Origin of the sequence: Serratia sp. S4 (assembly GCF_000347995.1) — a bacterium.
Taxonomy (GTDB): Bacteria; Pseudomonadota; Gammaproteobacteria; order Enterobacterales; family Enterobacteriaceae; genus Serratia; species Serratia quinivorans.
The window spans coordinates 3622348-3736406 of the sequence record NZ_KB661120.1 but is presented as its reverse complement, the minus strand read 5'-3'; the positions used below and the strand labels follow the sequence as shown (position 1 = coordinate 3736406).

At 55.8% G+C, this 114059-nt stretch carries 109 protein-coding genes and 1 tRNA gene (2 of these 110 only partly in view); 84 read left to right on the top strand and 26 right to left on the bottom strand.

What is annotated here, in order from left to right; all coding sequences use genetic code 11:
* Nucleotides 1-59 carry the 3' end of a lytic murein transglycosylase B gene (mltB, locus tag SERS4_RS0118135; protein ID WP_026142471.1) on the top strand. It extends 1027 nt beyond the left edge of the window, so 59 of the gene's 1086 nt are visible here — the last part of the coding sequence; its start codon lies off the left edge, out of view; the stop codon is at nt 57-59.
* A gap of 56 nt (nt 60-115) precedes the next feature.
* Here the strand turns inward: mltB and SERS4_RS0118130 are convergent, their stop codons facing one another.
* Nucleotides 116-1267 carry a porin gene (locus tag SERS4_RS0118130; protein WP_017893547.1) on the bottom strand — a complete coding sequence of 384 codons (1152 nt, stop codon included), beginning with the start codon at nt 1265-1267 and terminating at the stop codon, nt 116-118.
* A gap of 422 nt (nt 1268-1689) precedes the next feature.
* Between SERS4_RS0118130 and SERS4_RS0118125 the strand changes: the two genes are divergently transcribed.
* Together SERS4_RS0118125 and SERS4_RS0118120 are read left to right on the top strand one after the other, a co-directional pair.
* Nucleotides 1690-1980 (top strand): hypothetical protein, encoded by a 291-nt coding sequence (locus SERS4_RS0118125; RefSeq protein WP_017893546.1) that lies wholly within the window; start codon nt 1690-1692, stop codon nt 1978-1980.
* Nucleotides 1981-2070: 90 nt separating this feature from the next.
* Nucleotides 2071-2994, top strand: a complete 924-nt coding sequence (locus SERS4_RS0118120; RefSeq protein ID WP_026142470.1) for a DMT family transporter — start codon at nt 2071-2073, stop codon at nt 2992-2994.
* Nucleotides 2995-3331: 337 nt separating this feature from the next.
* Here SERS4_RS0118120 and dsdC read toward each other — a convergent pair whose 3' ends face one another.
* The 4 genes from dsdC to SERS4_RS0118095 all read right to left on the bottom strand — a co-directional run bounded on the left by dsdC (nt 3332) and on the right by SERS4_RS0118095 (nt 6306).
* Nucleotides 3332-4261, bottom strand: coding sequence for a DNA-binding transcriptional regulator DsdC (gene dsdC / locus SERS4_RS0118110; protein WP_017893544.1), 930 nt, complete (start codon nt 4259-4261; stop codon nt 3332-3334).
* A gap of 185 nt (nt 4262-4446) precedes the next feature.
* Nucleotides 4447-4986, bottom strand: a complete 540-nt coding sequence (locus SERS4_RS0118105) for a DUF2058 domain-containing protein (protein ID WP_026142469.1) — start codon at nt 4984-4986, stop codon at nt 4447-4449.
* A gap of 185 nt (nt 4987-5171) precedes the next feature.
* A tRNA-Arg gene (locus SERS4_RS0118100) sits at nt 5172-5246 on the bottom strand.
* Nucleotides 5247-5376: 130 nt separating this feature from the next.
* Nucleotides 5377-6306 carry a formate/nitrite transporter family protein gene (locus tag SERS4_RS0118095; protein WP_017893542.1) on the bottom strand — a complete coding sequence of 310 codons (930 nt, stop codon included), beginning with the start codon at nt 6304-6306 and terminating at the stop codon, nt 5377-5379.
* 251 nt (nt 6307-6557) lie between these two features.
* Here SERS4_RS0118095 and ccmA point away from each other — a divergent pair, with 251 nt between their 5' ends.
* The 10 genes from ccmA to mlaA all read left to right on the top strand — a co-directional run bounded on the left by ccmA (nt 6558) and on the right by mlaA (nt 14419).
* Nucleotides 6558-7190, top strand: a complete 633-nt coding sequence (ccmA, locus tag SERS4_RS0118090) for a cytochrome c biogenesis heme-transporting ATPase CcmA (RefSeq protein ID WP_026142468.1) — start codon at nt 6558-6560, stop codon at nt 7188-7190.
* Nucleotides 7190-7849, top strand: coding sequence for a heme exporter protein CcmB (ccmB, locus tag SERS4_RS0118085; protein ID WP_012146103.1), 660 nt, complete (start codon nt 7190-7192; stop codon nt 7847-7849). The genes ccmA and ccmB overlap by 1 nt, the downstream gene beginning before the upstream one ends.
* A 118-nt stretch (nt 7850-7967) precedes the next feature.
* On the top strand, nt 7968-8705 hold the full coding sequence (locus SERS4_RS0118080; protein WP_017893540.1) for a heme ABC transporter permease: 738 nt from the start codon (nt 7968-7970) through the stop codon (nt 8703-8705).
* The gene (gene ccmD, locus SERS4_RS0118075; protein WP_012146101.1) at nt 8702-8938 is read left to right on the top strand and encodes a heme exporter protein CcmD; all 237 of its coding nucleotides are present in this window, start codon (nt 8702-8704) and stop codon (nt 8936-8938) included. Before SERS4_RS0118080 ends, ccmD begins: the two co-directional genes overlap by 4 nt.
* On the top strand, nt 8935-9429 hold the full coding sequence (gene ccmE, locus SERS4_RS0118070) for a cytochrome c maturation protein CcmE (RefSeq protein ID WP_012146100.1): 495 nt from the start codon (nt 8935-8937) through the stop codon (nt 9427-9429). The genes ccmD and ccmE overlap by 4 nt, the downstream gene beginning before the upstream one ends.
* Nucleotides 9426-11396 (top strand): heme lyase CcmF/NrfE family subunit, encoded by a 1971-nt coding sequence (locus tag SERS4_RS0118065; RefSeq protein WP_017893539.1) that lies wholly within the window; start codon nt 9426-9428, stop codon nt 11394-11396. Before ccmE ends, SERS4_RS0118065 begins: the two co-directional genes overlap by 4 nt.
* Nucleotides 11393-11944 carry a DsbE family thiol:disulfide interchange protein gene (locus SERS4_RS0118060; protein ID WP_012146098.1) on the top strand — a complete coding sequence of 184 codons (552 nt, stop codon included), beginning with the start codon at nt 11393-11395 and terminating at the stop codon, nt 11942-11944. The genes SERS4_RS0118065 and SERS4_RS0118060 overlap by 4 nt, the downstream gene beginning before the upstream one ends.
* Nucleotides 11941-12414, top strand: a complete 474-nt coding sequence (locus SERS4_RS0118055; RefSeq protein WP_012146097.1) for a cytochrome c-type biogenesis protein — start codon at nt 11941-11943, stop codon at nt 12412-12414. The genes SERS4_RS0118060 and SERS4_RS0118055 overlap by 4 nt, the downstream gene beginning before the upstream one ends.
* Nucleotides 12414-13625 carry a c-type cytochrome biogenesis protein CcmI gene (gene ccmI / locus SERS4_RS0118050; RefSeq protein WP_017893538.1) on the top strand — a complete coding sequence of 404 codons (1212 nt, stop codon included), beginning with the start codon at nt 12414-12416 and terminating at the stop codon, nt 13623-13625. Before SERS4_RS0118055 ends, ccmI begins: the two co-directional genes overlap by 1 nt.
* A 35-nt stretch (nt 13626-13660) precedes the next feature.
* Nucleotides 13661-14419: a phospholipid-binding lipoprotein MlaA gene (gene mlaA / locus SERS4_RS0118045; protein ID WP_012146095.1), complete on the top strand. Its 759-nt coding sequence runs from the start codon at nt 13661-13663 to the stop codon at nt 14417-14419.
* A gap of 113 nt (nt 14420-14532) precedes the next feature.
* Here mlaA and fadL read toward each other — a convergent pair whose 3' ends face one another.
* Nucleotides 14533-15810: a long-chain fatty acid transporter FadL gene (gene fadL / locus SERS4_RS0118040; protein ID WP_026142467.1), complete on the bottom strand. Its 1278-nt coding sequence runs from the start codon at nt 15808-15810 to the stop codon at nt 14533-14535.
* A gap of 405 nt (nt 15811-16215) precedes the next feature.
* Between fadL and SERS4_RS0118035 the strand changes: the two genes are divergently transcribed.
* The 4 genes from SERS4_RS0118035 (at nt 16216) to sixA (ending at nt 21067) form a co-directional block, all read left to right on the top strand.
* On the top strand, nt 16216-16512 hold the full coding sequence (locus tag SERS4_RS0118035) for a YfcZ/YiiS family protein (protein ID WP_026142466.1): 297 nt from the start codon (nt 16216-16218) through the stop codon (nt 16510-16512).
* Nucleotides 16513-16703: 191 nt separating this feature from the next.
* Complete coding sequence (gene fadI, locus SERS4_RS0118030; RefSeq protein ID WP_012146092.1) at nt 16704-18014, top strand: acetyl-CoA C-acyltransferase FadI; 1311 nt, start codon at nt 16704-16706, stop codon at nt 18012-18014.
* Entirely contained in the window at nt 18014-20179 is a 2166-nt protein-coding gene (gene fadJ, locus SERS4_RS0118025; RefSeq protein WP_017893535.1) for a fatty acid oxidation complex subunit alpha FadJ, read from the top strand. Before fadI ends, fadJ begins: the two co-directional genes overlap by 1 nt.
* Before the next feature lie 405 nt (nt 20180-20584).
* Nucleotides 20585-21067: a phosphohistidine phosphatase SixA gene (gene sixA / locus SERS4_RS0118020; RefSeq protein WP_017893534.1), complete on the top strand. Its 483-nt coding sequence runs from the start codon at nt 20585-20587 to the stop codon at nt 21065-21067.
* Between the two features lie 64 nt (nt 21068-21131).
* Here sixA and smrB read toward each other — a convergent pair whose 3' ends face one another.
* On the bottom strand, nt 21132-21662 hold the full coding sequence (smrB, locus tag SERS4_RS0118015) for an endonuclease SmrB (RefSeq protein ID WP_012146089.1): 531 nt from the start codon (nt 21660-21662) through the stop codon (nt 21132-21134).
* A 170-nt stretch (nt 21663-21832) separates the two neighbouring features.
* On the opposite strand from smrB, the gene prmB reads away from it, so the two are divergent.
* From prmB to SERS4_RS0117985, 6 genes are all read left to right on the top strand, one after another.
* Nucleotides 21833-22765 (top strand): 50S ribosomal protein L3 N(5)-glutamine methyltransferase, encoded by a 933-nt coding sequence (prmB, locus tag SERS4_RS0118010; RefSeq protein ID WP_037410747.1) that lies wholly within the window; start codon nt 21833-21835, stop codon nt 22763-22765.
* Nucleotides 22766-22827: 62 nt separating this feature from the next.
* Nucleotides 22828-23913 (top strand): chorismate synthase, encoded by a 1086-nt coding sequence (aroC, locus tag SERS4_RS0118005; protein WP_012146087.1) that lies wholly within the window; start codon nt 22828-22830, stop codon nt 23911-23913.
* Nucleotides 23914-23918: 5 nt separating this feature from the next.
* Entirely contained in the window at nt 23919-24746 is an 828-nt protein-coding gene (gene mepA / locus SERS4_RS0118000) for a penicillin-insensitive murein endopeptidase (RefSeq protein ID WP_012146086.1), read from the top strand.
* 3 nt (nt 24747-24749) lie between these two features.
* A complete protein-coding gene (locus SERS4_RS0117995; RefSeq protein WP_017893533.1) occupies nt 24750-25550 on the top strand; it encodes a sulfite exporter TauE/SafE family protein in 801 nt (266 codons plus the stop codon).
* A gap of 64 nt (nt 25551-25614) precedes the next feature.
* Nucleotides 25615-26172 (top strand): elongation factor P hydroxylase, encoded by a 558-nt coding sequence (locus SERS4_RS0117990; protein ID WP_012146084.1) that lies wholly within the window; start codon nt 25615-25617, stop codon nt 26170-26172.
* A gap of 31 nt (nt 26173-26203) precedes the next feature.
* A complete protein-coding gene (locus tag SERS4_RS0117985; RefSeq protein WP_012146083.1) occupies nt 26204-26485 on the top strand; it encodes a YfcL family protein in 282 nt (93 codons plus the stop codon).
* Nucleotides 26486-26529: 44 nt separating this feature from the next.
* On the opposite strand, the gene mnmC is transcribed toward SERS4_RS0117985, so the two are convergent.
* Nucleotides 26530-28551: a bifunctional tRNA (5-methylaminomethyl-2-thiouridine)(34)-methyltransferase MnmD/FAD-dependent 5-carboxymethylaminomethyl-2-thiouridine(34) oxidoreductase MnmC gene (gene mnmC, locus SERS4_RS0117980; RefSeq protein ID WP_017893532.1), complete on the bottom strand. Its 2022-nt coding sequence runs from the start codon at nt 28549-28551 to the stop codon at nt 26530-26532.
* A gap of 170 nt (nt 28552-28721) precedes the next feature.
* Here mnmC and fabB point away from each other — a divergent pair, with 170 nt between their 5' ends.
* The 7 genes from fabB (at nt 28722) to SERS4_RS0117945 (ending at nt 37221) form a co-directional block, all read left to right on the top strand.
* The gene (gene fabB / locus SERS4_RS0117975) at nt 28722-29936 is read left to right on the top strand and encodes a beta-ketoacyl-ACP synthase I (RefSeq protein WP_012146081.1); all 1215 of its coding nucleotides are present in this window, start codon (nt 28722-28724) and stop codon (nt 29934-29936) included.
* A gap of 210 nt (nt 29937-30146) precedes the next feature.
* On the top strand, nt 30147-30368 hold the full coding sequence (locus tag SERS4_RS0117970; RefSeq protein ID WP_004947462.1) for a hypothetical protein: 222 nt from the start codon (nt 30147-30149) through the stop codon (nt 30366-30368).
* Nucleotides 30369-30572: 204 nt separating this feature from the next.
* The gene (locus SERS4_RS0117965) at nt 30573-30995 is read left to right on the top strand and encodes a hypothetical protein (RefSeq protein WP_017893531.1); all 423 of its coding nucleotides are present in this window, start codon (nt 30573-30575) and stop codon (nt 30993-30995) included.
* A gap of 68 nt (nt 30996-31063) precedes the next feature.
* Entirely contained in the window at nt 31064-31387 is a 324-nt protein-coding gene (locus SERS4_RS0117960; protein WP_017893530.1) for a copper-binding protein, read from the top strand.
* A 10-nt stretch (nt 31388-31397) separates the two neighbouring features.
* The gene (locus tag SERS4_RS0117955) at nt 31398-32657 is read left to right on the top strand and encodes a TolC family protein (protein WP_017893529.1); all 1260 of its coding nucleotides are present in this window, start codon (nt 31398-31400) and stop codon (nt 32655-32657) included.
* Nucleotides 32654-34105 (top strand): efflux RND transporter periplasmic adaptor subunit, encoded by a 1452-nt coding sequence (locus SERS4_RS0117950; RefSeq protein ID WP_017893528.1) that lies wholly within the window; start codon nt 32654-32656, stop codon nt 34103-34105. Before SERS4_RS0117955 ends, SERS4_RS0117950 begins: the two co-directional genes overlap by 4 nt.
* A complete protein-coding gene (locus tag SERS4_RS0117945) occupies nt 34102-37221 on the top strand; it encodes an efflux RND transporter permease subunit (protein WP_017893527.1) in 3120 nt (1039 codons plus the stop codon). The genes SERS4_RS0117950 and SERS4_RS0117945 overlap by 4 nt, the downstream gene beginning before the upstream one ends.
* 47 nt (nt 37222-37268) lie before the next feature.
* Here SERS4_RS0117945 and apbE read toward each other — a convergent pair whose 3' ends face one another.
* Entirely contained in the window at nt 37269-38300 is a 1032-nt protein-coding gene (gene apbE, locus SERS4_RS0117940) for an FAD:protein FMN transferase ApbE (RefSeq protein ID WP_017893526.1), read from the bottom strand.
* Between the two features lie 157 nt (nt 38301-38457).
* Between apbE and SERS4_RS0117935 the strand changes: the two genes are divergently transcribed.
* Nucleotides 38458-39570: an SLC13 family permease gene (locus tag SERS4_RS0117935; RefSeq protein ID WP_017893525.1), complete on the top strand. Its 1113-nt coding sequence runs from the start codon at nt 38458-38460 to the stop codon at nt 39568-39570.
* A 45-nt stretch (nt 39571-39615) separates the two neighbouring features.
* On the opposite strand, the gene pepT is transcribed toward SERS4_RS0117935, so the two are convergent.
* Nucleotides 39616-40848: a peptidase T gene (pepT, locus tag SERS4_RS0117930; RefSeq protein ID WP_017893524.1), complete on the bottom strand. Its 1233-nt coding sequence runs from the start codon at nt 40846-40848 to the stop codon at nt 39616-39618.
* A gap of 214 nt (nt 40849-41062) precedes the next feature.
* On the opposite strand from pepT, the gene SERS4_RS0117925 reads away from it, so the two are divergent.
* The gene (locus SERS4_RS0117925; RefSeq protein WP_017893523.1) at nt 41063-41959 is read left to right on the top strand and encodes an endonuclease/exonuclease/phosphatase family protein; all 897 of its coding nucleotides are present in this window, start codon (nt 41063-41065) and stop codon (nt 41957-41959) included.
* 25 nt (nt 41960-41984) lie between these two features.
* Here the strand turns inward: SERS4_RS0117925 and SERS4_RS0117920 are convergent, their stop codons facing one another.
* Nucleotides 41985-43418 carry an aminotransferase class I/II-fold pyridoxal phosphate-dependent enzyme gene (locus tag SERS4_RS0117920; protein ID WP_017893522.1) on the bottom strand — a complete coding sequence of 478 codons (1434 nt, stop codon included), beginning with the start codon at nt 43416-43418 and terminating at the stop codon, nt 41985-41987.
* A gap of 93 nt (nt 43419-43511) precedes the next feature.
* On the opposite strand from SERS4_RS0117920, the gene SERS4_RS0117915 reads away from it, so the two are divergent.
* The 4 genes from SERS4_RS0117915 to SERS4_RS0117905 all read left to right on the top strand — a co-directional run bounded on the left by SERS4_RS0117915 (nt 43512) and on the right by SERS4_RS0117905 (nt 45639).
* Nucleotides 43512-43967, top strand: a complete 456-nt coding sequence (locus tag SERS4_RS0117915) for a rhodanese-like domain-containing protein (RefSeq protein ID WP_017893521.1) — start codon at nt 43512-43514, stop codon at nt 43965-43967.
* Nucleotides 43968-44095: 128 nt separating this feature from the next.
* Nucleotides 44096-44617, top strand: a complete 522-nt coding sequence (locus SERS4_RS27455; protein WP_083906178.1) for a carbamoyltransferase C-terminal domain-containing protein — start codon at nt 44096-44098, stop codon at nt 44615-44617.
* On the top strand, nt 44614-45177 hold the full coding sequence (locus SERS4_RS0117910; protein ID WP_026142464.1) for a GNAT family N-acetyltransferase: 564 nt from the start codon (nt 44614-44616) through the stop codon (nt 45175-45177). Before SERS4_RS27455 ends, SERS4_RS0117910 begins: the two co-directional genes overlap by 4 nt.
* A gap of 267 nt (nt 45178-45444) precedes the next feature.
* A complete protein-coding gene (locus tag SERS4_RS0117905) occupies nt 45445-45639 on the top strand; it encodes a hypothetical protein (RefSeq protein WP_017893519.1) in 195 nt (64 codons plus the stop codon).
* A gap of 45 nt (nt 45640-45684) precedes the next feature.
* Here the strand turns inward: SERS4_RS0117905 and flk are convergent, their stop codons facing one another.
* The gene (gene flk / locus SERS4_RS0117900) at nt 45685-46713 is read right to left on the bottom strand and encodes a flagella biosynthesis regulator Flk (RefSeq protein ID WP_012146066.1); all 1029 of its coding nucleotides are present in this window, start codon (nt 46711-46713) and stop codon (nt 45685-45687) included.
* A 178-nt stretch (nt 46714-46891) separates the two neighbouring features.
* Here flk and SERS4_RS0117895 point away from each other — a divergent pair, with 178 nt between their 5' ends.
* From SERS4_RS0117895 to SERS4_RS0117880, 4 genes are read left to right on the top strand one after another with little or no spacing between them, the layout of a single operon-like run.
* On the top strand, nt 46892-47257 hold the full coding sequence (locus SERS4_RS0117895; protein WP_017893518.1) for a hypothetical protein: 366 nt from the start codon (nt 46892-46894) through the stop codon (nt 47255-47257).
* 49 nt (nt 47258-47306) lie between these two features.
* Nucleotides 47307-49343 carry a protein-disulfide reductase DsbD gene (locus tag SERS4_RS0117890; protein WP_017893517.1) on the top strand — a complete coding sequence of 679 codons (2037 nt, stop codon included), beginning with the start codon at nt 47307-47309 and terminating at the stop codon, nt 49341-49343.
* The gene (locus SERS4_RS0117885; protein ID WP_017893516.1) at nt 49340-50056 is read left to right on the top strand and encodes a DsbA family protein; all 717 of its coding nucleotides are present in this window, start codon (nt 49340-49342) and stop codon (nt 50054-50056) included. The genes SERS4_RS0117890 and SERS4_RS0117885 overlap by 4 nt, the downstream gene beginning before the upstream one ends.
* The gene (locus SERS4_RS0117880; protein ID WP_017893515.1) at nt 50049-50549 is read left to right on the top strand and encodes a protein disulfide oxidoreductase; all 501 of its coding nucleotides are present in this window, start codon (nt 50049-50051) and stop codon (nt 50547-50549) included. Before SERS4_RS0117885 ends, SERS4_RS0117880 begins: the two co-directional genes overlap by 8 nt.
* On the opposite strand, the gene SERS4_RS25820 is transcribed toward SERS4_RS0117880, so the two are convergent.
* Nucleotides 50507-52015 (bottom strand): PLP-dependent aminotransferase family protein, encoded by a 1509-nt coding sequence (locus SERS4_RS25820; protein ID WP_017893514.1) that lies wholly within the window; start codon nt 52013-52015, stop codon nt 50507-50509. The genes SERS4_RS0117880 and SERS4_RS25820 overlap by 43 nt on opposite strands.
* A gap of 170 nt (nt 52016-52185) precedes the next feature.
* Between SERS4_RS25820 and SERS4_RS0117865 the strand changes: the two genes are divergently transcribed.
* Nucleotides 52186-53181 (top strand): DMT family transporter, encoded by a 996-nt coding sequence (locus SERS4_RS0117865; RefSeq protein WP_012146060.1) that lies wholly within the window; start codon nt 52186-52188, stop codon nt 53179-53181.
* Nucleotides 53182-53336: 155 nt separating this feature from the next.
* On the top strand, nt 53337-53966 hold the full coding sequence (locus tag SERS4_RS0117860) for a CatB-related O-acetyltransferase (protein WP_017893512.1): 630 nt from the start codon (nt 53337-53339) through the stop codon (nt 53964-53966).
* Between the two features lie 33 nt (nt 53967-53999).
* Here the strand turns inward: SERS4_RS0117860 and SERS4_RS0117855 are convergent, their stop codons facing one another.
* Genes SERS4_RS0117855 through SERS4_RS0117845 form a run of 3 tightly spaced genes read right to left on the bottom strand, consistent with a single transcriptional unit; the run spans nt 54000 to nt 56953 of the window.
* A complete protein-coding gene (locus SERS4_RS0117855; RefSeq protein ID WP_012146058.1) occupies nt 54000-55517 on the bottom strand; it encodes a tripartite tricarboxylate transporter permease in 1518 nt (505 codons plus the stop codon).
* An 11-nt stretch (nt 55518-55528) separates the two neighbouring features.
* Complete coding sequence (locus tag SERS4_RS0117850) at nt 55529-55960, bottom strand: tripartite tricarboxylate transporter TctB family protein (protein ID WP_012146057.1); 432 nt, start codon at nt 55958-55960, stop codon at nt 55529-55531.
* Nucleotides 55961-55972: 12 nt separating this feature from the next.
* The gene (locus SERS4_RS0117845) at nt 55973-56953 is read right to left on the bottom strand and encodes a tripartite tricarboxylate transporter substrate binding protein (protein WP_012146056.1); all 981 of its coding nucleotides are present in this window, start codon (nt 56951-56953) and stop codon (nt 55973-55975) included.
* Nucleotides 56954-57252: 299 nt separating this feature from the next.
* Here SERS4_RS0117845 and SERS4_RS0117840 point away from each other — a divergent pair, with 299 nt between their 5' ends.
* The 3 genes from SERS4_RS0117840 to SERS4_RS0117830 all read left to right on the top strand — a co-directional run bounded on the left by SERS4_RS0117840 (nt 57253) and on the right by SERS4_RS0117830 (nt 59869).
* Complete coding sequence (locus SERS4_RS0117840; protein ID WP_017893511.1) at nt 57253-57573, top strand: hypothetical protein; 321 nt, start codon at nt 57253-57255, stop codon at nt 57571-57573.
* A 216-nt stretch (nt 57574-57789) separates the two neighbouring features.
* Nucleotides 57790-58464, top strand: a complete 675-nt coding sequence (gene tctD / locus SERS4_RS0117835; RefSeq protein ID WP_017893510.1) for a transcriptional regulator TctD — start codon at nt 57790-57792, stop codon at nt 58462-58464.
* On the top strand, nt 58451-59869 hold the full coding sequence (locus SERS4_RS0117830; protein ID WP_017893509.1) for a sensor histidine kinase: 1419 nt from the start codon (nt 58451-58453) through the stop codon (nt 59867-59869). Before tctD ends, SERS4_RS0117830 begins: the two co-directional genes overlap by 14 nt.
* Here the strand turns inward: SERS4_RS0117830 and SERS4_RS0117825 are convergent.
* On the bottom strand, nt 59866-60768 hold the full coding sequence (locus tag SERS4_RS0117825) for a DMT family transporter (RefSeq protein WP_017893508.1): 903 nt from the start codon (nt 60766-60768) through the stop codon (nt 59866-59868). The two genes, SERS4_RS0117830 and SERS4_RS0117825, sit on opposite strands and share 4 nt — an antisense overlap.
* 117 nt (nt 60769-60885) lie before the next feature.
* Here SERS4_RS0117825 and SERS4_RS0117820 point away from each other — a divergent pair, with 117 nt between their 5' ends.
* The 10 genes from SERS4_RS0117820 (at nt 60886) to purF (ending at nt 71071) form a co-directional block, all read left to right on the top strand.
* Nucleotides 60886-61659: a helix-turn-helix domain-containing protein gene (locus SERS4_RS0117820; RefSeq protein WP_017893507.1), complete on the top strand. Its 774-nt coding sequence runs from the start codon at nt 60886-60888 to the stop codon at nt 61657-61659.
* Between the two features lie 53 nt (nt 61660-61712).
* Nucleotides 61713-62834, top strand: a complete 1122-nt coding sequence (gene pdxB, locus SERS4_RS0117815) for a 4-phosphoerythronate dehydrogenase PdxB (protein WP_017893506.1) — start codon at nt 61713-61715, stop codon at nt 62832-62834.
* A gap of 90 nt (nt 62835-62924) precedes the next feature.
* Nucleotides 62925-63935: an aspartate-semialdehyde dehydrogenase gene (locus SERS4_RS0117810; protein WP_017893505.1), complete on the top strand. Its 1011-nt coding sequence runs from the start codon at nt 62925-62927 to the stop codon at nt 63933-63935.
* Complete coding sequence (gene truA, locus SERS4_RS0117805) at nt 63935-64756, top strand: tRNA pseudouridine(38-40) synthase TruA (protein ID WP_017893504.1); 822 nt, start codon at nt 63935-63937, stop codon at nt 64754-64756. Before SERS4_RS0117810 ends, truA begins: the two co-directional genes overlap by 1 nt.
* 75 nt (nt 64757-64831) lie before the next feature.
* Entirely contained in the window at nt 64832-65494 is a 663-nt protein-coding gene (locus SERS4_RS0117800) for a DedA family protein (protein ID WP_012146047.1), read from the top strand.
* Nucleotides 65495-65725: 231 nt separating this feature from the next.
* Nucleotides 65726-66634, top strand: a complete 909-nt coding sequence (gene accD / locus SERS4_RS0117795; RefSeq protein ID WP_012146046.1) for an acetyl-CoA carboxylase, carboxyltransferase subunit beta — start codon at nt 65726-65728, stop codon at nt 66632-66634.
* A gap of 152 nt (nt 66635-66786) precedes the next feature.
* Complete coding sequence (folC, locus tag SERS4_RS0117790) at nt 66787-68049, top strand: bifunctional tetrahydrofolate synthase/dihydrofolate synthase (RefSeq protein ID WP_017893503.1); 1263 nt, start codon at nt 66787-66789, stop codon at nt 68047-68049.
* The gene (gene dedD / locus SERS4_RS0117785; protein ID WP_017893502.1) at nt 68050-68799 is read left to right on the top strand and encodes a cell division protein DedD; all 750 of its coding nucleotides are present in this window, start codon (nt 68050-68052) and stop codon (nt 68797-68799) included. It abuts the gene before it with no gap.
* Between the two features lie 232 nt (nt 68800-69031).
* On the top strand, nt 69032-69532 hold the full coding sequence (gene cvpA, locus SERS4_RS0117780; protein ID WP_012146043.1) for a colicin V production protein: 501 nt from the start codon (nt 69032-69034) through the stop codon (nt 69530-69532).
* 21 nt (nt 69533-69553) lie between these two features.
* Nucleotides 69554-71071: an amidophosphoribosyltransferase gene (gene purF / locus SERS4_RS0117775; protein WP_012146042.1), complete on the top strand. Its 1518-nt coding sequence runs from the start codon at nt 69554-69556 to the stop codon at nt 71069-71071.
* A gap of 66 nt (nt 71072-71137) precedes the next feature.
* On the opposite strand, the gene SERS4_RS0117770 is transcribed toward purF, so the two are convergent.
* On the bottom strand, nt 71138-74173 hold the full coding sequence (locus tag SERS4_RS0117770) for a glycoside hydrolase N-terminal domain-containing protein (RefSeq protein ID WP_017893501.1): 3036 nt from the start codon (nt 74171-74173) through the stop codon (nt 71138-71140).
* A 202-nt stretch (nt 74174-74375) separates the two neighbouring features.
* Between SERS4_RS0117770 and SERS4_RS0117765 the strand changes: the two genes are divergently transcribed.
* The 5 genes from SERS4_RS0117765 (at nt 74376) to hisP (ending at nt 78297) form a co-directional block, all read left to right on the top strand.
* Nucleotides 74376-74948, top strand: a complete 573-nt coding sequence (locus SERS4_RS0117765; protein ID WP_017893500.1) for a UbiX family flavin prenyltransferase — start codon at nt 74376-74378, stop codon at nt 74946-74948.
* Nucleotides 74949-75249: 301 nt separating this feature from the next.
* Entirely contained in the window at nt 75250-76032 is a 783-nt protein-coding gene (gene hisJ / locus SERS4_RS0117760) for a histidine ABC transporter substrate-binding protein HisJ (protein WP_012146040.1), read from the top strand.
* A gap of 85 nt (nt 76033-76117) precedes the next feature.
* Nucleotides 76118-76804, top strand: coding sequence for a histidine ABC transporter permease HisQ (hisQ, locus tag SERS4_RS0117755; RefSeq protein ID WP_017893499.1), 687 nt, complete (start codon nt 76118-76120; stop codon nt 76802-76804).
* Nucleotides 76801-77505 (top strand): ABC transporter permease, encoded by a 705-nt coding sequence (locus tag SERS4_RS0117750; protein WP_012146038.1) that lies wholly within the window; start codon nt 76801-76803, stop codon nt 77503-77505. Before hisQ ends, SERS4_RS0117750 begins: the two co-directional genes overlap by 4 nt.
* 18 nt (nt 77506-77523) lie before the next feature.
* Complete coding sequence (gene hisP / locus SERS4_RS0117745; RefSeq protein WP_012146037.1) at nt 77524-78297, top strand: histidine ABC transporter ATP-binding protein HisP; 774 nt, start codon at nt 77524-77526, stop codon at nt 78295-78297.
* A gap of 41 nt (nt 78298-78338) precedes the next feature.
* On the opposite strand, the gene SERS4_RS0117740 is transcribed toward hisP, so the two are convergent.
* The 3 genes from SERS4_RS0117740 to yfcG form a co-directional block, all read right to left on the bottom strand.
* Nucleotides 78339-79253 (bottom strand): TIGR01777 family oxidoreductase, encoded by a 915-nt coding sequence (locus SERS4_RS0117740; RefSeq protein WP_017893498.1) that lies wholly within the window; start codon nt 79251-79253, stop codon nt 78339-78341.
* Between the two features lie 27 nt (nt 79254-79280).
* Nucleotides 79281-79652, bottom strand: a complete 372-nt coding sequence (gene folX, locus SERS4_RS0117735; RefSeq protein WP_012146035.1) for a dihydroneopterin triphosphate 2'-epimerase — start codon at nt 79650-79652, stop codon at nt 79281-79283.
* 104 nt (nt 79653-79756) lie between these two features.
* Complete coding sequence (yfcG, locus tag SERS4_RS0117730; protein ID WP_017893497.1) at nt 79757-80386, bottom strand: GSH-dependent disulfide bond oxidoreductase; 630 nt, start codon at nt 80384-80386, stop codon at nt 79757-79759.
* 248 nt (nt 80387-80634) lie between these two features.
* Between yfcG and yfcE the strand changes: the two genes are divergently transcribed.
* Both yfcE and yfcD read left to right on the top strand, forming a co-directional pair.
* Nucleotides 80635-81186, top strand: coding sequence for a phosphodiesterase (yfcE, locus tag SERS4_RS0117725; protein ID WP_012146033.1), 552 nt, complete (start codon nt 80635-80637; stop codon nt 81184-81186).
* A 90-nt stretch (nt 81187-81276) separates the two neighbouring features.
* Entirely contained in the window at nt 81277-81834 is a 558-nt protein-coding gene (yfcD, locus tag SERS4_RS0117720) for an NUDIX hydrolase YfcD (RefSeq protein WP_012146032.1), read from the top strand.
* Nucleotides 81835-81900: 66 nt separating this feature from the next.
* Here the strand turns inward: yfcD and pta are convergent, their stop codons facing one another.
* Nucleotides 81901-84063 (bottom strand): phosphate acetyltransferase, encoded by a 2163-nt coding sequence (pta, locus tag SERS4_RS0117715; protein WP_026142463.1) that lies wholly within the window; start codon nt 84061-84063, stop codon nt 81901-81903.
* A 74-nt stretch (nt 84064-84137) separates the two neighbouring features.
* Complete coding sequence (gene ackA / locus SERS4_RS0117710; RefSeq protein ID WP_012146030.1) at nt 84138-85340, bottom strand: acetate kinase; 1203 nt, start codon at nt 85338-85340, stop codon at nt 84138-84140.
* 354 nt (nt 85341-85694) lie between these two features.
* Here ackA and yfbV point away from each other — a divergent pair, with 354 nt between their 5' ends.
* From yfbV to SERS4_RS0117690, 4 genes are all read left to right on the top strand, one after another.
* Complete coding sequence (gene yfbV, locus SERS4_RS0117705) at nt 85695-86150, top strand: terminus macrodomain insulation protein YfbV (protein ID WP_017893496.1); 456 nt, start codon at nt 85695-85697, stop codon at nt 86148-86150.
* Nucleotides 86151-86409: 259 nt separating this feature from the next.
* Nucleotides 86410-86904: a YfbU family protein gene (locus SERS4_RS0117700; protein ID WP_017893495.1), complete on the top strand. Its 495-nt coding sequence runs from the start codon at nt 86410-86412 to the stop codon at nt 86902-86904.
* Between the two features lie 16 nt (nt 86905-86920).
* Nucleotides 86921-87577 (top strand): sugar phosphatase, encoded by a 657-nt coding sequence (locus SERS4_RS0117695; protein WP_012146027.1) that lies wholly within the window; start codon nt 86921-86923, stop codon nt 87575-87577.
* 52 nt (nt 87578-87629) lie between these two features.
* Nucleotides 87630-89507, top strand: a complete 1878-nt coding sequence (locus SERS4_RS0117690; protein WP_017893494.1) for an SLC13 family permease — start codon at nt 87630-87632, stop codon at nt 89505-89507.
* Nucleotides 89508-89537: 30 nt separating this feature from the next.
* On the opposite strand, the gene yfbR is transcribed toward SERS4_RS0117690, so the two are convergent.
* Entirely contained in the window at nt 89538-90137 is a 600-nt protein-coding gene (gene yfbR / locus SERS4_RS0117685) for a 5'-deoxynucleotidase (RefSeq protein WP_017893493.1), read from the bottom strand.
* 126 nt (nt 90138-90263) lie between these two features.
* Nucleotides 90264-91478, bottom strand: coding sequence for a pyridoxal phosphate-dependent aminotransferase (locus tag SERS4_RS0117680; protein WP_017893492.1), 1215 nt, complete (start codon nt 91476-91478; stop codon nt 90264-90266).
* 863 nt (nt 91479-92341) lie between these two features.
* Here SERS4_RS0117680 and lrhA point away from each other — a divergent pair.
* From lrhA to nuoN, 14 genes are all read left to right on the top strand, one after another.
* Complete coding sequence (gene lrhA, locus SERS4_RS0117675) at nt 92342-93277, top strand: transcriptional regulator LrhA (RefSeq protein WP_026142461.1); 936 nt, start codon at nt 92342-92344, stop codon at nt 93275-93277.
* 712 nt (nt 93278-93989) lie between these two features.
* On the top strand, nt 93990-94430 hold the full coding sequence (locus SERS4_RS0117670) for an NADH-quinone oxidoreductase subunit A (RefSeq protein WP_012146022.1): 441 nt from the start codon (nt 93990-93992) through the stop codon (nt 94428-94430).
* Between the two features lie 23 nt (nt 94431-94453).
* The gene (locus SERS4_RS0117665; RefSeq protein WP_012146021.1) at nt 94454-95128 is read left to right on the top strand and encodes an NADH-quinone oxidoreductase subunit B family protein; all 675 of its coding nucleotides are present in this window, start codon (nt 94454-94456) and stop codon (nt 95126-95128) included.
* Between the two features lie 95 nt (nt 95129-95223).
* On the top strand, nt 95224-97020 hold the full coding sequence (gene nuoC / locus SERS4_RS0117660) for an NADH-quinone oxidoreductase subunit C/D (RefSeq protein WP_012146020.1): 1797 nt from the start codon (nt 95224-95226) through the stop codon (nt 97018-97020).
* 2 nt (nt 97021-97022) lie between these two features.
* Entirely contained in the window at nt 97023-97574 is a 552-nt protein-coding gene (nuoE, locus tag SERS4_RS0117655) for an NADH-quinone oxidoreductase subunit NuoE (protein WP_012146019.1), read from the top strand.
* The gene (gene nuoF, locus SERS4_RS0117650; RefSeq protein ID WP_012146018.1) at nt 97571-98923 is read left to right on the top strand and encodes an NADH-quinone oxidoreductase subunit NuoF; all 1353 of its coding nucleotides are present in this window, start codon (nt 97571-97573) and stop codon (nt 98921-98923) included. Before nuoE ends, nuoF begins: the two co-directional genes overlap by 4 nt.
* A gap of 79 nt (nt 98924-99002) precedes the next feature.
* Nucleotides 99003-101741 carry an NADH-quinone oxidoreductase subunit NuoG gene (gene nuoG, locus SERS4_RS0117645; protein WP_037410742.1) on the top strand — a complete coding sequence of 913 codons (2739 nt, stop codon included), beginning with the start codon at nt 99003-99005 and terminating at the stop codon, nt 101739-101741.
* The gene (gene nuoH, locus SERS4_RS0117640) at nt 101738-102715 is read left to right on the top strand and encodes an NADH-quinone oxidoreductase subunit NuoH (protein ID WP_012146016.1); all 978 of its coding nucleotides are present in this window, start codon (nt 101738-101740) and stop codon (nt 102713-102715) included. Before nuoG ends, nuoH begins: the two co-directional genes overlap by 4 nt.
* Nucleotides 102716-102729: 14 nt before the next feature.
* Complete coding sequence (nuoI, locus tag SERS4_RS0117635; RefSeq protein WP_004947256.1) at nt 102730-103272, top strand: NADH-quinone oxidoreductase subunit NuoI; 543 nt, start codon at nt 102730-102732, stop codon at nt 103270-103272.
* A 13-nt stretch (nt 103273-103285) separates the two neighbouring features.
* The gene (gene nuoJ, locus SERS4_RS0117630) at nt 103286-103846 is read left to right on the top strand and encodes an NADH-quinone oxidoreductase subunit J (RefSeq protein ID WP_017893489.1); all 561 of its coding nucleotides are present in this window, start codon (nt 103286-103288) and stop codon (nt 103844-103846) included.
* On the top strand, nt 103843-104145 hold the full coding sequence (gene nuoK, locus SERS4_RS0117625; protein WP_012146014.1) for an NADH-quinone oxidoreductase subunit NuoK: 303 nt from the start codon (nt 103843-103845) through the stop codon (nt 104143-104145). Before nuoJ ends, nuoK begins: the two co-directional genes overlap by 4 nt.
* A complete protein-coding gene (nuoL, locus tag SERS4_RS0117620; protein ID WP_012146013.1) occupies nt 104142-105989 on the top strand; it encodes an NADH-quinone oxidoreductase subunit L in 1848 nt (615 codons plus the stop codon). Before nuoK ends, nuoL begins: the two co-directional genes overlap by 4 nt.
* Nucleotides 105990-106089: 100 nt before the next feature.
* Complete coding sequence (gene nuoM, locus SERS4_RS0117615) at nt 106090-107619, top strand: NADH-quinone oxidoreductase subunit M (RefSeq protein ID WP_012146012.1); 1530 nt, start codon at nt 106090-106092, stop codon at nt 107617-107619.
* A 6-nt stretch (nt 107620-107625) separates the two neighbouring features.
* Complete coding sequence (nuoN, locus tag SERS4_RS0117610) at nt 107626-109083, top strand: NADH-quinone oxidoreductase subunit NuoN (RefSeq protein WP_012146011.1); 1458 nt, start codon at nt 107626-107628, stop codon at nt 109081-109083.
* A 208-nt stretch (nt 109084-109291) separates the two neighbouring features.
* Here the strand turns inward: nuoN and SERS4_RS0117605 are convergent, their stop codons facing one another.
* Nucleotides 109292-110167, bottom strand: coding sequence for a LysR family transcriptional regulator (locus SERS4_RS0117605; RefSeq protein ID WP_017893488.1), 876 nt, complete (start codon nt 110165-110167; stop codon nt 109292-109294).
* A 336-nt stretch (nt 110168-110503) separates the two neighbouring features.
* Here SERS4_RS0117605 and SERS4_RS0117600 point away from each other — a divergent pair, with 336 nt between their 5' ends.
* The 4 genes from SERS4_RS0117600 to SERS4_RS0117585 all read left to right on the top strand — a co-directional run.
* Nucleotides 110504-112333: a thiamine pyrophosphate-binding protein gene (locus tag SERS4_RS0117600; protein WP_017893487.1), complete on the top strand. Its 1830-nt coding sequence runs from the start codon at nt 110504-110506 to the stop codon at nt 112331-112333.
* Between the two features lie 90 nt (nt 112334-112423).
* Nucleotides 112424-112849: a cupin domain-containing protein gene (locus tag SERS4_RS0117595; protein WP_017893486.1), complete on the top strand. Its 426-nt coding sequence runs from the start codon at nt 112424-112426 to the stop codon at nt 112847-112849.
* A gap of 100 nt (nt 112850-112949) precedes the next feature.
* On the top strand, nt 112950-113813 hold the full coding sequence (locus SERS4_RS0117590; protein ID WP_012146007.1) for a DMT family transporter: 864 nt from the start codon (nt 112950-112952) through the stop codon (nt 113811-113813).
* Nucleotides 113814-113961: 148 nt separating this feature from the next.
* Nucleotides 113962-114059, top strand: the beginning of a protein-coding gene (locus SERS4_RS0117585) for an MFS transporter (RefSeq protein WP_017893485.1). 1147 nt of this gene lie beyond the right edge of the window; only the first 98 of its 1245 coding nucleotides appear in the window; its start codon is at nt 113962-113964; its stop codon lies beyond the right edge, outside the window.

Here is a 114059-nt window from a genome sequence, read left to right as displayed (position 1 = left end):
CGATGGCGGTGTGGCAGTTGGGCGAAGCGGTGGGCCGTTCGGCGCGCGGCGGATTCTGATGTCGTGTCATTAATGGAAAAGGCCGCGGAAGCGGCCTTTTTTACATAGGTAGCGATTAGAAATCGTAACGCAGACGCACCAGCGTCATATCGCCCAGGTTGTCAGTGCTTGACGTCAGCACGTGTTCCACATCTACCCGGAAACCGTAATCAAACTGCACGGTCACGCCCAGGCCGTTATCAATACGCTGATAATCGCGGCCGCTGACGTACTGCAAACGGTCACCCATAAAGTACGGCATCACGGATTTCACCGCATATTGTCCTACCGGCACGGTGTAACCGGCCAGATATTCAATACCCCAGGCGTCACCGGCAAAGTAGTCGTTAACGTCGGCTTTTTTGGTGGTCAGGAAGTTGTTGTACCAGCCGCCGCCAAAGGTCAGCGTCCAGTTATCCGGTTTCCAGCTCAGCGCGGTACCCAGGATGTTCTGGTCATAATCTTTCGTGGCGTGGGTGGCAGGGTCACGCATCTCGGCGCGGGTATAGTTCCACGCGGTACCCCAGGTCAGGTCCGGCGTCAGGTGGTAATCCACACCCAATGAACCGCCGCCCTCGCGCTTGTAGCGCAGGCCATTACCCGGCAGGTACTCGTTATCGCTGAACAGGTAAGAGGCATACACATCCGCATCGCCGAAGGTATTTTTGTACTTCAGCATTTTACGTGAACGGTAAGATCCATCGTAATCCCCGTTGATGCCGTTCCCCGGAGCCTGGGCCAGCATGTCGTAATCCCAGATATCGGTTTTGGCGCCAACCACGTCGTAGTACACGCTGTTTTGTTGACCAAAGGTCAATTGTCCCCAGGTTTTGCTTTTCAAACCGGTGTACAACATGCGGCGGCTGGTGTTGTTGGCGCCCTCTGCATAGTGGTTATCCCAGTTGAACAGCGCAGGGATATTCACCCCCAGCTCGTAGTAGCTGATCCAGCTAATGTCGTCGAACAGGTAGTAATCGGCGGCGAAGCGGAAGCGGGTTCCGCCGTCAAAACCGTTACGTTTGTAAGAGCCTTTATCACCATCGCCGGTCATATTGTTGAACTGCGGACGGATGCTGCCGCCGACGGTAAAATTAAGACGGCTCAGCGGATCGCCCGCCTGTGGATCCTGCTTTAGCAGGGTAATTTCAGCCTGGGCGGCGAAAGAAGCACTGCCAACGACCAGTCCCAGAGCAATTGCCTGGGTTAATGCGCGCAATTTGTATGTCATTTTTTATCCCTGTGTGTACTTGCCGACCTCACTGAACCTTCTGGCATCAGTGATTTGCTCAGGAAATTTTCTGAGCGTTTTCATTGCTTTTAGCGTGGGTGAAGAGAAATGCATATGTAACACAATGTGCGTCACAAAAAGTTACTTTTCCTGCTAATTATTGGTTTTTTCTGTAACTATCCGAAGTGAAGTGCCGCGATGCCGTCAGGCGGTGTAAAAACCTAACTTAATGGCGCAGCAATGACGATGATGTTCGGATGAATTCAGCTAACACGAAGGTTTATATTTTTCACTTGTCAGTGAATGGTATATATCGTGTAATTTCATCGCGCAGAAAGATATTTAAATAAGCGGATATAACGTAATTGACCAAGCTGATATCTGCAAAATGGATAAGGTTAATAAGAGGCATGGAGAGGGCTATGAAAAAGTGTTTAATGTTGATTATCGGTCTGTTGCCATTACCCTTGATGGCGGCTGAGTCGCACGTTTGCCAGTCACAAGCTTATGATTATGCAAGTATTGGTAATCTTAGGCTGAGTGATGACACGGTCTTTACCTGTCGTGATATTGGGCGCGTCACCATCCCTGAGTTGGCCAAGCGGGGCTGGAAGGTGACCCACGTGGCGCAACAAACGGAATATACCGGTGAAGTCGACAGTGATAATGAAGTCATTAAGATGTACCAGGAAATAGTGGTTTATAAAGACTAACCTTTTATATTTTTCTCGGATTTATCCATCACCTTTTTATTAGCGGTGAGGGAAGGGTGTGTTTTTATTTAAGCGGCTTGAGGTGGTGTGATGAGTGCCAGAAAAAACATAGATAGCAGAGCTGCCGCCGCCATGATGATGATATGCGCCATATGGGGGCTGCAGCAGGTGGCGATCAAGGCCGCCGAGCCGGACATTTCTGCCGTACTGCAAATCGCCATTCGGTCGGGCATTGCCGCTTTGGCGGTTTATCTCCTGGCGCGTTACCGTCGCGAAAAGTTCGTGTTTGATCGCCCCACGCTGTTAGCAGGTCTGTGCGTCGGTTTTTTGTTCGCGTTGGAATTCTTCTTCGTTTCCGAAGGGTTGCGCTATACCAGCGCATCGCATATGGCGGTCTTTTTGTATACTGCCCCCTTGTTTTCCGCCATCGGGCTGCATTTTGTTATCCGCCATGAGCGGCTGTCGTTGATACAATGGGTCGGTATTGCCATCGCTTTTGGCGGCGTGGTGCTCGCCATCTCCGGGATGAGTGACAGTTCGGGCGCAGAGAACTCATTGCGTGGCGATATTTACGGGCTGTTGGCGGGAATGTCATGGGGCGGCTCAACCATTGTCATTCGCACTACCGGGTTGGCAAACTGCTCATCAAAACAAACATTATTGTTTCAGCTCTCGGGAGCCTGCATTTTGTTATCTCTGCTGGCGATAACCACGCAGAGCGTTCATTTCAACCTGACGGCATTGGCCTGGACCAGCCTGATATTCCAAACGCTGGTGGTTTCTTTTATCAGCTATTTGATCTGGTTTTCTCTGCTGCGTGATTATCAGGCGTCCTCGTTGGGCATTCTGACCTTTATGACGCCCATTTTTGGTATTTTAGCCGGGGTAGTGATATTGGGGGAGCCGCTGCAGATTGAGTTTGTATTGGGTTCTATCCTGATCGTTTTAGGTTTGATTGTCGTGAGCTGTTCTTATTTATTTTATCTCAACAGAGGGATTGTACCTAAAATATAAACTATGGATGTTGATGTTAATACCTATCAAATAAGTTGTGAAAGCCAATTCACCATCACTATGCAAATATCGAAATATGCCTGGGGTTATCCTTTGATCACGCTCAGTGATAATGGCGATTTTTTTGTGGTGAAAAGTACTAAGCGCGGTCGGTTATCTAACCAGACGCCGGTCGAGATAATAAAGTTCTCCAATAACTATACTGTGGTATGGGATAACAGCCGCAAACATATTTATTACTCAAAGGCCGGGCAGTTATACAGCTGCGCACTCGATTTTTCTTATACTCCCAAGACTTGGTAATCCTTTTTAAACCACCGGCCAATGCCTCTGGCAATCAGACCAGAGGCTCTATTTTCATCATCCACTGTTTGAACGCGATAATTTTCGGCCACTGACGTTCGGATATGGTCGACACAAAATAGCAGTGTTCGCAGGGCAGGGTCATGTTGGTAAAGGGGATAATCAGCTCACCGCTTTTGATCCAGTCTTGCACCAGATTGAGTCGGCCCATGGCGACGCCAAGATGCTGTGTCGCCGCCAGCACCGCCAAATCTGAGCGATCGAACTCCATGCTTTTACTGTCGGTATCCAGCCCTAAATCAAAATGTTGTGCCCAGGTCAGCCACTCGTCTTCACCCGAATTATATCGGTCATGCAACAGGGTGCAGTGCGCCAGGTTTTCAGGAGCATTGTAGAGGTCATGCGTTTTGGCGTATTGCGCAGTGCAGATCGGCACCATGGACTCCGACATAAAGGTTTCGTCCAGCTGTTTACCTGACGGCAGAAGCCCAAAGTACAGTGCTAAATCAACGCCGCGGTTGGCCAGGTTGATATTCTCCTGCCCGGTGAGAATGTTCAAATGAATGGTGGGGTACTGGGCAATAAATTCGCCGATCCGCGGAATCAGCAAGCATTGGACGATGGAAGGGTGGGAATAAATGGTCAGGGTGCCCGTCAGCTCACGGTTTTTAATATCGAGAATTTCCTGAGTCAGGGCATCGAAAGAATTGCTTAACGACCATTGCATCCGCTCTCCTTCCGGTGTGAGCGTAATTCTGCGGTGAAAACGTTGAAATAAAAGAAAGCCCAGCTCTTTTTCCAGCAGGTTGATTCTGTGACTTACAGCGCTGGGGGTAATTGACAGTTCTTCCGCCGCCAATGAAAAGGAGAGGTGACGAGCGACGCATTCAAAAGTATGCAACCGTGAAAATTGATAGCTGGTCAACGGATTGGCCCGTTGTGAATATTTCTTGTTGGGGAACATGCTATTACTCCATTCGCGACACAGAGCAATATTAACATTTTAATCGGTGGAACTAAAATACGATTTATTCTTGGATGACTGTGAAAATAGGGTCTTTTGAGGTAAGGCAATGGTCACAGCCCATTGCCCTAAACTAACATGCCGAAATATATGACAGCTATGTGATAGCAATACGTGCTTTTTTCCTACCACATCAAATCATCAGGAACCACAAAGTCGGCATAAGGATCTTCTTCGTCTTGTGCCTCCTGACTAAGCGCTGCATTTAACACAATACTGCTCGCATCACGTTGCGCAATTTTATCGGCCACGATCGCGGGTATAATTGCGTATTCGCTATCAACGCCATTCTCCGCAACCAGACGTGCAATGGCGAGACGACCATTAATTAGCTGAGTTTGAGTCGTTTTATCCACATTGATATTTTTAATTAAATTATTGTCTGTGAAGTTATAGCTTATATTTCCCTTTGAAATAACGATCCTGTTCATTTCAATTAACTGTTTTACCTGAGCCTTATACTCTTTAGACAGGGCAGCTTGCTTTTGTTGCTCACTCAGCTGTTTATCACGTTCGATTTGTGCTTTTTTATTGACTTCCACCGCCTCTCTGGCTTCACGAGCCTGAACGCGCGATTTTTTAGCGGTTTTTTGCACTTTCGCCAGTTTCTTACTGTTGACCAATCCGGCTTTAAGCATCTGCTCTTGTAATGTTAGTTTTGTCATGTTCGTTTCTAAAATCGAGTAAATAGTATCTGCGATTATACCTTTAATCCTGGAATCTGTGCCAGATTGTGGGATGTGCTCACGCATCATGCTGATAACAGCGAAGTATTTAGGCGACGAAAATGGCTTAAGGTCTTGTGTGGCGCGGTTTTTGCGGATTTAGATAGTGGGGGGCAATCGGCTTATGGTGTCCCCGACTGGAATCGAACCAGTAACTAGCCCTTAGGAGGGGCTTGTTATATCCGTTTAACTACGGGGACGCTGCGGGCTGGCAACTTGAGGCTGCCGGGGCAGTATACCTTTTTTTACCCGCAGAATAAGCGCTTAGCGGTGCGTTTGCTCATTCCATCGCCAATATGCACTGATTTTCGCGTGCTGCACTGACCGCGATCACGGTTTTCTCGCCCTGGCGGTCTGTTTTTCTGCCTCCAGCCGCGCCGCTTTGTTTTTATCGCTCATATCATTGCGGATCTGCGCATGGCTGATTAACGCAAAGATAAAGGTGCCGCCGATAATGTTGCCGGCCAGCGTCGGAATGGCGAATGGGTAGATAAAATCTTGCCAGGGGATGACACCGCTAAACACCAGATAAAGGATCTCTACCGATCCGACCACGATATGGGTCAGATCGCAGATCGCCACCAGATAGGTCATCAGGACGATTACCCAAATCTTGGCGGCCCCGGCGGAAGGGAACATCCACACCATGGTGGCGATGATCCAGCCGGCCAAAATACCGTTGGCGAACATTTCTGACGGTGAGTTTTGCATCACTTCTTCCGACAGGCTAACGAAGGCGCTGCGAGTGTTTTCATCAAAAATCGGCATGTGAATAAATGCCAGTGACACCAGCCCGGTGCCAATCAGGTTGCCCAGCAGCACCACGCCCCACAGGCGAAGCAGGATGATGAAATTTCTCGGCGTTGGTTTGTGCATGATCGGCAGTACGGCGGTCACGGTGTTTTCGGTAAACAGCTGCTGGCGGGCCATAATCACGATGATAAAGCCAAAGGTGTAGCCAATATTCTCGATAAAGAAGCGGCTGGGGTCGTCCGGCAAACGGGCGTGAAAAATACCCTTGGCCATCAGGGAGGCCCCCATCGACAGCCCGGCGGCCACCGCTGACCACAGCAAGGCCAGCCAGTCACGCTCCAGTTCTTTCTCACCCTCCATGCGGATCTGTTCATGCACCGCCGCCGCGCGTGAGGGCAGGTTCTGTTCCTTTACCTCGATTTCGCTCTTGCCCTGTTCATGCTCTTTGCTCTCCACCTGCAGAGGATCGTCGCTGTCCGTCTTCGGGCGCTGTTGTGAGTCGCTCATTATCTGCTCTCTCCTTAAACTGCTGCCGGGGTCACGGATTAAGCATAGCTGGCCCACCGGTAGGCCGAAAGCCAGGTCGCAAATTGCAGAAAAAAGTAACAAGAGTTTAACGCCGCCGGTTTTTTCTTCGCATTATTGATCTGGGGCGCAATATTACCCCTATTGGAGTAGCTGAGTGCCCTGCCGCGGGCTACGTGCCGCAGATGGCTTATGCTATGATCGCTATCCCAAAGAAAAATATGAGTTCTCCGATGCTGGAAGCTAAAAATCTGAGTTGCGTCCGCGATGAACGCACCCTGTTTAGCGCGTTAAGCTTTACGGTGAAACCGGGCGATATTATTCAGGTGGAAGGGCCGAACGGTGCGGGCAAAACCAGCCTGCTGCGTATTTTGGCCGGCCTGGCGCGCCCGGAGGGCGGTGAAGTCCACTGGCACGGGCAAAATACATTGCGCCATCGTGAACGTTACCATCAGGATTTGTTGTTCCTTGGCCATCAGCCGGGGATTAAAACCATGTTAACGCCCTTTGAGAACCTGCAGTTTTACCAGGCGGTGAGTTGCGTTCCCGATCGTCAGGCCATTTGGCAGGCGCTGGAGCAGGTAGGGTTAGTGGGTTATGAGGATTTACCGGTGGCGCAGCTTTCCGCCGGGCAGCAACGCCGGGTTGCCCTGGCGCGTTTGTGGCTCAGCGACAGCCCGTTGTGGATCCTGGATGAGCCGCTGACGGCCATCGACAAGCAGGGCGTGGCTGAATTAATTAGCCTTTTTGAGCAACATGCGCAGCAGGGCGGCATGGTATTGTTGACCACCCATCAGGATTTGGCCGGCGTAACGCAGGCGGTAGGTAAAATCAGCCTGACGGAAAACCGCATGGAGACTGTTTGATGTTTTTGACCGTATTGCGCCGCGAGCTGAAGATTGCCTTTCGCAAAGGGTCGGAAATCGTTAATCCGCTGTGGTTCTTTCTGATTGTTATCACGCTGTTTCCGTTAGGGATTGGGCCGGAGCCGCAGTTACTGGCGCGTATATCGCCGGGAATTATTTGGGTCGCTGCGCTGCTGGCGGCGCTGTTGTCGCTGGAGCGCTTGTTTCGCGATGACTTTCTTGATGGCTCGCTGGAGCAACTGCTGTTGCTTCCGACGCCGCTGCCAATGACGGTGTTAGGCAAAGTATGTGCTCACTGGGTGGTAACAGGTCTACCCCTGTTAATCCTGTCGCCGCTGGTGGCGTTGCTGCTGTCGTTGGATATCAATACCTGGCTGGCGGTGGCATTTACGCTGCTGCTGGGTACGCCGACGCTGAGTCTGATTGGTGCTATCGGCGTGGCGCTGACCGTCGGGTTGCGCAAGGGCGGCGTGCTGCTTAGCCTGCTGGTGCTGCCGCTGTATATCCCGGTATTGATATTTTCCACCGCGGCCATCGATGCCGCCTCTATGGGGATGCCAATAGACGGTTACCTGGCGATTCTGGGTGCCATGCTGGCGGGCAGCATCACGCTGGCACCGTTCGCTACCGCAGCAGCGCTGCGAGTGAGCGTGCACTAGCTAACATATTGAAATGCGGGTTAACGCCATCAAGAGCGTGTTGCACCGCACCAGTAATTTTCGTCGCCTTGGTCAACAGGGCGGCCACCGTATAAATTTACCGTGAGCAATGACGACAATGTGGAAATGGTTACATCAGTTTGCCCAGCCTGAACGGCTGTATCGTGTCTGTGGCCGTTTTATCCCCTGGCTGGGGCTGGCCGGAGCGGCCTGCCTGCTGCTGGGTTGGGTATGGGGCTTTGGTTTTGCACCCAAGGATTATCAGCAGGGCGACAGCTTCCGCATCATGTATATCCATGTGCCGGCCGCCATGTGGTCGATGGGGATCTATGGCTCCATGGCAGTAGCGGCATTTATCGGCCTGGTGTGGCAGATGAAAATGTCCGATACGGTGGTGGCGGCGATGGCGCCGGTCGGAGCGGTATTTACCTTTATTGCCCTGGTCACCGGTTCTGCCTGGGGCAAGCCGATGTGGGGCACCTGGTGGGTGTGGGACGCGCGCCTGACCTCCGAGTTGGTGTTGCTGTTCTTGTATATCGGCATTATCGCGTTGTACAACGCCTTTGAGGATCGCCGCCTGGCGGGCCGCGCCGCCGGTATTCTGGTGCTGGTGGGGGTGGTGAACATCCCGATTATTCATTTCTCGGTCGAATGGTGGAACACGTTGCATCAGGGGTCGACCAATATGCAACAGAGCATCGCCCCAAGCATGCGCACCCCGTTGCGCTGGGCGATCCTCGGCTACCTGCTGTTCTTCATTACTCTTACTTTGATGCGCCTGCGCAATTTGATTTTGTCTCAGGAAAGTAAGCGTCCGTGGGTCGCCGGGCTGGTCAATAAGGAGCGCCAACCATGAATGCCGCATTTACTTCCTGGCAGGCGTTTTTCGCCATGGGGGGCTACGCCTTCTACGTCTGGTTGGCGGTGGCCGTTACGCTGCTCTCGCTGCTGGGCCTGGTGGCGCATACTTTCTGGCAGCGCCGGCAATTGCTCGATGAAATCGGCCGCCGTCAGGCGCGCGAACGGCGCATTCGTCAGTCGCAACAGTCGAAACAAAAATCCGCCAACCCGCGGGAGAAATCATTGTGAATCCACGTCGTAAAAGTCGCCTGTATCTGGCGATCGTAGTGCTGATCGGCGTTGCGCTTACCGCGACCCTGATGCTGTATGCGCTGCGCTCCAACATCGATCTGTTTTATACCCCGAGCGAAATTCTGCAGGGCAAGGGCGAAAATCATGAAAAGCCGGAAGTGGGCCAACGTCTGCGTATCGGCGGCATGGTGATGCCTGGCTCGGTAAAACGCGATCAGAAAACGCTGCAGGTCAGCTTCAAGGTCTACGATGCGCGCGGTGCCATCGATGTCACCTACACCGGTATTTTGCCGGACTTGTTCCGTGAGGGGCAGGGCGTGGTGGCGCAGGGCGTATTGGGCGAAGGCAACGTGGTCAATGCGCGTGAAGTGCTGGCGAAACACGATGAAAAATACACTCCGCCGGAGGTGGCCGACGCAATGAAAGAAAACCATAAGGGGCCGGCTTCGGCTTACGCCACCCCGCAGAACGAGGGCGCTAAATCATGATGCCGGAAACGGGAAGTTTTCTGCTGTGTCTGGCGCTGGCGATTTCGCTGCTGCTGAGCATTTACCCGCAGTGGGGCGCAGCGCGTCAGGATCGCCGCATGATGGCGGTGGCGCGTCCGCTGACCTACGGCATGTTTGCCGCTATCGCGCTGGCGTTCATCTGCCTGGTGTATGCCTTTGTGGTCAATGATTTTACCGTGGCTTATGTGGCCGCCAATTCCAACACGCAACTGCCGGTGTATTACCGCATCGCCGCTACCTGGGGCGCCCATGAAGGGTCACTGCTGCTGTGGGTGTTGCTGCTCAGCTGTTGGTCACTGGCGGTGGCGTTGTGCAGCCGTGCGATGCCGCAAGACGCGGTGGCGCGCGTGCTGTCGGTGATGGGCATGATTACCGCGGGTTTCCTGCTGTTCATTATCATGACCTCCAACCCGTTCACCCGCACCTTGCCGAATTTCCCGATCGACGGCAGCGACCTCAATCCACTGCTGCAGGATATCGGCCTGATTTTCCACCCGCCACTGCTGTACATGGGCTATGTCGGCTTCTCGGTGGCCTTTGCTTTTGCTATTGCCTCACTGATGGCCGGCCGGCTGGATACCGCCTGGGCACGTTGGTCGCGTCCCTGGACTACCGCGGCCTGGGTGTTTCTCACCATGGGTATCGTGCTGGGCTCTGCCTGGGCTTATTACGAACTGGGCTGGGGCGGCTGGTGGTTCTGGGATCCGGTAGAGAACGCTTCATTTATGCCGTGGCTGGCCGGTACGGCGCTGATGCACTCGCTGGCGGTGACCGAAAAACGCGGGACTTTCAAGGCCTGGACGGTGCTGCTGGCGATTACCGCCTTCTCGCTGTGCTTGCTGGGCACCTTCCTGGTGCGTTCCGGCGTGCTGGTATCGGTACACTCCTTTGCCTCCGATCCGGCGCGCGGCATGTTCATTCTCGCCTATCTGGTGATTGTGATCGGCGGTTCTTTGCTGCTGTACGCGGTCAAAGGCGGCCAGGTGCGCAGCCGGGTTCAGCATGAAACCTTCTCGCGTGAAACCTTCCTGTTGGGCAACAACGTACTGTTGATTGCCGCGACGCTGGTGGTGTTGCTGGGCACGCTGTTGCCGCTGGTGCATAAACAGCTTGGCCTGGGCAGTATTTCTATCGGCGAGCCGTTCTTCAATACCATGTTTACCTGGCTGATGGCCCCGATGGCCTTGCTGATGGGCATCGGCCCGTTGGTGCGCTGGCGCCGTGATGAACCGACCAAGCTGTGGCGTCGCCTGAGCGTGGCGCTGGTGATTACGCTGGTGCTGTCAGTCCTGTTGCCGTGGCTGCTGCAAGACAGCATCGCCGGTATGACGGTGGTGGGGCTGATTATGGCGGTCTGGGTCATTATCCTTACGCTGATGGAACTGCACGAACGTGCTACTCATCGCCACGGTTTTTGGCGTGGCCTGAGCCATCTTTCCCGCAGTCACTGGGGCATGGTGCTGGGTCACCTTGGCGTCGCGGTGACGGTAATCGGTATTGCCTTTAGCCAGAACTACAGCGTGGAACGCGACGTCCGCATGAAGGCTGGCGACAGCGTGGATATCCATAACTATCACTTTGTGTTCCGTGATGTGCACGATATCCGTGGACCGAACTATACCGGCGGCGTCGGTATCATCGACGTCACGCGTAACGGCAAGCCGGAAGCGACGCTGCACGCGGAGAAACGCTACTACAGCGTGGCGCGCAGCATGATGACCGAAGCGGCCATCGACGGCGGCTTCAGCCGTGACCTGTATGCGGCACTGGGCGAAGAGCTGGACGACGGCTCCTGGGCCGTGCGGTTGTACTATAAACCCTTCGTACGCTGGATCTGGTTCGGTGGGGTATTTATGGCGGTCGGCGGTATCCTTTGTATTCTCGATCCGCGCTATCGGATGAGCAAAAAACTCAAGCGTGAAGGCAAACTGGAGGAGCAGGCATGAACCGTAAGCTGCTGTTTATCCCGTTAATCCTGTTCCTGCTGCTGGTGGCAGCGTTTATGGTGCAACTGACGCGCAATGCCGGTGGCGAGGATCCGACCATGCTGGAGTCGGCGTTGATCGGCAAACCGGTACCGGCCTTCAAACTGGAATCGCTCGAAAGCCCCGGCAAGACTTACGATCAGGCGGTGCTGCGCAATGGTAAACCCATGCTGCTGAACGTCTGGGCCACCTGGTGCCCGACCTGCCGTGCCGAACATCAATATCTCAATACGCTGGCCGCGCGCGGTATCCGCGTAGTGGGGCTGAACTATAAAGACGATCGCAGCAAGGCGGTGACCTGGCTAAACTCGCTGGGTAACCCTTATGCGCTCAGCCTGTATGACGGCGACGGCATGCTGGGGCTGGATCTGGGCGTGTATGGCGCGCCGGAAACCTTCCTGATCGATGGACAAGGCATTATTCGCTATCGCCACGCCGGGGATATGAATGAGCGCGTCTGGCAGCAGGAAGTGTTGCCGCTGTACAAAAAATACGGGGGTGAGGCATGAGGCTGATGACCCTGGTCTTCGCTCTGCTGCTGAGCTGGAGCGCGGCTGCGGCTATTGATACCTATCAGTTCAAATCGGTGGAGCAGGAACAGCAATACCGTGAGCTGACCGAGCAGCTGCGCTGCCCGAAATGCCAGAACAACAGCATTGCCGACTCTAATGCCATCATTGCGGCGGACATGCGCACCAAGGTGTATGAGCTGATGATGCAGGGGCAGAGTAAGCCGCAGATCATCGATTACATGGTGGCGCGCTACGGCAATTTCGTCACCTACGAACCGCCGGTGACGCCGGCGACGCTGATCCTGTGGCTTGGCCCGTTGCTGTTTGTGCTGATCGGCGGGGCGGTAGTGATACTGCGCACTCGCCGTCGCCGCGCCGGTGCTGCTAACGCTAACGATGAATTCTCCGAGCAGGAGCAACAGCGTTTGGCAGCGCTGCTGAAAGAGACTGACAGGAAGAAACCCTAATGGCTTTTTGGCTGATTATTATTGTATTGCTGGTCGGCGCTGCGGCGTTACTGGTGGTGCCGGCGATGCGTCAAAGTGACAAAAGCACTGCCGCTAGCCGCGATACGCTGAATAAAGCATTTTATCAGGATCGTCTGCACGAACTGGAGCAGGACGAGGATCAGGGCGTGGTTACCGAGCGTCCGGAGATGGTGAAGGAACTGCAGCAAAATCTGCTCAATGATATCCCCGGTCAGCAGGACACGCAGGCGAAGCCGATCAACCGTTGGGCACTGGTGCCCGGCGTAGCGTTACTGGTGGTGGTCACCCTGGGCTTCTATCTGAAAACCGGTGGGTTGGCGCAGGTGCTGGACTGGCAGCAGGTGGAAGCTCAAATGCCGGAACTGCGCGCTCGGGTTAGCAATGAACGCGCCCAACCGCTGAGCATGGAAGAGATTGCTCGTCTCGGCCTGGGGCTGCGTACTGCGTTGCAACAGGACGACCGCAATATCAACGACTGGATGATGCTGGGCCGGGTCGGCATGGCATTGAATAACGCCACCACCGCCACTCAGGCATTCGCCCATGCTTATCAACTCGATCCGAATAGTCTGGAAGTGCGCCTCGGTTATGCGGAAGTCTTGACGCGCTCCAACGATCCAGAGGATAACAAGCAGGCTACCCAGATGCTGCGCAAGATGATCGCCGAAGATCATACCAATCTGCGCGTGTTGAGCCTGTTGGCGTTTAATTCCTTTGAACAGGGCGATTTCAAGCAGGCTATTGGTGCCTGGCAGGTCATGCTGAAACTGTTGCCGGCCAATGATCAACGCGCCGAAGTGATAAAGCGCAGTATTGCACAAGCAAAAACACAGGCAGGCGGAGAAACTGTTAAACTTGGCGTTAACGTGACGTTATCGCCGCAGGCGACTAACGCTTTGCCGCCGCAGGGGACGCTGGTAATCTCGGTGACCGATGGCACCAATCCGGTGCCGGTGGCGGTAAAACAACTGCCTTTAAGCCGTTTCCCCCTGTCATTCTCTCTGGATGACAGCAATGCCATGATGCCTGAGCGGCTGCTTTCGGCCCAGCATCAGGTCAAGGTGCGGGTGCGGATTTCTCAGGACGGTCTGGCCACGCCACAGGCGGGTGACTGGTTCGGTGAGAGTGCGCTGCAGAATTTCAGCGGTAAAGAGCAGATTGACGTTCAGATAAACAAACAGGTCCCCTGAATAAAAAGACCGAACGTGTTTTCATGGAGAAGAATATGAACTTTCGCCTGACTGGGCTGGCTTTCACAACGGTGTTATTGGTGGGCTGTGCCAGCACGCCACAAGATGAACCACAAGGGCGATCCGATCCTCTGGAAGGATTTAACCGGACGATGTTCAACTTTAACTATAACGTCCTGGATCCGTATGTCCTGCGCCCGGTGGCCGTGGCCTGGCGTGACTATCTGCCGATGCCGGCGCGTAATGGCATCAGCAACTTCACCTCCAACCTGGAAGAGCCGGCCAGCATGGTCAACTCCTTCCTGAAAGGTGATCCGTACAAGGGGATGATCCACTTTAACCGTTTCTTCCTCAACACCCTGTTGGGGATGGGCGGCCTGATCGACGTGGCTGGCATGGCTAACCCGAAACTGGCACGCGAAGAGCCGAACCGTTTCGGCAGCACTCTGGGGCACTACGGTGTCGGCTATGGTCCTTATGTGATGTTGCCGGGCTATGGCAGTTTCACCCTGCGTGAAGAGGGCGGTGACTGGGCAGATGACCTTTATCCGGTGCTGAGCTACCTGACCTTCTGGATGTCGGCAGGCAAGTGGGTGGTTGAGGGGATTGAAACCCGTGCCGAGCTGCTCGATTCCGACGGCCTGTTGCGTAACTCTTCCGATCCATACCTGATGGTGCGTGAGGCCTACTTCCAGCGCAACGATTTCCTGGCGAACGGTGGTTCACTGAAACCGGAAGTTAACCCGAACGCCCAGGCGATCCAGGGTGATTTGGACGAGATCGACTCGCAATAACTTCGGTTAGCGAACAGAAACAACCCGTCGACTGGCGGGTTTTTTTTCGCCCGGCAAATAGTAGGCAATAAAAAAGCGCCCCGCAGGGCGCTTTGGCTTCATCGTCGAAAGGATTAGAAGCGGTAGTTGAAGTTGGCGCCGTACAGCCAGGCCTTGCCCACGGATTCGAAGGTATATGGACCTTCTTTGATGGTGACTTTCTGGCCGTGCATGTAGGAAACACCGACGTCAACAGAGGCGTCTTTGTTGAATGCGTAGCTGGTACCTGCGCTCAGCCAGAAGCGGTCCTGATCCGGGATAGAGATAGAACGGTTCTGGGCCGGCACCGGGCTGTCATCAAAGGCGATACCGGTACGGAAGGTCCAGTTATCGTCATAGAAGTAGGTGGTACCCAGCGCGATACGGTAAGCGTCTTTGAAGCCTTCATGCTTCTCAAACAGCGTTTGACCGTTGTTGCCGGTAGCTTTCAGCTCCTGGAACTGACTCCAACTGGTGTAAGCCAGGCTGTAGTGGACAGCCCACTGTGGCGCAACCTTGTTGTAACCCGAGATTTCCCACATTTCCGGCAGGTTCAGAGTCAGAGAGCCAGGAATGGTATTGCCATCGGTCCCCCATGGCAGACCGGTTCTTCCCTGCAGCGGGTTAAAGCGGGATGGAATGCTGCTTTTGTAGTCGCCGTCGAAGTCGACTTTCACTTCTGAACGGTAAGTTAAGCCATAGCGGTTGTTTTCGTCGACTTCATACAGCAGGCCGGCGTTCCAGCCAAAGCCCCATTCATCGCCCTTCAGGTGAGAGATTTGAGTATCAGCCGGCATTCCGAGGGCTGCACCACTTTCACCCGCATAACGCTCGAGCTTGGCTTTGGCGTAAACCGCATCGAAGCCCAGGCCGAAGCTGAATTGTTGATTGAGGCGATAAGCCCCGCTCAGGTTCAGGTTCACGGTGGTCAGATCGGTTTTACCACCGTAAGCCCCGGCGGTGTAACCGTCGTTGAATTCGGTCGCCAGGCCGTAGTTGCTGGTGACAGAGCCGCCTACGGCAAACTGATCGTTAATCGGTTGAACATAATGCAGGTTTGGCACCCAGGCGGTAGGGGCGATGTTCTTGGAGTCAAGGCTGGCACCGGAAGGTGACTTGCCGGTAATGTCCACGTCCGGATCGATAAATACCGCGCCAAGGGAGAGTTCCGGGCGGGTGTACATCATCAACAGGGCCGGGTTACGGCTGGCGGAAGCCGCAGTATCTGCCATGGCGCCTTCGCCAGAATACGAACGTCCTAAACCAGCTGATGAAAACTCATTCAGCTGGAATCCTGCGGCAGACACGTTTGAAGAAATAATTGCCACTGCAGCTGCGAGAGCTGATTTAGTAAATAGGTTTTTCTGGCTCATGACCAAAACCTCATTATGTGTTTATTATTTAAACATGTTACATAAGGTAACAAGGAAGCGCGCGATTGTAGGGTCCGATCTCATTCAGACAAATCAGACCAGTGGCTGAATTATAGGTCCGACCTGTGAGAATGTTGCAACATTGTTTTTGAAATATTTCCAAATTGATATCAAAAGAGAGATCTGGCTAACAAAAAACCAGTGGTACATAACAAAATTCTTACCATTCCTTAGCAGACAACGATTTTCATTTGTGATTTCCATCACTTAAAACACCTATAAAAAGTAAGTGCTAGTGATCGGTTTCGCCGCAGAGTAAAATAGGCGCAGAACCTTGTATCTTTGCGCCAGCGTTTAAATGGCAATTTGGATGCGCGTAATGGCGGTCCCTGAGGAGAATTAACCATGTCAAATTCACTTAATAAATGTAGCGCCCAGGAAACTGCCGCTTGTTGCTGTGTTGACGTTGGCACCGTCATGGACAATACCGATTGCACCGCGTCCTACAGCCAGGTGTTTAACAATCAGCAGGATGCAGAGAAAATGTTGGCCGCGTTGACTGAAAAAGCCCGGGGTGTGGAATCTGACCCTTGCGACATCAGCAGTAGCATTAAACCGGTTGACGGTGGTGTAGAACTGGTGGCTGATTTCACCTTTGCCTGCCAGGCAGAAACCTTTATTTTCCAGCTCGGCCTGCGTTAATTGCTGCTTTAAAAGGGTGCGGGACTTACCCGCACCTTCACCTGTCCGACAATCCCTCCCTGGAAAGTTGCTCCTGCTCTCAGTTTTCGCTTCTGACGGTTTGCCAAATGTAAACATTTGGTTAACAATGGCCCCATCAGGTCAGACCTCTTTTGGCCGTTGTGCTGACGTTATTCTCTTCAGGAGCGTTTATGAGTAAGGCACTGCCGTTGGTGACCCGTCACGGTGACCGTATTGCGATTGTAAATGGACTGCGCACCCCCTTTGCCAAACAGGCGACCGCTTATCACGGTATTCCGGCGGTAGATTTGGGTAAAACGGCGGTGAGTGAACTATTGGCCCGTACTGGCATCGATCCGGCGCTGATCGAGCAACTGGTGTTCGGCCAGGTGGTGCAAATGCCGGAAGCGCCGAATATTGCGCGTGAAATCGTGCTCGGCACCGGCATGAGCGTGCATACCGATGCCTACAGCGTGTCGCGTGCCTGCGCCACCAGCTTCCAGGCGATTGCCAACGTGGCTGAGAGCATTATGGCCGGTAGCATCAGCATCGGTATTGCCGGCGGCGCTGACTCTTCTTCCGTTTTGCCTATTGGCGTCAGCAAAGCGCTGGCGCGCACGCTGGTGGACGTTAACAAGGCCCGTACCCTGTCACAGCGCCTCAAATTGTTCAGCCGACTGAAGTTCCGTGACCTGATGCCGGTTCCCCCGGCGGTAGCGGAATACTCTACGGGTCTGCGAATGGGCGATACCGCCGAACAAATGGCGAAAAGCCACGGCATCACCCGTGAAGAGCAGGATGCGTTGGCGCACCGCTCGCATCAGTTAGCGGCCAAAGCCTGGGAACAGGGGCTGCTGCACGATGAGGTGATGACCGCCTACGTGCCGCCGTATCGCACCCAAATTAGCGAAGACAACAACGTCCGCAAAGACTCCAGCCTGGCTTCCTACGCGAAGCTGAAACCGGCATTTGACCGCAAGCATGGCAGCGTTACCGCAGCCAACAGCACCCCCCTGACCGACGGTGCGGCGGCGGTACTGATGATGAGTGAATCGCGGGCGAAAGAGCTGGGCTTACAGCCGCTGGGCTACCTGCGCAGCTTTGCCTTCTCCGCCATCGACGTGTGGGAAGATATGTTGCTTGGGCCGTCCTATGCTACACCGCTGGCGTTGGATCGCGCCGGTATCGGCCTGGCTGATCTGACGCTTATCGACATGCATGAAGCTTTCGCCGCACAAACCCTGGCCAACCTGAAGATGTTTGCCAGTGACGAGTTTGCCCAGCAAAAATTGGGTCGCAGCCGGGCGATTGGTGAAGTGGATATGGATAAATTCAACGTACTGGGCGGCTCGATCGCCTATGGCCACCCGTTTGCCGCTACCGGCGCGCGCATGATCACCCAAACGCTGCACGAGCTGAAACGCCGTGGTGGCGGGCTGGGATTGACTACCGCCTGCGCGGCAGGGGGGTTAGGGGCCGCAATGATCGTAGAGGTGGAATAATGAGTTTTGAAAACGCATTGCACGAACAGCGAGCCAAACCCTCAGCCTTTCAGCTGACGATACGTCCGGATAATATAGGCGTGATCACCATTGATGTCCCCGGCGAGAAGGTCAATACGCTGAAGGCCGAGTTTGTCGAACAGGTCAACGACGTACTGATCCGCGCGCAGCAGCATCCAGCGCTGGAAGGGCTGGTGATCGTTTCCGGCAAGCCGGACTCGTTTATTGCCGGTGCGGATATCACCATGATTGCCGCCTGTACCACAGCCAAAGAAGCCGAAACGCTGGCGAAAAAAGGCCAAAGCACCCTGGCACAGATTGCGGCATTCCAGGTTCCGGTCGTGGCAGCCATTCACGGTGCCTGCCTGGGTGGCGGCCTGGAGCTGGCTTTGGCCTGCCACGGCCGCGTCTGCTCACTGGATGATAAAACCGCACTCGGCCTGCCGGAAGTTCAGTTGGGTTTGCTGCCGGGTTCCGGCGGCACTCAGCGCTTGCCGCGGTTGATTGGTGCCAGCAAGGCGCTGGACATGATCCTGACCGGCAAACACATTCGGGCGCGCCAGGCGCTGCGTCTGGGGCTGGTGGACGACGCGGTGCCGCAATCGATCTTGCTGCAGACCGCCATCGAACGAGTCAAACAGGGCTGGCAGAGCCGACGCGAATTGCCATGGCAGGAGCGTTTGCTCAACGGCCCCTTGGGTAAAAGCCTGCTGTTCAGCATTGTACGCAAGAAAACGCTGGCGAAAACGCACGGTAACTATCCGGCGGCGGAGCGCATTATTCAGGTGGTGCGTACCGGCCTGGATAGTGGTAGCGCCAGCGGTTATGAAGCCGAGGCCAGAGCCTTCGGCGAGCTGGCTATGACCCCGCAGTCAGCGGCGTTACGCAGCCTGTTCTTTGCCTCTACCGCGTTGAAGAAAGAGCGCGGTGGTAATGCGCAACCTCACGCATTGCATCGTATCGGCATTTTGGGCGGTGGCTTGATGGGCGGTGGGATTGCCTGCGTGACCGCTACGCGCGGCGGCCTGCCGGTACGAATTAAAGACGTTAACGAAACGGGCATTAATCACGCGTTAAAATACAGTTGGGATGTGCTCAGCAAAAGGGTTCGCAGTAAACGCATGCGCCCGGCAGAGCGACAAAAACAGATGATGCTGATCTCCGGCTCGACCGATTACAGCGGTTTTGATCAGGTGGACGTGGTAATTGAGGCGGTGTTTGAAGATTTGTCGCTCAAGCAGCAGATGGTAGCCGAAATCGAACAACACGCGGCCCCGCACACTATTTTTGCCTCCAATACCTCATCGCTGCCGATTGGCCAGATTGCCGCCAAGGCGCAGCGGCCGGAGCAGGTGATCGGCCTGCATTATTTCAGCCCGGTCGATAAAATGCCGCTGGTGGAGGTGATCCCCCATGCCACGACCAGCGAAGAAACCATTGCCACCACCGTGGCGTTGGCGCACAAGCAAGGCAAGACGGCGATTGTGGTTGCCGATCGCGCCGGTTTCTACGTTAACCGCATTTTGGCTCCTTATATAAATGAAGCAGCGCGTTGTCTGTTGGAAGGTGAGCCGATCGAATCTCTGGACAAGGCGCTGGTCGATTTCGGCTTCCCGGTCGGGCCAATAACCCTGCTCGATGAAGTGGGTATTGACGTCGGTACCAAGATAAGTCCGGTACTGGTGGAGCAGTTGGGTCCGCGCTTTGCCGCCCCGGCGGCCTTCGATGCGGTGTTGAAAGACGGACGTAAAGGGCGCAAGAACGGCCGTGGCTTCTATCTGTATCCGAGCGAAGGCCAGCAACGTCAACGGCACAAACGCGCCGATACCTCGGTATATATTCTGCTTGGCATTACACCGAAGTCGCATTTGCAGCAGGCGGTTATTGCCCAGCGCTGCGTGATGATGATGCTGAACGAAGCGGCGCGCTGTCTGGATGAAGGTGTGATCCGTAGCGCACGCGACGGTGACATCGGCGCAGTGTTCGGCATTGGCTTCCCACCGTTCCTTGGCGGGCCATTCCGTTATATGGATCAGCTGGGCGTCGAGAAGGTGGTTAAAACGCTGGAGTACCTGCAGCGCCAGCACGGGGAATATTTTGCGCCCTGTGAACGTTTGCAGCGCATGGCCCAGCAGGGCGAGCGCTTCTATCCGCAGGGGTCTTGAGCAGCGCGGTGACGTGATTTGTACTAGAGTAGGATCAAGGGGCTTTGTGATCGTTATCACTCCTTGCACTACCGGCAATTCCACTCGCTGTACAGGGGGATAGGGACGAGGTAACGTAGCCCGATGGCGGTGTAAAACTGGCCGCCATCAATAAAATTCATGTTGAGAAGGTTAAAATTTAACCTGTTGAATTGGTTATTATGTGAGCATTGAATTCGTGTCGAGACGCCTTTGATGTAAAAAACAGCGTTTTCTTTACGTGAACTTTCAGGCAAAATGCCCGGCCGCCATAGAGAGACGGCGCGTTATCGTTTCAAAGCTTTTGCTTTGGGGTTGTAAAACTCGGCGATACAGCACGCTCGGCGTTTCTGTATAGCGTTATTTTGTCAACAACAGCGGTGCAATATGCAAGTTTTGATTATGCGTCACGGAGAGGCGGCACTCGATGCGGCCAGCGATTCGGTAAGACCTCTTACTGTTTGTGGCCGTGATGAGTCACGTCAGATGGCGGCCTGGTTAAATACCAAGTCTGTGGATATTGAACGAGTGCTGGTCAGCCCCTATCTGCGGGCCGAGCAGACGCTGGCCACGGTGCGCGAAGCCTTGACCTTGCCGGCGAGCGAAGAAGTGCTGCCTGAGTTGACGCCGGGCGGGGACGCCAGCCTGGTGGGCAGTTATTTGCAGGTGCTGGCACAGCAGGGGATCAGCTCGGTGCTGATTGTCTCTCACTTGCCGCTGGTGGGTTACCTGGTGGCTGAGCTTTGCCCGGGTGAATGTCCGCCGATGTTTGCCACCTCGGCAATCGCCAACGTTGATTTGGCGGCAGACGGTAGCTGCGGTAAATTTGAATGGCAGGTCAGTCCGTCGCAGGTGATGGCTAAAGTGTAGGGGCCGCAGGCCGGTTCCAAACAAAAGGGCGATGTTAAATATCGCCCTTTGTCATTTCTGCAGTTTACTCGGCCAGTTCGACCAGCAGCAAGATGGCCGCGGTCCCGCCCCATTCCTTGGGCGCCTGGTGGAACACCAGTACGTCGGGATGCTGCGCCAGCCACAGCGGGGTTTGCTGTTTAAGGATATGCTTGCCGTGGCCGTGCATCACACAGGCGCAGTGCACGTGTTCGCGGCGGCAAGCGGCGATCAGTGCGCCCAGTTCCTGCTTGGCCTGCATTTGGGTCAGGCCGTGCAAATCGAGAAACAGCTCCGGTGAATAGTCACCGCGGCGCAGTTTTTTCAGCTCAAAAGCACTGTAACCGGGGCGAACATAGCGCGTCGGGCCTTCCTCTTCCAACTGCGGTTGGTATTCATCCGAGAAATAATGACTGGCGTCCACCTGTTCCTGCAGCAGGCGCTGCGGGGCAATCTGTTTGGTTTTTGGCTTGGGTTTACGGTGGACAATGGTGTCCTGACGCAGCTTTTTTGCGTCTACTACCGACTCTCTGAAGAGCTGCAATTCATCTTTGCTCAGAGGGTGCTTGTTCTTCATTTTTCATTCACCGGAAATCATTTATCGCGGTAGTTTACCGTGTCGCGGGTATCTGTCGACGCAAAATTCGCGCCAAAATGAAAAGCGCAAGGGGTTAGCGTGATTTGTCGCGGGCTTCATGGCAAACTATGCGGCTAAATCATGAATCACAGTGCCTGCCGGAGGGCAAATTGGACAAAATTTTCGTCGAGGAAGCAGTGAATGAACTGCACACCATTCAAGATATGCTGCGTTGGACAGTAAGCCGTTTTAACGCCGCCGATATCTACTATGGTCACGGAACCGATAATCCGTGGGACGAAGCGGTGCAATTGGTGCTGCCAAGCCTGTTCCTGCCGCTGGATATTCCAGAGGACATGCACACTGCACGTTTGACCTCCAGCGAACGCCACCGCATCGTTGAACGCGTGATCCGCCGCGTCAACGAGCGCATTCCGGTAGCCTACCTGACCAACAAAGCCTGGTTCTGCGACCTGGAGTTTTATGTCGATGAGCGCGTGCTGGTACCGCGTTCCCCGATTGGCGAATTGATCAACGATCGCTTCAGCGCATTGATCCCTCATTCGCCGAGCCATATTCTCGACATGTGTACCGGCAGCGGCTGCATTGCCATTGCCTGCGGCTATGCTTTCCCGGATGCGGAAGTGGACGCGGTAGACATCTCCGCCGACGTGCTGGCGGTGACCGAGCGCAATATTCAGGCGCTGGGCGTTGAACAGCAGGTGACTCCGATCCGTTCCGATCTGTTCCGCGATCTTCCGGCGATCCAGTACGATCTGATTGTCACCAACCCACCGTACGTTGATGCAGAAGACATGTCCGATCTGCCGGAAGAGTTCCGCTTTGAACCTGAACTGGGTCTGGCGGCGGGTAGCGACGGTCTGAAGCTGGTGCGTCGCATTCTGGCCTGTGCGCCGGATTACCTGAGCGACGACGGCGTGCTGATTTGTGAAGTGGGTAACAGCATGGTACATCTGATGGAACAGTATCCGGATATTCCGTTCAGCTGGCTGGAGTTCGAAAACGGCGGTGACGGGGTGTTCATGCTGACCAAACAGCAACTGGTAGATTGCAAAGAGCATTTCAGCCTCTACCGCAGCTAAGCATTCTCCGGGCCTGTCCTCGCGGGCCCAACAAAGATAATAATTAAGGGTAAGGATCCGCGATGGCAGGAAACAGTATTGGGCAGATTTTCCGCGTCACCACATTTGGTGAATCTCACGGTGTGGCGCTGGGCTGTATCGTAGACGGTGTGCCACCGGGCATTCCGCTTACCGAAGCTGATTTGCAGCACGATCTGGACCGCCGTCGTCCAGGCACCTCGCGTTATACCACCCAACGCCGCGAGCCGGATCAGGTCCGTATTCTTTCCGGCGTGTTTGAAGGTGTGACTACCGGTACCAGCATCGGGCTGATAATCGAAAACACCGACCAGCGCTCGCAGGACTACGGTGCCATTAAGGACGTGTTCCGTCCGGGGCATGCAGACTACACCTACGAACAAAAATACGGCGTGCGCGACTATCGTGGCGGCGGCCGTTCTTCGGCGCGTGAAACCGCCATGCGTGTTGCAGCGGGGGCGATTGCCAAGAAATACCTGCAGCAGAAATTTGGCGTACAGGTGCGTGGCTATCTGGCGCAGATCGGCGACGTGGTCTGCGAGCTGAAAGACTGGGAGCAGGTCGAACAGAATCCGTTCTTCTGTCCGGATCCGGACAAGCTGGAAGCCCTGGACGAACTGATGCGCGCATTGAAGAAAGAGGGCGACTCCATTGGTGCCAAGGTCAGCGTAGTGGCAGAAAACGTGCCGGTAGGCCTTGGCGAACCGGTGTTTGACCGCCTTGACGCGGATTTGGCGCATGCGTTGATGAGCATCAATGCGGTAAAAGGCGTGGAAATTGGCGACGGCTTTAGCGTTGTGACCAAGCGCGGCAGCGAAAACCGCGATGAAATCACCCCGGAAGGTTTCCAGAGCAACCATGCGGGCGGCATCCTCGGCGGTATCAGCAGTGGGCAGGCGGTGATCGCCCATCTGGCGCTGAAACCGACCTCCAGCATTATGGTGCCAGGCAGAACCATCAATCGCCAGGGCGAAGCGGTGGAAATGGTTACCCGTGGTCGCCATGACCCTTGCGTAGGCATCCGTGCGGTACCGATTGCCGAAGCGATGATGGCGATTGTGCTGATGGATCACCTGTTGCGCCAACGTGCGCAGAACGGTGATGTAGTTTCTAACGTCCCACGCTGGTAATCACCATGAAAAACTGGATGTTGGGCATCCTTGCCCTGATGGCTTCGGGCTCCGCCATGGCGTTGACGCCGTGGCAGAAAATTGAGAACCCGGTGGCCGGTTCACCGCAGGCGGTGGGCGGTTTTGCCAATGGTTGCATTATCGGTGCCCAGCCGCTGCCGTTGAATTCGCCGGATTATCAGGTGATGCGCCCCGATCAACGCCGCTACTTCGGCCATCCGGATCTGCTGGCGTTTATCCAGCGCCTGAGCAGTAAGGCGAACCAAAAAAACCTCGGTACGGTACTGATCGGCGATATGGCGATGCCGGCCGGTGGGCGCTTCAGCAGTGGCCATGCCAGCCATCAGTCAGGGCTTGATGTCGACATCTGGTTACAGTTGCCGCGTCAACGCTGGAGTGCACAGCAATTGCTGAAGCCGCAACCGATCGACTTGGTTTCCAGTGACGGTAAGCAGGTGGTTGCGCGCCAGTGGCAGCCGCAGATTGAAACTTTGATCAAAGCAGCTGCGCAGGATCAGGAAGTGACGCGGATCTTCGTCAACCCGGCGATCAAGCAGCGCCTGTGCCTGGATGCCGGTGCCGATCGTGACTGGTTGCACAAGGTGCGGCCGTGGTTTGGCCATCGTGCGCACATGCATGTGCGCCTGCGTTGTCCGGCCGGTAGCCTGGAGTGTAAAGAACAGGATACCCCACCGCCGGGCGACGGCTGTGGTGCCGAACTGGCAAGTTGGTTCATTCCGCATCAGCCGAGTGCCAAGCCGGGTAAACCGGTACCGCCGCCATTACCGCCTACCTGTCAGGCTTTGCTGAATAACCATTTCGCTGCGGAATAATAAATGGATTGGTTCGTCGTTGGCCCCGAGATGCTCGGGGTTTTGTTTGTGGTGGCATTGCTGGCGGGCTTTATCGACTCCATTGCCGGTGGGGGGGGGTTGTTGACCGTACCGGCACTGCTGGCGGTGGGGGTGTCTCCCGCGCAGGCGCTGGCAACCAACAAACTGCAGTCGGTGGGTGGTTCCTTATCCGCCAGCCTGTACTTCATCCGCCGACGAGCCGTTGATCTCAACGATCAAAAGCTGACAATTCTGTTGGCGCTGATCGGTTCTGTCGCCGGGGCGATCCTGGTGCAGCACATGCGTGCCGATCTGCTACGGCAAATGTTGCCGTTGCTGGTGATCGGCATCGGCCTGTACTTTCTGCTGACCCCGCGTCTGGGGGAGAGTGACCGACAGCGTCGTTTGAGCGCCTTGCCGTTCGGGCTGGTGGCCGGGGGCTGCGTGGGTTTTTATGACGGCTTCTTTGGCCCTGGCGCCGGTTCCTTCTACGCGCTGTCCTATGTGACGCTGTGCGGCTTTAACCTGGCCAAATCCACCGCTCACGCCAAGGTGCTGAACTTCACTTCCAATTTTGGCAGCCTGGTGTTGTTTATCATCGGCGGCAAGGTGGTGTGGAGTATCGGTCTGGTGATGTTGGTAGGGCAGGTGCTGGGGGCGCGCCTCGGGGCGCATATGGTGATGACCCGTGGGCAAAAGCTGATCCGCCCGATGATCGTCATCGTTTCTCTGGTGATGAGCTGCAAGCTGTTGTACGACAATCACGGTACGGAAATTCAGCAGTGGCTGGCGTTGCATTTTTAGCATGCCAAGCGAGCGGTAACATGAAATAATTGCCGTTTTATTTTTGTGGTTATTGGATTTGTTTATGTCAGACACACAGGCTACCCATCAATACGAACAGCTGATTGATATCTTTAATCAGTGCTTCAGTGATGATTACAACACCCGGCTGGTTAAAGGCGACGATGAGCCGATTTATTTGCCGGCCGACGACCAACTGCCGTACCACCGTATTGTCTTTGCCCACGGCTATTACGCCAGCGGCATGCATGAGATTTCTCACTGGTGCATTGCCGGTGAACAGCGCCGTAAACTGGTCGATTTCGGTTACTGGTACTGCCCGGACGGGCGCGACGCACAGACGCAAAGCGAATTTGAAGCGGTAGAAATCAAGCCGCAGTCGCTGGAGTGGATGTTCTGCGTGGCGGCGGGATTCCCGTTCAACGTCAGTTGCGACAACCTGAACGGTGACTGCGAACCGGATCGAATCGCCTTCCAGCGTAAGGTACGCGAACGGGTACTGTTGCTGTTGGAACAGGGAATACCCACAAGACCTGCGCGCTTTATTCAGGCGTTACAATCGTTTTACAATACGCCACCGCTGACGGCTGAGCTTTTCCCCTATCCGGAAGATCTCAACTGACCGTCAGTTTGTTATTTAATGAGGAAATTTGATGATCGCAGAATTTGAAGCGCGCATTTTGGCGCTGATTGATGACATGGTAGAGCACGCCAGCGATGATGAACTGTTTGCCGGTGGCTACCTGCGCGGTCATCTGACGCTGGCGGTTGCCGAAGTGGAAGAGCTGGGCGAACACAGCGCCGAAGCGCTGAAAACGCAGGTGGAAAGCAGCCTGCATAAAGCCATTGCTGCCGGTGAGCTGTCGCCGCCGGACCAGGTGTTGGTGTATGGCATGTGGGAAAATCTGTACCAAACCGCACTGCCGACCGCCTGATCCGTTTTACGAGGCGCTGAAAACAGCGCCTCGTAAAACCGCCATTAAACCGCACGCCCCTTCAGTAGTTTCCTTACCCACATCCGATTAGGATTCAATGCTGCCAGCATGTCTGCGTCGCCCGGCAAGGGTTCGCCGAACAGCTGCGCCGCCAAAATTTCCGCCGCCAGCGGTGCCGAGCACAGCCCACGTGAACCCAACGCGCCAATCACAAACAGATTGGGATAGCTCGGTGCATTGGCGATAGCCTCGCCGCGTTGATGCTGGCGCTGCAGATCCTGATACTGCATCAGCGTAGCCTGATAGTCTGGCACCGCGCCGATCATCGGCAGGTGATCGCGGGTGGCGCTGCGCACGCCGCAGCGGGCCTGCTGACCGCTGACATCAACCTGTGCTGGCCAGCTCTGTTCAGGCAGGCAGCGCAGCAGGCGAGCACGGTTATCCTGCTGTTCTTCCTCGCGGTATTCGGTGATGGTTTCGCCGCGCTGGTAGCTGGCACCGATACAGTGCTGTTGGTTGTTGGCATTGACCGGCGTCAGATAGCCGTCGTAACACAGCACCTGTTTCAATTCGCTCAGCGCTGGGGTGGTGGGAATATGGGAAACTTGACCGCGCACTGCATAAACCGGCAGCGCTTCGCTGGGCGCCAGTTCGCCAAGCCGGTGGCCGTTGGCCAGGATCACCGTCGCATGCTGTCGGGTTTCACCCTGGTTGAAACTGAGCTGCCAGCCGGTGTCGGTGGCGGCCAGGGCTTGGACGTCAGACTCATAGTGACAGCTTAACCCCTGACGTTGCGCCAGGGCTATCGCATTGCGCGTCAGCTCGGCCGGGCACAGCCAGCCACCCTGTGGGTAGTTAATGCCGCCAAAACCACTGTCGATACCGCACAGGGCGCTGAGCGTGGTGCGATCGGCTGCCACGGCCAGTTGTTGTGGCCATTCAACCGCCAGCATGTTGGCAATCTTCCCGGCACTTTTTTCATCATAGGCCAATTGGCTGACGCCACACCACTGGTGGTCAAACGTCACGCCCTGTTTTACCAGTGCGTCGTACTGGCGGCGGGCAAAAAGGAAAGCGGCGCTGAAGAAATTCTCCAGGGCATCGCCGCGGCCGTTCAGCAACGGATAAAGCGCTCCCTGACGGTTGCCCGATGCCCCTTCGGCCGCCTGAGGATCGGCACAGTACAGCGTGACCTTCGCACCACGGCGCAGCAAGGCGAGGGCCGTCAAGGCGCTGGCAACGCCGCCGCCAATGATAGCGATATCGTCGGTACTTTCCGCCGCCGGGCGCAGTAACCAGGGCGTGGGGTGGGCCACCGCTGGTGCATCGGCAGGTAACTCGCCAATCAGCATTTCACGTTTCTGGCCGAAACCTTTGCTTTTTATGACTTCAAATCCGGCCTGCTGCAGCCCGCGCCGCACAAAACCTGCGGCGGTGAAGGTGGCCAGGCTGCCCCCCGGCCGGGCAAAGCGCGCCATGGCGGCGAACAATTGCTCGGTCCACATATCCGGATTTTTCGACGGGGCGAAGCCGTCGAGGAACCAGGCATCGATTTGGCGGTGCATGCTGGCGTCGAAGTGCGGTAGCAATTCGTTCACGTCACCGAACCACAGATCCAGCGTAATGCGGCCTTCCGCCAGCAACAGGCGGTGGCAGCCCGGCAGCGGCAACGGCCATTGGGCGCGTAACTCGTCGGCATAGGGAGCCAGCTCTGGCCAACGGGCATGTGCCGCCGCCAGATCGGCCTGCAGCAGCGGGAATTTTTCAAAGCTGATAAAGTGCAGCCGCTGCAGCGTGGCATCCGGCGTTGTGGCATGAAAATCGGCAAAGGCCTGCCACAGGGTTAAAAAATTAAGTCCGGTGCCGAAGCCGGTTTCCGCCACGATAAACAGCGGGCGAGGGTGTTCGGCAAAACGTGACGGCAGCCGGTTGCCCTTGAGAAACACGTAGCGGGTTTCTTCCAGCCCATCCTGATTAGAAAAGTAGACGTCATCAAACTGTTTCGAAACAGGTGTACCCTGTTCATTCCAGGATAACGCTGCGGTTTGGATCGGGGCGTGGCTCACGGTTGGTTGCTCGTAACTCAAGGGGTGACGGGATTCTAACGGCGCTGGCGCTATGGCGCAAACTGGATAAGAATAAAGCTGAAAAACGCTGATCGGACTTGTTCGGCGTACATCTGTACGCTAAAGTGCGATGCAAAATCCCGAATGTAAAAATGTGGAAGAGGTACTGAATGAAACGTGCAGTGATTACTGGCCTGGGAATCGTCTCCAGCATTGGTAACAACCAGCAGGAGGTCCTGGCGAGCCTGCAGGAAGGACGTTCTGGGATCACTTTCTCCCAGGAGCTGAAAGATTCCGGCATGCGTAGTCACGTATGGGGCGATGTTAAACTGGACACTACCGGTCTGATCGACCGTAAAGTGATGCGCTTTATGAGCGATGCGTCCGTTTATGCCTATCTTTCCATGGAAGAAGCCATCAAAGACTCAGGTCTGGCTGCCGATCAGGTTTCCAACGATCGCACCGGTCTGGTAGTTGGCTCAGGGGGCGGCTCTCCGCGCAACCAGGTTGCCGGATCCGACGGCATGCGTGCCAAAGGCCTGCGCGGCGTTGGCCCGTACATGGTGACCAAAGCCATGGCTTCAGGCGTTTCCGCCTGCCTGGCAACCCCGTTCAAAATTCGTGGCGTTAACTATTCCATCAGCTCTGCCTGCGCAACCTCTGCACACTGCATTGGCCACGCGGTTGAACTGATCCAACTGGGCAAGCAGGACGTAGTCTTTGCCGGCGGCGGTGAAGAACTGTGCTGGGAAATGGCCTGTGAGTTCGATGCGATGGGCGCTCTGTCCACCAGCTACAACGATACCCCGGAAAAAGCTTCCCGTACCTATGACGCAGCGCGTGACGGTTTCGTCATCGCCGGCGGCGGCGGTATGGTGGTAGTAGAAGAGCTGGAACATGCTCTGGCGCGTGGCGCACACATCTATGCCGAGATCATCGGCTACGGTGCGACCTCCGACGGTGCCGATATGGTTGCGCCATCAGGCGAAGGCGCAGTGCGTTGCATGAAGATGGCAATGCAGGGCGTTGACACCCCAATCGACTACATGAACGTGCACGGGACTTCTACGCCGGTTGGCGATGTGAAGGAACTGGGCGCTATTCGTGAAGTGTTTGGCGACAACACCCCGGCAATCTCCTCCACCAAGGCCATGACCGGTCACTCACTGGGCGCCGCCGGCGTGCAGGAAGCGATCTACAGCCTGTTGATGGTTGAGCACGGCTTTATTGCGCCGAGCATCAACATCGAAAACCTGGATGAGAAAGCCGCAGGCATGAACATCGTGACTCAGCCGACTCAACGCGAGCTGACTACCGTGATGTCCAACAGCTTCGGTTTCGGCGGCACCAACGCCACGCTGGTCATGCGTAAGCTGCAGAAGTAATACCGGCTCAAGGTTTTAGAATAAAGCCCGCGTTTTCGCGGGCTTTTTAATGCCTGTCGATCCTGCCGGTTGGCCGCTCGGAGTTATCTCAAATTACATCTTCTGACGGATCATTAACGCTTCGTTCAGCCTTTTGCGCATACAATGGCTCAATAGCGCGAATATCACTCGGCGTAGCATTTCAGAGTGACCGAACATTGAGGCAATAGTATGAAAAAGTTAATTGCAGTTGGGCTGCTGTCGGTATTTTTGGCTGGGTGCGCGACTGAATCACCTTGTGTCCCGGTCTATGACGATCAGGGGCGTTTGGTGCACACCAACACCTGTATGAAAGGCACCACTCAGGATAACTGGGAAACCGCAGGCGCTATCGCCGGTGGTGCAGCGGCGGTTGCCGGTCTGACGCTGGGTATTATCGCGTTAACCAAATAACCTTCCGTCGGTGAGTTTCCCCGTATCAAGCCCAGCCTCCGTGCTGGGTTTTTCTTTGGCTGAGACACCGCCGGTTGATTGATATCAAAGTATTTTTATTTCCAGTCAACTGGCAAACGCGGCTTTGTCAGCGGGTGTAAATTCCATTCCTGCGCAAGCACATGGCCTATATAATCCGGCTATCCCATACTCTGGAATCACCTGATGTCGGCTTTGGCGTCCATCTCTTTATCCATGCACCGTTTGCGCTTCGCTAAAAAGCGGGCCTGTGCATGGCTATTGGTCGTCAGTTGGCTGTTGTTGAATACCCAATTGGCGTTGGCCAGCCATAATTGCAACCTGCAGTTCAGCGGTGAAGCACCTATGGCCCAGCATATGATGCATATGCAAAACAGCCTGCCTTCGTCAGACCAGATGCAAACCCAGGGGCCGCTGTGCGAGAAACATTGTGTCCCTGAGTCCGCCCAACAGGATCATGCCAGCCTGACGTTAGCCGCCTTGCCGGTCAGCAGCGAATTGGCCGTTATTGCTCTTTCCCCGTCAATTTCTATCCCACTTAACACCTGGCAAACGCCACCGATAACAGGCCCGCCGGCGGAGATTGTTTTCTGCCGGTTCCGTGAATAGCTCTGACAACCGCTTTGCCGTCCCTGACGGCCACCCGCGTTTGTTAACTATTTAATGGAGTACCCGTTATGCGTAATTTTTTTGCCGTTGTATTGATCACCCTGTTTTTCTCCTCTGCCGTCAGCGCCGCCGATATGGCGATGCAGCATTCTGCCGTAAAACCTACCGTCGAAATCCATAGCCAGGGCGTCATCAAGGCCTGGGATGAGCGCAAGGTGTCCATCGCACACCAGGCCATTCCGGCGCTCAACTGGCCGCCCATGACCATGAGTTTCCAGCTCCCCTCATCGCCATCGCTCACCGTACTGCCTGTGGGAACGGCGGTTGATTTCAGCTTCCTGCCGATTGATGGCGGTTACCGGCTGATTGCTATCGCAACCGCTCGGCAATAACGGAGGCGTCATGACCATTATCCTTTCTCACCCATTACGGGTGGGCTGGCTGCTGCTTGCCTGTTGGGCACCGGCCAGCCTGGCAGCGGAATTGACGCTGCAACAATCGTTGACGGCGGCTGAACGTTATTCGGCGGAACTTTCGGCCAATCGGCATCAGGTGAATGCTCTGGAGAACATGGCGGATTCGGCGATGCAATTGCCCGATCCCAAGTTGAAGTTCGGGATTGAAAACGTGCCGGTGCAGGGTGGCAACGCCCGGCGACTCACCCGCGAAGGCATGACGATGGGGCGGGTCGGCATCATGCAGGATTACGTCAGCAGCACCAAACGCCAGCGCAAGGCGGATACCCTGCGTGCCGAAGCCAGCCAGACGGATGCCGGCAGCGCTACCATCCGTGCCCGTTTGCAGCAGCAAACCGCGCAGGCGTGGCTGGAACTGGCGCTGAGCCGGCAAACCTTGCGTGACGCCACCGCACTGGTTACGGAGAGTGAACGCCAAATAGCCACTCAGCATGCCGGTGTGGCCGGTGGCGGTACTCCTGCCAGCGGCGTGCTGGACGCCAGACTGACGCTGCTGGCCATGCAGGACCGCATCAGTGAGGCACAGCGCGACGTTGCGGTAGCGCAGGCACGCCTGACTCAACTGACCGGTCAGGCAACCACGGACACTGCCGGGGCGATGCCACGCTTCGAACGTTTGCCGGCCGACAGCGACGTCTTGCGACAGGCGATCAAACAACATCCTGAGGTGCAGCAGGCCAGTCGCGAGGCCGACGTGGCCAGGGCGCGTTCGGCACAGTCAGAGGTGGCGGCCATACCGGACGTGGGGGTTGAGGTGTATTACGGCAAGCGCGCCGACGATTATGAGGATCTGGCCGGGGTGATGTTTACCGTTGATCTGCCGCTGTTCCGTTCGCAGCGGCAGGATAAAGACTATGCCGCTGACGTGTCCCGCAACATGGAGGCCAACGATCGGCTGACGTTGCTGATCCGCGATCATCAGGCGCAGCTCGACACGCTGTTGGCACAGTACCAGGCGGCGCAGGCGCAATGGCAGCGACAGCAGCAACAGGCGATCCCTCTGCAGCAACAGCGAGTGACTTTGCTGTTGGCGCAATATCGCAGTGGAAAAAGCGACTTGTCTGCGCTGCTGGAGGCACGGCGGGCGCTGCTCGACAGCCGCCTCAGCGCCGGTAAAGCCGCCCGTGGACTGGCACAGATTTGGGCCGCCATCCGCTATCTCACCCCTCAGGAGGCAATGCAATGAGAATGCCATTTAAGCTGGCGCTGTTAGCGGCGTTAATCGGCGGTGGGCTGGCCGGGTATGGGTTGGGTTCGGCGGGGGAGACCGCGCCGCAGGCAGACAAAACGGAACGACAGGTACTGTATTGGTACGATCCGATGATGCCTGCCCAGCGCTTTGATAAGCCGGGGAAATCCCCCTTTATGGATATGCAACTGGTGCCGCGCTATGCCGATGAGGCCGATACGCAGGGCGGGGTGACCATCAGCGCGCGCCAGCAGCAGAATCTGGGGGTACGTATTGAAACCGCTCAGTTGCGCGCGTTGGAGCAGCAGCTTGACGCTTTTGGCAGCGTAGCGACGGATGAGCGTGGGGTGCAGATTATTGCCGCCCGTGCCAATGGGCTGGTGGAAAAACTCTATGTCCGTGCCAGCCAGCAGCAGGTGAAAAAAGGCCAGGCGCTGGCACAGTTGTGGATCCCGGAGTGGAGTGCGGCACAGCAGGAGTATTTGGCAATACGGCAACTGAACGATCGCGCATTGACCGCCGCCGCCCGCCAGCGGTTGCAGCTGTTATTTATGCCCGAGGCGGTGATACGGCAGGTTGAGCGCACGGGCAAGCCCGAGCCACGTATTACGATAGTGGCGCCGGAGAGCGGATATGTGAACAAGCTAAGCGTGCTCGAGGGCGCTCAGGTGACCGCGGCGCAGGGGTTATTTGAGCTAGCCAGGCTGGATCCGGTGTGGATCGTGGCCGACTATCCGCAGGCGCAGGCCGGGTTACTCAAGGTGGGCGACAAGGTGCAGGCCGCTTCTGCCAGCTGGCCGGGGGAAAGGTTTGCAGGCGAGGTGAGCGAACTGCTGGCCAATGTCGATCCGCTAACCCGCACCTTCAAAGCGCGCATTCTGTTAAAAAATCCTCAGAAAAAGCTGCGGCCAGGCATGTACCTGCAACTGACGCTATCGCAGAACGCCGTCGGCAAACCGGTGCTGGCAATCCCGCAGGAGGCGCTGATAGATAACGGCGATCGTAACCGGGTATTGGTTGCCGAAGGTAACGGCCATTTCACGCCGGTGGAGGTAGTGGCCGGGCGCGTACAGGATGGCTGGGTGGAGATCAAACGCGGGCTGAGCGCCGGGCAGCAGGTGGTGACCTCCGGTCAGTTCCTGATCGACTCCGAGGCCAGTATGCGCAGTGCCTTGCCGCAGATGGCGGCACAAACCGAAGTTAAACAGTATCAGGCCGAAGGGGTGATTGAGGCACTCAATGGCGACACCATGACGTTGTCCCACGGACCGGTGCCGGAATTGCAGTGGCCGGCGATGACCATGGATTTTGCTCTGCCGCCGGGGGGATTACCAGCAGGCATCAAGCCTGGCGACCGGGTAAAAATTCACTTTAGCGTCGACGACAGCGGTTCACATATCAGCCAGGTTCTGCCGATCAATGCCGGGCACGGAGGCCACTTATGATTGCATTCGTGATCCGCTGGTCGCTGCGCAACCGGCTGCTGGTGTTATTGGCCTCGGTGTTGTTGGCCGGTTGGGGTGTGTGGGCATTGCAGAAAGCGCCGCTGGATGCGCTGCCGGACCTGTCCGACGTTCAGGTCATCGTCCGTGCCACTTACCCTGGCAAGGCACCGCAGGTGATTGAAGATCAGGTCACTTATCCGCTGACTACCACGTTGTTGACGGTGCCGGGGGCCAAAACGGTGCGTGGTTTTTCCATGTTTGGCGATGCCTACATCTATGTGCTGTTTGAGGACGGCACCGATCTTTACTGGGCGCGTTCGCGGGTGCTGGAATCGCTCAGTCAGGTGCAATCCTCATTGCCTGAGCAGGTGAAGGTGGCGCTGGGGCCGGATGCCACCGGCGTGGGCTGGGTTTACGAATATGCCCTGGTGGATAAAACCGGCAAGCACAGCCTGGCCGACCTGCGTGCATTACAGGACTGGACGTTGAAGTTTGAGCTTAAAACCGTCCCTAACGTGGCAGAGGTGGCCAGCGTGGGCGGTATGGTGCGCCAATATCAGGTGGTGTTGGACCCACAAAGCCTGCGTGCGTTGAATATCACCCATCAACAGGTGGTGACGGCCATTCAGGACGCCAACCAGGAAGGCGGCGGGGCGCTGCTGGAAATGGGCGAGGCGGAATACATGGTGCGCACCTCGGGCTACCTGAAAAAACTCAGTGATTTTGCCAATGTGGTGATCACCGTGCGTGATGGCGTGCCGATCCTGCTGTCGCAGGTGGCGACGCTGCGTGAAGGGCCGGAGATCCGCCGGGGCGTGGCGGAACTGAACGGGGAAGGGGAAGTAGCGGGCGGCATTGTGGTGATGCGCTACGGTAAAAATGCGCTGGAAACCATTAACGCGCTGAAGGTGAAGCTGCAGGAAATTCAGCAGACTCTGCCGCCGGGGGTTGAAATCGTTACTGTTTACGATCGCTCTCAGCTGATTGAACACGCCATCGAAACCCTGTCCCACAAGCTGCTGGAAGAGTTTATCGTGGTGGCACTGGTCTGCACTCTGTTCCTGTTCCATTTCCGTTCGGCGCTGGTGGCGATGATCACGCTGCCGCTGGGTATTCTCGGTGCCTTTGTGGTGATGCATTATCAGGGGGTGAACGCCAATATCATGTCGCTGGGCGGGATCGCCATTGCGATAGGGGCGATGGTGGATGCGGCGATCGTCATGATCGAGAACATGCATAAGGTGCTGGAGCAGTGGCGACAGCGTCATCCAGGGCAACAGCCGACGTCAAAGGATTACTGGCGCATTTCGGAGCAGGCGGCGGTGGAAGTGGGGCCGGCGCTGTTTTGCAGTTTGCTGATTATCACGTTGTCCTTCATTCCGGTCTTCACCCTGCAGGCGCAGGAAGGGCGGATGTTCTCTCCGTTGGCCTACACCAAGACCTACGCCATGGCGGTGGCGGCCGGGCTGGGCATTACGTTGGTGCCGGTGTTGATGGGTTACTTCATCCGTGGCCGCATTCCCGATGAGCATGCCAACCCGATCAACCGCTGGCTGATTCGTTGCTATCAGCCGGTGCTGGCGGCGGTGTTGGCACGCCCGAAAACCACGCTCGGGGTTTCGTTACTGTTGCTGTTGTTGACCCTGTATCCGCTTAGCCGGTTGGGCAGCGAATTTATGCCGCAGCTCGATGAAGGCGATCTGTTGTATATGCCATCGTCATTGCCGGGCATGTCGGCACGCGAAGCCAGCAGGCTGTTGCAACTGACCGACCGGTTGATCAAAACCGTGCCGGAGGTGGAGACGGTATTCGGCAAGGCAGGGCGGGCGGAAACCGCCACCGACCCGGCGCCGCTGACCATGCTGGAAACCACCATTCGTTTCAAGCCGCGTGACCAATGGCGGCCAGGCATGACCATGGACAAATTGGTGGCGGAGCTCGATAGCGTGGTCAAGGTGCCAGGCATCGCCAACGTCTGGGTGCCACCCATTCGCAATCGGCTGGATATGTTGGCCACCGGCATAAAAAGCCCGGTCGGTATTAAGGTCAACGGCAATAACATGGCTGATATCGAACGGATTTCCGGGCAGATTGAACAAGTGGTGAAACGGGTGCCGGGCGTCACCTCGGCATTGGCAGAGCGCATCACCGGTGGGCGCTATGTGGATATTGATATCGACCGTCAGCGGGCTGCGCGCTATGGTGTCTCGGTGAAGGAGCTGCAATCGATGGTGGCGACGCTGGTGGGCGGTGAAAACATTGGCGAAACCATTGAGGGGCGGGCGCGCTATCCGATCAATGTGCGTTATCCACGCGAAATCCGTGATTCGGTGCAACAACTGCAGGCATTGCCGGTACTCACGGCCAGCGGGAGTCAGGTGCCGTTGTCGATGTTGGCAGATATTCGGGTGACCGAAGGGCCGCCAATGCTGAAAAGTGAAAACGCACGGCTCTCCAATTGGATTTATGTCGATCTGCGCGGACGCGATCTTAAATCGGCGGTGGAAGAAATGCAGCAGGCGGTCGCGCAGCAGGTCAGGTTACCGGCCGGTGTCTCTTTGAGCTGGTCCGGACAGTTTGAATATCTGGAACGCGCCAGCGCCCAGTTGAAAATCGTGCTGCCGGTGACGCTGGCGATCATTTTCGTGCTGCTGTTTGTCACCTTCAGCAACGTGCGCGATGCGCTGTTGATCATGGCGACGCTGCCTTTTGCGCTGATCGGCGGCGTGTGGCTGCTGTACCTGCTGAACTACAACCTTTCGGTGGCCGGGGCCGTCGGCTTTATTGCCCTGTCGGGCGTGGCGGCGGAGTTTGGCGTGATCATGGTGCTGTATTTGAACCATGCGCTGGAAAAACACCGTCAGCCGGGGCAACCGTTAACCCAACAACAGCTGATGGCGGCCATCAGCGAGGGGGCGGTACTGCGCGTGCGGCCGAAAGTAATGACCGTCGCCACCATTATGGCCGGGTTATTACCGATCATGTGGGGCGATGGTGCCGGCTCGGAGGTGATGCGGCGCATTGCGGCACCGATGATTGGCGGCATGGTCAGTGCACCGCTGCTGTCGATGCTGGTGGTCCCGGTGGTGTATTTGTTGTTGCACCGTAAGGGATGATGGAGAGGGGGCGCGGTATGCTGCGCCCCTTAATACCGAACCAGAAATTACTTTACCAGGAAGGCTTTAAATTGGGGCGTCATCACGGCGCTGAATCCCTCGTCGGTTTTGCTGATCAGATAGACCGCCAGCCCTTTTTCCTGCGCCAGTTTCAGGGCCTTTTCCGTCCCCAGCACCATCAGTCCGGTATCCCAACCGTCGGCTTCCAGCGCGGTCGGGGCGATCACCGTGGCGGACACCAGACGGTGGGTTATCGGCCGGCCGGTGGTGGGATCGATCACGTGCGAATAGCGCTGGCCATCCTGTTCGAAATAATTGCGGTAACTACCGGCGGTACTGATGCCATAACCCTGTAAATCCACCAAAGCCTGTACTGCATTTTCGCGGTCGGTAGGCTTTTGGATCGCCACCCGCCAGGCTTTGCCCTGGCCGTTAACGCCGCGGGAGGAAACCGCACCGCCAACCGAGACCAGATAGTTGGTGATGCCGTTGCGCGCCATCAATTGCACCAACTGGTCAACGCCATAGCCTTCACCCAGCGTTGAGAGATCAACATACATTTCAGGCAAGTCTTTTTGCAGCCATTCGCCGTGGTTGTCACCGATCAGTTTGAGGTGCTGCAAGCCGACGTTCTTTTGCGCCGCTTCTATTTGTTGTTGGCTCGGTACCTTGACCACTCGCTTATCCGGGCCGAAGCCCCACAAATTGACCAGCGGGCCGACGGTAATATCCATTGCGCCCTGAGTGTCGCGGCCGATGCGTTGGGCCATCAGGATAATGTCCGCCATGCCGCGCGGGATCGGCTGTGGCTCTGTGCTGCTGCTCTGATTAAAGCGCGACAGCACCGAATCATTGCGATATGTGGAGATATCGTCGTTGGCGCGTTCCAGCACGGCGTCGATCTGCTGCTGTAACTGTTGTTTATCGACTGCCACATCACCGCTGACCTTGACGCTGTAGAAGGTGCCCATGGTTTTGCCGTCGATGTCCATTTGCGGGCGGGTATTCTGGTCATTACAGGCGGTCAGCAAGCCGAGCGTCATGCTCAGTAACAGCCCTTTGGCGAAAACGTTAGCCATAAAGAAATCCTTCAAATCTGGGAAAGGCGCTACAAATAAAGCAAAGTGCGGCGAATGAAAAGCAGATAAAGGTAAAAGAGCATTTTACTGGCGTTGCCGTCGCGCTTGGGCTAACTTCTGGCTCCTGATCCCCGGTTGTTTTTTAGAAGCGCTCAACATGAGTTCAAATTCCCTGATCCGGCTGTTCCAGCCGTTCCTGAAAGATCGTTTTTTACATATTCTGCTGGTGGCCGGCGTGCTGATGCTGGCTATTAATCCGCAACAACTGCCTGCGCTCAGCGGTTTTATCGACTGGCGCACCATTATTACCCTGCTGGGACTGATGCTGCTGACCAAGGGGGTTGAGGTCAGCGGCTATTTTGACTTTATTGGCCGCAAGATAGTCAATACGTTGCATAGCGAACGGCGGCTGGCGCTGTTTCTGGTGTTTTCAGCCGCGCTGTTGTCGTCATTCCTGACCAACGACGTGGCGCTGTTTATCGTTATTCCGCTGACCATCACGCTGAAAAAACTGTCTTCGCTGCCGATTAGCCGGCTGATTATCTTTCAGGCGCTGGCGGTCAATGCCGGTTCGCTGCTGACGCCGATTGGTAACCCGCAGAATATTTTGCTGTGGAGTAAATCCTCGCTGTCGTTTCTGGCCTTTATTGCCCAGATGGCGCCCTTTGGCGCAGCGATGCTGGCCAGCCTGCTGCTGTTGACCTGGTTCAGTTTCCCGGCGCGGGAGATCGTTAAAGCTCCACATACCGAAGGCTACCCTTACCAGCGACGTCTGTTGCTGAGCTGCCTGGCACTGTACGTGATTTTTCTGCTGTGTCTGGATATCGACCTGCCACTGTACGGCCTGTTGGCGGTGTTCGCCGGTTTTTTACTGTTGGCACGCCGGGTGTTGTTGCAGATTGACTGGAGCCTGATTTTTGTCTTTATCGCCATGTTTATCGATGTGGGGCTGTTCACCCGCCTTGAGGCGGTTCAGCCCTGGTTTGCTGACATCGCCAGGCTGGGCGAGGGCGGTATTTATGCCCTGGGAATCGGTCTGTCGCAGGTGATCAGCAACGTGCCGGCGACCATTTTACTGCTTAACTACGTGCCTTCCAGCCAACTGTTGGCCTATGCGGTCAACGCCGGTGGCTTTGGTTTGGCGATCGGTTCACTGGCTAACCTGATTGCACTGCGGATGGCGGGTGAGCGAAAAATCTGGCTGAAATTCCATTACTACTCGCTGCCACTGCTGGCATGGAGTGGTTTGCTCGGCTGGTTGCTGGCTTAAGAGCGATATTTCTACTTGAAATACCGCTCTCCTCTGGCGCGTCTGTTAGCCGCGTGCGGCCAGCAAACAGATGCTGCGGGTGACCTGATAGGACTTCACAAAGGCGCTGACCGGTAGAAATTCAAAGCGCGAATGGAAATTGTGCGCACCGGTGAAGTAATTGGGGGTCACCAGCCCGCGGCTGGATAACGCCGCACCGTCGGTACCTCCGCGCATCGGGATCACCTTTGGTGGAATACCATGGGCGGCGAGGGCGCCGAAAATCAGTTCGATGGCGCGTTTATCTTCACCGATCGAGTTACTGATATTGCTGTAGATATCCGTGACGCTGCAGCTTACCCTGGCACGCGGATAGTTTGCCGCCACTTGCCGGACCACCTCCTGAATACGCTCTTTACGCGCATTGAAACTCGCCAGATCAAAATCACGGATCGACGCTTTTAGCGTGGCGAGGTTGGCGTTGGCCGTCAGGTCGTTGAACCAGAAATAGCCTTCTCGGCCCTCGGTATGCTCCGGCGTATCCCGGCTGTCGAACTGATTGATGATGTCGTTGGCGATACGAATTGGGTTGATCAGCACATTCTTGGCCGACATCGGGTGAGCGGTCACCCCCTCGATGCGGATTTCCGCTGCCGCGGCGTTGAAGTTTTCATACACCACTTCGCCCAGTTCGCAGCAGTCGATGGTATAGGCGAAGTCTGCGTCAAAGCGCGCCAGATCCAGCGCCTTGGCACCGCGCAGGCCAATCTCTTCATCCGGCACAAAGGCCACCAGGATATCGCCGTGACGGTCGGTGGCACTCAGGTTAGCCAGCAGGGTCATCACTACCGTCACCGCCGCCTTGTTATCGGCGCCGAGTACGCTGGTACCGTCGCTGAAAATAATCTCTTCATTCGGGTAGGCCAGGATCTCCGGGTGCTCGGCGGTGCGCAACCAGATGTCATGCTCTGCGTTCAGGCACAGATCCTGGCCGCTAAAGCGCAGGCGCTGCGGGTGAATATCTGCCGACAGGCCGACGTCCACGGTATCGATATGGGTAATAAAACCGATGCGCGGCGCACCGGGCTGGTTGCCGGGTTTACGTGCGGTAACGGTGGCGTGCTCATCAATTTGCACATCAGTCATCCCCAATTCGCGCAGTTCGGCTGCCAGCAGTTTGGCCATATCGTGCTGACCCGGAGTACTGGGCAGGGCCGTGGCGGCGGCATCGCTCTGGCTGGTTACCGCCAGATAACGGAAGAAACGTTCGGTGAGCTGTTCGGCTATGGCGCTGGTCATGCGGGATCCTCTCGGTAAGCGGTCTATCGGTTTTAATGGTAAATCAGCCGGTTGTCCAATGGTGCAATGCTTTAGCCGTCGGAATGCGAGACACCGCGCAGAATAAAAAAATAGCGGGGCAACTAGGAAATAGTCGCGGGTAACTACGGCAAAATCGTTGTTAGCTCTGGGGTGCGGATGCCCCAACAACAATCTGAATGCTAAAGGAGAATTCATGCGCTCACGTCACGCTTTGCTTATTTCTTTGTTATCCCTGGGAATATCTCAGACTGCCTGGTCCTCCACCGACGGTGGCCATGCCAACAGCAACGCCAATAGCCGCGAAGTGGCCAGCGCACTTGGCGGCCTGAAGAACAAAACCTATAGCCTGGAGCAGGCACCGAAGATCCGCGTCGCCAGCTTCAATATTGCCGCCGGTAAAGTCAGTGATATGACCGCCATCGCCAAGGCGATCAAGGCGATGAACGCTGACGTGGTGGCGCTGCAGGAAGTAGACAAGCTGACCGGCCGCAGCGGCAAGCTGGATCAGGCTGAGGAACTGGCCAAACTGACCGGTATGCACGTGGTTTTTGGCCGCGCGATTGATTATGACGGCGGTGAATATGGCCTGGCGTTCCTGTCAAAATATCCGCTGCATGACAGCAAAATTTACCCGCTGCCCTCCGGTCAGCGTGAACAACGCATTGCCTTCAGCACCCAGACCGACGTGCCCGAGTTTCCGGCGCCGATTACGCTGATCAACACTCATTTGGATACTAAAGAAGATCCGGCCATGCGTTTGGAGCAGGTGCGCGAGTTGAACGATCGCACCATCGAAATGCGCGGTATCAAACTGTTGTTCGGCGATATGAACGACGTTCCGGGCAGCGTTACCTGGACCGAACTCAGCCGCTACTGGAACGACATCATGCCTGCCGCGCAAGATGGCCGCAGTTGGCCGGCGGAAAATGCCGAAATCAAGGTCGACTACATCTTTAGCGGCAATGCCCAGCGCTGGCATCTGGACAGCCTGACGGTGCCGAACGCCAGCGGCGACTGGAACGGCATTCACTGGCCGGCGGTCAGCGATCACCTGCCGGTGGTTGCCGAACTGCGGCTGACCGAGCAGTAATTTAATCAAAAGCAGTATTGTCAGCTTAAACGGGTGAGATCCGTGCCAGTCGTTCGATGGCGGCGCGGATTTCACCGGGTGTCAGGGCCGAAAAGCCCAACAGCCAACCGTCGCGCCGCCCGGCTGACGTGAGATACTGGGCTGCCAGCCCTGGCGTCACGACACCCAGGCCTTGCGCCTGACGAGAGAGAGCCACTTCCTGACCGGGTGGCAGCCAAACGCTGAGTTGCAATCCGCCACTTGCCGGTTGTGGGGTGGCAAAATGCCCCAGTTTTTCCTGCACCTCCTCCAATAACCGGTCACGACGACTGCGGTACAACTGACGCATATAGCGGATATGAGCGGCAAAATGCCCCTGCTGGATAAACTCGGCGGTTACCGCCTGCGTCAGTTGGGCGCTGTGGCCGTCGTAAACCGTGCGTGCGGTGGTAAAGGGTTCCGCCAACGCAGGGGGCACCACCAAATAGGCCAGCCTCAGTGAGGGAAACAACACCTTGGAAAAGGTGCCCAGATAAAGCACGTTGCCGCGTCGGTCCAATCCTTGCATCGCAGGTATGGGCTGGCCGTCATAGTGAAATTCGCTGTCATAATCGTCTTCAATAATCCAGGCCCGCTGGCGTTGCGCCAGTGCCAACAGTTCGAGACGGCGTGCCAGACTGAGCGCCACGCCGGTGGGGTATTGATGCGAAGGTGTCAGATAAATCAGCCGCGGTGTCGGAAGTTGTTCATCCTGCCGTATCCCGGCTTCATCAACGCTGACCGGTACCAGCTCGGCGCCAGCGCTGGTAAAGGCGTTCCTGGCTCCGCGATAACCGGGCTCTTCCATCCAAACCTTATCACCGTGATCCAACAGCAGGGTGGCAATCAACTGCAGGGCCTGCTGTGAGCTGGTCAGTACCAGCACTTGTTGTGCATCACAATTAACGCCACGCGCTTGGCTGATATAACCGGCTATGGCCTCGCGTAACGGCAGATAACCTTGTGGATCGCCATAGCGCATCAGGGTTTCGCCCCGCAGGCTTAACTGCCGTGCGGTGAGCTGTTTCCACAGTTTTAGCGGGAAGGCGCGGAGATCCGGCGAACCGGCGGCAAAGGGCAAGGGCTGTTGGGGATCGCGACAGCCCCCGGTTTGTACGATCTGTCGGCCGCGCAGTGACAGACGCGGCTCGCCGCTGACTTTGGCTACAGGCACTGATTTGACGATGCCAGCCGCCACGAAGGTGCCTTGACCCACCCGGCGCTGTAGATAGCCCTCGGCCTCCAGTTGGCCGTAGGCCGCCTCGGCGGTCACGCGTGAGATCGCTAAATCTGCCGCCAGTACTCTGGATGAGGGCAAACGTTGCCCGCTGATCAACGTCCCGTTATGGATAGCCCGGCGCAGCGTGCTGCATACGCGCTCACGTAAGGTCCCGTTGGCGTGTTCCGGCAGGTGAAAAAGAGTGAGTAGCGTGCTGGCCATAATGGGACTTATCAATGGGCGAAAATGGGTATCAATCATAAGACCAAAATCAGGCAATATTGTCATCAGTGTTTATCAACAGGAGTGAATTACATGGCGGTATCTTCATTGGTTTTGGCCTTTCCACCGGGGACGGCGGCGCAGAGTCTGGATTATCTGGCCGCGAAGCTGAGTTATTACGCAGATGCGTGGGACGTGGCGGAAGATCTGCGCAACGGCGTCAGTGAGATCCTGGTGATTGATACCCGTGCGGAAGCCCTATACGCGGCCGGACATATTCCTGGTGCCATCAGTTTGCCCCATCGCCTGATTGATGAGGCCGGTACGGCGCATCTGGCGCGCGATAAAGTCTATGTCACTTATTGCGATGGCATTGGCTGTAACGGCTCCACCAAGGGGGCGTACAAGCTGGCGCTGCAAGGATTTCGGGTGAAGGAGTTGATTGGTGGTTTGGACTTCTGGCTACGCGATGGCCATCCATTGGCCACCGGTGAACAGCCGGGCTCGCTGCAGGGAAGTGCTATTGGCGAAGACTGCGGCTGCGCTTGATGCGGTAAAAGAGTCGTTCTGGTTGGGCGACACAAGGGGTGGTTACCCTTGTGTTGTCTCAAGCAGCGTTATTTGAATAAAGTATAAGATAATCCCATAATTTAATCGTAAACCAATGATATGTTAAAATTTATTTAACTTTCATCTTTGTTTTACCTCTCATTACCCATTTAATAAAATCAATTTTTAACGATGAAACTGGCTATCCAATATTAGTCAACACCTCCCTCAATGGCGGCGGCGAGCCCATTATCGATAGTGCTGAGGATGCCATCATTTTCTTTAGGCATAATGATGAAGTCGATTTATTACTTCTGGGAGATCGCCTTATATCCAGAAATAAAACCAATTGGTTGCGGATTTTTAAGGCAGGACATACAATTAAACTGAGTGATGGCACATTAACCAATGTTGTTTTTTCTAAGGGACAGCGATATGTTTTCTTTATCAAAGGCCGGCTGTCTGCGAGTGTGAGTGTGAGTGTGAGTGTGAGTGTGAGTGTGAGTGTGAGTTTGAGTTTGGATATCTTTGATTCAATAAACAAGAATGGTGGTTCGTTGTCTTATGACTTACTCGAAAATAACAGTAATTCTGTCATTAAATCTCTGTTTACAGCCATGATGTTAGGGTTAATGGAGTTCGAATCGTGAGCTTTAAACTAATTGAACCTATAACATCAGGTTTATATATACTGGAACCTTTAGAGAAATGGCATGCGCATGGCATGTATGCGGGGTTGTGTATTGAGGATGATTATAAGTTTATACCTTCCGAACCCCCGAAAACGTTGGGTGAACTGGCGTCTCGCTATGAGCGAGTATCTCGACGCTATTCGGCGGATAAAAAGGAAATATGGTTAAATTGGGTCATTATAGGTCGTGAGTCTGGTCAATATCTGGGGTATGTCCAGACGACAGTTATGATTGATAAAGGCTGGGCATATATTGCTTACCATGTATTTAGTCAATATCAGAAAAAAGGCGTGGCAAAAAAGTGTGTGTCTATGCTGGTGGATTTCTTATTCAGTAATTATAAACTGTCTCATGTCGATGCATTGATAGATACGCGTAATATTGCTTCCATTAGTTTAGTGGAGTCTCTGGGACTTAAGAAAATTAATGAATTGAAAAATGCAGATTTTTTCAAAGGTTCTACAAGTGATGAGTTTCATTATAGAGTGTTTGATAAGGAATGGGCTGCGAATAACTAAGGCTTTAATGTTAAAAAATATAGCTATGGGAATATTATGAAAGAGAAAGTATCACTATGGCAAAATGGAGCGTTCAATAAGTTATGGCTTTCTCAAATACTAACTCAAGTAGGTGCTGAGGTTTCGCTGTTCGCTTTGCCCATATTGCGATAACGCAATTGCATATAACGCCAATACAAATGGGGTATTTAGTGTTTTCAGAGCAGTTAGTGCCGATCGTATTAGGGGGGGCTGGCATTTTACTTTTCTCATGCAAATTTTTATACTTTGGCTATCTCTGCATTCCTGTTGGGTACGGGTAAGTTGTTTTTTGATGTTTCGTACCGCAAGCTGATTCCGCGCGAGGCGATATTTATCGCCACATTGGGCCTGATGTTTTCAGCCTTTATTCTTGCACTGCCGCAGGTGCGTCAATTCAAGCTTGAAGCCTCCGAGCACCATACCCAATCTGGCCTTGGATAAGGGTTATCCGCTGGCCAGTAAATAAGTTGCCGGGAAGTCAAAAAGTTAAAACACCAGCGCCAATACCAGGGCCAGCACCAGAATAAACAGGATAAACGCCACGGCCGGTTTGCTCAGCGCTTTTTGCAGCGGTTGGGGCAGGGCGGCAATCAGTGGGTTGAGCAACGGCTGCGGTTCGGCGTGGCTGCCGGACAGCGGCTGTGCCGGGCCGGTCTTTTCCAGACGGCGCGCAAACAGCTGGTTGATCAGGTCGCTCATCTGCGGATGGGTCAGCGGTGCGCCGGCATTGCAGTGAAAACGTGACTGACAGTAGTCATTCAACTGTTGCTGCTCCTGCGGATCCGCTGGATGTTTCAGTGCGGCCAACAGATTGTTCAGCGTCGGTGCGGTTTGTGGACTCAGCGCTACCTTCACCTGCAAAAACTGATTCAGCAGTTGGAAATGGCGAGCCGGCAGCGGATCGTTGGTTTTGACCCCGCTGAGATCAAATAGCGTCTGCCAAATTTTGACCGGTGATTCGCCGGTGGCTGCGCTCAGCTTGGTCACCTGCAGTTGCAGGCTCTGATGTTCGGCAGGCAACAGCGGACGATCGCTGGTGGTGGTTTGTTGCGGGAGCGGGATGGTCAGGCTGCCGGTCTGCAACAGGTTCAGTACCTGCTGCAACTGCGGGTGGCTCAATTGACTCAGCACCGTATGGCCAAACTGCTGGCGAATAAAGTCGCTGACGGCCTGGCGGTTATTGCCCTGCGGCAGCAGATCGGTGAGTTGCTGCAACAATTGGCGGTTGGCATGGCTTTGCTGCACCTGCGCCAGACGGTTTTGCAACAGTTGCTCGGCCGGTTGGAAATGGCGTGCCAGTAGCTCACTGTTGTTGTCCGTTTGCAGGTCATGACGCAGCGTGACCCAGATCTCTGCGGACTTGGCCGGGCTGAGCGCCATGATCTTGACGACCAGCTTCTCCAGCGTCGTGCGTTGTGCCGGGGAGAGCGGGCTACCGTCAGTGGTGGTGGTTTTGTCCGGGCTAGGGGAACGATCGCTGGCGATCGGGGTGCCCGGTCCACTCAAAGGTTGCATATCACCTGTCCTTCGCTGTGTAGAAAATCGTCGTACCCGGCGAAAAGCGCAGGATTGTTCTTATGATACCTGTAAACGGCCGCGACCAATACCGTCCTCAGACATTTCTTTACAGGCAAAACATTGCTAAAAGCGTCTGCGCCGCTAAGATAAGCGCAGACTTGGAATTGAGGACGGCATGGTTAAACAGCAGCGGATTGCGAAATGGTTTTTATGCCTGGCTTGCCTGGTGGTGCTGACCTGCATGACTCAGCGCATGGCGAGCCTGCATGCGTTGCAGCAAGTGATGGGCCTGCCTGTCGCCAGCACTCTCACCTCCGCCACCGATGACGCCGCCGAACTGCAACCCACTCCCTGCGAACTAAGTGCAAAATCCCTGTTGGCCTCGCCGCCGGTAATGTTCGAAACCCTGCTGTTCGGCCTTGGCATGTTGCTGGTGCTGTTGGCCCCTACTGCGGCCGCGCGTCTGCGCATTCCCCCTCCCAGAGTTATTTCCCCCACCACCCTCAGGGTACATCTGCGATTATGCGTATTCCATGAATGAGTTCATCGCCCGTCTGTTTTGGTGATTGATTCATTTATGGAGAAAAAACATGTTAAATATCATCAGGTCGGCATTAGCCTGCCTGTTACTGCTGTGGCTACCTGCTTTGCAGGCGGCGGACAGCGGCTGGCTACAAAGCCCGACTAACGATCACGCCAAGGTGCGGCTGCGCGCCGATACCTCGCACAGCGGGGAAACCCGTTTGCTGCTGGGCATAGAGCTGCAAAAAGGCTGGAAAACCTACTGGCGTTCGCCGGGGGAAGGCGGAATTGCGCCGACCATCGCCTGGCAGGGTAATCCACCGCCGGCAACCTGGTTCTGGCCAACGCCGCAGCGTTTTGACGTTGCCGGCATCTCCACCCAGGGTTATCACGACCGGGTTGAGCTGCCGATGGTGATGAAAGGCGCGGTGCCACGTCAGTTGGCGGGCACCTTGACGCTGTCAACCTGCAGTAACGTCTGTATTTTGACCGACTATCCGTTCAGTCTGGATCTGGACGCGCCGTCCGACGCGCAGTTTACCCATGATTTTGCCCAGGCAATGGGGCAGGTACCTATTGCCGATGGGTTGGTGGAGAGTATTAAAGCCGGTTATCAGAACGGGGAACTGCAGATCAGCGCCGAGCGAGCTGCCGGTTGGCAGCAGCCTGAGCTGTTCTTCGATACGCTGGAGGATGCCGACCTCGGCAAGCCGAAGGTCAGCAGCGACGGAACCCGGATGTTCGCGCGGGTGCCGGTGAGTGATGGCTGGGGCGATAGCGCACCGGATCTGCGTGGCAAAACCCTGACGTTGGTGATCGGTGACGGCGGCGTGGCGCAGCAGGTGACGTTACCTATTGAAGGGCCACTGGCTTCACCGGTTGCGGCAAGTTTCTCGCTGTGGCAGGCGGTGCTGATGGCGCTGGTCGGTGGCCTGATCCTCAACCTGATGCCGTGCGTGTTGCCGGTATTAGGCATCAAACTGGGCTCGATTTTGCAGGTCGAACAGCGTGATCGGCACAGTATTCGGCTACAGTTCCTGGCCTCGTCGTTCGGCATTGTGGCGTCATTTATGGCGCTGGCGTTGCTGATGACGCTGCTGCGACTGAGCAACCAGGCGCTTGGCTGGGGCATTCAGTTCCAAAACCCGTGGTTTATCGGTTTTATGGTGCTGGTGACGCTGTTATTCAGCGCTAACCTGTTCGGCCTGTTCCATCTGCAGCTTTCCTCTTCGCTGAACACCAAACTGGCGACCCATAACGGCCGTGGCCTGAGTGGGCATTTCTGGCAGGGCGCTTTCGCTACCTTGCTGGCGACGCCATGTTCCGCACCTTTCCTGGGTACCGCGGTGGCCTTTGCTCTGGCAGCACCGCTGCCGGTACTGTGGGGTATGTTTGTCGCGCTGGGCATCGGGATGAGCCTGCCCTGGCTGTTGATTGCCGCCTGGCCGGCGCTGGCACTGCGTTTACCTCGTCCGGGGCGGTGGATGAACAGCCTGCGGCTGGTGATGGGGTTGCTGATGCTGGCTTCTTCGTTGTGGCTGCTAAGCCTGATGGCCAACCATATCGGTGGCGTCCCAACGCTGGTGGTGGGTGTTATCGCGCTGCTGGCCCTGTTGCTGGCGGTCGGTTGGCAACACGGGGTTCGCCTGGCGGCCAAGCTGGCAGCCGCTACCCTGGTGCTGGTTGGGGTGGTGCTATTGGCCGGTTCGCTGACCGCCGGGCTGTGGCGTCAGCCGCTGCACGACAATGTGGCCTGGCAACCGCTGAGCGAGGAGGCGATCACCCAGGCGCTGGCCCAGAACAAACGGGTGTTTGTCGACGTCACCGCTGACTGGTGCGTGACCTGTAAAGCCAACAAATTCAACGTACTGCTGCGCGATGACGTGCAAAAAGCGCTGAGCGCCGAGGACGTTGTCGCCCTGCGGGGGGACTGGAGCCGTCCATCGGCCGAAATTAGCGCCTTCCTGCAACAACGCGGCAGCGTCGCCGTGCCTTTTAATCAAATTTATGGCCCCGGCAGCCGCGACGGCGTGGTGTTGTCCCCACTGTTGACCCGCGATGCCGTATTGCAAACCCTGTCCGCCGCCAAAGGAAATTCACAATGAAAAAATTAATGATTTTACTGATGTTGATCGCCACCCCTGTCTGGGCCGCTGGCCCATTTACTCCGGAACAGGAAGTCCGCATTAAAGAGCTGATCCGCGAAACGCTGGTGTCGAACCCGGATATTCTGGCGCAGGCGGTCGATGCCTGGCAGCAGCAAACCGCCGGCCAGCAAATCAGCCAGGCGATCAAGCAAAACGCCAAAGCCCTGTATGAAGACCCGGCCAGCCCGCGTCTGGGGGCGGCCAACGCCAAACTGACGCTGGTGACCTTTACCGATTACAACTGTCCGTACTGCAAGCGTTTTGATCCGATGCTGGAGAAGATCGTCAAACAATATCCGGACGTCGCGTTGGTGGTGAAATTATTGCCGTTCAAAGGCGAAAGCTCGGTCAGTTCGGCACGGGTGGCATTGACTGCCTGGCAGCAGCATCCGGACCAGTTTTGGGCGTTGCACCAGCGGCTGATGGCGAAAAAAGGTTTCCACGACACCGCCAGCATTGCCGCTGCCCAGCAGAAAACCGGAGTGAAAGAAGTGGCGCCCAGTGAGCTGAGCATGACCACGCTGCGCACTAACATGGAGCTGGCAGAAAAATTGGGCGTGCAGGGGACGCCGGCAACGCTGATCGGCGATCAGATGTTGCCGGGGGCAGTGTCTTACGAGGAGTTGGAAACGATGGTGAAACAGCAATTGGCGAAGGTCAAAAATGGCTAGGCTGCGGCGTTGGGCGCGGGAACTGCTGATCCTGCTGTTGATTGTCCTGGTAGCGGCGTTCGGCATGGACTGGCTGCGTGCACCGCAGGCTCCGCCAGCCTTCGATTCGCAGGTCCTGACGACGCTGAACGGTGAGCAGGTGTCACTGGCACAGCTCAGTCAGGATAAACCCTTGCTGGTCTATTTCTGGGCCAGCTGGTGCGGTGTTTGCCGCTTCACCACGCCCTATGTCGCCAGACTGGTCGGCGAGGGGGACAACGTGCTGACCGTAGCGCTGCGCTCCGGTGACGATGCTCAGGTGGCGAGGTGGCTGGCAGGCAAGAGGGTGACCTTGCCGGTGGTTAACGACCCGCGTGGCGGACTGTCGGCGCAGTGGCAAATCGGCGTTACCCCGACGCTGGTGATTATCTCCAAAGGCCAGGTGGTGCAGAGCACCACCGGCTGGACCAGCTATTGGGGCATGAAGCTGCGGCTGTGGTGGGCCGGGCTGTAATCACCGGTTTGTTCTGAATCTATCACCTGACTAATCGCCCGGCACAGCCGGGCGATACCTTCTTCAATCAGCGGCGGCGTGTTGGCGGCGAAATTCAATCGCAGGCCGTGCGCGCCACGCTGTTCCTCGGCATAAAAACACTCACCGCGTGCAAAAGTCACGCCTTGTCGCCAGGCCACCGGCATCAGTGCTTCGGTGCTGACGGCGGCGGGCAGCGTCAGCCAGATAAACAGTCCGCCCTCCGGCGTTTCAAACCGGCAGCCTGGCGGCAGTTGCTGCTGTAATGCGGCGACCATCACATCCCGGTGCTGGCGATAGACTCGTCCGGCACGCCGCAGTTGCTTGTCGTAGCGCCCGATGGTGACGAAGGCGTCCAGCGCGCGCTGGATCAGATTGGAACTGGTAAAACTGTCGACGTGTTTCAATCGGGCGATGCGTTGATAGTGTTCGCTGTCCGCCACCAGATAGCCGATGCGCATGCTGGGCAACAGCATTTTGGAAAATGTGCTGACATAAATCACCGCCCCCGGCTGCGCAAGCGCCCGCAGCGAGGGCAATTGCTTGCCGTTGTAGCGCAAATCGCCGACAAAATCGTCCTCGAGGATCACCACCCCGGCATGCTGAGCCAGTGCCAACAGGCGACGCCGCCGGGCCTCACTCATGCAGCGCCCGGTAGGGTTATGGAAATTGGGTATGGTGTAAATCAGCTTCGGCCGGTGTTTTTCCAGCAGGGCGGGCAGTTGGTCAACCAGCATGCCGTGCCGATCGCTGGGAATGGTGACGATATTGATGCGGTGCAGGCGCAGTAGCCCCAGGGCCTCGGCGTAGGTCGGCTGTTCGACGATCACCGTATCGCCTGGCTGCAGCAGGCTTTGCACAATCAGGCTGATGGCGTGTTGTGAACCGTTGGTGATCAGCAATTGTTCCGCATGGGTCGGAATGCCCTGCGCGGTGAGGATCCGCCCCAGCGTATCGCGCAGCGGGTAGTAGCCACAGTATTCGCCATAGCTGAAAGCCTCTTCCGCATGGCGGCTGAGCACCGACAGCAAGATCTTGCGGAACTCTTCCTGCGGGAAAACTTTCGGACTGCCGACACCGGCAGCAAAGTTGATGATGCTATCTGGCAGCGGGATATCGGGGTAACCATCCAGCCGTGAGGTCAGGGTGGTGAAACGCTCCGCCGGGAAAGGGACATCGGTTGCCGGTTGTGGCTGTGCGGGCTGTGCCAGCGGGTGCTGGACATAGGCACCGCTGCCGCGCCGCTGGCGTAAAAAGCCTTTGGCTGCCAATTCGGCATAGGCGTTGTCCACCGTCAACCGGCTGACGGCCAATTCGCCGGCAAGCTGGCGCGTGGAGGGCAGTTTGTCACCATCAACAAATACGCCGCTCAGGATTGCCCGCCGCAACGCCTCCTCAATTTGCAGATACAGCGGAACATCCTGCTGACGGTCTAACGGAATATGCATGCAAAATTGGCTCGGTAGTTGGTGGCACTTTTTACTATACCCCATAGCAGCAGGCCTTCAAGCGGATAAAAGTGGCCTGTATAACATCGGGGGAAAGTGGCTCTGGCGGCAAAATCGCGCGGCGTTAGAATCTCTGCCTGAGTCTATTACCGCCGTTTTTTGAGGGTGTCATGTCATTACCATCGGGTGTTTCAGTCAGGCCGGTTTTCCCCGGCGCGCGCATTTTACAGGGCAGCAGTCAGGGTTATGTGATTGCCATTATCAGCGCCATGTTGCTGGCTTTTACCGCCATTATTATCCGCGTGCTGACGCAGTATTATCACCTGCCGACCTTTGTGCTGGCCTTTTGGCGAGCGGCATTGGTGGCGCTGGTTTTATTACCGGCGTTGTTGCTGTTTAAGCCTGAGTGGGCACGCTTGCGGCGTTCCCAGATCCCGTTTTATGCCTGTTATGGCCTGCTGCTGGCGGTATTCAACAGCCTGTGGACGCTGTCGGTGGCGCTGAACGGCGCGTCGGTGGCGACCATCCTGACTTACTGCTCGGTGGGTTTTACCGTTTTCCTCGGTTGGATGATCTACAGCGAACGCCTGAACCTGCGCCAGTTAGTGGTGATTGTGGTCAGCCTGGGCGGCTGTTTTCTGGTCAGCAACGGTGACAGCATGGGCAACAGCCATTTCAACCTGCTGGGGTTGTTGGTCGGTATGCTGTCCGGCATTGGTTATACCCTTTACACGCTGGGCGGGCGGGTGGCGACTGAGCGCCATTACCCGGTGTGGAATACCATTTTGTACGTGTTCGGTTTTTCCGCCGTCTATCAGTGGCTGTTCAACATTGCGCTGACGTTATACCCGCTGGCGGCATTCCATGGCATGACCGGTTCTTTGTGGTTCCTTTCCGAGGGCGTCCAGGGCATCGAGTGGCGCGGTTGGCTGTTGCTGCTGACGCTGGCCGCCGGCCCGACGCTGTTGGGGTTTGGTTTGTACAACATCAGCCTGAAAACCCTGCCGCTGGCGGTGGCGAACCTGATTTTGTCGCTGGAGTTGGTGTTCACGGCGGTGATCGCCTATTTCCTGCTGGGGGAAAACATGAACTCGTTACAACTGCTCGGCAGCGCCCTGGTGATGGGCGGGGTGCTGATGTTGAAAAACAAGACGGCCGAGGCCTGATTTGTTAGCATTATGCCGAGATTTGGAGGCAATAATGACCAATAACCCAAGATTAAAACGGGCGTTAATCGCTTAGTCCGGCAGTGTTTTGCGACCAAAAAACACTGCCACAGACCTTTGGCTGTGGCTCTTGCAATGAATATAGAGAAAGCGCCATGACTGAAAAACACTGGTCAAAAACAGAACTGCTGCACCAAACGGTGACCAACCCCAATATTATCGTCAAAGGGACCCACAGCTATTACAGCGACTACCTGGATGACGGTTTTGAACGCTCCGTGGTGCGTTATTTGCACGGGGACGAGGTCAGCCAACAGTGGCAGCCGCTAGGGGTGATAGACCAATTGCTGATCGGCGATTATGTCTGCATTGCCGCCGAGGCCGTGATCCTGATGGGGGGGAATCATACTCACCGTGCCGATTGGTTCTGCCTGTATCCGATGATGGAAAGCATTCTGGCTTCCTATCAGCCGAGGGGCGACACCCGGTTAGGGGACGGCTGTTGGATCGGGATGCGGGCGATGCTGATGCCGGGTGTGACGATTGGGGAAGGGGCGATAGTGGCTGCAGGCAGTATTGTGGCCAAGGATGTTGAACCTTACACCATCGTGGGCGGCAATCCGGCGCGGCCAATCAAGCTGCGGTTTAGCCCGCAGACCATCGCCCGGTTATTGGCTTTGCGTATTTATGATTTGTCGGCGGAAGATTTTGCCCGCGTGCAGCCCTTGCTGGCCGATGATGATATTGCGGCCCTGGAACGGGCGATAGCTGAAATTAAGCGTTAAATGAAAAGGGCGGGAATAACCCCGCCCTTTGACTTATTCGGCCTTGGCCGCTTCCACCGTTTGGCGACGTTTGCGCACTATGCGCAACACCAGCGGCAGTACCAGCACGGCTACCGCCAACACCAGCAAGGTTTGCGCGATGCTGCTGCTCCACAGGATGCCAAACTGTCCGTTGCTGATTGACAGCGCACGGCGCAGGTTCTGCTCCAGCATCTCTCCCAACACGAAGCCCAGGATCAGCGGCGACATCGGGAAGTGCATTTTCCTCAGGATATAGCCAAACACTCCCAGTCCGACCATCAACAGCAGGTCAAAGGTGGTGCTGTGCACCGCATAAACACCGACCGCCGACACTGCGGCAATCGCCGGTACCAGGAACCACAGCGGAATGGTCAGCATGCGGGTGAACAGACCAACCAACGGCAGGTTCATGATCAACAAAATGACGTTGGCAATCAGCAGTGCGGCGATCAGCCCCCAGACAATATCCGGCTGCTCGGTGAACATCGCCGGGCCAGGTGTGATGTTGTACAGCGTCAGTGCGCCCATCATCACCGCCGTGGTACCGGAACCCGGTACGCCCAGCGTCAGCATCGGAATGAATGAGCCGCAGGCCGAAGCGTTATTGGCCGCCTCAGGAGCCGCCACGCCACGGATATCTCCTTTACCGAAAGTGTCGCTGTTGCCGCTGATTTTCTTTTCGGTCATATAGGTCAGCGCACTGGCGATGGTGGCGCCCGCGCCCGGCAAAATGCCGACGAAGAAACCGATCACCGAAGAGCGCAGCGTGGGGCCAACGCATTCGGCAGCCTCTTTGCGATTAAACAGTAAGCGACCGGTTTTGCGCACCAGCTTCTGTCCGGTGCTGGTGCTTTCCAGCATCAGCAGGATTTCACTGACCGAGAACAGGCCGATCACCACCACGATGAACTGCACGCCGTCGGAGAGATGAACGCTGTCGAAGGTGAAGCGGTAAACGCCGGTGTTGGCATCGACCCCGACCGTCGCCAGCCCCAGGCCAATCAGCGCTGCCAGCAGCGACTTCAGCGGGTTCTGGCTCATCATGCTGCCCAGACAGGCGATGGCGAACACCATCAGGGCAAAATATTCCGCCGGGCCGAACGCCAGTGACCAGCGTGCCAGCAGCGGGGCGAACAGGATAATGCCGCCGATGGCGATCATCGAACCGACGAAAGAGCTGACCGCCGAGATCGACAGTGCCACACCGGCACGCCCCTGTTGCGCCATCGGATAGCCGTCCAGGGCCGTCATGATCGCCGCCGCGTCACCCGGCACGTTGAGCAGGATCGAGGAGATGCGACCGCCGTATTCGCAGCCGATATACACCGTCGCCAGCAGGATCAACGCGGACTCGGCCGGCAGTTTGAGAGCGAACGCCAATGGCAATAAAATAGCCACGCCGTTGATCGGCCCCAACCCCGGCAGCAGGCCGACAATGGTGCCAACGAAGCAGCCGATCAGGGCGATAATCAGGTTCTGTGGCACCAATGCCACTTCGAACCCTTGAGACAAATACATCCAGGTTTCCATCGTCGCCCCCGTTAGCTCAGCCAAACGCCGAGTGGCAGTGTCACATCAAGTAAGCGGTCAAAGGCGTAATACAGCGCCACGCCCATCACCACGCCGGACACCAATGCCGCTTTCAGGCTGGCCTGGAACAGCAGGCCAATGCTGAAGGTCAGCAGTGTGGTTGCCAGCGGGAAGCCCAGCCATTCGAAGCCCCAGGCGTACAGCACCAGCGTAATGACCAGCACCAGCAGGCGTTGCATCACCTTGTTATGCGGCCATTCAACCACCTGCGGCTTGTTCAGCAGCAGTAACGCCGCGCACAGCGCCATCAGGCTGAGAATCGCCAGCGGGAAGGGACGGGGGCCCAGCGGTTCGTAGCTGTATTCGCTCTGAATACCCCAGCCGATAAACAGGCCGCCAATGCACAGCAGCAGCCAGAAACCGGCGAAAATGCGATCGCTCATGATAGCCTCCGGTTACTTGGCCAGGCCGAAAACTTTGGCCTGTTCGCGGTACTGATTGACCTGGTTTTTCACGTAGGCATCCAGTTCTTTGCCGGCCAGGTTGAATTCAAACAGACCGCGCAGATCGCGCTGTTTTTTGAACTCGTCGGTTGCCATCATTTTTTGGAAGGTGTCGAGCCACCACTGGTACTCCTCTTCGCTGACCTTCGGGCCAACGTAGAAACCGCGGATAATCGGCCATACCAGATTGAAGCCTTGCTCTTTGGCGGTCGGCACATTGGCTAACTGGCCCGGCAGGCGTTGATCGGAGTACACCGCCAGCACGCGAATTTTGTCGCCCTGCAGGTAAGGCACCATTTCGCTCAGATCGCCGGAAACTGCCTGAATGTGGTTGCCGAGCAATGCGGTAACCGGCTCGCCGCCGCCTTCAAATGCCACGTAACGCATCTTGTGAGGATCGACCCCGACCTCACGCGCCAGCAGGGCGGTTTTCATCCAGTCCTGGCTACCGATCGAGGCACCCGCGCCGAACACCACGCTGTTCGGATCTTTTTGGAAGGCGTCCATCAGGTCTTTCAGGGTTTTGTATGGCGAGTCGGCACGGACCGCAATCATGCCGTAGTCGGTACCGACGGCGGCCAGCCATTTCACGTCGTCCACGTTGTAGCGGCCGAACTTCCCTTGTGACAGGTTCAGCAACGAGCCACCGGAGAAGGCGACAACCGTGCCGAACTCTGCCGGACGTTGGGCAACGATGGCGTTGTAGGCTACTGCGCCAACGCCGCCGGGCATGTAGGTAACGCGCATCGGTTTATCGATGGCTTTGGTTTCCTGCAGCGAAACCTGAATCAGCTTGCAGGTCAGGTCAAATCCGCCGCCGGGCTTGGCAGGGGCGATACATTCGGTGCGTTTCGGTGCTTCGACGGCAAAGGCCTGATTGGCTGCCAGCAGCAGGGCGGTGGCGGTCAGAGTGCGGGTGATTATTTTTTTCATTGCTTTCCCCAAGGTATTTTTCAGTCGGTGCGGATCCCCGCCGATACGGGTTGCTGGATTGTTAAATCAACAACCTTTCATTTACCTTTCAACCGGCGGAAAAGTTTCCGGGATGTGATATGCATCTCCTGACAGGGATAATAATGTTGTACTTACCGTCCAGGTTGACCCCTGCGCTAGCACATGACATGAGGTAATAACAGCCCATAAACCTTGCTTAAAGCCTGCGTAATATCATTTTTGCTTTTTCAACCTTGGGATAAAATGGCGAAAATTAGAATTATTGCAGGTGCAGGGTTATGTTTTCATTAGGGAAGTTATTCGGTGGCAGGGACAGCGATAAAGTTAAAGCTATCAAGATGTTGCCGTCGGCGTATGCCGCCATTTATGGCGATGAAGGTGAGTGCCGGCTGAAACGTCTGCGCCCGGAACTCGGCGTTTTTGAGCTGCATTTCGCCGATCCCAAAGGCGATAAATACGTTTGCCATATGACTGCCTGTATTACCGGCATTGATATTGTTTTTGCTGCCAATAATCGCTCGGTTTTGGTTTCCCCTCCGTTCACGCCAGCCAAATTGCAGCCGGTATTGGATATCGCCCTGGCTGATAGAAAAAAATAACGGCGAACCAACGCAATAAACCGCAGTTGCTGGCCGACTGTGGTTTATTCCATGTTGCAATTGTGCCCCAGCTCCCAAAACTGGCCCGGCGTAACTCTTCTTTCCCCGCGTTTTCCATGCCATCCTGCTGTTATAAATATGTTAATTGGCCGTCATCCTGGCCTGGTGGTTATTTCACCGAGGGCATAGGCATAGCTAAATCAATGGAATGGAAACATGCGTCTGTTATTGGTTGAAGACCATCCCGAGTTATCCCACTGGCTGCAAAAGGCGCTGACCGGCGTCGGTTTTGCTGTCGACGTCGCGCCGGACGGGCTGGCGGCCGACCACCTGTTGTTAAACGAGACCTATGCGCTGGTGGTACTGGATGTAGCGCTGCCGCGGCTGAATGGTCTGGAACTGTTGGCCCGGCTGCGCAAGCGCGGGCAGGATTTGCCAGTGCTGTTGCTGACGGCCAGAACCGACGTTGCCGATCGCGTCAAAGGGCTGAATCTGGGGGCCGATGACTACCTGACCAAGCCGTTCGAACTCGATGAATTGGAAGCGCGTATTCGGGCGTTGCTGCGCCGCAGCGTCGGCGTTACCCAGCAGGCGCTGCAGTATGGTGCGCTGACCTATCACGATGAAGGTTATTTCCAGCTCGACGACAAACCGCTGCAGTTGACGCCACGAGAGTTGGCGGTGCTGACCGCCTTGATCCACCGGCGTGGCCGCCCGGTTGCCAAACAGCAGCTGTTTGAACAGGTATTTACCCTGTCTGATGAAGCCAACCCGGAAAGCATCGAACTCTACGTTCATCGGCTGCGGAAAAAGCTGCAGGGCAGCAATGTGGCGATCATCACCCTGCGTGGTCTGGGCTACAGCCTGGAGCTTTGCAATGAGGTGGTTTAACGCGCCACGATCACTGTTTTATCAACTGTTGTTGTTCTTTGGCCTGCCACTGCTGGTGCTGGGCGGCATCTCGATATATACCCACTACTTCAGCGCGATGAATGCCGCTACGCTGGCCTACGATCGCACCTTGCTGGCTTCGGCACGCACCGTGGCGGAGCGGCTGGTGGTGCGCAATGGCCGACTGGAAGCGGACGTGCCCTATGTGGTACTCGACAGTTTCGAGCGCAACATGAACGATCAGCTTTATTACGAAGTGATCTCCCCGCAGGGCGACAGTATTTCAGGCTATAACGATTTGCCGCCGATGCCGCCCCATATCCTGCGTTCCAGTCTGTATCCGGCGCTGGTGCATTTTTATGATGCCCAATATCGCGGCCGGCCGATCCGCGTGGCCGCGCTGTATCAGCCGGTCAACGAGTCGGGTGTGATGGGCATGGCGACAATTCTGGTGGCGGAGACGCTGGAATCGCGCCGCTATCTGGCGCGGCAAATGATGCTTTCCGCCTTGCTCAGCCAGGGAACGGTGGTGGTGTTGACCATGATCCTGGCCTTTGCGCTACTCAAGCGGGTGCTTAAGCCGATGCGCAAACTTTCCGGCATTATGCTGCGACGCGATCCGGGCGAACTGACGCCGTTGCCGATGGTGTTGCCCTGGTCGGAAATGCAGCCGCTGTTGCTGGCATTCAACCGTTATATTGAACGACTGCGGCTGATGGTGGCGCGTCAGGAGCGTTTCAGCGCCGACGCTTCGCACCAGTTACGCACCCCGTTAACCGTGCTGAAAACCCAGGTGGGGGTAGCGCTGGCCAGTGATAAACCGGAGCAGTGGCGGGAAAGTCTGTTGGCGATGAGCACCACGCTGGATAACACCGTGGCGCTGACCGATCGTCTGCTCTATCTCTCCAGGCTCAAAGCCCATGAACATCTTGCCGACCACAAGTTGCAGCCGGTGAATCTGGCGCAGGTACTGCGCGATGCCTGTTTTTCGCGGTTACCGCAGGCACGCAGCAAACGTATTGATCTGGGATATGAGGGGGAATCCGTCTGTTGGGTTGGAGGGGAGGCACTGCTGCTGACCGAACTCTGTGCCAACCTGCTGGACAATGCGCTGAAATACACCCCGAATCAGAGCACGGTCACGGCCCGGTTAAGCATCGATAAACTGGCTGGGGAGTGCGTACTGGAAATTGAAGACAGCGGCCCGGGCATTGCCGAACAGGATACGGCGCAGGCGCTGCAGCCGTTTCATCGGCTGGATAACGTGGGTAATCAGCCCGGTGCCGGTTTGGGGCTGGCGCTGGTCAGCGACATCACCCGTTATCACGGCACCCGCCCGGAGCTGCTGACCTCGGCCACCCTGGGAGGCCTGTTGGTGCGGGTGCGTTTTCAACTGCTGCCTTAACTTTCACACTCTGCGGTTTGCTTGGCCTTACGGCCCAGCGGCGTGCGCAGACGCTGCGACAGGATCACACCCAACAGGGTGATGCCGCCGCCGATCAAGTGGTAGCTGTGCAGATGTTCATGCAGGAACACTACCGCAATGATGGCGGTAAATACCGGAGCCAGATTCATAAAGATCGACGCGGTATTGGCACCCAGACGCATCACGCCGTGGATCCACAGATATGGCGCGACGATCGAGGCCGGGATACCGGCGAACAGCACCAGCGGAATATTTTGGCTGGTCAGCGCAACGTCCTGCGCCATCAGGAAGTTAGGCAGCAGCAACACCACGCCGAACACAATCTGTACATACAATGACTGCCAGTTCGGCAGCGCAATCGCCCAGCGCTTGGTCAGTACGCCGTACAGCGCATAGGCGGCGGTGGCGGCAAACATCATTAATTCGCCTTTGCCGATGCCATGTTGCAGTAACTCGCCCGGGTTACCGGCGCTCACCAGCCAGATCAAACCGGCCAGCGACAGCAGGCTACCGATCGCGATGCCCACCGTAGGAGCCACTCGCAGCAGCACTATGCTGATCAGAATGGTCAGTAACGGGATCAGGGAAACAATAATGCCCATAAACAGCGCGCTGACGCTGTGCGCCGCGTAATAAGCCAGACTCTGATACAACACCATACCCAGCATGCCGAGAACCATTAGTTTCCACCAGTTGGCGCGTATTGCCGCCCAGTGACGGATCACGCCGGGCAGCACGAAAGGCGTCAGCGTGATCAGCGCCAGTAACCAGCGATAGAAGGAGATGGCGGCCGGATCGATGGCGGTAGCGGAAAGCTTGCTGACCACGGCATTAATTGACCAAATCAACACCGCCAGCAGAGGGAACAGCATATTCATGATAATTATTCTCATTAACAACGGACATGCTGGCTAGTTTACCTGTGTCCGGTTTATTATATATAGTGATATCCAGACAATATTTGCCCTAAACAAGACAAGTCACGGGACGAAACCATGCCAGAAATCCGTCATTACCCCGAAGCGCTGATCCCGGCACCACGACCGGTGCAGTTCCGCTGCGAGGAGTTCAACGCCCGCACGGAGTTCCAGCCGCATCGGCACAGTTGGGGGCAACTGATGTGGGTCAAGGCCGGTGTTATGGTGCTGCGCATCGGCGGTCAGCGTTTTCTGGCACCGCCGGAATTTGTGCTGTGGGCGCCGGCGGAAATTGAACACTCTTGTTATAACCAGCGCCTGGCGCAGTGCCGCATGGTCGATATTGCGTTGCCGCTGTGCGCCGGGATGCCGGTCGCTCCCTGTCTGGTCAGTGTGACGCCCATTTTCCGCGCCATTGCCGAAGATTTTTACGCACGCAAACAATATATCCCGCAGAGCAAACAGGACCTGCGGCTGTGCCGGGCGCTGATCGACCAACTGCATCTGTCGCCGGTTCAGCAAACCTACCTGCCGTCATCCGAAGACAAATTCCTGGCACCGGTGCTGGAGGCGCTGGAACACTGTCCTTCGGACAATACGTCGCTCGCCGCCTGGGCTGCCCGGGTCTATACCACCGAACGTACGCTGTCGCGCCGTTGCCAACAGGATCTGGGCATGTCATTTAGCGAATGGCGCCAGCGTTTGCGTTTCCTGCATGCCGTGTCCCTGCTGGAACAGGGCAAAACCGTGCAGGAGGTGGCGCTGGAGGTAGGGTACAGCTCGGCCTCGGCGTTTATTGTCATGTTTCAGCAAATCGCCGGTACCACCCCCGAGCGCTTTCGCCGGGCATGATTCAGTGGCACACTATTTCCCAGCGAAACAGCCGTAAACCGTCGGAGCAATAAGTGAAAATCCTGGTTGATGAAAATATGCCGTACGCGACTCAATTGTTCAGTCGTTTGGGGAATGTGCAGGCGGTGCCTGGCCGTCCGATCCCGAGTGATGCGCTGGCCGATGCCGATGCGCTGATGGTACGTTCGGTGACTAAAGTGAATGAAGCCTTGCTGGCCGGTACCCGTATTGGTTTTGTCGGCACCGCGACCGCCGGTACCGACCACGTAGACGATGTTTGGCTGCAACAGCAGGGCATCGGTTTTTCTGCCGCACCGGGCTGTAACGCCATTGCGGTGGTGGAATATGTGTTCTCCGCGCTGATGCTGCTGGCCGAACGCGATGGTTTCCAACTGCGGGATAAAACCGTCGGTATTATCGGTGTTGGCAACGTAGGCTCACGTCTGGATGCCCGCCTGAAAGCCTTGGGTGTCCGTACCTTGTTATGCGATCCGCCGCGGGCTGAACGCGGTGATGCCGGTGAGTTTTGGCCGTTGGAAAAGTTGGTAGCGGAAGCCGACGTGCTCACTTTCCATACGCCATTGAATAAATCCGGCCCTTACAACTCGCTGCATCTGGTGGACGCGGAACTGCTGGCGGCATTGCCGGACAATCGCATTCTGATCAACGCCTGTCGCGGTGCGGTGGTGGACAATGCTGCGCTGTTGCAGGCACTGGAGAAAGGCAAAAAACTGAGTACCGTGCTGGACGTGTGGGAGCCGGAACCGGAGCTTTCGCTGCCGTTGTTGGCGCGGGTGGATATTGGCACCGCGCATATTGCCGGTTACACGCTGGAAGGCAAGGCTCGTGGCACCACTCAGGTGTTTGAGGCCTTCAGCCGCCACCTGGGCCAGCCGCAACAGATAGAGCTGGCCTCGTTGCTGCCGGTGCCCGAATTCAGCCAGATCCAACTCAATGGGCCGCTGGATGAAGGCAAATTAAAACGATTGATGCACTTGGTGTATGATGTGCGCCGCGATGATGCGCCGCTGCGCAAAGTGGCCGGGCAACCGGGCGAGTTTGATCGTCTGCGCAAGCATTACCAGGAACGCCGCGAATGGTCTTCATTACGCGTCCAGTGCGATGACAGCGCCAGTGCGGAGCTGTTGCACAAGCTGGGTTTCCTGACGGCATAAGGCTTTCTTAAGCCACAGCGACTAATTTTGTTATCAGGGCGGTGCAGTAGCCGCCCATCTGCATTTGAATAAATACTCTGGAGAAACCCAATGTCTGACGGCTGGAATATCGCTCTGCTTGGCGCCACTGGCGCGGTAGGTGAAGCGTTGCTGGAATTATTACAGGAACGCCAGTTCCCGGTGGGCGAACTCTATCCATTAGCCAGTGAACGCAGTGCCGGTGCCACGGTGCGCTTCAACGGCAAATCGGTACTGGTGCAAAACGCGGAAGAATTTGACTGGTCACAGGCGCAGTTGGCGTTCTTCGTCGCCGGAACCGAGGCTTCGGCCCGCTACGCGGAAGAAGCCGGCAACATGGGCTGCCTGGTGATCGACACCAGCGGCCTGTTTGCGCTGGAGCCGGACGTGCCGTTGGTGGTGCCTGGGGTGAACCCGCAGGTGCTGGCGGATTACCGTAACCGCAATATCGTTGCCGTGGCCGACAGCATGGTTAGCCAACTGCTGACCGCAATCAAACCGCTGACCGAACAGGCCGGGCTTTCCCGTCTGCACGTCACCACCCTGATGTCGGTATCGGCACGCGGCAAAGTGGCGGTCGACGATCTGGCCGGTCAAAGTGCGCGCCTGCTGAACGGTATTCCGGCTGAAGCAGGCGTTTTCGCCAAGCAGTTGGCGTTCAACCTGTTGCCGTTGCTGGCCGACGAACAGGGCAGCGTGCGCGAAGAGCGTTTGATTGTCGATCAGGTGCGTAAAGTGCTGCAGGACGAAGGGCTGCCGATTTCCGTGAGCTGTGTGCAGTCGCCGGTATTCTACGGCCATGCGCAGGTGGTTCACCTGGAAGCGTTGCGCCCGATGTCTGCGGAAGAAGCACGCAGTGAGCTGGAACAGGTGGATGATATCCAACTGAGCGAAGAAGACGACTACCCGACCCAGGTGACGGAAGCTTCTGGCAGCGATGCGCTGAGCGTCGGCTGTTTGCGTAATGACTATGGTATTCCGGAAATCCTGCAGTTCTGGTCGGTGGCCGACAACGTGCGTTTCGGCGGCGCGCTGATGGCGATCGAAACCGCAGAGCGTCTGGTGCAGGAGCAGATGTACTGATGTCTGAAGTTGTCTTGCCCACCCAGCCGACGTTGAAAATCGCGCTGGGGATTGAATATGACGGCAGCCAGTATTACGGCTGGCAGCGTCAGCAGGAAGTCGCCAGTGTGCAGGCCTGTCTGGAACAAGCGTTGAGCAAGGTAGCGGATGCGCCGATCAACGTGTTGTGCGCCGGACGTACCGACGCCGGAGTGCATGCCACCGGTCAGGTGGTGCATTTCGAAACCACTGCGCAACGCAAGGACGCCGCCTGGACGATGGGCGTCAACACCCATCTGCCGCCGGATATTGCCGTGCGTTGGGTGACTGGCGTGAATGAAGATTTTCATGCCCGTTTCAGCGCGACTGCGCGTCGGTATCGCTACATTATTTATAACCATCGCTATCGCCCGGCGGTATTGCAGCAGGGAATGACCCACTTTTATCACCCGCTGGATGCCGAACGGATGGAAAGGGCGGCGCAGGCGCTGCTGGGCGAGAACGACTTTACTTCGTTCCGCGCCGTGCAATGTCAGTCACGCACGCCGTGGCGTAACGTAAAACACGTTAAGGTTACGCGCTATGGCGAATATATTGTGGTAGATATCAAGGCGAATGCCTTTGTGCATCATATGGTTCGCAACATTGTCGGTAGCCTGATGGAAATTGGCTGCGGCAATCAGGATGAGAACTGGATGGCCGAATTACTGGCGCTGAAGGATCGTAATCTGGCTGCGGCGACGGCGCGGGCCGACGGGTTATACCTGGTTAGCGTCGATTACCCTGAGCACTTTGCCATACCCCGGCCGCCAATGGGGCCACTGTTTTTACCTGACGACTAAATACTGGCGCGCCCGACGCGTTACTCCCTTGTGTACCTGCCGGGTGGGTGAGACACCCGGTAAAAGAGAGAACCTATGGACATCATCAAGTTTGTAATTGATTTTATTTTGCATATTGACGTGCATCTGGCCGAGCTGGTGGCGCAATACGGTATGTGGGTGTACGCCATTTTGTTCCTGATCCTGTTTTGTGAAACCGGGTTGGTGGTGACGCCGTTCCTGCCGGGTGATTCTCTGTTGTTTGTTGCCGGTGCGCTGGCGGCCTTGCCGACCAACGATCTGAATGTACATACCATGGTTGCGTTGATGATAGGTGCGGCGATACTGGGTGACGCGGTGAACTACACCATTGGGCGGCTGTTCGGGGAAAAGTTGTTCAGTAACCCGAATTCGAAAATTTTCCGCCGCAGCTACCTGGATAAAACCCACCAGTTTTATGAAAAACACGGTGGGAAAACGATTATTCTGGCGCGATTTGTGCCGATCGTGCGTACTTTTGCGCCGTTCGTCGCCGGTATGGGACATATGTCCTATCGCCATTTTGCAGCCTACAACGTGATTGGTGCACTGGTTTGGGTGCTGCTCTTCACTTATGCTGGCTACCTCTTCGGCGATCTGCCGATCGTGCAGGAAAACCTGAAACTGTTGATCGTGGCTATCATCATTGTTTCAATTCTGCCGGGCATCATTGAAATTTGGCGCCATAAACGCGCGGCTGCCCGCCAGCAAAAACAGTAAAAACATCGCTTAACCTGTCGGTTCGACCAGTTTTTTATCCACAGTGTCGGGCCGATATGGTTTAATGAGCGACATTTATGGTCTGTTCCTGTTAACAACCTTGAAACCAGTGCCTCGCGCGCGCTAGCCGCGTTCTGCTCAGGCATTTTTTCATTAGGGGTGTTTTCGGGGGGATTGTTAAAGCATGAACAGCGGACTGGCATTTGCCAGGTTCAAACAGAAAGGTCATCGATGAGCTGGATTGAACGAATTCTTAACAAGAGCAACATCACCCAAACCCGCAAGGCAAGTATTCCTGAAGGGGTCTGGACTAAATGCGATAGCTGCGGCCAGGTTCTCTACCGCGCCGAGCTGGAGCGTAATCTGGAAGTGTGCCCAAAATGCGACCACCACATGCGCATGACTGCGCGTATGCGTCTGCATACTCTGCTGGATGAAGGCAGTGAAGTGGAGCTGGGCAGCGAACTGGAGCCGAAAGACGTTCTGAAGTTCAAGGATTCCAAAAAGTATAAAGACCGCCTGGTTGCCGCACAGAAAGCGACCGGTGAAAAAGACGCGCTGGTAGTAATGAAAGGCACGCTGTATGGCATGCCGATTGTTGCTGCTTCGTTCGAATTTGCCTTTATCGGCGGTTCCATGTCGTCCGTGGTTGGTGCGCGCTTTGTGCGTGCGGTTGAGCAGGCGTTGGAAGACAACTGTCCGTTGGTGTGTTTCTCAGCCAGTGGCGGTGCCCGTATGCAGGAAGCGCTGATGTCGCTGATGCAGATGGCGAAAACCAGTGCCGCACTGGCGAAACTGCAGGAGCGTGGTCTGCCGTATATTTCGGTACTGACCGACCCGACCATGGGTGGCGTTTCCGCCAGTCTGGCGATGCTGGGTGATATCAATATCGCCGAGCCGAAAGCGCTGATCGGCTTTGCCGGCCCACGCGTTATCGAACAGACGGTGCGTGAAAAACTGCCGCCGGGCTTCCAGCGCAGTGAGTTTCTGATTGAAAAAGGCGCGATCGACATGATCGTACGCCGTCCGGAAATGCGTCAGACCCTGGCGAGTATCCTTTCCAAGCTGACCAACCAGCCGCAGCCGCATTTCGATGAAGCCGCGCCGGTGTCCGAGCAGGAAAATCAGGCCGACGCCTGAGATCAATAGGTTCCCCGCGCCGGTAGCCATCGGCGCGGGGTTCAGCCGCCATTTTGTGGCTAAATGACGGCTGATAACGGAGAGCATCGCCTTTACCGCGGTGAGGGTGGTGCCCTGATGGATTAATGAACCCAAGTTCAGTGACGGGACTCATGCAAAACCACCAAATTCCCCAAGCCACGTCGCCATTGAGCTCGTGGCTTTTCTATCTGGAACGTCTGCACAGCCAGGCGATCGAACTCGGCCTGGAACGCGTACAGCGCGTTGCGGCGCATCTTGATTTACTCACCCCTGCACCGACGGTATTTACCGTAGCCGGTACCAATGGCAAAGGCACCACCTGTCGCACCCTGGAAACCATCCTGATGGCGGCCGGTTTGCGCGTTGGCGTCTACAGCTCGCCGCACCTGGTGCGTTATACCGAGCGGGTGCGCATTCAGGGCGATGAACTGAGTGAGGCCGAACACTGCCGCTCGTTCGCCGCCATTGAAGCGGGCCGGGGCGAAACTTCACTGACCTACTTCGAATTTGGCACCCTGTCGGCACTGCAACTGTTCAAACAGGCTAAGCTTGACGTGGTGATCCTGGAAGTCGGGCTGGGTGGCCGCCTGGATGCGACCAATATCGTCGATCCGAGCGTGGCGGTGGTGACCAGCATTGCGCTGGATCATACCGACTGGCTGGGCAACGATCGCGAAAGCATTGGCCGCGAAAAGGCCGGGATCTTCCGCAGCGGCAAACCGGCGGTGGTGGGGGAACCGGATATGCCGGCCACCATTGGGCAGGTGGCGGAAACGCTGGGTGCCCAACTGTATCGCCGCGGCGATGCCTGGAGCTTCAGCGAACAGGGCGAACGCTGGCAGTGGCAAGGCGGCGGTACCTTGCTGACCGATTTGCCGATGCCCAACGTGCCATTAGCCAATGCGGCGACGGCACTGGCGGCGCTGCATTTTTCTGCGTTGGAAATTGATGAGCGGGCAATCTTCACCGGCTTGCAGCAGGCGACATTGCCTGGACGTTTCCAGATTGTGCGACGCGATCCGATGCTGATCCTCGACGTGGCGCATAATCCCCATGCGGCAGGTTACCTGGCCGGGCGTCTGGCGACCTTACCGCGCAATGGCGGCAAGGTGCGAGCGGTGGTGGGGATGTTGTCGGATAAAGACATCGCCGGTACCCTGGCCTGTTTGAGTGAGCAGGTCGATGAGTGGTATTGCGCGCCGCTGGACGGACCGCGCGGGGCCAGCGTCGAACTGTTGGTGCAATATTTGACGGAACCGCGGCAGTTTGCCGATGTCGAAACTGCCTGGCGTCAGGCTATGCAGGACGCAGATATTCAGGATATTGTGATCGTCTGTGGATCGTTCCACACCGTTGCACAGGTTATGGCGGCGTTAGACGAGCGGGGAGTGTGAGTGGCAAGTAAATTTCAAAACCGATTGGTCGGTACCGTGATTTTGGTCGCGCTGGGGGTGATTATCCTGCCAGGGCTGCTGGACGGTAAAAAGAAACATTATGAAGACGAATTCGCCGCCATTCCATTGGTGCCGAAGGCCGGTGATGTGGAAGAAAACGACGTGGTGCCACCGGTAAGCCAACCGCTACCGGCACAGCCGCCGGAAGGCGCGGGCGCACTGGTTGAGCAGCAGGCGGCCAATGAGGCAGCAGCGCAGCAGGCAGTTCGCCAACCGACGCAGCAGCCGACGCTGGTGACCCCGCCGGTCGAAACCCGTCCGCAACCGATGCCGCAGCCGCAGGTGAAGCCTAAACCGGTAGAAACCAAACCGGTGGAAGTGAAGCCAAAACCGGTACAGCCACCTAAACCGGTGGAGACGAAGCCGGTGGTGAAACCTGAGCCAACGCCAGTACCCAAGCCTGAGCCTGCACCCGTGCAGAAACCGGCGGAGGAGAAAGCGCCGGCAGGGCAGGCTTATGTGGTGCAGCTCGGTGCGCTGAAGAACGCTGCCAAGGTGAACGAGGTGGTGGCATCGCTCAGGCTGTCCGGTTACCGTGCCTTTACCGTGCCATCAACGCCGGTACAGGGCCAGATTACCCGAATCTACGTCGGCCCGGATGCCTCAAAACAGAAGCTGCAGTCTTCTCTGTCCGCGCTGAACTCGATCAGTGGTTTGAGCGGTCAGGTGAAGCCATACGGCGTACGTTAAGTTTATGGGGTGCAGCATGCTGTGCCCCATAATAGAGTCATGCCGATATAATCATTAAAAATAATGTGCCTTTCGTAGCTGAAATGGCCTATGTAGGCGCGGCGATTGGGAATTTTTTTATCGCCGCTTTTTATTTGTAGCGGGGCAGGAAAACCCCTACGCAAACGTTTACGTTTTCTGTTAGAATTCGCCGCGAAATGGATGCAGGGGCGATTCATCATTGGAATAGTTCATGGTCTGGATTGATTACGTCATTATAGCGGTGATTGGATTTTCGGCTCTGGTGAGCCTGATCCGAGGGTTTGTTCGCGAAGCATTGTCACTTGTGACATGGGGATGTGCGTTTTTTGTTGCCAGCCATTTCTACTCTTACCTTGCGGTCTACTTCACTCGTTTTGAAGATGAACTGGTGCGAAACGGCATCGCGATTGCCATCTTGTTTATCGCGACCCTGATCGTAGGCGCTATTGTTAACTATGTGATTAGCTCACTGGTAGAGAAAACCGGGTTATCAGGCACCGACCGGGTGCTGGGCGTCTGTTTTGGCGCACTGCGCGGCGTGTTGATCGTTTCGGCGATACTGTTTTTCCTGGATACCTTTACCGGCTTCTCACAAAGTACCGACTGGAAACAGTCGCAGCTGATCCCCCAGTTCAGTTACATCATCAGGTGGTTCTTTGACTACCTGCAGAGCACGTCGAGTTTCTTGCCGACCCATTTACCGGGGCGGTAGCGCTGATGAGGAAAAGACAACATGTGCGGTATTGTCGGTATCGCCGGTTTTATGCCGGTAAACCAGTCGATTTATGATGCGTTGATGGTGCTTCAGCACCGTGGCCAGGATGCCGCAGGCATCGTCACCATAGATGCCCACAATGGGTTCCGTCTGCGTAAGGCAAACGGTCTGGTGAAGGATGTGTTTGAGGCACGCCATATGCAGCGCTTGCAGGGCAACATGGGTATTGGCCATGTGCGCTACCCAACGGCTGGCAGCTCCAGTGCCTCAGAGGCTCAACCCTTTTATGTAAACTCGCCGTTCGGCTTGACGCTGGCACACAACGGCAACCTGACCAACGCCCATGAGCTGCGCCAAAAGCTGTTTGAAAGCGGCCGCCGCCATATCAACACCACCTCCGATTCCGAGATCCTGCTGAACGTACTGGCCAGTGAGCTGGATCGTTTCCAACATTATCCGCTGGAATCCGACAACATTTTCACCGCAGTTGCCGCCATGCATCAGCAACTGCGTGGCGCTTACGCCTGCGTAGCGATGATCATCGGTCACGGTCTGCTGGCATTCCGTGACCCTAACGGTATCCGCCCGCTGGTGATCGGCAAGCGTCAGCTTGAAGATGGCCGCAATGAATATATGGTGGCTTCCGAGAGCGTCGCACTGGACACGCTGGGCTTCGAATTCCTGCGCGACGTAGCGCCGGGCGAAGCGGTGTATATCACCGAGAAGGGCCAACTGTTCACTCGTCAGTGTGCAGAGAACCCGAAAACCAACCCGTGCCTGTTCGAATACGTCTATTTCGCTCGCCCCGACTCCTTTATGGACAAGATTTCGGTCTACAGCGCCCGCGTGCGCATGGGGCAGAAGTTGGGTGAGAAGATTGCCCGCGAGTGGGAAGATTTGGACATCGACGTGGTGATCCCAATTCCGGAGACGTCTTGTGATATCGCGTTGGAAATCGCGCGCATCCTGGATAAGCCGTACCGTCAGGGCTTTGTGAAGAACCGCTATGTTGGCCGTACCTTTATTATGCCGGGCCAACAGGCGCGCCGTAAGTCGGTACGTCGTAAGCTGAATGCCAACCGTGCCGAGTTCCGCGACAAGAATGTGCTGTTGGTGGATGATTCCATCGTGCGCGGCACCACTTCAGAGCAGATCGTTGAGATGGCGCGTGACGCCGGGGCGAAACGAGTTTACCTGGCTTCCGCTGCGCCGGAAATTCGCTTCCCTAACGTCTACGGCATCGACATGCCGAGTGCCAACGAACTGATCGCCCACGGCCGTGAAGTGGATGAAATCCGCCAGATCATCGGTGCCGATGGTCTGATCTTCCAGGACCTGGACGATCTGATTGAAGCGGTACGCGAAGAGAACCCGGACATCACCCAGTTCGAATGCTCGGTATTCAACGGTATCTACGTCACCAAAGACGTCGACCAGAGCTACCTCGAATATCTGGAATCGCTGCGTAATGACGACGCCAAAGAAATACGTGGTCAGACCGAAGCGGAAAATCTGGAAATGCACAACGAAGGGTGATCCCACCGGCGTGTAGAAAAGAAAACCCCGTTAGCTGATGCTAGCGGGGTTTTTTCGTATCAGGCCTTATTGTGGTGTGATATCAACGAGTTTGCCGTTCATCCTCACTTTGACTGCACTTTTATCGGTGCGACGATCGGCAGTGATAGCCACGTTTTCAACCAGACCGTTGCGCCAGGTGCAATCCACCTGATAGCCACCACGAGCGCGCAATCCGACAAACGAACCCGCGGTTTTCCACTGTTCGGGGCAGGCGGGCAGTAACTCGATTACGCCCTCATGGCTCTGTAACAACATTTCCGTGATTGCCGCGCTGATGCCAAAGTTGCCGTCTATCTGGAAAGGTGGGTGGCTACAGAACAGGTTGGCCAGCGTGTTATAACTGAGTAAGCCATTGATCATCGTCAATGCTCGCTGCGGTTCTTTCAGGCGGGCAAATAATGCACAACGCCAAGGCCAGGTCCATGAACGGCGGCTGTCTCCAGTGACTGATGCTGGGGTAAAGGGTTCTCCGGCTTTTTCACCGCAACGCGCTTTGAGAGAAACCAATGCAGCAGCGGCAAATTCCGGCGTGGTAGCCTGCGAGATCTGATTGCCAGGGTAAACGGCGAACAGATGAGAAGTATGGCGATGGACATCGGCCGGATCGTCAATATCTTCTTGCCACTCCTGCAACTGATGCCATTTGCCAATCAGGTTGGGTGCCAGTTTGGCTTGCAGCATATTTATCGTGTCACGATACGAAGCATCGAGGTTAAGTACCTTTTCGGCGTCCAGATAGTTCTGGAACAGATCCCAAATAATCTGCTGATCGTACATAACCCCATCCACTACCGGACCATGTTCTGGCGACCAGCCTTTGGGGGCGACCAATTTTCCATCCGGCCGCGTTTTGAGGCGGCTTTGCCAAAACTGACAGGTTTCTTTAAGCAGTGGGTAGGCTACGTCTTTCAGATAGGTTTTATCCTGGGAAAAATGATAATGCTCCATAACATGTTGCATATACCAGGCGCTGGCGACGTTATTCCAGTCCCAGCCATTGCCGCCAAAAATACTTTGGCTAGTACGTGCGGTCCAGCCAGGGGTATTGGCACCAAATGCTTTTTGGGTAGCAAGTTGGCAAGACTTACGCGCATTGCGCACAAAATCTATCAATGGCAAGTGGCATTCAGATAGGTTGGTGCTTTCCGCCAGCCAGTAATTCATCTGCACGTTAATATTATTATGATAATCGCTGCCCCACGCCGGGGAGTTACTGTTATTCCATAAGCCTTGCAGGTTTGCGGGGAGGCCGCCGGGGCGCGAGGCGCTTAGCAACAAATAACGGCCATAATAGAACAGGGTTTGCTCTAATTCAGGATCGGCAAACTGTGTGGCATATTTCTGCAGGCGCAAATTCATCGGCAGCTTTTTAACTTCCGGCGAGCTGCTACCCCAATTTACCGATACACGCTGTGTGAGGGTTTTAAAATCGCTCAGGTGGGCGTTACGTAAATTAGCCAGGCCTTTCGCGGCGGCGCGATCCAGATTCTCGCTGGCCACTGTTAATGGTGCGCGGCCGGAACGCCAGTTTTGCTGATAGTCTGCCAGGTAGTCGGTACGAGCATCGATTAGGATAGTCAGAGAGTCACAGGCTTGAAATTGCAGTGCGCCGTCTTGTTGCCCGACTGTGCCGCCTCGGTGTAATACGCGGATAGCCGCTGCATAACGCAAATCGTTTGCCAGCGTTCCGCTGAAAGTGAGTTGGTTATTTACCACCTGTGTTGTGGCACCCTGTGCTGAAGCTAAATTCAACGATCCGGTTAATGCATTGGGCGTGCTTGAAGCGTAATGGAACACCATCACGTCATCGGCATGACTGGCGAAGGCTTCGCAGGTGATCTTGCGGTCTTTTATCTGGTAACTGATAGTATGCAGCCCTTGCTGGATATCCAGCTCACGCCGATAGTTGGCAATAATATTATCATGCTGCAGTGTGGCCTGTTCCCCCTGTAAAAGGCCAATCTCTGCGACTTGAAAATGATTGATGCCAGGCTTTGGGGTAAAAATAAATCGGTAATAGCGAAAGGTTGCGGGTTGAGTGAGTGTGAAAAGCTTTTGCTGTTTTCGATGCTCAAATGGCGTGCTGCGGGACTGGCTGTCCAGCAGTTGCCAGACTAAACCATCAGCAGAACCTTGTAGCAGCCAATTATGGGGATCTCGTTCTGGCATATCATTAGCGCTGGTTAAAGTATAAGCAGTGATCCTGGTGTCTTGGGGAAATTGAGTTTGCCATTCAATATTGCGGTTCGGATTGAGCAGGCACCACTTTGTATCATCGCGACCGTCGTAAGTTTTGCTGATATCTTCGCCGGCAGTAGGGCCGCCTGCGGCATCCCCGCTGGGTGAAGAGATGTAAGTTTTTTTACCCGCGTTCAGAATTACCCCTGTGAGCGCGATTTCAGCGATCTGAAAGTGACTGACTCCGGCTTTAGGTGTAAAGACCAAGCGATAATATAGGTAAGGCGTTTGATTGGCGAATGAGAATACTTTGCTCATCAGGCGCTGCTCAAAAGGCTGCGTATGTGATTGGCTATCGAGAGTACTCCAATTAACATTGTCGTTGGAGCCGGCAAACGTCCAATCTTGCGGATCGCGTTCAGGCACATCGTTAGCGCTGGTCAGGGTATATGCAGAGACTGCTCGCGGTTCAGGTAATTGCACCTGCCAGGTCACGCTATTCCCCGGTGCGACGATGCACCATTTGGTGTTCTTTTCCTGATCGAAGCTTTTGGTGAGGTCTTCGGTGATACTGGTGGTGCCTTTATTACCTGGGCCTGTTATCTGGGGTTCATCATGCATTGAAAGGCTAAATTCACCAAAATTCAGATAGCTGCCGAAACCAGTAATCGAAGTGTCGTAATTTCCGCTGTCATAGTTATTTTTCCCACCCCAAAAACTTTGCTCATTGAACTGTACGGTTCCATTGCCGGGATGGCCGAATAATGTGGCACCCAAACGCGCATTGCCGATGGGTAACGTTTCAGATTGCCAATCTTTTGCCGGATTAGAAAAATGGATTTTTGTTGCGCTGCTACTTTGCTCACGGGTTAATTTACTCATGGTATTTTCCTTTACCCAAAATTAGAACATTTCTGTTTCCTCGGATTTAAAGAGTAAGTAGATGTCAAAATGTGGGCAACGGCGTGGTGTTTGCCTATTGCTGGCACAACACAGAAGGTGGTGTGTGGGGATGAGCATCACCGTATAGCGAATATGCTATAGTTCCCACTTTGATCATTGGTTATTATTCAGGGTAAATGTTATGAAACGACTCATCATCGGTATTTCCGGCGCCAGCGGCGCAATCTACGGCGTGCGCCTGCTACAGGTATTGCGCGACGTCGCAGAGGTGGAAACCCATTTGGTGATGAGTAATGCGGCGCGACAGACGCTGTCGCTGGAAACCGATCTCAGCCTGCGTGAAGTGCAGGCGCTGGCCGATGTGGTGCATGATTCGCGCGATATTGGTGCCAGCATTTCTTCCGGCTCGTTCAAAACGGCCGGTATGGTGATTTTGCCCTGTTCAATCAAAACCTTATCCGGTATTGCCAATAGCTACAGTGACGGTCTGCTGACGCGGGCCGCCGACGTGGTGCTGAAAGAACGCCGCCGATTGGTGCTGTGCGTACGCGAAACCCCGTTGCATATCGGCCATCTGCGTCTGATGACCCAGGCGGCGGAAATGGGCGCGGTGATTATGCCGCCGGTACCGGCGTTTTATCATCGTCCTGCCAGCGTAGAAGACATCATCGATCAAACGGTAAACCGGGTGGTCGATCAGTTTGACATTGAATTACCGCAAGATTTATTTGCCCGCTGGCAAGGTGCCAATTAACAAATTTCTCCCCAATTTAGCACATTTGTGCAACACCGCACTGAATTAGGGCGGCGTATGCACCATAATGATCCCACTTCATCACGCTCACTGTTTCAAGGCTCTGGTATTTATCCATTGCCCGTGGCGCGGCCAACACTGGCCGATTTAATTTTGCGGTTATCGTCCCAGGAAACAGTTTTGTGAAGGCCGGAGCCGTTCCCTCCGCCTACAGCAACAAATGTGGCACGATTACTGCAAATTGATTTGGTGGAAAAGTAATGCCCGCAGTGGCATCAAAAAATCAATTTGAGGGTGATTTATGAAAAAGCTGGTTAAGGTTCTTCCTTTAGTCTTGGCTTTAAGCGCGGCAAGCAGCGCATTTGCCGCAGTACCATCAACGCTGAAGATCGGCACCGATCCGACCTATGCACCCTTTGAATCCAAAAATGCCAAGGGCGAGTTGGTTGGTTTTGATATCGATCTGGCCAAAGAGCTGTGCAAACGCATAAATACTAAATGTACCTTTGTGGAAAGCGATTTTGACGCGCTGATCCCGTCCCTGAAGGCGAAGAAAATTGACGCCATCATCTCTTCTCTGTCGATCACCGAAAAACGCCAGCAGGAAATTGCCTTCACCGACAAGCTGTATGCCGCTAACGCCCGCCTGATCGCGCCGAAAGGTTCCAAGCTGCTGCCTACCGTAGACGCGCTGAAAGGCAAGAGCGTCGGCGTGCTGCAGGGGACTACCCAGGAAGCCTATGCCAATGCCATGTGGCAGCCTAAGGGCATCACCGTCGTGCCTTATCAGAACCAGGATCTGGTGTATGCCGACCTGGCATCCGGCCGTATCGATGCGGCCTTCCAGGACGAAGTGGCGGGCAGCGATGGCTTCCTGAAACAGCCTCCAGGCAAGGATTATGCATTTGCCGGTGAATCGGTGAAGGATGACAAATTCTTCGGCGTGGGGACCGGCATGGGCCTGCGCAAGACCGATACCGAGCTGAAGGCGGCGCTGGATAAAGCCTTTGCCGAAATGCGCAAAGACGGCACTTACGACAAGTATGCGAAGAAATATTTCGACTTTGACGTCTACGGCGGTTAATGCCGCTTACCGTTCCATGTTGTGACTACGGGGCTGGCCCGCCGGCCCCGATGGTTCGGGATCCAATGACGACAGGGTGAAGTAAATGCTGCAAGGCTATTCCCAATTGATATTAGAGGGGGCTCTGGTGACGCTGGAGCTGGCCCTCAGTTCCGTACTGCTGGCGCTGGTCATCGGTTTGATCGGTGCCGGCGGCAAGCTTTCCCAAAATCGCCTGCTTTCTACCGTGTTTGGCGCTTATACCACGCTGATCCGTGGCGTACCCGATCTGGTGCTGATGCTGCTGATTTTCTACGGCCTGCAAATTGCGCTCAACAACCTCACCGAACTGCTTGGCTTCGCGCAAATCGATATTGATCCGCTCAGCGCGGGCATTATCACCCTCGGGTTTATCTACGGCGCTTATTTCACTGAAACCTTTCGCGGTGCCTATATGGCGGTGTCGAAGGGGCAGGTTGAAGCGGCAACGGCCTACGGCTTCACCGGTTCACAAATTTTCCGCCGCATTCTGTTCCCTGCGATGATGCGTTTTGCCCTGCCGGGCATTGGCAACAACTGGCAGGTGATCCTGAAGGCCACGGCGCTGGTGTCTATTCTGGGCCTCAATGACGTGGTGAAAGCCACTCAATTGGCCGGTAAAGGCACCTATCAGCCGTTCTTCTTTGCGATCGTGGCCGGTGTGGTTTATCTGGTTTTCACTACCGTTTCCAATGGTGTGCTGCTGTGGCTTGAACGGCGTTATTCCCTGGGCGTCCGGAGGGCTGAGCTATGATCGAGATTTTACAACAGTACTGGCAATCGCTGCTGTGGAGCGACGGTTACCGTTTCACCGGGGTCGCCGTCACCCTGTGGCTGCTGATTTCCTCGGTGGTGATGGGCGGTTTGCTGGCGATCCCGATGGCGGTGGCACGCGTTTCCTCCATCACCTGGGTGCGTTTCCCGGTTTGGCTCTACACCTATATATTCCGTGGTACGCCGCTGTACGTGCAGCTGCTGGTGTTTTACTCCGGTATGTACAGCCTGGAAATCGTGCGTGGGACGGACTTCCTCAACGCTTTCTTCCGCAGCGGGCTAAATTGCACCATTTTGGCGCTAACGCTGAACACCTGTGCTTACACCACCGAGATCTTCGCCGGGGCGATACGCTCGGTGTCGCACGGTGAAATCGAAGCGGCCAATGCTTACGGTTTCTCACGTTTCAAAATGTACCGCTGTATCATTTTGCCTTCGGCACTGCGCACCGCGCTGCCGGCCTACAGCAATGAAGTGATCCTGATGCTGCACTCGACCGCGCTGGCGTTCACCGCCACCGTGCCGGACCTGCTGAAGATAGCGCGAGATATCAATGCGGCGACCTACCAGCCGTTCTATGCCTTTGGCATTGCAGCGGTGCTGTATCTGATCATCTCTTACGGATTAATCAGCCTGTTCCGCAAGGCGGAAAAGCGCTGGATGGCACACGTTAATCACTGATAATGACGGGAACCTACTATGTCTGAGAATAAATTAGCCGTCACCGAACTGCATAAACGCTATGGCGAACACGAAGTGCTGAAAGGCGTCTCGCTGGCGGCCAACGCAGGGGATGTGATTAGCATCATCGGGTCTTCCGGCTCCGGTAAAAGTACCTTTTTGCGCTGCATTAACTTCCTGGAGAAGCCAAGTGAAGGCGCCATCAGCCTGAATAATGAAGACATTCGCATGGTGCGCGACAAGGACGGCCAGCTTAAGGTCTTCGATAAGAAACAGCTGCAGTTGCTGCGCACTCGCCTGACCATGGTGTTCCAGCATTTTAACCTGTGGAGCCACATGACGGTGCTGGAGAACGTGATGGAAGCACCGGTGCAGGTGCTGGGGCTGAGCAAGACCGAGGCGCGTGAGCGCGCGATACGTTACCTGGACAAGGTGGGGATCGACGAGCGTGCCCGTGGCAAATACCCGGTGCACCTGTCTGGCGGCCAGCAACAGCGCGTGTCTATCGCGCGGGCGTTGGCGATGGAACCGGAGGTGTTACTGTTTGACGAACCGACCTCGGCGCTGGATCCGGAACTGGTGGGCGAAGTGCTGCGCATCATGCAGAAGCTGGCGGAAGAAGGTAAAACCATGGTGGTGGTGACGCACGAAATGGAGTTTGCACGCCATGTTTCCAGCCACGTGATCTTCCTGCACAAAGGGCTGATCGAAGAGCAGGGGCCACCGGCTGAGCTGTTCGGCAATCCGAAAAGTCCTCGCCTGCAGCAGTTTCTTTCCGGCGCGTTAAAATAACGGGCTTTGGGGGCCAGATCTTTCTGGCCCCGATCGGATCCTCAGCGGGCTGCGCCCCGCTGATTAACCACATCATCCAACGCCTGTTCCAACTCCAAAAAGCGGAAGCTGAAACCGGCTTCTTCCAGCCTTTTTGGTACCGCTCGCTGTCCACCCAGCACCAATACCGCCGCTTCCCCCATCAATAAACGCATGGCAAAGGCCGGCACGCGTAAAAACGCAGGTCGGTCGAGCACGTTGGCGAGCTGAGCGGCAAACTGTTCGTTGTGAACCGGGTAAGGGGCCACCATATTAAATGGCCCTTGCAGGGTTTGGTGATCCAGTAAATAAACGATGCCATCAACCATGTCTTCCAGGTGGATCCACGGCAGATATTGGCGGCCGTCACCTATCGGCCCACCCAGCCCAAGGCGGAATGGCGGTAACATTTTAGCCAACGCGCCGCCTTTGGCCGCCAGCACCACGCCGGTACGCAGCAGGCAGACGCGAGTGGCGTCGCTTTGCGCTTGCAGAGCCAGAGACTCCCAGCGTTGGCATAGCTGATGGGTGAATTCGTCATGCGGGGCTTCGTCTTCGGTAACCACCGCCTGGCCCTGATCGCCATAATAGCCGGTTGCGGAACCGGAAATCAGCACGCCGGGCGGAGTGCTGCTGGCATTAATCAGTTTGACCAACTGTTCGGTCAGATCCCAGCGGCTGTGGCACAGGCGTTCTTTCTGCGCTTTGCTCCAGCGCTTGTCGGCGATAGGCTCACCGGCCAGGTTGATTACGGCGTCAAAACCGTCCAGCGAGGGCTTGTCCTGCAGCGTTGACCAATAGCTGACCTGCTCGCCAAAGCGCTCACGTGCGCGTTGCACGTTGCGGCTCAGCACCGTAATTTGATGAGAAAGGCCCAGCAGCCGTTGCGTCAGGCTGCTCCCTATCAATCCTGTGGCGCCGGTTATCAGGACTCGCATGGTCGATTCTCCCTGAAACGGTGGTTTTCAGGCCCGGCGATAGCTCATGGTCATCGAAACCGAGTCGGCGTAGCGCAGGGCCAATAGTTTATCTATCTCCACTTCAGCATAGGTTACCCAGGCGTGTTGTTTCACGATATCGAGCACATCCTGAGTTAATTTTTCCAGCAGGGCGAAGCGGTTATCTTCCACGTGACGAATGATGGCCTTGGTGATGGTGCGGTAGTTGAGCGCGTCGTCGATGTTTTCACTGTCGCGCGCCTTATCCGCCGGGTAGTGGATCACCACGTTAATCAGGATGTCCTGACGGTTGTTGATTTCTTCTTCCTTGATACCGATGAATGTACGCAACCGCAGATTTTTTATACGAATAATGGCGTCGGGTTGACTGAATGACATCAGAGAATCTCCACAGGTCTGATTATTGGTGCTCAGAATACACGGAAAGCAGGGAAATGATAACGAGCCGGGGGAAACTCCCCGGAGGCCGGGGAGTCGGAAAATTAATCCTGCTCAGCCAGCTTGTAGGCACGCTCGGTGGCCGGGCGGTTGCTGATGCGTTCGAACCAGTTGCGTACCGCCGGATAATCCGCCAGATCGATGCGCTGACGCGGGTGTGACACTACCCAGGGATAGGTGGCGATATCGGCAATGCTGTAGTTGTCACCGCCCAGATAAGGGTGCTTTTGCAGCTCGGCTTCCAGCACCGCATACAGACGTTTGGTTTCCAGGTGATAACGTTCGATGGCGTAGGGCACCGGCTGCGGCGCGTAGTGGTTGAAGTGGTGGTTTTGCCCCAGCATCGGCCCAAAGCCCGCCACCTGCCAAAACAGCCACTGTAGCGTGGCTGCACGCTCGCGTAGCCCTTTGCTCAGCAGCTTGCCGGTTTTCTCCGCCAGATACAGCAGAATTTCGCCGGATTCGAACAGGCTGATTGGCGCACCGCCATCAACCGGCTGCTGGTCGACGATGGCCGGGATTTTGTTGTTGGGTGAAATGCTCAGAAAATCCGGCTTGAACTGATCGCCGGCGCTGATATTTACGCGGTGGATACGGTAGGGTAAGCCAACCTCCTCCAGAAACAGGGTAATTTTGTGACCATTGGGAGTAGGCGCGTAATACAGGTCAATCATGTTGCCTCCTGCGGTAAGGTGATCTGTAAGCCATTACACGTTGTTGCGGTCTTCGCCGCGCACAAAGGTATATCAGAGATCTTTCTATAGGGTTACCAACAATAGCAGCTAAGAATAGCAGGCTATGTGAGATTCGTCCGATGCTATCACCACAAGATGCATTACAATTTTCCGCAGGCACATCTGTGGGTTGTCGCGCAGCGATGGCGCGCTAAAATAGGGCCTATTTGCTTATCAGGGACAAGGTTATGAAGCTGATATTTGCCTCGGATATACATGGTTCGCTTCCCGCCACCGAAAGCCTGTTGGCGCATTTTGAACAAAGCGGTGCCGACTGGCTGATCCTGTTGGGTGATTTGCTGAATCACGGGCCACGCAATGCGCTGCCGGTGGGGTATCAGCCGGCGCAGGTTGCCGAACAATTGAATCGCTATAGCGACAAGATCATCGCCGTTCGCGGCAACTGCGACAGTGAAGTCGATCAGATGCTACTGTCCTTCCCTATCACCGCGTCCTGGCAGCAGGTGCTATTACAAAAAAGACGATTGTTTTTAACCCACGGTCACCTTTATCATCCTTCGGCACTGCCGCCGTTATCTGCCGGAGATGTGCTGGTCTATGGACACAGCCATTTGCCGCAGGCGGAACGGCAGGGGGATATTTACTGCTTTAATCCAGGCTCGGTCAGCATTCCGAAGGGGGGCTTTCCTGCCAGCTATGGCATACTGGAGGACGGCGTTTTAAGTGTGGTCACTTTGCTCGGCGGCAAGGCTGTTGCAGAGGTGGCATTAACGCACTAATTTATACACACACAATAAAAATCTTTGAAAAACACTCATTGATTAACCAGTGCGCGGGATGCATCGCGCCAAAATAGAAGGTTTTAGAGGATGGCGGAACAGGATCAGGCTGCAGATACCGAGTGGGTTGATATCGTCAACGAGCAAAACGAAGTGATTGCTCAATCCAGTCGCCAACAGATGCGTGCCCAACGGCTGCGTCATCGTGCTACCTATATTGTGGTGCATGATGGAATGGGAAAAATTCTGGTGCAGCGTCGCACCGATATTAAAGATTTTTATCCGGGCTGGCTGGACGCCACTGCGGGTGGGGTGGTGCAGAGCGGGGAGAACGTGCTGGATTCCGCCCGTCGCGAAGCGGAAGAGGAGCTGGGCATTGCCGGCGTGCCTTTCGCCGAACACGGCCTGTTCTACTTTGAAGAAGATCAGTGCCGGGTGTGGGGCGCATTGTTCAGTTGCGTATCGCACGGCCCGTTTGCGCTGCAGGAAGAAGAAGTGGTTGAGGTGAGCTGGCTGACGCCGGAAGAGATCACCGCCCGCTGCGACGAATTCACGCCGGACTCGCTAAAAGCGTTGTCGCTGTGGCTGACGCGTAACAACGAGCAGGCTTATGGCAAGCCGCTACGCGATAGCGATGAAAATGCCTGATGTGTTCGCGCAAATAAAAAAACCGGTCAATTGACCGGTTTTTTTTATCTGATAATTCAGGAATTATCAGGCTTTGACTGCTGCAGCATCAGCCTGGGAAGACTGGATGGCGGTCAGCGCCACGGTGTAAACGATGTCGTCTACCAGTGCGCCACGCGACAGGTCGTTCACCGGCTTGCGCATGCCTTGCAGCATTGGCCCGATGGACACCAGGTCAGCAGAGCGCTGTACCGCTTTGTAGGTGGTGTTACCGGTGTTCAGATCCGGGAAGATGAACACGGTAGCCTGGCCTGCAACCGGCGAGTTAGGCGCCTTGGACTTGGCTACGTCGGCCATGATCGCGGCGTCATACTGCAACGGACCGTCGATGATCAGATCAGGACGTTTTTCCTGCGCCAGACGGGTTGCTTCGCGCACTTTCTCAACGTCGCTACCTGCACCTGAGTTGCCGGTGGAGTAGGAGATCATCGCTACGCGTGGTTCGATACCGAAGGCGGCAGCAGAGTCGGCTGACTGAATGGCGATCTCGGACAGCTGCTCGGCGGTTGGATCCGGGTTGATCGCACAGTCGCCGTACACCAGAACCTGGTCAGGCAGCAGCATGAAGAACACGGAGGACACCAGTGAGCTGCCCGGTGCGGTTTTGATCAGCTGCAACGGTGGACGAATGGTGTTGGCGGTGGTGTGAACCGCGCCGGAAACCAGCCCGTCAACTTCGCCTTTCTCCAGCATCAGGGTGCCGAGAACCACGTTGTCTTCCAGTTGCTCACGCGCAACCACTTCGGTCATGCCCTTGCTCTTGCGCAGCTCAACCAGACGCGGCACATACTGTTCGCGGACGGCGACCGGATCAACAATCTCGATGCCTTTGCCCAGTTCAACGCCCTGAGCGGCAGCAACGCGCTGGATCTCTTCCGGATTACCCAACAGCACGCATTCAGCGATACCACGTTCGGCACAGATAGCCGCCGCTTTCACGGTACGTGGTTCGTCGCCTTCAGGCAGTACGATGCGTTTGCCGGCTTTACGTGCCAGTTCGGTCAGCTCGTAACGGAACGCTGGTGGCGACAGGCGACGTGAACGCTCGGAGGTGGCGGTCAGAGACTCGATCCACTCGGCGTTGATGTGGCTGGCCACGTAGTTCTGCACTTTCTCGATACGCTGGTGGTCATCCGCCGGCACTTCGAGGTTAAAGCTTTGCAGGCTGAGCGAGGTCTGCCAGGTGTTGGTTTCAACCATAAATACCGGCAGGCCGGTCTGGAAGGCACGTTCACACAGTTTTCTGATAGGTTCGTCGATGGCGTAGCCACCGGTCAGCAGGATGGCGCCGATCTCTACGCCATTCATCGCTGCCAGACAGGCAGAAACCAGCACGTCAGGACGGTCTGCCGAAGTTACCAGCAGTGAACCCGGACGGAAGTGTTCCAGCATGTGCGGGATGCTGCGCGCACAGAAAGTCACGGACTTCACGCGGCGGGTCATGATGTCGCCTTCATTGACCACGGAGGCCTTCAGGTGACGGGCCATGTCGATAGCGCGGGTGGCGATCAGATCGAAGCTCCACGGCACGCAGCCCAGCACCGGCAACGGGCTGTTGGCGAACAGTTGCGCCGGGTCAACGTTGGTCACGCTGGCCTTGGTGGAATCGTCGAAGATTTCGGACAGGTCAGGACGGGTGCGGCCCTGCTCGTCAACCGGGGCGTTCAGCTTGTTGATGATCACGCCGGTGATGTTTTTGTTTTTGCTGCCGCCGAAGCTGCTGCGCGCCAGTTCGATACGCTCTTTCAACTGTGCCGGGGAATCGTTGCCCAGCGCCAGCACGAACACGATTTCTGCATTCAGCGTTTTGGCGATTTCATAGTTCAGCGCGTTGGCGAACTGATGCTTGCGGGTCGGCACCAGGCCTTCGATCAGCACCACTTCTGCGTCTTTGGTGTTCTCGTGGTAGCGAGCCACGATCTCTTCCATCAGCACGTCTTGCTGGTTGGAGCTCAGCAGGCCCTCAACGTAGCTCATGCGCAGTGGTTCTGCCGCCGTGATGGTGGAGTTGCTGCTGCGGATGATGGTGGTGGTCTGGTCGAGCGAATCGCCGCCAGTACGTGGCTGTGCGATAGGTTTGAATACGCTCAGGCTAACGCCTTTTTGCTCCATGGAGCGAATGACACCCAGGCTGACGCTGGTCAGGCCGACGCTGGTGCCAGTGGGGATCAACATAATAGTACGTGACACAGAATAGTCCTCTTCACGATTTAACATGAGGCTAAAACAGCACCGTCAGCCTGGGCTGACGGTGTCGGAGAGCGTTACGCGGTCAGACGGGATGCGTCTTGAGCGATGACCAACTCTTCGTTGGTCGGGATTACCAGCGCCAGGCGGCTGCCGTCTTTGGTGATGGCACCGGATTTACCGAAGCGAGCAGCCATGTTGCGCTCGTGGTCAATCTCGAAGCCCAGCAGGCCCAGTTTGTTCAGGGTCAGCTCACGCACCATACCGGCGTTTTCACCGATACCGCCGGTGAAGATGACCGCGTCCAGACGGCCGTCCATCAGTGCGCTGTAGGCACCGATGTATTTGGCCAGGCGGTGGCAGAATACGTCCATCGCACGCTTGGCGTCGGCTTTGCTTTCGTAGTTGTCTTCAACATAACGGCAGTCGCTGGTGACTTCGGTCAGGCCCAGCAGGCCGGACTCTTTGGTCAGCATTTTGTTGATTTGATCAACGCTCATGCCCAGGGAGTCGTGCAGGTGGAAGATGATGGCCGGATCGATGTCACCGCTGCGGGTGCCCATGACCAGACCTTCCAGTGGGGTCAGACCCATGGAGGTGTCAACGCATTTGCCGTTGCGCACTGCGGTAACGGAACCGCCGTTGCCCAGGTGGCAGGTGATCAGGTTGACTTCTTCAACCGGCTTGTTCAGGGCCTTGGCCGCTTCCTGGGTGACATAGAAGTGGCTGGTGCCGTGCGCGCCATAGCGACGAACGCTGTGGTCGCGGTACAGGCTGTACGGCAGGGCGTACAGGTAGGATTCTTCAGGCATGGTCTGGTGGAATGCGGTGTCGAACACGGCAACGTTTTTATCCGCCAGTTTAGGGAAGGATTTCAATGCTTCAGCGATACCGATCAGGTGCGCCGGGTTATGCAGTGGTGCAAAAGGCACCGAATCTTTGATACCCTGCAGAACTTCGTCGTTGATCACGGCAGAGGCGGTAAACTTCTCGCCGCCGTGCACAATGCGGTGACCGATAGCGGTCAGCTGTGCAGAAAGCTCCGGTTTTTGTGCCAGAATAGTATTAACAATGTAGTTCAGTGCTTCGCTGTGCGCAGCGCCGGCACCCAGAGCCGCTTCGTGTTTGGCGCCGTCCATCTTCCATTTGAGGCGAGCCTCAGGCAGGTGGAAACATTCGGCCAGGCCGGAGAGGTGTTCTTCACCGTTGACAGCATCGATGATAGCGAACTTCAGGGAAGAACTGCCGCAGTTCAGGACCAGTACTAGCTTACTCGACATGGAAGTACCTACTTAAATAGTTCGTGTTGTTAAAGGAAAGACCAAAACACGTGGTGAATTAATCGTCAATCAGACAACAAGCGTAGCGCATAATGCCGTTGACATTTATGATTAACATCATGTGAATTGAACAAACCACATGACGATGAAAAAACCGATGATTTCTCTGCGGTTTAAATAATCTTGATTTTTATAGGGCTAAAAGTTGACAGAATTCTTGTCATCTTCTACCGGCCAAAAGGCCGGCTTAGGATACCGATAGCCTGAGGCAAACACAAAATAAATTTAAAGCTTCAACTTTTTTAGTATTGTGTTGGCTGTGTCCTTATTTTCTTTGTGACGTTGAGGTACGCGATGACGAGCAAACCGTCCGGTTCCGTAAGCTGGTTTCAGGTCTTCCAGCGCGGGCAGCATTATATGAAAACCTGGCCGTCAGACAAACGTCTGGCTCCGGTCTTTCCGGAGAATCGCGTTGCGAGTGCCACCCGTTTTGCCGTCCGCTTTATGCCGCCGCTGGCGGTGTTTACCCTGACCTGGCAGATAGCCATGGGCGGCCAGCTTGGCCCGGCGATCGCCACTGCACTGTTCGCCTGCAGCATGCCGATGCAGGGGTTGTGGTGGTTGGGGCGCCGTTCGGTTACCCCGTTGCCGCCAACGCTGCTGCAATGGTTCCATGAAGTGCGTAACAAGCTGACGGAAGCCGGCCAGGCGGTCGCGCCGGTAGAAGGTACGCCGACCTATCAGGCGTTGGCGGATCTGCTGAAACGCGCGTTCAAGCAGTTGGATAAAACCTTCCTGGATGATCTGTAACTTCGAAAATGGCCGCATTGATTGCGGCCTTGTTAAGTTTGATGTCTAGTCTGAGATACCCGGGCCTAGCGCACCGAGGGGCACTCCGGCGGGCAAGCCGCTACGACCCCTTCGGCACGCTCTCCCTAATAATAGACTTGGGCATAGCCTGTTCCGGCCAATAACCCCGGTTTAAATCAAAGAACCGGTGAGTTGTGATTTCCTGCGATATTGCGCTGTGCGATGCTTCCGCCATAAGTAATTTATCGAGGAAATTATGATGGAAATGACCCACGCCCAACGGCTGATCCTGTCGAACCAATACAAGATGATGACCCTGCTGGATCCGGATAACGCCGAGCGTTATCGCCGCCTGCAAACTATTATCGAACGTGGTTTTGGCCTGCAGATGCGCGAGCTGGATCGCGACTTTGGCGAAATGAGCGAAGACGTGTGCCGCAGCATTATCAACGTGATGGAAATGCACCATGCGCTGCAGGTTTCCTGGGACAACCTGAAGGAAAAACAGGGGATTGAGGCACGCCGCCTGGCGTTTCTCGGCTTTGATGCCGCGACTGAAGCGCGTCATCTGAGCTACGTGCGTTTCCTGGTGACCACGGAAGGGCGCTATACTCATTTCGATTCCGGCAGCCACGGCTTTAATGCCCAAACCAAAATGTGGGAAAAGTACCAGCGGATGCTGGCCATCTGGCTGTCATGCCCACGCCAGTATCATCTGAGCGCCGTAGAGATAGCGCAAATTATCAATGCCTGATTAAAAGAGGTTTCCTGTGGAGTGTAAGGGTTTTCTGTTCGATCTTGATGGGACGTTGGTTGATTCACTGCCGGCGGTAGAGCGCGCCTGGATTAACTGGGCCAAACGCCGCGGCATTAATCCGCAGGACGTACTGGATTTTATCCACGGTAAACAGGCCATTACCTCGTTGCGTCATTTTATGCCGGGAGAAAGTGAGGCGGCCATTCAGCAGGAATTTTTGCTGCTGGAGCAGGTAGAAGCGCAGGACACCGACGGCGTCACGGCATTACCGGGGGCCGCTGCCTTGCTCGATTGCCTGAATCGTCTCGACATCCCTTGGGCGATCGTTACCTCAGGGTCGATCCCGGTTGCCAGCGCCCGTCGTAACGCCGGTGGTTTGCCGCAGCCGGAGGTGTTCATTACCGCCGAGCAAGTGAAGCATGGCAAGCCGCAGCCGGACGCGTATTTGCTGGGCGCCGAGCGCCTGGGGTTGGCACCACAGGATTGTGTGGTGGTGGAAGACGCCGCCGCAGGAATTCTTTCCGGGCTGGCCGCGGGCTGCCAGGTGATTGCGGTCAATGCACCGGCCGATGCACCCAAGCTGGAGCAGGTTGATCTACTGTTAACCTCGCTTGAACAGATTGCGGTAAGTAAAACTGAGCAGGGCGCGACGATTAGCCTGGTGGCATAACCGGCCTATCTTCACCCGAATTGATTAGACCCCGCATCGGCGGGGTTTTTTTATGCTAATTTTTAAGGCCCTAATATCTCTGCCGGATGAGGCCGTTTTGAACAGCGAATTACTGTGGGTGTTGAGTTTACTGTTGATTGCCATAGTGCTGTTCACCACCAACAAACTGCGTATGGACGTAGTGGCGTTGCTGGTGATCATCGCCTTTGTGCTGAGCGGCACGCTGACCCTGTCGGAGGCCACGGTGGGCTTCAGCGACCCCAACGTGATCCTGATCGCCGCGCTGTTCGTGATTGGTGAAGGGTTGGTGCGTACCGGTGTGGCTTATCAGGTAGGGGACTGGCTGGTGAAGGTGGCCGGCAGCAGCGAAACCAGGATGCTGATGTTGCTGATGGTCACCGTGGCCGGCCTGGGGGCTTTTATGAGCTCGACCGGCGTGGTGGCGATCTTTATCCCGGTGGTGCTCAGCGTGGCGGCGCGGATGAAAATTCCCCCCGGCAGGTTGATGATGCCGCTGAGTTTTGCCGGTTTAATTAGCGGCATGATGACGCTGGTGGCGACGCCGCCGAATATGGTGGTGAACAGTGAACTGGTGCGCGAGGGCATTGGCGGCTTTGGCTTCTTTGCCGTGACGCCGGTCGGCCTGGCGGTACTGGTGCTGGGCGTGGGTTATATGCTGGTGGCCCGGCGCTGGCTGGGCAATGACGACGGTGGTAAAACGCGTGAAACCTGGCAGCGCCGTACCTTCCGCGATCTGATCCGCGACTATAAGTTGACCGGCCGTGCCCGTCGACTGGCGCTGCGCAGTGGCTCGCCGCTGGTAGGGCATTCACTGGACGAATTGCATCTGCGCGCCCGTTACGGTGCCAACGTGGTGGGGATTGAACGCTGGAAGCGCTTCCGGCGGGTGATGGTTAGCGCGTCCGGCAGCACCGAACTGCGCGAAGGGGATGTGCTGCTGCTCGACATGTCGGACAGCCAGGTCGATTTGCGCGAATTCTGCAGCGAGCAGCAACTGGAGCCGATGATTCTGCGTGGCGATTATTTCTCCGAACAGTCGCGCAACGTCGGCATGGCGGAAGTATCGCTGATCCCCGATTCAACGTTATTGGGCAAAAGCCTGCGCGAGTCAGCCTTTCGCAGTCGCTACGATCTGAACGTGGTCGGTATTCGCCGCAATGGAGAAACCCTGCCGGGCAAACTGGTGGATGAGCCTCTGGCGTTGGGCGATATTCTGTTGGTGATCGGCGACTGGAAGGCGATCCGTCAGTTGCAGGCGAAAACCCATGATTTTATCGTGCTCAATCTGCCAGCCGAAGTTGACGAAGTGGCACCGGCTATCACCCAGGCACCGCACGCCTTGTTCTGCCTGGCGCTGATGGTGGCGATGATGCTGACCGATGAAATCCCCAACCCGATCGCCGCGCTGATTGCCTGCCTGTTGATGGGCAAATTCCGCTGCATCGACATGGAAAGCGCCTATAAGTCGATTCACTGGCCGAGCATTATCTTGATTGTCGGCATGATGCCGTTTGCCCAGGCGTTGCAAAAAACCGGCGGGGTAGATTTGATCGTGCGCGGGTTAATGGACGTCGCCGGAGATGCCGGGCCGCGGGTGATGCTGGTGTGCCTGTTTGCGCTGTGCGCCACTATTGGCCTGTTTATCTCCAATACCGCCACCGCCGTATTAATGGCACCGATCGCCATTGCTGCTGCGCGTGAAATGGGAGTTTCACCGTACCCGTTTGCCATGATTATTGCCATCGCTGCTTCGGCCGCGTTTATGACGCCAGTTTCTTCGCCGGTGAACACACTGGTGCTGGGGCCGGGCAACTATAAGTTCGGGGATTTCGTGCGTATCGGCGTGCCGTTCACGCTGTTGGTGATGTTGGTCAGCGTGATTATTGTGCCCTGGCTATATGCATTTTGATTAACGGCGCAGCGTGCTGCGCCATGAAAATTACAGGGAAGAGTCCAGGCTGATTTCATCCAGCGACAGGCTGAAGCTGGGGATAAACACCTTCATGAAATAATCCATCTCCGGGCTGCTGCGCTGTTGCAGGGTCTTTTCCAGCCGCGCTTTTGCCAGTTTGAATTCGTTATTGCCGGCAGATAACTCCTCCAGACATTTCAGGTAGGCGCACAGCGCATCGGCCTGTTTAACCACCAACTTTTCGTCTTCGGTGTAATAGTGTTCATCGAGGATCGAGCGAAAATCGTTACGCAATTCTTCCGGGATCATATCCAGCAGTTTCTGTTGGGCGATCTTTTCGATCTTCTTATACTCGTGGGCGATCTGCGGATTGTAGTATTTGATTGGCGTCGGCATGTCGCCGGTAATCACTTCGCTGGCATCATGGTACATCGCCAGCAGGGCGACGCGATCGGCGCTCAGGTTACCATTGAATTTGCGGTTTTTTATCACCGCCAGCGCATGGGCAACGAATGCCACCTGCAGGCTGTGCTCGGAAACGTTTTCGGTGCGGACATTGCGCATCAGCGGCCAGCGGTTAATCAGTTTCAAGCGGGACAGATGGGCAAAAAAGTGGCTCTGGCTCATGGTGCTCTCTTTTACAACGGCAAGTGAGGACTCCATTGTGAGCAGTGATGGCGGGTTATGCAACTCGGGCCGTGCGGTTAGGATTCGGCGGAGGGGAAGGGGCGCAGCATGCTGCGCCCACAGAGACTACTGGCGATAACCTTCCAGGAAACGCCCCAGTTTGCCCACCGCCATTTCCAGTTCATCCACACGTGGCAGCGTTACTATGCGCACGTGGTCCGGGTACGGCCAGTTGAACGCGCTACCCTGCACCAGCAGCACTTTTTCCTGCAGCAGCAGATCCAGCACCAGTTTCTGGTCATCATGAATATTAAAGCGTTTGGCATCGATGCGCGGGAACATATACAACGCGCCCTGAGGTTTCACGCAGGAAACCCCTGGGATTTCGTTCAACAGCTCCCAGGTGCGGTTGCGCTGTTCATACAGACGGCCGCCGGGTTGAATAAATTCATTGATACTCTGGTAACCGCCCAACGCCGTTTGGATCGCGTGCTGCATCGGCACGTTGGCGCACAGACGCATCGACGCCAGCATTTCCAGCCCTTCGATATAGCCCTTGGCATGTTTCTTCGGCCCGTTCAGAACCATCCACCCCTGGCGGAAACCGGCCACGCGGTAAGTTTTGGACAGCCCGTTGAAGGTGACTGTCAGCAGATCCGGCGCCAGCGCAGCGATCGAATGGTGCTCGGCTTCGTCATACAGGATCTTGTCGTAGATCTCATCGGAGAAGATGATCAGGTTGTGCTGACGGGCGATCTCAACAATCTGCTCCAGCAGTGCTTTGCTATAGACCGCGCCGGTCGGGTTATTCGGGTTGATGATCACAATGCCACGGGTGCGTGGGGTGATCTTGCTGATGATATCATCCAGATCCGGGAACCAGCCGGCTTCTTCGTCACACAGGTAGTGCACGGCTTTGCCGCCGGACAGCGAAACCGCCGCGGTCCACAGCGGATAATCCGGTGCCGGCACCAGCATTTCGTCGCCGCTGTTGAGCAGCGCCTGCATGGATTGCACGATAAGCTCGGAAACCCCATTGCCGATGTAGATATCCTCAACTGTCACGTCACGTATGTTGCGCGCCTGGTAGTGCTGCATGATCGCTTTACGTGCCGAGAAGAGCCCTTTGGAGTCGGAATAGCCTTGCGCCGTGGGCAGATTGCGGATCACGTCGACCAGGATTTCGTCAGGGGCGTCAAAACCAAACGGGGCAGGGTTACCAATGTTCAGTTTGAGGACTTTATGGCCTTCTTCTTCAAGACGTTTAGCTTCTTTGAGCACTGGGCCGCGAATGTCATAGCAGACGTTGTCCAGTTTGCTGGATTTCTCAATGGGGGACATAGAAAGTTGAGCCTTTTGCTGGGATGGGGGCGTTCCTACCGTGGAACACCGCAACCTGCCCAATGTACTCCTGGCGCTGACGCTTTTGAAGGGTTGTGCACGCCTTTGGTGCAAACGAAGGGCTCAGAGGTTCATTTCAGGGATGATAAACAATGTTAAAGTGTTTTTCTGGTTTTTAATTCTTGTTTTTGTTTAGTTTGTAGTTATTTAATCTGATTTGATGCGGGTGAGCAGAGCTATAAAGGCCCATGCCATCGACGCTGAGCTAACTGAAGGGACTTTACTGTTAAGCCACAGAGGGGATTTAACGGAGTTAAAATGTAAAGAAATGATAATGCCAGAGTCGTCTGATGGCCGCTTGTCCATCGGAGATCCAAACTGAATCATAAGAAAATTCACATTAGCGCTATTTTAGTTTCTCTGTTAAGCCGCATTTAAGTAGTTATTCCTTAGTTATTGACGGGATAAATGTTACTGATTGAATTTATTAAAATCATTAAAAAATGTACCGGCCGTTACAACAGAAACTTCTTACTCTTTCGCGTATAGGAAGACGCTCAGGCCAGTCTGGCTGCGGAGGTTGTGCAGCACAATTGGTGTGGTAATCCCACTATCTGAGTGAGTAAAATATATTGTTCGGTAAAAATGAAACAATTGCACCACTTATAACGTCAGTCGTTGTATAAGCATTCTCGATAGATCACATTTTAAAAGGCGATAGAGGTAACGAAATAAAAGTAATTTTTTTGCCCTCCACTAATGAGTGGGGTACTGTCATGTCTGACATCGTCCCTTTTAAACGATGTCTTAGAAACACACCAGGGTAGTTTGTAAATTAGAATTTAAAAAGTGAAGAAAACACTATGACAACTGCAAATCGTCCGATACTCAATCTCGACCTCGATCTGCTAAGAACCTTTGTAGCTGTTGCTGATTTGAATACTTTTGCGGCGGCGGCAGTCGCCGTTTGTCGTACTCAATCAGCCGTCAGCCAACAAATGCAGCGGTTAGAGCAACTGGTTGGCAAAGAGTTGTTTGCCCGTCATGGGCGCAACAAATTACTGACCGAACACGGTATTCAGCTTCTCGGCTACGCCAGGAAAATCCTGCGCTTCAACGACGAAGCCTGTACTTCTCTGATGTACAACAATATTAAAGGTGTTCTGACTATTGGCGCTTCTGATGATACCGCCGATACCATCCTGCCTTTCCTGCTTAATCGCGTCACTTCGGTGTATCCAAAACTGGCGATTGACGTCCGGGTGAAACCCAGCTCGTTCATGATCGACATGCTGGAAAACGGTGAAGTCGATCTGGCGATCACCACTATGGCTACCGCGGATCGCCCGCACATTGTGCTGCGTACTTCGCCAACCCTGTGGTATTGCGCGGCGGATTACCATTTCCAGGCCGGCGAACCGATCCCGTTGGTGGTGATGGACGAACCCAGTCCGTTCCGCTCGATGGCGATCAAACATCTGGATGAAGCCGGGATCCCATGGCGGATTGCTTATGTGGCTTCGACGTTGTCCGCCGTTCGCGCAGCCTGCAAGGCCGGATTGGGCATCACCGTTCGGCCGATTGAAATGATGAGCCCGGACCTGCGGGTGCTCGGTGCAATGGAAGGGCTACCGGCACTGCCAGATACTCAATATAGCCTGTGCCAGGATACCCAGTGCGGCAATGAGCTGGCGATGGCGATATTCAGCACCATGCAGAACGGCAACGACAACTACAGTTTCAGTGGGCCGAGTCCCTCGCTGGAAGATGACACCTGTCTGGTTGACGATGAGGAATAACGCCCAAAAGCGTTAAACCGGGTAATAAAACCTCTGCTTCGGCGGAGGTTTTTTTTGCCCTGAATTCGATGAAAGTTAGATTTATGAGGGTTTCGATTGGTTTTAAAAGTGAAGGTCTTATTTGTTGGGCTTAAAGATTGTTAATGAGAACGGTTATCAGACGAAAAAATAGTCTTTCGGTCATTTATTGAACGAATAATTATAAAGGTAAAGGCCTGGAATCAATATGGTTATTTTGGTAGTTTGTGGCGGGCCGATTTGACCGGCGGGATTGACAAAAATTATTAAAGGGCCACACTTTTTTTGAGGGTTTATGCTGAAAACGTGTCCTGGATCAAAAAAATACCCCTAGGTAGTGAGTGGAAGAACAGGAGATTCCTGAGACAATGGTATAGTAAAACTGAAATGAGCATGTTGGTTTATATCTATCTGTTTCTACACATCAATTAACTGACACGATTTAGCCTAAGCCGGTCGCATCAAATGTTAATTAAATGATGAGTATGTAAACTAGTGTGTAGATACTTTTGTCAAAGTTGACAAAAGGTTATAGAAAGGAGTAAAAAGCCCACAGTAAAACGCTGGCTAACTTGCTGTAATAGCAGTTTGTTTGTGTGGTTTATTTATCCTTCCCTTAAATCGATGTGGTGCACTAACTGCCAGAAACAAGAGCAGAGCGATCGACGCCACTTTTGATGAGTAAGCATAGAGTATGTCAACAACCACTGAAGTTATCGCTCATCACTGGGCGTTCGCCGTATTTTTTGTCGTGGCAATCGGGCTTTGCTGTTTAATGCTGATGGGCGCGTTCTTCCTGGGTGGGAGAGCCCGTGCGCGCGCCAAACATACCCCGTTTGAATCAGGCATCGACTCGGTCGGCACGGCGCGCATGCGTCTGTCCGCCAAGTTCTACCTGGTCGCCATGTTCTTCGTTATTTTCGATGTTGAAGCCTTGTACCTTTACGCCTGGTCGGTCTCCATACGTGAGAGCGGTTGGGTAGGCTTCATCGAAGCCGCCATTTTCATTTTGGTGTTATTGGCTGGGCTGGTTTATCTGGTGCGTATTGGCGCATTGGATTGGACTCCGGTGCGCTCCAGGCGCCAGAGCAAGCCAGGCACAATCAAAAACGCCACCAACAGTCACCCGCAGTAGTCGGTTAAAAACGAGGCATTAAGATGGACTATACGCTCACCCGCATAGACCCGAACGGTGAGAACGACCGTTACCCCCTGCAAAAACAGGAGGTCGTCGCCGATCCCCTGGATCAACAGGTTCACCGCACGGTTTACATGGGTAAACTCGAACATGCATTGCATGACATGGTGAACTGGGGGCGTAAAAACTCTATTTGGCCGTATAACTTCGGTCTTTCGTGCTGCTACGTGGAGATGGTGACGTCGTTTACCGCCGTTCACGACGTGGCCCGCTTTGGTGCTGAAGTTCTGCGTGCATCGCCACGTCAGGCAGACCTGATGGTGGTGGCCGGTACCTGCTTTACCAAGATGGCCCCGGTTATTCAGCGTCTGTACGAACAGATGCTGGAGCCAAAATGGGTGATCTCCATGGGTGCCTGCGCCAACTCCGGCGGCATGTACGATATTTATTCCGTGGTACAGGGCGTGGACAAGTTCCTGCCGGTCGACGTGTACATTCCTGGTTGCCCACCGCGCCCGGAAGCTTACATGCAGGCACTGATGCTGTTGCAGGAATCTATTGGCAAAGAACGCCGCCCTCTGTCCTGGGTTGTCGGCGATCAGGGTGTTTACCGCGCCAACATGCAGTCTGAAAGAGAGCGTAAACACGGCGAGCGTATCGCGGTGACCAACCTTCGGACGCCTGACGAGATTTAAGACGTTCATTTAACGTCCATCTTAGTGCGCTATTGGTTAACACAGCGAAAAGTGAACTTGCGGCGAAATAACCCTTCAGTGTGGTGAAAAAAATTATGACAGATTCAACGACGCACGACGCATTGCCGGCCTGGCAAACCAGAGATCACCTTGACGACCCGGTGATTGGCGAACTGCGCAACCGTTTTGGGCCGGAAGCCTTTACTGTTCAGCCCACCCGTACCGGAATGCCCGTGGTATGGGTCAAACCTGACCAGTTACTGGAAGTAATGACGTTTTTGAGAAAACAGCCGAAGCCTTACGTCATGCTGTTCGATCTGCATGGCGTGGACGAGCGTCTTCGCACCCACCGCGACGGTTTGCCGGCTGCGGATTTTTCTGTTTTCTATCATCTGATTTCTATCGAACGCAACCGCGACATCATGCTGAAAGTGGCGCTGTCTGAAAAAGACCTGCACGTGCCCACAGCGACCAAGGTTTTCCCTAATGCCAACTGGTATGAGCGTGAAACCTGGGAAATGTTCGGTATTACCTTCGACGGCCACCCGCACCTGTCGCGCATCATGATGCCGCAAACCTGGGAAGGCCACCCGCTGCGTAAAGACTACCCGGCACGCGCCACCGAGTTCGATCCCTTTGTGTTGACCAAACAGAAAGAAGATCTGGAAATGGAAGCGCTGACCTTCAAACCGGAAGACTGGGGCATGAAGCGCGGCACCGAGAACGAGGACTTCATGTTCCTTAACCTCGGCCCGAACCACCCGTCTGCGCACGGTGCATTCCGTATCATTCTGCAGCTGGATGGCGAAGAGATTGTCGACTGCGTACCGGATATCGGTTACCACCACCGTGGCGCCGAGAAGATGGGCGAGCGTCAGTCCTGGCACAGCTACATTCCGTACACCGACCGTATCGAGTACCTCGGCGGCTGCGTGAACGAAATGCCTTACGTGCTGGCGGTTGAGAAACTGGCCGGTATCAAGGTGCCGGATCGCGTTGATACCATCCGCGTGATGCTGTCCGAACTGTTCCGTATCAACAGCCACCTGCTGTACATCAGTACGTTCATTCAGGACGTCGGCGCCATGACCCCGGTGTTCTTCGCCTTTACCGACCGTCAGAAAATCTACGATCTGGTTGAAGCGATTACCGGTTTCCGTATGCACCCGGCCTGGTTCCGTATTGGCGGTGTCGCACACGACCTGCCGCGCGGTTGGGACCGTCTGTTGCGCGAGTTCCTTGAGTGGATGCCAAAACGTCTGGATTCCTACGTCAAGGCTGCGTTGAAGAACAGCATCCTGAAGGGTCGTTCCGTCGGCGTGGCATCCTACAATGCTAAAGAAGCGTTGGAGTGGGGCGTCACTGGTGCAGGCCTGCGCGCCACCGGTATCGAGTTCGATGTGCGTAAATGGCGTCCGTATTCCGGCTATGAGAATTTCGACTTCGAAGTTCCGGTCGGTGACGGCAACAGCGACTGCTACACCCGCGTAATGCTGAAGGTGGAAGAGCTGCGTCAGAGCCTGCGCATTCTCGAACAGTGCCTGAACAACATGCCGGAAGGCCCGTTCAAGGCCGATCACCCGCTGACCACGCCGCCGCCGAAAGAGCGCACGCTGCAGCACATTGAAACGCTGATCACCCACTTCCTGCAGGTTTCCTGGGGCCCGGTGATGCCAGCCAACGAATCATTCCAGATGATTGAAGCCACAAAAGGGATCAACAGCTACTACCTGACCAGCGACGGCAGCACCATGAGCTATCGCACCCGGGTACGTACGCCAAGCTTTGCGCACCTGCAGCAAATCCCAGCGGTAATCCGTGGCAGCCTGGTCTCCGACCTGATCGTCTATCTGGGTAGTATCGATTTTGTAATGTCAGATGTGGACCGCTAACTATGCATGATCAAAAAGACAATCACGCGAATAACCAAGCGCTTGAACCTATCAATGCGGCCGCTCCCCAGAGCGGCGTTGATGCATTTGAGCTGAGTGCGGAAGAACGTGATGCGATCGAGCACGAAAAGCACCATTACGAGGATCCACGCGCTGCCTCCATTGAAGCACTGAAAATTGTGCAGAAGCAGCGTGGCTGGGTTCCGGATGGGGCGATTCATGCCATCGCGGAGCTGCTGGGCATTCCTGCCAGCGACGTAGAAGGCGTGGCCACGTTCTACAGCCAGATTTTCCGTCAGCCAGTAGGGCGCCACGTGATCCGTTATTGTGACAGCGTTGTTTGTCACATCACCGGTTATCAGGGCATTCAGGCCGCCATTGAGAAGAAGCTGAGCATCAAACCGGGTCAAACCACCTTTGATGGCCGTTTCACTCTGCTGCCAACCTGCTGCCTGGGCAACTGCGATAAAGGGCCAACCATGATGATTGATGAGGACACTCACAGTCAGCTGAAGCCTGAAGATATCGAGACGCTACTGGAGCAGTATCAATGATTAAAGACATTGTACGCACTCCCGAAATGCACCCGCTGACCTGGCGGCTGCGCGATGACAAACAGCCGGTTTGGCTGGATGAATATCGCAGCAAGAACGGCTATGCCGGTGCTGAAAAGGCGATTAAAGGCCTGGCTCCGGACGAGATCGTCACCCTGGTGAAAGACGCCGGGCTGAAAGGTCGCGGCGGTGCAGGTTTCTCCACCGGTCTGAAGTGGAGCCTGATGCCGAAAGACGAATCCATGAACATCCGTTACCTGCTGTGTAACGCCGATGAAATGGAGCCGGGCACCTATAAAGACCGCTTGCTGATGGAGCAACTGCCGCACCTGTTGGTGGAAGGCATGCTGATCTCGGCGTTCGCGCTGAAGGCTTATCGCGGCTACATCTTCCTGCGCGGTGAGTACATCGAAGCTGCGGTGCATTTGCGCCGTGCGATTGCCGAAGCCACCGAAGCCGGTTATTTGGGCAAGAACATCATGGGCAGCGGCTTCGACTTCGAGCTGATTGTTCATACCGGTGCCGGTCGTTACATCTGTGGCGAAGAAACCGCCCTGATCAACTCGCTGGAAGGCCGCCGTGCCAACCCGCGTTCCAAGCCACCTTTCCCGGCTTCCTCCGGCGTTTGGGGCAAACCGACCTGCGTCAATAACGTAGAAACCCTGTGTAACGTTCCGGCGATCTTGGCGAACGGCGTTGAGTGGTACAAGGGGATCTCCGCCGGCAAGAGTAACGATGCCGGTACCAAACTGATGGGCTTCTCCGGCCGGGTGAAAAACCCAGGCGTTTGGGAGCTGCCGTTTGGTACCACCGCACGTGAAATTCTGGAAGATTACGCCGGTGGCATGCGTGACGGTCTGCGTTTCAAAGCCTGGCAGCCAGGCGGCGCGGGCACCGACTTCCTGACCGCCGATCACCTCGATCTGCCGATGGACTTCGAGAGCATCGGTAAAGCCGGCAGCCGTCTCGGTACTGCACTGGCGATGGCAGTAGACCACGAGATTGGCATGGTTCCGCTGGTGCGCAACCTGGAAGAGTTTTTCTCTCGCGAGTCCTGCGGCTGGTGTACGCCATGCCGTGACGGTCTGCCGTGGAGCGTGAAGATCCTGCGTGCGCTGGAAAACGGCGAAGGGCAGCCGGGGGATATCGAAACCCTTGAGCAGCTGTGCCGTTCTCTCGGCCCGGGCAAAACCTTCTGCGCCCACGCGCCAGGTGCCGTAGAGCCACTGCAAAGCGCAATTAAATATTTCCGTGAAGAGTTCGAAGCGGGCATCAAAGTGAAGCACTTCAGCAACGCGCATGCGATTGGCGGTATTCAGGCCAATAATCTGCTGAAGCAACGCTGGTAAGCCGACTCGCCCCGACGACACGGCCAGAATTTTTGATTAACGCCTGCCGCAAGGCAGGCCACTTGGAAGCATGCTGACTATGGCTACGATTCATGTAGACGGCAAAGAATACGACGTAGATGGGGCCGACAACCTGCTGCAGGCTTGTCTCTCCCTCGGGCTCGATATTCCTTACTTTTGCTGGCATCCGGCGCTGGGAAGCGTCGGCGCTTGCCGCCAATGTGCGGTAAAGCAATACCAAAACGCGGAAGATACGCGTGGCCGTTTGGTGATGTCTTGTATGACACCGGCATCCGATGGAACCTTTATTTCCATCGACGATGGCGAAGCCAAACAGTTCCGCGAAAGCGTGGTTGAGTGGTTGATGACCAACCACCCGCACGACTGTCCGGTATGTGAAGAAGGCGGTAACTGTCACCTGCAGGATATGACAGTAATGACCGGCCACAGCTTCCGTAAATACCGTTTCAGTAAGCGTACTCACAACAATCAGGAGCTGGGGCCGTTTATCTCGCATGAGATGAACCGCTGTATCGCCTGCTACCGTTGCGTGCGCTACTACAAGGATTATGCGGACGGCACCGACTTCGGTGTTTACGGCGCGCACGACAACGTCTACTTCGGACGCGTCGAGAGCGGCACGCTGGAAAGTGAGTTCTCCGGTAACCTGGTGGAAGTGTGCCCGACCGGCGTGTTCACCGACAAAACCCACTCCGAGCGCTATAACCGTAAGTGGGACATGCAGTTTGCACCGAGCATCTGCCAGCAGTGCAGCATCGGCTGTAACACCAGCCCGGGCGAGCGCTATGGCGAACTGCGTCGTATCGAAAACCGGTATAACGGCAGCGTGAACCACTACTTCCTGTGTGATCGCGGCCGCTTCGGTTATGGCTACGTGAACCAGAAAGATCGTCCACGTCAGCCACAGCAACTGCGTGGCGACGACTGGATCACCCTGAACGCCGAGCAGGCGATGCAGGGCGCGGCGGACATCCTGCGTCAGGCGAAGAAAACCATCGGCATTGGCTCACCACGCGCCAGCCTGGAAAGTAACTTCGCACTGCGTGATTTGGTGGGTGCCGAGAACTTCTATACCGGTATCTCGCAGGCCGAACAGGGCCGTCTGGATCTGATGCTGAACGTGCTGCAAAACAGTGGCGTTCACACGCCTGCGCTGCGCGAAATCGAAGGCTATGACGCCGTGCTGGTGTTGGGTGAAGACTTGACCCAGACCGGCGCACGTATTGCCCTGTCTGTACGTCAGGCAGTGAAGGGCAAGGCTCGTGCCATGGCTGCGGCCCAACGCGTTGCCGACTGGCAGATTGCTGCGGTGCAGAACATTGGCCAGCACGCCAAACACCCGTTGTTCGTTACCAACGTGGATAACACCCGTCTGGACGATATCGCGGCATGGAACTACCGCGCACCGGTGGATGAGCAGGCGCGCTTCGGCTTCGCTATCGCCCATGCGCTGGACAACGCGGCTCCGGCAGTCAACGATTTGGCTGACGGCCTGAACAAGAAAGTCGATATCATCGTGCAGGCGCTGACCGACGCGCGTAAACCGTTGATCATCACCGGCAGCAACGCTGGTAGCGAAGCCATCATCGAAGCGGCGGCCAACATCGCCAAGGCGCTGAAGGATCGCGGTTCTGACGTCGGCATCACCTTCGTAGCCAGCGCCGCCAACAGCATCGGTTTGTCGATGATCGGCGGCGGTTCGCTCGATCAGGCGCTGATCCAGTTGGAAAGCGGCGAAGCCGACACGGCCATCGTGATGGAAAACGATCTCTACCGGCATGCGCCGGCGGCGAAAGTGGACGCTGCACTGGCCAAGGTCAGTAACCTGATCGTGGTCGATCATCAGCGTACCGCCATCATGGATAAAGCTAATCTGATCCTGTCGGCGGCCAGCTTCGCGGAAAGCGACGGTACTCTGGTCAATCAGGAAGGCCGCGCTCAGCGTTTCTTCCAGGTTTACGATCCGGCGTACTACGACGACGCGAAGAAAGACGTTTACACCGTAATGCTGGAAAGCTGGCGTTGGATGCACTCGCTGCATTCCACCTATACCAGCCGCCACGTGGACTGGACGCAGCTTGATCATGTGATCGAAGCCTGTGTCACCGCGTTGCCGCAGTTGCAGGGCATTGTCGATGCTGCACCGGACGCGAGTTTCCGTATCCGCGGTCAGAAACTGGCGCGTTCTCCGATTCGCTCCAGTGGCCGTACGGCGATGCGCGCCAATATCAGCGTGCACGAACCGCGTCAGCCGCAGGATAAAGACACCATGTTCGCCTTCTCAATGGAAGGGAACAACAGCCCGTTCGCTGACCGCCAGCAGATCCCATTTGCCTGGGCACCAGGTTGGAACTCACCGCAAGCATGGAACAAGTTCCAGGCCGAAGTGGGCGGCAAGCTGCGTCATGGCGATCCGGGCGTGCGTTTGATCGAAGCGGGGGAGGGCAAGCTGGGTTACTTCGACCGCGTGCCTGCCGCCTTTGGTCAACAGCAAGGCTGGCGTGTCGCGCCGTATTACCACCTGTTCGGCAGTGATGAAATGTCACAGCGTTCCGGGGTGATTCAGCAGCGCATGCCGGAGGCCTATGTGATGGTCAATCCGACCGATGCGGCTGCGCTGGGCGTCAATGCCGGTGCGCTGGTGGAATTCAGCTGTGCGGGCCAGACCTTGCGTCTGCCGGTGCGTCTGAGTGAAACCCTGACCCAGGGCCAGGTGGGCTTACCGCTCGGCTTGCCAGGGATCTCGCCGGTACTGGTGGGTGCAACGGTTGAAAATCTGCGGGAGGCAACACGATGAGCTGGTTTACCCCTGAGGTGATCGACATTCTGATCTCCATTGTTAAAGCGGTAGTGATCCTGCTGGTCGTAGTCACCTGTGGGGCATTCATGAGCTTCGGCGAACGCCGTTTGCTCGGCTTGTTCCAGAACCGTTATGGACCGAACCGTGTCGGCTGGGGTGGCTCACTGCAACTGGTCGCCGACATGATCAAAATGTTCTTCAAGGAAGACTGGGTACCGAAATTCTCCGACCGGGTGATCTTTACCCTGGCGCCGATGATCGCCTTTACTTCCTTGTTGCTGGCATTTGCCATCGTCCCGGTCAGTCCGACCTGGGCGGTGTCTGACCTCAACATCGGTATTTTGTTCTTCCTGATGATGGCCGGCCTGGCGGTTTACGCCGTGCTGTTTGCCGGCTGGTCGAGCAACAACAAATACTCGCTGTTGGGGGCGATGCGTGCTTCTGCGCAAACCCTGAGCTACGAAGTGTTCATCGGCCTGTCGTTGATGGGTGTGGTGGCGCAGGCGGACTCCTTCAACATGCAGGCGATCGTTGAATCTCAGGCGCACATGTGGAACGTCATCCCGCAATTCTTTGGTTTCATTACCTTTGCGATTGCCGGCGTGGCGGTGTGTCACCGTCACCCGTTTGACCAACCGGAAGCCGAACAGGAACTGGCTGACGGTTACCACATTGAATATTCCGGCATGAAGTTCGGTCTGTTCTTCGTGGGTGAATACATAGGTATCGTCACCGTTTCTGCCCTGATTGTGACGTTGTTCTTCGGTGGCTGGCAGGGTCCTTTCCTACCGCCATTCGTCTGGTTCGCGCTGAAAACGGCTTTCTTCATGATGATGTTCATACTGATTCGTGCTGCTCTGCCACGTCCGCGCTATGACCAGGTGATGTCCTTCGGCTGGAAAGTGTGTCTGCCGTTGACGCTGCTGAACCTGCTGGCGACTGCCGCAGTCATTTTGTACAACGCTCAATAAGGGGTGAATAAACCATGACATTGAAAGAGTTATTGGTTGGTTTCGGCACCCAGGTGCGCAGTATTTGGATGATAGGCCTGCACGCCTTCGCCAAACGCGAAACCCAGATGTATCCGGAAGAACCGGTTTACCTGCCGCCGCGCTACCGTGGCCGCATCGTGCTGACGCGCGATCCGGACGGCGAAGAGCGCTGCGTGGCTTGTAACCTGTGTGCGGTTGCCTGCCCGGTGGGCTGTATCTCGCTGCAAAAAGCAGAACAGAAAGATGGCCGTTGGTATCCGGAGTTCTTCCGCATCAACTTCTCGCGCTGCATTTTCTGCGGCCTGTGCGAAGAAGCTTGCCCAACTACCGCCATTCAGCTGACGCCGGATTTCGAAATGGGTGAGTTCAAGCGCCAGGATCTGGTGTACGAAAAAGAAGATCTGTTGATCTCGGGGCCGGGTAAATATCCGGAATATAACTTCTACCGGATGGCCGGTATGGCGATTGACGGCAAAGCCAAGGGCGAAGCCGAAAACGAAGCCAAACCGATCGACGTCAAAGGTCTGTTGCCTTAAGGAGCCAGCAAGCATGGAAATTGCCTTTTATCTGGCAGGTTTTATTGCGGTGATCGCGACAATTCGCGTGATCTCGCATACCAATCCTGTGCATGCGTTGCTGTATCTGATCGTCTCGTTACTGGCGATCTCTGCAGTCTTTTTCTCACTCGGTGCCTACTTCGCCGCGGCATTGGAAATCATCGTCTACGCCGGTGCCATCATGGTGCTGTTCGTGTTCGTGGTGATGATGTTGAACCTCGGCAACGCGGTGCAGCAACAAGAGCGCGATTGGCTCAAACCGTCGGTGTGGATCGGCCCTGGCATCTTGTCGCTGGCGCTGTTGGTGGTGCTGATTGTTGCTATCCGCAGCGTGTCCGATCAGGGCATCAGCGGTGAGATGGTTGACGCTAAAGCGGTGGGGATCAGCCTGTTTGGTCCTTACGTTCTGGCGGTTGAGCTGGCTTCAATGCTGCTGTTGGCAGGTCTGGTTGTTGCCTTCCACATTGGCCGTGAGCACAAACCGGGTGAGGTGTTGAGCAACGCCCCGGCCGGTGGCGAAATGGCGAGAAGAAAATCGGAGGAGCAAGCATGATCCCTCTTCAACATGGCCTGATCCTGGCGGCAATTCTGTTCGTCCTGGGTCTGACCGGGTTGCTGGTGCGTCGCAATCTGCTGTTTATGCTGATCAGTCTGGAAGTGATGATTAACGCCGCAGCACTGGCGTTTATCGTGGCGGGCAGCTACTGGGGCCAACCGGACGGGCAGGTGATGTATATCCTGGCGATCAGCCTGGCAGCCGCCGAGGCCAGTATTGGTCTGGCATTGCTGCTGCAGCTTTACCGTCGTCGTCATACCCTGAATATTGATACTGTCAGTGAGATGCGCGGATGAACCTATTATATTTAACTATTCTGCTACCGCTGATCGGGTTCCTGCTGTTGGCCTTCTCCCGAGGCCGCTGGTCTGAGAACACCTCGGCAATCGTCGGCGTAGGCTCTATCGGCCTGGCTGCTCTGGTCACGGTCCACGTGGGTATGGACTTCTTCGCCCAGAAAGCCACGGGTGTGCAGCTGTTTGAGCAAAACCTGTGGAACTGGATGAGCGTCGGTAATTTCAATATCGGTGTGACCCTGACGCTGGACGGCCTGTCGCTGACCATGCTGTCAGTGGTGACCGGCGTGGGCTTCTTCATCCACATGTTCGCTTCCTGGTACATGCGCGGTGAAGAGGGTTACTCACGCTTCTTCGCGTACACCAACCTGTTTATCGCCAGCATGGTGGTATTGGTACTGGCAGACAACCTGTTGCTGCTGTACCTGGGTTGGGAAGGCGTGGGCCTGTGCAGCTACCTGTTGATCGGTTTCTATTACAAGGATCCGGCCAACGGTGCGGCGGCAATGAAAGCCTTCATCGTGACCCGCGTCGGTGACGTGTTCCTGGCATTTGCGCTGTTCATCCTCTACAACGAGCTGGGCACGCTGAACATCCGCGAACTGATGATCCTGGCACCGCAAAAACTGGCGGTCGGCGATACGGCGATCACCTGGGCTACGTTGATGTTGCTGGGTGGTGCGGTCGGTAAATCGGCGCAGTTGCCGTTGCAGACCTGGCTGGCAGACGCGATGGCGGGTCCAACCCCGGTTTCTGCACTGATCCACGCAGCAACCATGGTGACCGCGGGCGTTTACCTGATTGCCCGTACTCACGGCCTGTTCCTGATGGCGCCGGAAGTGCTGCATCTGGTGGGCATTATCGGGGCGGTGACCCTGGTGCTGGCCGGCTTTGCCGCGCTGGTGCAAACCGATATCAAGCGCGTGCTTGCCTACTCCACCATGAGCCAGATTGGCTACATGTTCCTGGCGTTGGGCGTGCAGGCGTGGGATGCGGCTATCTTCCACCTGATGACCCATGCGTTCTTCAAGGCGCTGCTGTTCCTCTCCTCCGGTTCGGTGATCCTGGCCTGTCATCACGAGCAGAACATCTTCAAGATGGGCGGCCTGCGCAAGAGCATTCCGCTGGTTTACGTCTGCTTCCTGGTGGGTGGCGCTGCGCTGTCGGCACTGCCGCTGATCACCGCAGGCTTCTTCAGTAAGGATGAGATCCTGGCCGGTGCGATGGCTAACGGTCACATCAACCTGATGATTGCCGGTCTGGTCGGTGCGTTCATGACCTCGCTGTACACCTTCCGTATGATTTTCATCGTGTTCCATGGCGAAGAGAAAATCAAAGCGCATGCCGGTAAAGGCATCACTCACCACCTGCCGCTGTTGGTTCTGCTGGTGCTGTCCACCTTCGTTGGCGCGATGATCGTTCCGCCATTGCAGGGCGTACTGCCAGACACCACCGAGCTGGCGCACGGTAGCGTGCTGCAACTGGAGATTACCTCCGGCGTAGTGGCTATTGTCGGCATCCTGCTGGCGGCGGCGCTGTGGCTGGGCAAACGTAGCCTGGTGACCCGCATTGCCAATAGCGCACCGGGGCGTTTCTTCTCGACCTGGTGGTTCCATGCCTGGGGCTTCGACTGGCTGTACGACAAAGTGTTCGTCAAGCCGTACCTGGGTATTGCGAAGTTGCTGCAGCGTGATCCGCTGAACTCGATGATGAATCTGCCGGCCATCTTCTCCCGCTGGGGGAACCGTGGTCTGACAGTGAGCGAGAACGGTCAGGTGCGTTGGTATATAGCGTCTATGGGTGTGGGTGCAGTGGTCGTATTGGCTCTGTTGATTCTGGTTTAATTGAATAATTTAAACAGACGCATTTTTCGGGCGTAGCGCCCTGCAGGGCAGGCGCTACGTACAAAGTTTGAAATTATTCGTATAAGGGACACAAAACGCCATGCTATTACCTTGGCTAATTCTTATCCCCTTTATTGGCGGTCTGCTGTGCTGGCAGTTTGAGCGCTTCGGTACTAAGGTGCCGCGCTGGATTGCGTTGATCGCAATGGGGCTGACATTGGCGCTTTCTCTGTATCTGTGGATGCAGGGTGGCTACACATTGACTACGCCGAAAGGCATTCCGCAGTGGCAGTCTGAATTCCTGCTGCCGTGGATCCCACGCTTTGGTATTTCCATCCACCTGGCGCTGGACGGCCTGTCACTGCTGATGGTGGTGCTGACCGGCCTGCTGGGCGTGCTGGCTATTCTCTGTTCCTGGCGTGAAATCCAGAAATACCAGGGCTTCTTCCACCTGAACCTGCTGTGGATCCTGGGTGGGGTAATCGGTGTGTTCCTCGCCATCGACATGTTCCTGTTCTTCTTCTTCTGGGAAATGATGTTGGTGCCGATGTACTTCCTGATTGCACTCTGGGGTCACAAGGCGTCGGACGGGAAGACTCGTATCACTGCGGCTACCAAGTTCTTCATCTATACCCAGGCCAGTGGTCTGGTGATGTTGATTGCCATTATGGGCCTGGTGTTCGTGCACTATAACGCGACCGGCGTGTGGACCTTCGATTACGAAGACCTGCTGCAGACGCCAATGTCCCATAACGTGCAATACCTGTTGATGCTGGGCTTCTTCATCGCCTTTGCGGTGAAAATGCCGGTAGTGCCATTGCACGGCTGGTTGCCTGATGCGCATAGCCAGGCACCCACCGCAGGTTCTGTTGACTTGGCGGGGATCTTGCTGAAAACCGCGGCCTACGGCATGTTGCGTTTCAGCCTGCCGCTGTTCCCGGAAGCGTCGCACGAGTTTGCGCCAATCGCCATGTGGCTGGGCGTGGTCGGTATCTTCTACGGTGCCTGGATGGCATTTGCGCAGACCGATATCAAGCGTCTGATTGCTTATACCTCGGTTTCCCATATGGGCTTCGTGCTGATCGCCATCTACACCGGCAGCCAACTGGCTTACCAGGGTGCGGTAATCCAGATGATTGCGCACGGCCTGTCTGCGGCCGGTATGTTCATCATCTGTGGCCAGCTGTACGAACGTCTGCATACCCGTGACATGCGTGAAATGGGCGGCCTGTGGGGACGTATCAAATACATCCCGGCGCTGTCGCTGTTCTTCGCAGTGGCGACCCTGGGGATGCCGGGTACCGGTAACTTCGTCGGTGAATTCATGATCCTGTTCGGCAGCTATCAGGTTGTGCCGGTGATCACCGTGATTTCTACCTTCGGTCTGGTGTTTGCTTCGGTTTACTCGTTGATCATGATGCAGCGCGCCTATTACGGCAAAGCCAAGTCTGACCAACCGTTACCGGGCATGACCGCGCGTGAGCTGTTCATCATTCTGCTGCTGGTGGTGTTGCTGGTTCTGCTGGGGGTTTACCCGCAGCCGATTCTGGATACTTCCAATGCGGCGATGAGCAACGTGCAACACTGGTTTGGTTCGTCAGTTTCAGCAATTTCAACAACAAGGCCGTAATTCGCCATGACAATAACTCCTCAACAACTGATCGCATTGCTACCACTGTTGATCGTCGGATTGACGGTGGTGGTTGTGATGCTAGGCATTGCGTGGCGACGCGACCACTTTATCAACGCCACCCTGACCGTGATCGGTCTAAACCTGGCGCTGCTTTCGCTGTACTTTGTCGGCCAGGCAGGCCCAATGGACGTCACCCCGCTGCTGCGGGTTGACGGCTACTCGATGTTCTATACCGGGCTGGTGATTCTGGCGAGTCTGGCGACCTGTACCTTTGCCTATCCTTGGCTGGTCGGTTACCCGGACAACCGCGAAGAGTTCTACCTGCTGGTGCTGATTGCTACCCTGGGTGGCATTCTGCTGGCGAGTGCCAACCATCTGGCGTCGCTGTTCCTCGGTATTGAACTGATCTCGCTGCCGCTGTTCGGTCTGGTGGGTTATGCCTACCGCCAGAAGCGTCCGCTGGAAGCGGCCATCAAGTATATGTTGCTGTCTGCTGCCGCGTCGTCATTCCTGCTGTTTGGTATGGCGCTGCTGTATGCAGAGTCCGGCGACCTGTCACTGGCTGGCCTGGGCAAAAGCCTGCAAGAAAACATGATGCACCAGCCGCTGGTCCTGGCGGGTATGGGCATGATGATTGTCGGTCTGGGCTTCAAGCTGTCGCTGGTGCCGTTCCAACTGTGGACGCCGGATGTGTATCAGGGTGCGCCTGCGCCGGTTTCAACCTTCCTGGCGACCGCCAGCAAGATTGCAATCTTCGCCGTAGTGATGCGTTTGTTCCTGTATGCACCGGCCGCCGACAACGAAGCGTTGCGCATGGTGTTGTCGATCATTGCCGTCTGCTCTATTTTGTTCGGCAACCTGATGGCTATCAGCCAGACCAATATCAAGCGTCTGCTGGGTTACTCGTCGATCGCCCACCTGGGTTATCTGCTGGTGGCGTTGATTGCGGTGCAAACCCATCAGCTGTCGTTGGAAACCGCCGGGGTTTACCTGGCCGGTTACCTGTTCAGCAGCCTGGGCGCGTTTGGCGTCGTCAGCCTGATGTCCAGCCCGTACCGTGGCCCGGATGCCGATTCACTGTTCTCCTACCGTGGTCTGTTCTGGCATAAGCCAATTCTGTCTGCGGTAATGACGGTGATGATGCTGTCACTGGCCGGTATCCCGATGACTCTGGGCTTTATCGGTAAGTTCTTTGTTATCGCGATGGGTGTCAGTGCTCACCTGTGGTGGTTGACCGGCGCAGTGGTGCTGGGCAGCGCCATCGGTTTGTACTATTACCTGCGCGTGACCGTCAGCCTGTTCCTCAGCGCGCCGGAAGCGCTGCAGCGCGATACCCCGAACAACTGGGCGTTGACCGCAGGCGGTGTGGTGGTGTTGATCTCCGCCGCGTTGGTGTTGCTGCTGGGGGTTTATCCGCAGCCGCTGATTACGCTGGTGCAGATGGCACAGCCGATGTTCTGATTGGCATCAAGGCAGTAAAAAAGGTCGCTTCGGCGACCTTTTTTGAGCTTGATGAAGTAGTCATTGAATCCGAGATACCCGGGCCTAGCGCACCGAGGGGCGCTCCGGCGGGCAAGCCGCTACGACCCCTTCGGCACGCTCTCCCTAATAACGGGCTTTGTCAGCAGTCTGAGGTCGCTTCGGCGACCTTTTTTTATGGGGCAGGAGATCAGCCGGGATTGTTTTTAAACGAGGTTTCCAACGCCTGCACTACGGCACGTAACCGCGCGGCGCGCTGCAGGTCGGGGTGCAGTACCAGCCAGATATCTACCCAGTCTTTATTCTCCGGGAAGATACGTACCAGATCCGGGTCCTTGTCCGCCAGGAAGGAGGACAGCAGGCCGATGCCCAATCCGTTACGCGTTGCCGAGCGCAACAGCAACTGTGAATTGCACTGCAAAACTACATTAGGGTCGATCAGCGCTTCGCCACAAAAGTCGTTCCAGTGGCGCGGCACCAGCTCGCGTGGAAACATCAGCAGATCATGGCCACTCAGGTGGCCGCCCTTGGTCGGCAGTCCGTGTTTGTCGATATAGTCCTGAGTGGCATACAGCCCCATTTCGATGGTTGCCATACGTTTGATAATCAGCTCATCGGACTCGGGCCGGGCGCCACGGATCGCCAAATCCGCTCCTCGGTAGGAAATATCAGAGATATTCACCGCCGTCAGCAGGGTGACGGTGATTAACGGATGTTGCTCCCGCAGCGCTTTCAAGGCCGGTATGACAAAGGCCTCGGCCATGGTGTCGGTGGTGGCGATGCGCACGTTACCGCACAGGCTATCGTCGCCGCTGGTGGCCTTGCGGCCAATCGCCTGCACGGCATTTTCCATATTCATCACGTCTGCCAGCATTTCCTCACCCAAAGGGCTGAGGGAGAATGATTTCGGCGTGCGGATAAACAGCTTGGAGCCCAGGCTCTCTTCAAAAGCGGTAATACGCCGTCCGACGGTGGCCTGGTCGACGTGTAGTTCATTGGCGGCCTTTCGTAAAGTGCCGCAGCGGGCTACTGCCAGGAAGAAGCGTGCGTCATCCCAATTCATCATGCCATTTCCTTTATGCTGGCTTATCGGCCTTGTTGGTGTTCATTCTTGCGCAACCTTACGGGCACGGGTTTAGGCGACAAGTCAGGGCTGGTATCATAATTATTTATTATGTTTCAGGATATGAATAAATGCATTAACGTGAAGCGATTTTGCATCTTTATTTTTACCCGACAATCTTTATCCTTATCAACGTTTATGCTGTGATCTGGCGCACGTTTTGTGCCAATGTTACCCTAAACGCGAAAGCAGATGCGCATGAGAGCCTGTCTCTGTTGGCTAACAGCCTGGTGGGATCGACTCTGAATCAGGTTGGCCAACCACGACTGGACATTAAAAATGGAGTCTCACGCAGAGAAGTTATACACCCCCGTAGCACTGGCAACTGCGGATGGTGTCAGGGTTATTGCCACGCCCGGCACGAAAGCGGCGGAGCAAACAAACGCTGATGTGATTATCCAGGGTCTTGAAGCACGCGGTATTCAGCACATATTCCTGGTACCCGGCAAGCTGGTGTACCCACTGATTAAATCCATTGAACATTCAGCCATTAGCGGCATCGTCGGCGCTCATGAAACCGCCTGCGGCTTTATGGCCGACGGCTACGCCCGCGCCAGCCGCAAGTTTGGCGTTTGTCTGGGCATCTCCGGCCCCGGCACCATGAATTTCCTGCCGGCGATGGCCGCGGCCCAGGCCGATAAAATCCCGGTGCTGTATCTGGCCGGCGGTATCGCCACTTATCATGAAGCGCAGGGCGCTTTCCAGGACGGCAGCAATAGCGGCATTGATGAGCTGACTATCGTCAAACCGCTGCTTTCCGCCGCGATAGAAGTGAAAAATAATCTTACGTTGCAGCACGAGCTGCGGCGCAGTTTGTCCTGCCTGAACACCCAGCGTAAAGGCCGCGCTTATTTAAGCGTGCCGGTCGATATGCAAAAGAAAACGGTAGCCGGCAATTATGAAGCCAGCCCACAGCGTACGCCACAGTGCCGTGAAGCGGCGATCGACCAACAGGCGCTGGAGCAGGTGTTGGATGATTATCTGCTGCGCGGGCTGAACGTTGCCTGCCTGGTGGGTAACCGTATGAATAACCCGTTGGATGCCGCACTGCTGCTGCGCCTGGCGGAGAAATACCGCTTGCCGGTTGCCACTACGCTGTCCGGCAAGGGCGCTTTTCCCGAAGGGCACGAGCTGGCGCTGGGGCTGTATGGTTTCGCCGGTCATACCCGGGCGGTGGAAACCATCAATGGCGACGAGGTCGACGTGCTGCTGGTGCTGGGCTGCGATCTCAGCCAGCGCGACAGCCTGAACTGGAATTCACGGCTGCATGGCACCAAAACGCTGGTGGTGATCGATGAGGATTTCGACAAGGTCAGCTCGCATTATCAGCCGGACATGCAGATTTTCTCCAGCCTGACCGATACGCTGCGGCACCTGCTGGATGCGGTCAGCGATGAAGATCAGCATCTGGTCGCCATCAAGAGCCTGCGCAATGGCTGGCTTGAACAGGTGCGCCAACTGCCGTTGGAGCAACAGCAGCCCGATTTGCAGGCGCGCCTGGCCCTGGGTGAAGCCAATATGTACCCCGGCGACGCCATCAAACGCATTCGTAGCCGGATGGGCCCGGACACCAACGTAGTGGTCGACTCCGGCGCGCACCGCATCTTTATGGCGCACCATTGGCTGGCCAGCGGGCGTGGTGATTACCATACCTCAAGTTCCCTGGCACCGATGGGCTGGGCGATTTGTGCCGGCGTTGGTATCAAGCTGGCGGCGCCGCACCGCGACTGCGTGGTGGTCACCGGCGACGGATGCATGTTGATGCACGGTATGGAGATCCAGACCGCCGCCCGTTATCAGGTCAAAATGACCTTTGTGGTGATGAACAACTGCGCCCACGGGGCGATGCATATCGACACCTTGCAGAACCGCGGCGTCTCGGCGGACTACACGGCGTTGCCAAACCACGACTGGAAGGCCTTCGCCAACAGTCTGGGAGTTTCTTCTGCCAGGGCGGCAACGCTGGAAGAGCTGGACGAGGCACTGGTCGCGGCGGCTGAGCACGAAGGCCCGTTCCTGATAGAAGTGTTGGTAGGAAATCATGTGGCACCTAATCGCTACTATGCCGAGAGCATCGTAGAATACGAGCAGCGTATCAAAGGCTTGTAACGACGTAGCCCTGTTATTGCGGGAGTCGTCATTATTGTCCTTTGTATCACGCCATTCTATTTTACTTACAGTAGTCATGGAGCGATAACGATGTATAAACTGACACTTCTGGCATTAATGATGGCCTTTCAGGGCTATGCACAGGCCGCTGACGACCACGGCGAAGGCATTACCAAAGAAACCCTGCTGAAAACCGAGACGTCGTGGGAAGGTTCGCCGTACCAGCACTATCCGGCCGGTGCTCCGCAGATCACTATGCTGAAAGTCACCGTGGAACCGAACAAGGTGCTGGCCTGGCATACCCATCCGTGCATCAGCGCGGTGTATATGACCGGCGGCAGCGTTTCGCTGACGGTAAAGAAAACCGGTGTGAAGCACACCTTTAAGCAGGGCGACTCCTTTACCGATACGGTAGATATCGTGCATCAGGGCGTTTCCGGCGATAAAGGGGCCGAAATGCTGGTGTTCTTCGCCTGTGCCGATAACAAGCCGTTGACGGTGAAAGCCGCCGAATAATAGCCGTCGTCTTTCACACCGCGATGCTGTTGCCGTAGGGGCGAATAGATTCGCCCCGTTTTATTTTTGTCGCCCATTGGGGCGGCACTCCGAGGAAATCATGGTTGCTTTGTGGATGGTTGTCGCCAGCGGGTTCTTTGCGCTGATGGGGGCCAGCATCAAACTGGCTTCGGCCAAAGTCGGCTTTTTCGACATCATTTTTTATCGCTCTGTGATTAACGTGCTGATCGTTGCCGCGTTAATTCAGGTTAAAAACCTCGGTTTTCGCACCCGGCATCTGGGTCTGCATATGAAGCGCGCCGCCATCGGCAATGCGGCGATGTACTGTGGCTTCTACTCGCTGATCCATTTGCCGATCGCCACTGCCACCACGCTGGGCTACACCAACCCGATCTTTCAGTCGGCGATCGCCTTTGTCACCTCCAAAGGCCAGTTGACCGGCAAGCTGCTGTTCTCGGTGCTGCTGGGGTTTATTGGCATTCTGGTGCTGCTGCGGCCCGATACGCCGAACGGTGAGTATGCCGCCACGCTGATTGGCCTGCTTTCCGGCCTGCTGACTGCGCTGGCCTATTTTAACGTCGGCAAGCTGGTGCGCACGGGCGAGCCGGAGCTGCGGGTGGTGTTTTACTTCTCACTGGTGGGCACGATAGTGGGCGCTGTGATGACCACGGTGGTGGGGTTCAGTACGCTGGATAGCGCCATGATACTGTGCGTTTGCGCTATCGGCGTGTTCGGCAGCCTGGGGCAAATCACCATGACCCGTGCTTATGGCAGCGGTAATGCGGTGATAGTCAGCATTCTGTCCTACAGCACCATCATTTTCTCCACGCTGCTCGGTTATCTGCTGTTTGGCGAGAAACTGTCTTATATTGCCGCGGGCGGCATGGCGTTGATTATTCTTTCCGGTGCGCTGGCTATTTTGAAACGCGCCCCGGCGAAAGTCACCAAAGCTGAAGCCGTGTAATTTTGCATTCAACGGAATGCATTAATGAATCACTATGATGCATTCTTGGCTATTTTGACGGTTATACCCGAAAGGTATGATAAACGCGTTTCCTGATGAATTTGGTTTCAGGGCTTGGTGTTTATCCAGATTGTTTCGGGAGAGAAAAATGTCTGAAGGTGTGGCTGTTGATGAAGCGGCTAAAGCGAATTCGGGCACGTCGCATTTTGCCATTCTGCTGTTTTTAGCGCTGGCATTAATGTCTGC

Excerpts from the sequence above, each read along its gene's own strand:
- fadI (WP_012146092.1), top strand. The coding sequence starts at position 16,704 with ATGAGTAAGGCACTGCCGTTGGTGACCCGTCACGGTGACCGTATTGCG.
- SERS4_RS0118130 (WP_017893547.1), bottom strand. The coding sequence starts at position 1,267 with ATGACATACAAATTGCGCGCATTAACCCAGGCAATTGCTCTGGGACTG.
- SERS4_RS0117765 (WP_017893500.1), top strand. The coding sequence starts at position 74,376 with ATGAAACGACTCATCATCGGTATTTCCGGCGCCAGCGGCGCAATCTAC.
- SERS4_RS0117880 (WP_017893515.1), top strand. The coding sequence starts at position 50,049 with ATGGCTAGGCTGCGGCGTTGGGCGCGGGAACTGCTGATCCTGCTGTTG.
- folC (WP_017893503.1), top strand. The coding sequence starts at position 66,787 with ATGCAAAACCACCAAATTCCCCAAGCCACGTCGCCATTGAGCTCGTGG.
- SERS4_RS0118035 (WP_026142466.1), top strand. The coding sequence starts at position 16,216 with ATGTCAAATTCACTTAATAAATGTAGCGCCCAGGAAACTGCCGCTTGT.
- SERS4_RS0117830 (WP_017893509.1), top strand. The coding sequence starts at position 58,451 with ATGAGGTGGTTTAACGCGCCACGATCACTGTTTTATCAACTGTTGTTG.
- SERS4_RS0117920 (WP_017893522.1), bottom strand. The coding sequence starts at position 43,418 with ATGGCCAGCACGCTACTCACTCTTTTTCACCTGCCGGAACACGCCAAC.
- SERS4_RS0118080 (WP_017893540.1), top strand. The coding sequence starts at position 7,968 with ATGTGGAAATGGTTACATCAGTTTGCCCAGCCTGAACGGCTGTATCGT.
- SERS4_RS0117690 (WP_017893494.1), top strand. The coding sequence starts at position 87,630 with ATGCTAATTTTTAAGGCCCTAATATCTCTGCCGGATGAGGCCGTTTTG.
- SERS4_RS0117600 (WP_017893487.1), top strand. The coding sequence starts at position 110,504 with ATGGAGTCTCACGCAGAGAAGTTATACACCCCCGTAGCACTGGCAACT.
- nuoG (WP_037410742.1), top strand. The coding sequence starts at position 99,003 with ATGGCTACGATTCATGTAGACGGCAAAGAATACGACGTAGATGGGGCC.
- SERS4_RS0117840 (WP_017893511.1), top strand. The coding sequence starts at position 57,253 with ATGTTTTCATTAGGGAAGTTATTCGGTGGCAGGGACAGCGATAAAGTT.
- SERS4_RS0117595 (WP_017893486.1), top strand. The coding sequence starts at position 112,424 with ATGTATAAACTGACACTTCTGGCATTAATGATGGCCTTTCAGGGCTAT.
- SERS4_RS0118060 (WP_012146098.1), top strand. The coding sequence starts at position 11,393 with ATGAACCGTAAGCTGCTGTTTATCCCGTTAATCCTGTTCCTGCTGCTG.
- SERS4_RS0117945 (WP_017893527.1), top strand. The coding sequence starts at position 34,102 with ATGATTGCATTCGTGATCCGCTGGTCGCTGCGCAACCGGCTGCTGGTG.
- SERS4_RS0117915 (WP_017893521.1), top strand. The coding sequence starts at position 43,512 with ATGGCGGTATCTTCATTGGTTTTGGCCTTTCCACCGGGGACGGCGGCG.
- SERS4_RS0118055 (WP_012146097.1), top strand. The coding sequence starts at position 11,941 with ATGAGGCTGATGACCCTGGTCTTCGCTCTGCTGCTGAGCTGGAGCGCG.
- SERS4_RS0117770 (WP_017893501.1), bottom strand. The coding sequence starts at position 74,173 with ATGAGTAAATTAACCCGTGAGCAAAGTAGCAGCGCAACAAAAATCCAT.
- SERS4_RS0117665 (WP_012146021.1), top strand. The coding sequence starts at position 94,454 with ATGGACTATACGCTCACCCGCATAGACCCGAACGGTGAGAACGACCGT.
- nuoI (WP_004947256.1), top strand. The coding sequence starts at position 102,730 with ATGACATTGAAAGAGTTATTGGTTGGTTTCGGCACCCAGGTGCGCAGT.
- nuoM (WP_012146012.1), top strand. The coding sequence starts at position 106,090 with ATGCTATTACCTTGGCTAATTCTTATCCCCTTTATTGGCGGTCTGCTG.
- smrB (WP_012146089.1), bottom strand. The coding sequence starts at position 21,662 with ATGAAGAACAAGCACCCTCTGAGCAAAGATGAATTGCAGCTCTTCAGA.
- dsdC (WP_017893544.1), bottom strand. The coding sequence starts at position 4,261 with ATGTTCCCCAACAAGAAATATTCACAACGGGCCAATCCGTTGACCAGC.
- yfcG (WP_017893497.1), bottom strand. The coding sequence starts at position 80,386 with ATGATTGACCTGTATTACGCGCCTACTCCCAATGGTCACAAAATTACC.
- hisJ (WP_012146040.1), top strand. The coding sequence starts at position 75,250 with ATGAAAAAGCTGGTTAAGGTTCTTCCTTTAGTCTTGGCTTTAAGCGCG.
- truA (WP_017893504.1), top strand. The coding sequence starts at position 63,935 with ATGTCTGAAGTTGTCTTGCCCACCCAGCCGACGTTGAAAATCGCGCTG.
- cvpA (WP_012146043.1), top strand. The coding sequence starts at position 69,032 with ATGGTCTGGATTGATTACGTCATTATAGCGGTGATTGGATTTTCGGCT.
- SERS4_RS0117680 (WP_017893492.1), bottom strand. The coding sequence starts at position 91,478 with ATGTCCCCCATTGAGAAATCCAGCAAACTGGACAACGTCTGCTATGAC.
- nuoE (WP_012146019.1), top strand. The coding sequence starts at position 97,023 with ATGCATGATCAAAAAGACAATCACGCGAATAACCAAGCGCTTGAACCT.
- ccmB (WP_012146103.1), top strand. The coding sequence starts at position 7,190 with ATGTTTTTGACCGTATTGCGCCGCGAGCTGAAGATTGCCTTTCGCAAA.
- SERS4_RS0117800 (WP_012146047.1), top strand. The coding sequence starts at position 64,832 with ATGGACATCATCAAGTTTGTAATTGATTTTATTTTGCATATTGACGTG.
- fadJ (WP_017893535.1), top strand. The coding sequence starts at position 18,014 with ATGAGTTTTGAAAACGCATTGCACGAACAGCGAGCCAAACCCTCAGCC.
- mepA (WP_012146086.1), top strand. The coding sequence starts at position 23,919 with ATGAAAAACTGGATGTTGGGCATCCTTGCCCTGATGGCTTCGGGCTCC.
- yfcE (WP_012146033.1), top strand. The coding sequence starts at position 80,635 with ATGAAGCTGATATTTGCCTCGGATATACATGGTTCGCTTCCCGCCACC.
- fadL (WP_026142467.1), bottom strand. The coding sequence starts at position 15,810 with ATGAGCCAGAAAAACCTATTTACTAAATCAGCTCTCGCAGCTGCAGTG.
- nuoF (WP_012146018.1), top strand. The coding sequence starts at position 97,571 with ATGATTAAAGACATTGTACGCACTCCCGAAATGCACCCGCTGACCTGG.
- ccmI (WP_017893538.1), top strand. The coding sequence starts at position 12,414 with ATGGCTTTTTGGCTGATTATTATTGTATTGCTGGTCGGCGCTGCGGCG.
- lrhA (WP_026142461.1), top strand. The coding sequence starts at position 92,342 with ATGACAACTGCAAATCGTCCGATACTCAATCTCGACCTCGATCTGCTA.
- tctD (WP_017893510.1), top strand. The coding sequence starts at position 57,790 with ATGCGTCTGTTATTGGTTGAAGACCATCCCGAGTTATCCCACTGGCTG.
- SERS4_RS0117860 (WP_017893512.1), top strand. The coding sequence starts at position 53,337 with ATGACTGAAAAACACTGGTCAAAAACAGAACTGCTGCACCAAACGGTG.
- SERS4_RS0117605 (WP_017893488.1), bottom strand. The coding sequence starts at position 110,167 with ATGATGAATTGGGATGACGCACGCTTCTTCCTGGCAGTAGCCCGCTGC.
- SERS4_RS0117960 (WP_017893530.1), top strand. The coding sequence starts at position 31,064 with ATGCGTAATTTTTTTGCCGTTGTATTGATCACCCTGTTTTTCTCCTCT.
- SERS4_RS0117950 (WP_017893528.1), top strand. The coding sequence starts at position 32,654 with ATGAGAATGCCATTTAAGCTGGCGCTGTTAGCGGCGTTAATCGGCGGT.
- aroC (WP_012146087.1), top strand. The coding sequence starts at position 22,828 with ATGGCAGGAAACAGTATTGGGCAGATTTTCCGCGTCACCACATTTGGT.
- ccmD (WP_012146101.1), top strand. The coding sequence starts at position 8,702 with ATGAATGCCGCATTTACTTCCTGGCAGGCGTTTTTCGCCATGGGGGGC.
- SERS4_RS0117885 (WP_017893516.1), top strand. The coding sequence starts at position 49,340 with ATGAAAAAATTAATGATTTTACTGATGTTGATCGCCACCCCTGTCTGG.
- pepT (WP_017893524.1), bottom strand. The coding sequence starts at position 40,848 with ATGACCAGCGCCATAGCCGAACAGCTCACCGAACGTTTCTTCCGTTAT.
- SERS4_RS0117995 (WP_017893533.1), top strand. The coding sequence starts at position 24,750 with ATGGATTGGTTCGTCGTTGGCCCCGAGATGCTCGGGGTTTTGTTTGTG.
- sixA (WP_017893534.1), top strand. The coding sequence starts at position 20,585 with ATGCAAGTTTTGATTATGCGTCACGGAGAGGCGGCACTCGATGCGGCC.
- SERS4_RS0117590 (WP_012146007.1), top strand. The coding sequence starts at position 112,950 with ATGGTTGCTTTGTGGATGGTTGTCGCCAGCGGGTTCTTTGCGCTGATG.
- hisQ (WP_017893499.1), top strand. The coding sequence starts at position 76,118 with ATGCTGCAAGGCTATTCCCAATTGATATTAGAGGGGGCTCTGGTGACG.
- SERS4_RS0117750 (WP_012146038.1), top strand. The coding sequence starts at position 76,801 with ATGATCGAGATTTTACAACAGTACTGGCAATCGCTGCTGTGGAGCGAC.
- SERS4_RS0117855 (WP_012146058.1), bottom strand. The coding sequence starts at position 55,517 with ATGGAAACCTGGATGTATTTGTCTCAAGGGTTCGAAGTGGCATTGGTG.
- SERS4_RS0117850 (WP_012146057.1), bottom strand. The coding sequence starts at position 55,960 with ATGAGCGATCGCATTTTCGCCGGTTTCTGGCTGCTGCTGTGCATTGGC.
- nuoK (WP_012146014.1), top strand. The coding sequence starts at position 103,843 with ATGATCCCTCTTCAACATGGCCTGATCCTGGCGGCAATTCTGTTCGTC.
- SERS4_RS0117865 (WP_012146060.1), top strand. The coding sequence starts at position 52,186 with ATGTCATTACCATCGGGTGTTTCAGTCAGGCCGGTTTTCCCCGGCGCG.
- fabB (WP_012146081.1), top strand. The coding sequence starts at position 28,722 with ATGAAACGTGCAGTGATTACTGGCCTGGGAATCGTCTCCAGCATTGGT.
- accD (WP_012146046.1), top strand. The coding sequence starts at position 65,726 with ATGAGCTGGATTGAACGAATTCTTAACAAGAGCAACATCACCCAAACC.
- SERS4_RS0117925 (WP_017893523.1), top strand. The coding sequence starts at position 41,063 with ATGCGCTCACGTCACGCTTTGCTTATTTCTTTGTTATCCCTGGGAATA.
- SERS4_RS0117820 (WP_017893507.1), top strand. The coding sequence starts at position 60,886 with ATGCCAGAAATCCGTCATTACCCCGAAGCGCTGATCCCGGCACCACGA.
- SERS4_RS0118095 (WP_017893542.1), bottom strand. The coding sequence starts at position 6,306 with ATGAGCGACTCACAACAGCGCCCGAAGACGGACAGCGACGATCCTCTG.
- nuoN (WP_012146011.1), top strand. The coding sequence starts at position 107,626 with ATGACAATAACTCCTCAACAACTGATCGCATTGCTACCACTGTTGATC.
- yfcD (WP_012146032.1), top strand. The coding sequence starts at position 81,277 with ATGGCGGAACAGGATCAGGCTGCAGATACCGAGTGGGTTGATATCGTC.
- SERS4_RS0118125 (WP_017893546.1), top strand. The coding sequence starts at position 1,690 with ATGAAAAAGTGTTTAATGTTGATTATCGGTCTGTTGCCATTACCCTTG.
- flk (WP_012146066.1), bottom strand. The coding sequence starts at position 46,713 with ATGCAACCTTTGAGTGGACCGGGCACCCCGATCGCCAGCGATCGTTCC.
- SERS4_RS0117845 (WP_012146056.1), bottom strand. The coding sequence starts at position 56,953 with ATGAAAAAAATAATCACCCGCACTCTGACCGCCACCGCCCTGCTGCTG.
- SERS4_RS0117740 (WP_017893498.1), bottom strand. The coding sequence starts at position 79,253 with ATGCGAGTCCTGATAACCGGCGCCACAGGATTGATAGGGAGCAGCCTG.
- nuoL (WP_012146013.1), top strand. The coding sequence starts at position 104,142 with ATGAACCTATTATATTTAACTATTCTGCTACCGCTGATCGGGTTCCTG.
- nuoC (WP_012146020.1), top strand. The coding sequence starts at position 95,224 with ATGACAGATTCAACGACGCACGACGCATTGCCGGCCTGGCAAACCAGA.
- SERS4_RS0118105 (WP_026142469.1), bottom strand. The coding sequence starts at position 4,986 with ATGACAAAACTAACATTACAAGAGCAGATGCTTAAAGCCGGATTGGTC.
- yfbV (WP_017893496.1), top strand. The coding sequence starts at position 85,695 with ATGACGAGCAAACCGTCCGGTTCCGTAAGCTGGTTTCAGGTCTTCCAG.
- SERS4_RS0117935 (WP_017893525.1), top strand. The coding sequence starts at position 38,458 with ATGAGTTCAAATTCCCTGATCCGGCTGTTCCAGCCGTTCCTGAAAGAT.
- SERS4_RS0117970 (WP_004947462.1), top strand. The coding sequence starts at position 30,147 with ATGAAAAAGTTAATTGCAGTTGGGCTGCTGTCGGTATTTTTGGCTGGG.
- apbE (WP_017893526.1), bottom strand. The coding sequence starts at position 38,300 with ATGGCTAACGTTTTCGCCAAAGGGCTGTTACTGAGCATGACGCTCGGC.
- yfbR (WP_017893493.1), bottom strand. The coding sequence starts at position 90,137 with ATGAGCCAGAGCCACTTTTTTGCCCATCTGTCCCGCTTGAAACTGATT.
- SERS4_RS0117890 (WP_017893517.1), top strand. The coding sequence starts at position 47,307 with ATGTTAAATATCATCAGGTCGGCATTAGCCTGCCTGTTACTGCTGTGG.
- SERS4_RS25820 (WP_017893514.1), bottom strand. The coding sequence starts at position 52,015 with ATGCATATTCCGTTAGACCGTCAGCAGGATGTTCCGCTGTATCTGCAA.
- SERS4_RS0117895 (WP_017893518.1), top strand. The coding sequence starts at position 46,892 with ATGGTTAAACAGCAGCGGATTGCGAAATGGTTTTTATGCCTGGCTTGC.
- folX (WP_012146035.1), bottom strand. The coding sequence starts at position 79,652 with ATGTCATTCAGTCAACCCGACGCCATTATTCGTATAAAAAATCTGCGG.
- SERS4_RS0117825 (WP_017893508.1), bottom strand. The coding sequence starts at position 60,768 with ATGAATATGCTGTTCCCTCTGCTGGCGGTGTTGATTTGGTCAATTAAT.
- SERS4_RS0117965 (WP_017893531.1), top strand. The coding sequence starts at position 30,573 with ATGTCGGCTTTGGCGTCCATCTCTTTATCCATGCACCGTTTGCGCTTC.
- SERS4_RS0117810 (WP_017893505.1), top strand. The coding sequence starts at position 62,925 with ATGTCTGACGGCTGGAATATCGCTCTGCTTGGCGCCACTGGCGCGGTA.
- SERS4_RS0118120 (WP_026142470.1), top strand. The coding sequence starts at position 2,071 with ATGAGTGCCAGAAAAAACATAGATAGCAGAGCTGCCGCCGCCATGATG.
- mlaA (WP_012146095.1), top strand. The coding sequence starts at position 13,661 with ATGAACTTTCGCCTGACTGGGCTGGCTTTCACAACGGTGTTATTGGTG.
- ackA (WP_012146030.1), bottom strand. The coding sequence starts at position 85,340 with ATGTCGAGTAAGCTAGTACTGGTCCTGAACTGCGGCAGTTCTTCCCTG.
- SERS4_RS0117985 (WP_012146083.1), top strand. The coding sequence starts at position 26,204 with ATGATCGCAGAATTTGAAGCGCGCATTTTGGCGCTGATTGATGACATG.
- SERS4_RS0118065 (WP_017893539.1), top strand. The coding sequence starts at position 9,426 with ATGATGCCGGAAACGGGAAGTTTTCTGCTGTGTCTGGCGCTGGCGATT.
- SERS4_RS0117955 (WP_017893529.1), top strand. The coding sequence starts at position 31,398 with ATGACCATTATCCTTTCTCACCCATTACGGGTGGGCTGGCTGCTGCTT.
- nuoJ (WP_017893489.1), top strand. The coding sequence starts at position 103,286 with ATGGAAATTGCCTTTTATCTGGCAGGTTTTATTGCGGTGATCGCGACA.
- SERS4_RS0117990 (WP_012146084.1), top strand. The coding sequence starts at position 25,615 with ATGTCAGACACACAGGCTACCCATCAATACGAACAGCTGATTGATATC.
- hisP (WP_012146037.1), top strand. The coding sequence starts at position 77,524 with ATGTCTGAGAATAAATTAGCCGTCACCGAACTGCATAAACGCTATGGC.
- SERS4_RS0117670 (WP_012146022.1), top strand. The coding sequence starts at position 93,990 with ATGTCAACAACCACTGAAGTTATCGCTCATCACTGGGCGTTCGCCGTA.
- purF (WP_012146042.1), top strand. The coding sequence starts at position 69,554 with ATGTGCGGTATTGTCGGTATCGCCGGTTTTATGCCGGTAAACCAGTCG.
- SERS4_RS0117700 (WP_017893495.1), top strand. The coding sequence starts at position 86,410 with ATGGAAATGACCCACGCCCAACGGCTGATCCTGTCGAACCAATACAAG.
- ccmA (WP_026142468.1), top strand. The coding sequence starts at position 6,558 with ATGCTGGAAGCTAAAAATCTGAGTTGCGTCCGCGATGAACGCACCCTG.
- nuoH (WP_012146016.1), top strand. The coding sequence starts at position 101,738 with ATGAGCTGGTTTACCCCTGAGGTGATCGACATTCTGATCTCCATTGTT.